Below are 115,343 nucleotides of genomic sequence, written 5' to 3' on the forward strand. Positions count from 1 at the left end.
GCTGGGGGACGTCATGCTGCACCGCGCGGCGGTCACCAACTGGATCACGGCGGCGGCGCGGCTCCAGCAGCTGCTGGCCCGCAAGGCGGTGGAGCTGGGTTCCGCCCTCACCCGGAAGGTGGCGGCGGGCGAGGTCGTCGCCGTCTCCACGGGCGATGTCGAGAAGATCGGCTGGTTTGTGGAGGCCCTGTCCCGGTTCACGGCGGCCGCGATCACCACCGTCGCGCTCTGCGTGGCCCTGGTGCTCTACCAGCCGGCGCTGGGAGTGGTGGTGGCGGTCGGTGTGCCCGCGCTGGCGCTGGCCGTGCTGCCGCTGCTGCCACGTGCGACGCGCCGGGCCGACGAGCAGCGGGAGAAGGCGGGCCGGGCGACCGAGCTGGCCTCGGACACCGTGGCCGGGCTGCGGGTGCTGCGGGGCATCGGCGGGGAGGAACTGTTCCTGCGCCGCTACCGGAAGGCCTCGCAGGAGGTGCGGAGCGCGGCGGTGCGCAGCGCGCGGATGTGGGCGCTGATCGCGGCCGTGCAGGTCGCGCTGCCGGGGCTGCTGCTGATCGGCGTCGTCTGGTACGGGGCGGCGCTGGCCCGCGACGGCCGGATCGAGGTGGGCGAGCTCGTCACCGTATACAGCGCGGTGACCTTTCTGCTCTTCCCGCTGCGGCACTTCGAGGAGATCGCCATGGCGTACTCCTTCTCCCGGCCCTCCGCGCGGCGCGCGGCCCGGGTGCTGGCGCTGCGGCGCTCCGCCCCGGAGGGCGGGGCCGCGGCCGCCGGGCACGGGGACGAGCGCCGCGCGGAGCGGGCTGACGCCGCACCGCTCGGCGGGAATCTGTACGACCCGGCGAGCGGGCTGCTGGCGCCCAGCGGACTGCTGACCGCGGTGGTGTGCGGTGACCCGGACGCGGCGGGGCGACTGGCGGACCGGCTCGGAGGCCATTCCGCGCAGGAGGGCACGAACGGCACGGACGACCCGGACCGTGCCGCGGCACCGTCGGCGCTGCTGGGCGGGGTCGCCCTGGACGAGGTGGCGCTGGCCACGGCGCGCGCCGCGGTGCTGGTACAGGACAAGGACCCGGTGCTGTTGTCGGGAACGCTCGCCGAGCTCCTGGATGTGCCCAGGTCCGGTGAGGTCTCGGCACAAAAGGCGCTCGAGGCGGCCCAGTGCGGCGATGTGCTGGACGCGCTGGCCCAGGCGTCGGCGGCGGAGTCGGGCGACGCCGACCCCATGCGCACCCGGATCACCGAGCGCGGCCGCTCGCTGTCGGGTGGCCAGCGGCAGCGGCTGGCACTGGCCCGCTCGCTGGTGACCGATCCGGAGGTGCTGGTGCTCGACGAACCGACCTCCGCGGTGGACTCGCACACCGAGGCCCGGATCGCCGAGGGGGTGCGGCGGCTGCGGGCGGGCCGGACGACCGTCGTGCTCACCTCCAGCCCGCTGCTGCTGGACCGGGCCGACCGGGTGGTGTTCGTGCACAAGGGCGTGGCGGCGGCGGTGGGCACCCACCGTGAGCTGCTGGGCACCGATCCCGCGTATCGCGCGGTGGTCACCCGCGAGCCGGACGGCGAGGCCGCCGCGCGGAGGGCCGGGCGGGGCACCGCGCCGACCGGCCACGGTCTCGAGGACATCGGACGGATCGAGGAACACATCGAGGAGTCGGCATGATCGGCGTGGCACCGCCCGCCTATGACCCGGCGGCACCGGAGTCGGCGACGACGCTGCCGGTCGGCACCCCCACCACCGTGCGGGCCTATGTGCGTGAGCTGCTGCGGCGGCACCGGGGCGCGTTCACCGTGCTGATGGTCGTCAACGCGACCGCCGTGCTCGCCTCCATGGTCGGCCCGCAGCTGCTGGGCGGCCTGGTCGAGGACCTCTCCACGGGCGAGCGGAACCTCCACATCGGGCGCACCGTGGCACTGTTCGCCGTGGCGCTGACGGTGCAGACCGTGTTCGTCCGGATGGTTCGGCTGCGCGGGGCGGTGCTGGGCGAGCGGATGCTGGCGGATCTGCGGGAGGACTTTCTCGTACGGTCGGTGAGGCTGCCTCCGGGGGTGCTGGAGCGGGCCGGGACCGGGGATCTGCTGTCCCGGATCACCACCGATATCGACCGGCTGGCCGATGCGATGCGCGAGGCCGTGCCGCAGCTCGCCATCGGCGTGGTGTGGACCGGGCTGCTGCTCGGCGCGCTGACCCTGACCGCTCCGCCACTGGGTCTGGCGGTGCTGGTGGCGCTTCCGGTGCTGGTGATCGGCTGCCGCTGGTACTACCGGCGCGCGCCGAGCGCCTACCGCTCGGAGGCGGCCGGCTACGCGGCGGTGTCCGCGTCCCTCACCGAGAGCGTGGACGCCGGGCGGACCATCGAGGCCCACCGGCTGGGCGACCGCCGGATCGCCCAGTCCGAGCTGCGCATCCGGCAGTGGACGGCGTGGGAGCGCTATACGCTCTGGCTGCGCTCGGTGCTCTTCCCGGTGATCAATGTCAGCTACACCCTGATCACCGGCTCGGTGCTGGTGATCGGCGGCATGTGTGTGATGCGGGGCTGGATGTCGATCGGCGATCTGACCACCGGGGCGCTGCTGGCCCAGATGCTGGTCGATCCGATCGGGCTGATCCTGCGCTGGTACGACGAGCTTCAGGTGGCACAGGTGTCGCTGGCCCGGATGGTGGGGGTGCGGGAGATCGAGGAGGGCCCCGCCGACGAGGGGGTGGTCCCCGGTGGCCGGGAGGTGCGGGCGGACGAGGTGCGGTTCGGCTACCTCGAGGGCAGCGATGTGCTGCACGAGGTGTCCCTGAAGGTGCCCCCGGGGACGCGGCTGGCGCTGGTGGGCCCGTCCGGGGCGGGGAAGTCCACCCTGGGGCGGCTGCTGGCCGGAATCTACTCCCCGCGCACCGGCAGGGTGACCCTGGGCGGGGCAGAGCTGGCGCGGATGCCGGCCGAGCGGGTCCGCGAGCATGTGGCCCTGGTCAACCAGGAGCACCATGTCTTCGTGGGCTCGCTGCGGGACAATCTGCTGCTGGCCCGCGCCTCCGCCGAGGACGCCGAGCTGTGGGCGGCGCTGGGCGCGGTGGACGCCGACGGCTGGGCCCGCGCGCTGGACGAGGGACTGGACACCGAGGTGGGGTCGGGCGGTTTCGCGCTCACCCCCGCGCAGGCACAGCAGATCGCGCTGGCGCGGCTGGTGCTCGCCGATCCGCATACGCTGGTGCTGGACGAGGCCACCTCGCTGCTGGACCCGCGGGCGGCACGCCATCTGGAGCGGTCGCTGGGCCGGGTGCTGGAGGGCCGGACCGTGGTCGCGATCGCCCACCGGCTGCACACCGCGCATGACGCGGATGTGATCGCCGTGGTCGAGAGCGGCCGGATCACCGAGCTGGGCAGCCATGAGGAACTCCTCGCGGCGGACGGTGCCTATGCCGCGCTGTGGCGCTCCTGGCATCAGTGAGCGGGGCCGGGCCCCGGCGCGGGCGCCCCGGCCCCGCCCGGGGCTCAGAGGATGCCGAGGGCGGCCAGCCCGCTCATGCCGCCGAGCACCATGAAGACCGGCATCAGCACCTTCAGCTCGACCCAGCTGCCGGCCCGGAACCGCATCCCCTTCGGCGGGCCGACCGGGTACCAGCGCTTGCGGCCGATCGGGATGGGCCACAGGATCGGGCAGCCGGAGACGGTCAGCGCGTCCCCGATGTCGTGGACCAGGGCGCCGAGAATGATCGGCAGCCCGAGCCAGAGGTACTCCTGGCCCGGTGAGCCGAACAGCCAGTCCGAGCCGTTGCCCGGCTGGTGCAGCACATCGGCGAGGATCCAGGCGCTGGCCGCCCCGAGCAGCCACACCAGGACGTCGCTGGAGACCCGCGCCGCGCGCCACAGCAGTCCCTCGACGGCCAGCACCATGTGGACGAAGAGGATGCCGAGCACCGCCCAGCGGCCGCCGACCATGGCGAGCGCCGAGGCTCCGGCGCCGATCAGCACCGCCCATACCCAGGTGTGGGTGAGCGTGCGGTGGCCGCCCGAGCGGCGCGGGTCGCCCGGCTTCCTGGTGGCCTTGTAGACGGAGTGCGAGATCTTGTCGATCACCTCGCACAGCCCCCGCGAGATGGGTCCGAAGGCCCGCGAGATGGTCGCCGCCTTGTGGTCGAGGTCGGGGGCGAGCGCCGCTCCTGCGCAGATCAGCGCGCCGGCGACCAGCACCGGCCAGGGCATCGCGTGGCCGGCCGCAGCGGCCGCCGCCCCCACCCCCAGCCAGGCCGCCGCTCCGGACAGCGAATGCGCCGGTCCCATCATGGTCGTACCCCGCCCCTGTTCTTTCCCGCGTCCGCACGGGAGTTGACTGCTTCGGCCCGGCCCAGCCTAACGGCGGACGATCTTCGTCCGCACAGCCGGTTCCCGTCCCGGCGGGGAAACCAGGCAGTATAGGGACGTGACTCTTATCGATCAGCTGCCGAGCGACGCCGACCCCGACGCACTCTTCGAGGCGTTCTCCACCTGGGTCGAGGAGCGGGGCATCTCGCTCTACCCCGCCCAGGAAGAAGCGCTGATCGAGGTGGTGTCCGGGGCGAATGTGATCCTGTCCACCCCCACCGGCTCGGGCAAGAGCCTGGTCGCGGCGGGCGCCCACTTCGCCGCGCTCGCCCGGGACGAGGTCACCTTCTACACCGCGCCGATCAAGGCCCTGGTGTCGGAGAAGTTCTTCGAGCTGTGCAAGCTCTTCGGCACCGAGAACGTCGGGATGCTGACCGGGGACGCGTCGGTCAACGCGGACGCGCCGGTGATCTGCTGTACGGCCGAGGTGCTGGCGTCCATCGCCCTGCGGGACGGCAAGGACGCGGATATCGGCCAGGTGGTGATGGACGAGTTCCACTTCTACGCGGAGCCGGACCGGGGCTGGGCGTGGCAGATCCCCCTGCTGGAGCTGGAGCAGGCGCAGTTCATCCTGATGTCGGCGACGCTCGGAGATGTGAGCCGGTTCGAGGAGGACCTGACCCGGCGCACCGGGCGGCCCACCGCGGTCGTACGGTCCGCGACCCGGCCGGTGCCGCTGAGTTACGAATACCGGACGACGCCGCTGACCGAGACGCTGACCGAGCTGCTGGAGACGCAGCAGGCGCCCGTCTACATCGTGCACTTCACCCAGGCGGCGGCGGTCGAGCGGGCCCAGGCGCTGATGAGCATCAATATGTGCACGCGCGCCGAGAAGGACGAAATCGCCTCGCTGATCGGCAACTTCCGCTTCACCACCAAGTTCGGCCGGAACCTGTCCCGTTACGTCCGGCATGGGATCGGCGTGCACCATGCGGGCATGCTGCCCAAGTACCGGCGGCTGGTGGAGAAGCTGGCGCAGGCCGGACTGCTCAAGGTCATCTGCGGTACGGACACCCTGGGCGTGGGCGTCAATGTGCCCATCCGCACGGTGCTGTTCACCGCGCTGACCAAGTACGACGGCCAGCGGGTGCGGACGCTGCGGGCCCGGGAGTTCCACCAGATCGCGGGCCGGGCCGGGCGGGCCGGCTTCGACACCGCGGGCTTTGTGGTGGCCCAGGCGCCCGAGCATGTCATCGAGAACGAGAAGGCGCTCGCGAAGGCCGGGGACGATCCGAAGAAGCGGCGCAAGGTGGTGCGCAAGAAGGCGCCCGAGGGCTTCGTCAACTGGGGCCAGAACACCTTCGAGAAGCTCATCGCCTCCGAACCGGAGCCGCTCACCTCCCGCTTCCGGGTCACCCACGCCATGCTGCTGTCGGTCATCGCCCGTCCCGGCAACGCCTTCGAGGGAATGCGCCACCTGCTGGAGGACAACCACGAGCCGCGCAAGAACCAGCTGCGGCACATCCGCCGGGCGATCGCGATCTACCGCTCGCTGCTGGACGGCGGGGTGGTCGAGCAGGTGGAGCCGCAGGGCGCCGACGGCGAGAAGAGGGACGGGCCGGTCATCCGGCTGACGGTGGATCTCCAGCAGGACTTCGCGCTCAACCAGCCGCTGTCCACCTTCGCGCTGGCCGCCTTCGAGCTGCTGGACCCCGAATCCCCCTCCTACGCCCTGGACATGGTCTCGGTCGTCGAGTCGACGCTGGACGATCCCCGGCAGATCCTGGCCGCCCAGCAGAACAAGGCGCGCGGTGAGGCGGTCGCCGCGATGAAGGCGGACGGCGTGGAGTACGAGGAGCGCATGGAGCGGCTCCAGGACATCTCCTACCCCAAGCCCCTGGAGGAGCTGCTGTCCCATGCCTACGGGCTCTACCGCAAGAGCCACCCATGGGTGGGCGACCATCCGCTGTCGCCCAAGTCGGTGATCCGCGACATGTACGAGCGGGCGATGACCTTCACCGAGTTCACCTCGTTCTACGACCTGGCGCGCACCGAGGGCATCGTGCTGCGGTACCTGGCCAGCGCCTACAAGGCCCTGGACCACACCGTGCCGGACGATCTGAAGTCCGATGACTTCCAGGACATCATCGCCTGGCTCGGCGAGATGGTGCGACAGGTCGACTCCAGCCTCCTCGACGAGTGGGAGCAGCTGGCCAACCCGGAGGAGGAGTCGGCGGAGGAGGCGCAGGAGCGCGCCGACCAGGTCAGGCCGGTCACCGCGAACGCCCGCGCCTTCCGCGTGCTGGTCCGCAACGCCATGTTCCGCCGGGTGGAGCTCGCCGCGCTGGACAAGGTCGCCGAGCTGGGGGAGATGGACGCCGACTCGGGCTGGGACGAGGACGCCTGGGCGGAGGCGATGGACGGGTACTGGGAGGAGTACGCGGAGCTCGGCACCGGACCGCAGGCCCGCGGGCCGAAGCTGCTGCGGATCGAGGAGGACGCCGAGCACGGGCTGTGGCAGGTGCGGCAGACCTTCGACGACCCGAACGGCGACCACGACTGGGGCATTTCGGCCGAGGTCGACCTCGCCGCCTCCGATGAGGAGGGCCGGGCGGTGGTCCGGGTCACCGAGGTGGGCCAGTTGTAGCCTCCTGAAGGCGATGCGCGCCGGGGACCGGCCCGGCCCCCTCAGTGAAGGAGCACCACCGATGACCAATCCCGCCGAGCGCCTGGTCGATCTGCTCGATCTGGAACGGATCGAACTGGACATCTTCCGCGGCCGCAGCCCCGATGAGTCGCTGCAGCGGGTGTTCGGCGGGCAGGTGGCGGGCCAGGCGCTGGTGGCCGCCGGGCGGACCACCGACGGGCAGCGCCCGGTGCACTCGCTGCACGCGTACTTCCTGCGGCCGGGGCGGCCGGGCGTGCCCATCGTGTACCAGGTGGAGCGGGTCCGGGACGGGCGCTCCTTCACCACTCGCCGGGTCGTCGCCATCCAGCAGGGTCGTACGATCTTCAATCTGACGGCTTCCTTTCATTCTGCTGAGCCGGGTATCGAGCAGCAGCTGCCGATGCCCGAGGTGCCCGGACCGGAAGATCTGCCGACCCTCGCCGACGAGGTCCGCTCCCATCTGGGCTCGCTCCCCGAGGCGTTCGCCCGCATGGAGCGCCGGCAGCCCTTCGACATCCGCTATGTGGAGCGGATGCGCTGGACGGAGGAGGAGCTCAAGGGCGTGGAGCCGCGCAGCGCCGTGTGGATGCGCGCGGTGGGGCCGCTCGGGGACGATCCGCTGGTGCACACCTGCGCGCTCACCTACGCGAGCGACATGATGCTGCTGGACGCGGTGCGGGTACCGGTCGAGCCGCTGTGGGGCCCGCGGGGCTTCGACATGGCCTCCCTCGATCACGCCATGTGGTTCCACCGGCCGTTCCGCACCGACGAGTGGTTCCTCTACCAGCAGGAGTCGCCCGTGGCCACGGGCGGCCGGGGACTGGCACGCGGCCAGATCTACGACCGTGCGGGCCGGCTCCTGGTGTCGGTGGTGCAGGAGGGGTTGTTCCGCCCGCTGCCGCCCGCCGCGGGGCCGGCGGACGGCGGCTGAGCCCACCGTGGTGTGCCGCGCCGTGCCTCATCGCCTGCCGACCAGCTTCTGCCACAGGCTCCGCGGGAGGCCGGGAGCCCGGGTGCGGTCATCGAGCGGTCGCTCCGCCCCGGCGGCCGGGCGCGGCGCGGGCCGGGCCCGGCGGGCGTCGTCCAGGGCGGAGGCGAGGGCGGCCCGATAGCGCCGGATCTCCCGTGGATCGTCCGCCGTGACCACCGTGTCGATGACGTCCCGGACCGCGCCGGCCTCAGGGCGCATCCGGACGAGCGCGGGGCGCAGCTCCCGCAGATGGGCCCGCTCGTACGGATCGGACACGGCCGAGGCCAGTTCGACGGAGCCCAGCACGCAGGCCAGGACCGCGGCCCGCTCCCAGGGGTCCTCGGTCTGGGTGAGCAACCCGCCGACCCTGCGGCGGCGCCATTTCGCGGCCCGCCAGTCCTCCCCGGCGGCCAGTGCGGCGCTCAGCCCCGGCGGGGTGCGGCCGCTCAGCAACTCCGGCTGCCTGACCGCGAACTCGGTCAGCTCCGTGGCCGGATAGAGCCATACGACGGCCCGGTAGCGGTTGACATAGAACCGGACCGGGGCGAAGAAACCCCCGCGCGCCAGACGGGTGAGCCGGCCCTGACTGATGCCCAGCAGCTCCGCTCCCTCCGCCGTGCCGACCACGCGGAGGCGGGCGATGAGCGCCTCCGGGAAGCCCTCCGCGGCGGTCACCCGCCTCAGCTCCTCGCACGCCACCCGCCGGCCCAGACCGGTGGTGACGGTACGCACCTCTCCCAGCTGCACGGCCAGCTCGAACTCACGCGGTTTGAGCCCCAGCGCCCGAGCCGCCGCCTCGAACGCGACGCTCTCCCCCGATGCGCCCGGTCCCGCCGGTCCGCGAGGATCTCCCGGTCCGCTCGCCTGCCCCGGCACGCTCGGCTCTCCGAGCCCTTCCAGGCCCCACGGCTCCCAGCGCTCCCGCAGCTCCTGATCCACCCGCACTGCCATGGCGACGTCCTCCCCCGCACTGCCTCAATCACTGACAGTGACGACGATAGCCGCGAAGCAAGACGGTCCGTCAGGCCTGTGGATAACTCCCGCGCGGCATCATCCGGGTGTGCCGCTCTCCTGCCTGGCCTCGACCCTCAGATGCTCCCCCACCCGGTTGACCAGCAGCGTCATCTCGTAGGCGACCTGCCCCACATCGGCGTCCGGACCGGTGAGCACGCACAGGCAGCTGCCGTCCCCCGCCGCCATGACAAAGAGGACTCCCTCGTCGAATTCGACCATCGTCTGCCGTACCCGGCCCGTCCGGAAGTGGTGCCCGGACCCCTTGGCGAGGCTGTGCAGCCCGGAGGCCACCGCGGCCAGATGCTCGGCGTCCTGGCGCACCAGAGTGGAACTCGCCCCCGTCACCAGCCCGTCGTTGGACAGCACCAGCGCATGCCGTATCTCCGCGATCCGCTCGGTCAGGTCGTCCAGTAACCAGTCGAGCCCCTCGTTCAGTGCCATTCCCGATTCCTCCCCTATTCCCCTTCGGCTGCGTGCCAGCCTTTCTCACTGCCGCCGTCCGGGCAACCCACCCCGCCCGTCAGCTCTCGGTTGTGTGCCGATTGACGCAGGATGGGGACATGGCACAGAACATGACCAAGGATCAGTGGCAGAAGTTCCTGATGGAGGGCACCCGCACCGCGAAACTGTCGACCGTGCGGGCCGACGGAAGCCCGCACCTGGCACCCGTGTGGTTCCTGCTCGACGGTGACGACCTCGTCTTCAACACAGGTCAGGACACGGTCAAAGGACGCAACTTGGCCCGGGACGGCCGGGTCGCCATCTGCGTGGACGACGACAGGCCGCCGTTCGCCTTCGTCACGCTGCGGGGGCACGCCGAACTCATCGACGACCTGAAGCAGGTCCGCGACTGGGCCACCCGGATCGCCGCCCGTTACATGGGCGAGGACCGCGCCGAGGAGTACGGCGCCCGCAACGGTGTGCCGGGCGAGCTGCTGGTCAGGGTCCGTATCGACAAGGCGCTCGCGCTCTCCGGCGTCGCCGACTAGCGAGATTCGACCGGAATCCATCCCTTCATGCCGCACCCCCGCCCATCCGACGTTCAGGGGCGCATGAGGACCTTTATCGCACCGTCCTCCTTGTGCTGGAACATCTCATAGGCGCGGGGTGCCTCCTCCAGCGGCATGCGGTGGGTGGCGAACGCGTCCACGCCCAGCGGATCCTCGTCCGTCAGCAGCGGGAAGATGTCGTCGACCCAGCGCCGCACGTTCGCCTGGCCCATCCGCAGCTGGATCTGCTTGTCGAACATGGTCATCAACGGCAGCGGATCGACCATGCCGCCGTAGACCCCGCTGAGGGAGATCGTTCCGCCGCGCCGCACCAGCGCGATGGCCAGCCGCAGCGCCGCCAGCCGGTCCACCCCGGCCTTCTCCGTGAGCTTGGCGGCCCAGTCCCTCGGCAGGAAACCCGTGGCCCGCTGGGCGGTCCGGCCGACCGGGCTGCCGTGGGCCTCCGTTCCCACCGCGTCGATGACCGCGTCCGGTCCGCGGCCGTCGGTGGCCGAACGGACGGCCTCGACCAGGTCCTCCTGATGGGAGAAGTCGTTGAGGTCGTAGACCTCGACGCCGTCGGCGCGCGCTCGGCGCAGCCGTTCGGGGACCAGGTCCACACCGATGACCCGGTCGGCCGCTCCCCGTACCCTCGCCACCCGGCAGGCCATGCTTCCGATGGGTCCCAGCCCCAGAACCGCGAGCGTGCCGCCGCGCGGAACCGCCGCGTACTCGACCGCCTGCCATGCCGTGGGCAGCACGTCGGACAGATAGACCCAGCGGTCGTCCTGGACCCCTTCGGGCACCTTGATCGGACCGTATTGGGCCTGCGGCACCCGCAGATACTCCGCCTGACCGCCGGCCACCGCGCCGTAGAGCTTGGTGTAGCCGAAGATCTCCGCGCCCATGCCGTGCTCGACGACCTGGGTGGTCTGGCACTGTGTGGGCAGACCGGAGCGGCACATCCAGCAGTGCCCGCAGGCGATCTGGAACGGCACCACGACACGGTCGCCGGGCCTGAGGTTCGTCACTTCCGGGCCGGTCTCCTCGACGATGCCCATCGGCTCGTGGCCGAGGATGTCGCCGGGGGTCATAAAGGGTGTGAGCACCTCGTACAGATGGAGGTCGGAGCCGCACAGTCCCGTGGTGGTGATCCGGACGATCGCGTCCGTCGGCTCCTTGATGATCGGGTCCGGCACCGTCTCCACCGTCACCTCACGTCGACCCTGCCACGTCACCGCTCGCATCGCCGTGTCCCTTCGCCGTGGTCGTCGGCATCGTCTTCCGAGGGGTGTTCCGGGTACCCGCGCGAACCCGGCCGAACCGTCGGCGGCGGGACCACGGTCCGCGCCCGCGGTCCACCAGGGCCACGAGCCGGTCGGTCTCCTCGGCGACCACGGCCGGGTCGGCGCCCACGGTGCCCAGGACGGCCAGACACGCGCCGTCCGCCAGCGCGGCGGCGAAGAGGGCGCCCGCCGCCGTCTCGATCATCGTCTGCCGGGGCGGGCCGCCGCGCCCCCGGCGGTGGCCCGTGCTTGCGGCGAGGTGGTGGAAGCCGGAGGCGACGGCGGCCAGGTGCTCGGCCTCCTGGCGGGAGAGTCCGCGGGACGCGCTGACGCTCGCCCCGTCGCGGGAGAGCACCACGGCATGGCGTACACCTGCGGCCTGGCCCACGAGATCGTTCAAAATACGGTCGAGATCGGCCATGGAGCGTGCGGCAGCGCTGCGAGGCTTGGTCATGGGCGGTCTCCCTCGGTCGGGATGCGCCGCGCCGGGCGGCGCTCCAGGTGTCCCCCTGGGCCAGGGACGCTAGACCCGGTGGGGGCGCACAGTGGGGGCGCATTACGGAACCCGTTGAAATTTGACAGAGTCAGATGCCAGAGCGATCGATCGGCGTCCAAATCTGCACTCGATGCGGCGTAGGCTGCTTGCCCATCGCATCGCTTCACCGTCGTATCCGCCATATCCGTTGCATATGTTGCATCTGTTATCTGTCGTATCTCTCGTATCCAAGGTGTCCCAGGAGTTCCCGTGCCACATGAGCCCTCCCACGGAAACAGCGCGGCCGACGGAGGGACTTCTTCACTCCCCGGGCGGCCGGCTGGGACAGCCGCTTCCCGGACGACGGCCCCGCCTACGCCGCCGCCGTCGCCGACCTCGGGCTCCGCCCCGGCGACGCGGTGCTCGACGCCGGATGCGGTACCGGCCGGGCGCTGCCCGCGCTGCGCGCCGCGGTCGGCCCCGGCGGGACCGTCCTCGGCGTGGACCTCACGCCCGCCATGCTGGACGCCGCCGTACGCGAGGGCCGGGACGGCTTCGCCGACCTGGCCCTCGCCGATGTGGCGCGGCTGCCGCTGCGCGACGGCTGCCTCGACGCGGTGTTCGCCGCCGGGCTGATCTCCCATCTCGCCGATCCGGCGGACGGTTTGCGCGAACTGGCCCGGGTGGTGCGTCCCGGTGGGCGGCTCGCGCTGTTCCATCCGGTGGGGCGGGGCGCTCTCGCCGCCCGCCACGGCCGCCCCCTCACCCCCGACGATCTGCGGGCGGAGCCCCGGCTACGGCCGTTGCTGGCCGGCGCCGGCTGGCGTCTGGAGTCGTACATCGACGAGGAGACGCGCTTTCTCGCGCTCTCCGTCCGCGAACCGGGCCAGGCCGGGCGGAACGGCCCGGACCGGAACGCTCAGGGCTGAGCCACGACCGCCGCCGCGAAGCCGGGGGCGTTGTCGAACATCACGTTGTGTCCCGCCCCGGGCACGGTGCGGACCGCCACTCCGGCCGCCGTCAGCTCCTCATGCCCGGCGAGCTTCCCGGTGTGCCCGCCGATCAGATAGGTGCGGGGAACGCCCAGACCCAGAAGCATCTCGCGCATGGTCGGCCGCGTGCCGCGGACCAGCGCGCACGCGCTGCGGTGCAGGGCTGTCGGGTCGGCGAGCCGCATCGTCGCCCGCCACACCGGTCCGACCCGTTCCAAGGTCTCCTCGAAACCGCCGCCGCGCACGAAAGCGTCCTCCGTGTACGCGGCGATCTTGCTGCTGCCCGCCGCCGACGGCGGGTGCGGATCGAGATTGGCCTCGGTGAGCACCAGACGGGACACCAGCTCCGGACGGCGCACCGCCAGCACGATGGCGACCGATCCGCCCATGCTGTGCCCGATGAGCTCGGCGCCCCGCACCCCGGCCGCGTCGAGGGCCGAGGCCAGCGCGTCGGCATGGTCCTCCAGTGTGTAGCCGAAATCGGCGGGACGGTCGCTGATCCCATGGCCGGGCAGGTCCACGAAGAGCGACCGCCGGCCGGCGAGGGCCGGTACGGCGGCGATATGGGCGTGATAGACGGCCGATGTGGCGCCGAGCCCATGGACATACACGCGCGCCGCGCCGCCGTCCCCGTCCCCCGCCGTGCCGGTCCATCCGATGAGGGCCCCCTCCGGGCCGAACGATGCGTGCTGCATGGCCTTCCTCCCGCCTTACGGTTCGCGTCGGACCGGAGAATACCTCGGTTGCGATGTATTGCGCCTGCGAGGTACCACGGTCATGCGGCACAATGCGGCCATGCTGGAACTCGCCATCCTGGGCTTCCTCCACGACGCACCGCTGCACGGTTATGAGCTGCGCAAGCGGATCGCCGCGCTCACCGGACATGTGAAACCCGTGGCCGAGAGCACCCTCTACCCGGCGATCAAACGGCTGGAGAAGGCCGGTCTGCTGGCCCGCCGGCCCCAGCCGGGCGCGGGGGCAGCGCCCCGGCACGTCCTCACCCTGACCGCCGAGGGCCGCACGGAGCTGCGCCGCCGACTCGCGCATCCGCCCGACAACGCCATCACCGACGAGAACCGCTGGTTCACCGTGCTGGCGTTCCTGCGGCACCTGGACGACCCGGCGGCACAGGCGGAGCTGCTGGAGCGCCGGATGGCCTTTCTGCGGCAGCCGTCGAGCTTTTTCTACGAGGGCGACCGGCCACTGCGGGCCGAGGAGGTGGAGGACCCCTTCCGGCGTGGCATCCTCACCATCGCGCGGGCCACCAGCCAGGCCGAACTGTCCTGGCTGCGGCGCACGCTGGACACGCTCCGGGCGGCCGCCGACGACTGAGGACCGACCGCGGCCCGATCTCTCGACTCCATGGCTACTGGGTGGTTAAGGTGCGCCGACGACGGATCGTCCCTTCGGATCCGCGAGCCCAGGAGGAGGCTGCCGTGCCCGCCACGGAGGAGTCAGGCGACGAGGCGCTGTATGTGCTGACCGCGGTGTTGCTGACACCCGCTCAATTTCCGAGCGTGCTCGGCGACGACTATCCCGAGGCGTGTGCCGTGCTCGGGCTGGAGCCGTACGAGACGGGCTACGGACTGGTGCTGGGTCAGGACGGCGGCGGTGCCCGCTGGACGGTGGTCACCGACGATGTTTCGCTCGTGGCCTGCGCCATCGCCACCTGGGACTGCGGGATGGAGTACGCCCTGGCCATCGACGACCGGACGGTGGTCGCCTCGCTCCCCGGCTGGCCGCTCGCGGTGGCCGTGGCCGCCCCGGGCATACCGGCCCCCCATGACCCCGCTCCCGGTCCCGAGCTGGGGGACGCCGCCAGGGCTCCGCTGGCGCCGCCGGACGCCGAGCGGTGGGGCCCGGCTCAGCGAAGGCTCGGCGCCGATGAGATCGCGCTCCAGTGGGCGATCTGGCGCGAGCAGGTCGACAGCGACGTGACGTTCGTGTCCCCCGGCGAGAAGCCGCACACCGGCGTGCGGCGGGTGCTCGAAGAAGCGCGCGGCTATCTGGAGTCGCCCCCGCCGCCGGGCCGGATCCGCTCGGCGTTCGCCTCCGGTGACGCACGGACGCTCCGGGCCGACGGGCCGGGCTGGAGCATGGTGGCGCGGACCGATGACATCGCGTTCGTGCTGCTGGACGACGCGCCAGGCGAGGTGCTGCCGGTGGGCCGCGGCCCCGAACTGCCGGGGCTGCTGACGGCACTGGACGAACTGGCCGTACGCCCCCTCTGAGAGCCGGCCCCCACCCGGGCCGGTCGCGGCGCCGCCTGCGAGACCCGCCGCCCGCGCGGTCGCCGCTGTCCTCTCCGCTCTGGGCCCGAGGTGCCGCCCTGGGCCCGGGGGGCCGTCCCGGGCCTCAGCGGTCATGGCCCCCGCTCCCCAGCCGGCCGGACCCTCAATGGATCGCGGGCGGTCCGCGATCGGTGCTGCGCGGTCACTCCCGGGTGCGCACCGCCCGTGATCACGAGTCCGGCCGGCAGCCTTCCGCGGCCGCGCTCGGCGACCCGCTGCCTCAACGACCTGGTTGCCTCAACCACCCGGCTGTTCCAATGAGCGGGCTGTTTCACGAGCCGGCCGCTTCAACGACCTGGCTGTTTCAACGGCCCAGCTGCTTACGGGAGACCCTGCGCAGCCTGCGGCGCTGGGAGGGGTCCAGCAGCAGATAGGCCACCGCCGGCACTCCCACGATCACCAGCACCGCCGCCCAGAAGGGCAACACCCACAGCAGGGCCACACCCACCACCACACCACCGGCGGCAACCTTCGCGCGCGTGGACATCTCACCCGCCTCCTTCACGGCCCATAGCCGTACTCACTCCACACAACGGACACCGACGGCGCCCGGTTCCTCCTCGCGCCGTCGTCCTGTACCCTCGGGCGACTCGGGCTCCACTAGTCAAATTTGAGGAATGCTCAGCGCTGTGACTCCACCCTCCGCGGCAACACCTTCCGACGTCGCCGAACTCTGCCGCTGCACCGCGGTCTTCCTTCCCGGCGACCCGGCACGCACCGGCCGGGTCGCCTTCTGGCGGCCGGACGGGGCGCCCCCTTCCGGCCCCGCCACCGGCTCCGCCGAGGAGCTGACGGTCGTCGTCCCGGACGGCCCCGACACCAGCCCCACCGGCCCCGCCGTCCGAACCCGCACCGTACGGGCGCTCGTGCTGCCCCTGGGCGAGGCACTGCCGGTGCTCACCCGGGCACGGGCGCGGGCCGCCCAGGCCGGTCCCGGAGAGTGCGACCCCGCCACGGCCTTCTGGGGCGCCGCCGCCGTGCTCGCCCTCCAACTCGCGGCCCGTGGCAGGCTGCTGCCGGGGCTGACCACCACCGACCACGACGCCTGGCGCGTCGGCCCGCTCACCCCCGACGATCTGACGCGGGTGCGTGAGCTGGCCGCCGCCATGCCGCCCACCGCGCACGCGACACCGCTGCCCGCCTCCGATCCGGTGCTGCTGCCCGAGCCCGAGCGGCTCGTGCGCGCGTTCCTCGACGCGGTGGCGGACGGGCTGCCGCGCTCGCCCGCCGCGTCGCTGGCCGCGGGCGGCCCCGCCTTCGCCGCCACCCCGCCCCGGCGGCTGCCCGAACAGCGTGCCTGGGCCGCCGATGTGGCCGCCGGGCACGACACGGGGGTGCGGCTGTCGCTCCGTATCGAGCTGCTGCACACCGGCGGCGGGGACGGTAAGGCGGACGGGCCGCGCTTCCGTGCCGTCCTCCAGCTGCACAGCCTCACCGACCCGGCGCTGGTCGCGGACGCCGCCGAGGTCTGGGCGGGCACCTCGCCCATCGCCCCGGCCCTCGGTCCGCGCGCCCGTATGGACGCGCTGCTGACCCTGCGGCGCGCGGCCCGCGCCTGGGCGCCGCTCGCCCCGCTGCTGTCGGCCGCCGTACCCGACGCCATCGACCTCGCCGACGAGGAGGTCACCGAGCTGCTCGGCGAGGTGGCCGGCGCGCTGGACGCCGCCGGGGTCCAGGTGCACTGGCCCAGGGAGCTGGCCCGCGGGCTCACCGCCCGCGCCGTCATCGGCCCGGACGACGACGCCCAGGACGGTGCCGAGCCCCGGTTCCCCGCCTTCCTCTCCGCCGACGCGCTGCTCCGGTTCAGCTGGCGGTTCGCCGTGGGCGACCAGGAGCTCACCCGCGCCAAGCTCGACCGGCTCGCCGAGGCCAGCCGGCCGGTGGTGCGGCTGCGCGACCAATGGGTCCTCCTCGACCCCGAGGCGGTGCGCCGGGTCCGGGACCGGCAGGACCGCAAACTCACCCCCGCCGACGCCCTCGGCGCCGTCCTTACCGGTCGCACGGAGGCCGACGGCACCGATGTGGAGGTGCGGCCCACCGGCTGGCTGGCGGCCCTGCGGGACCGCCTCGCCGACCCCGAGGGGACCGGCGGTGCCCAGCGGCCGCCCGTGCCGCAGCCCGCCGCCCTGGCCGCCACGCTGCGCGACTACCAGCTACGCGGCCTGGACTGGCTGGTCCGTATGACCTCGATCGGCCTCGGCGGCTGTCTCGCCGACGACATGGGGCTCGGCAAGACCATCACCCTGATCGCGCTCCATCTGCACCGCCGAGACGTCCCCGAAGCGTCCGGACCCACCTTGGTGGTCTGCCCCACCTCCCTGATGGGCAACTGGCGGCGCGAGATCGAGAGGTTCGCGCCGGGCACCGCCGTGCGCCGCTACCACGGGCCCGCGCGCAGCCTGGACGGTCTCGCGGACGGCGAGTTCGTCCTCACCACCTACGGCACGATGCGGCTCGACGCGCGACGGCTGGCCGACGCCGGGCCGTGGGGCATGGTGGTCGCGGACGAGGCGCAGCATGTGAAGAACCCGTTCTCGGCCACGGCGAGACAGCTGCGCACCATCGGCGCGAAGGCCCGTGTGGCGCTCTCCGGAACCCCGATCGAGAACAACCTCTCCGAGCTGTGGGCGATCCTCGACTGGACCACGCCGGGAGTGCTGGGCACCCATGGCGCGTTCCGCAGCCGCTACGCCCAGGCCGTGGAGAGCGGAAGCGACCCCGAGGCCGCCGCGCGGCTGGCGAAACTGGTCCGTCCCTTTCTGCTCCGGCGCCGCAAGTCCGACCCCGGCATCGCCCCCGAGCTGCCGCCGAAGACCGAAACGGACCGGGCCGTCGCGCTCACCACGGAGCAGGCGGGGCTCTACGAGGCGGTGGTGCGCGAGATCCTCGCCGAGATCTCCGGCACCGGCGGTCTCGCCCGGCGCGGGCTCATCGTCAAGCTCCTCACCGGTCTGAAGCAGATCTGCAATCACCCGGCGCAGTATCTGCGGGAGGACCGCCCCGTGATCCCCGGGCGCTCCGGCAAGCTGGAGCTGCTCGACGAGTTGCTGGACACCATCCTGGCCGAGGGCGCGAGCGTCCTGGTCTTCACCCAGTACGTCCGGATGGCACGGATCCTCGAGACCCATCTGGCCGCCCGCGGGGTGCCGGCCCAGCTGCTGCACGGCGGTACGCCGGTGGCGCGGCGCGAGGAGATGGTGCGGCGCTTCCAGGACGGCGAGGTCCCGGTGTTCCTGCTGTCGCTGAAGGCGGCGGGAACGGGGCTCAACCTCACCCGGGCCGGGCATGTCGTGCACTACGACCGCTGGTGGAACCCGGCCGTCGAGGCGCAGGCCACCGACCGCGCGTACCGCATCGGCCAGACCCAGCCGGTGCAGGTCCACCGCATCGTCGCGGAGGGGACCGTGGAGGACCGCATCGCCGCGATGCTGACGCGCAAGCGGGAGCTGGCGGATGCCGTGCTCGGCTCCGGCGAGGCCGCGCTGACCGAACTGACCGACGCCGAGCTGGCGGAGCTCGTGGAGCTGAGGGGGACCGAGCGATGAGCCGTGCCGAGTACATCCACGACGGACCGGACGGGGACGGCGCGCGGGCAGCGGATCGCGCCGGGGGCTCCGGCTCCCACGGCGCCGACAGCGACGGTGCGCGCCCCGAGCGCACCCTGGCCGCGCTGCCGCCCGCGCGCGGCCGCGGCTTCGCCCGCACCTGGTGGGGCCGGGCGTGGCTGAAGGCCCTGGAGGACACGGCGCTGGACGGCGAGCAGCTGAGGCGCGGCCGCAAGCACGCGCGCGAGGGGGCGGTGGGCGCGGTGTGCGTGCGTCCGGGCCGGATCACCGCCGTGGTGCAGGACCGCGACCGTACGCCCCACCGGTCCGACGTCCTGCTGCGGGAGTTCGGCGAGGCGGAATGGGACCGACTGCTGGAGGTGATCGCGGACCGCTCCGGCCATATCGCCGCCCTGCTGGACCGCGACATGCCCCCACAGCTGGCCGAGGACGCGGCGGCCGTGGGCGTCGAACTGCTGCCGGGGATAGGCGATCTGGAACCGGAGTGCGGCTGTGAGGCGTGGGACCACTGCCCGCACACCGCCGCGCTGTGCTACCAGCTCGGCCGGCTGCTGGACGAGGATCCGTTTCTGCTCCTGCTGATGCGCGGACGTGCGGAGCGGGAGCTGTTGGACGAGCTCCAGGCGCGCAGCGTGGCACGGGCCGCCGGGCACGTCCCGCGGGCGGTGCGGGACGCCTCTCCCCCGGCCCCGGAGGGCGTACCGGCCCGGGAGGCGTTCGCCGCGCCCGGTCCGCCGCCGCTGCCCGCGCCGCCGCCCGCTGTCGCCACGCCCGGCCGGCCTCCGGCACTGGCGGGCGGCACGGACCCGGCTGGGGCACTGGACGTCGCCGCACTGGAGTTCCTCGCGGCGGACGCCGCCGTACGCGCCCGGCGGCTGCTGGCCGAGGCACTCGCGCCCGGCCACGCCACCTCTCCGGTCCCGGCCGCGCTGACGGTGTGGGAGGACACGGTGCGGCTGACCGCCGCCGCTCCCCCGGCCCCGATCGCCGCCCGGCTCGCGGCGGGCTGCGGGCGCGACCGTACGGATCTGGCGCGCGCCGTGCGCGCCTGGGAGCACGGCGGGGCCGCCGCGCTCGCCGTCCTGGAGGAGGAGTGGACACCGGACGCGGAGACGCTCGCCCGTGCCCGCGTCCAGCTCGCGGCCGCCTGGGAGGAGGGCGAGCGGGCGCCCCGGCTGCGCGCCACGGGGAACCGCTGGACAGTGGCGGGCGCCGATCTCCAGGTGCGCTACGGGCGCGACGGCCGCTGGTGGCCGTACCGCAAGGAGCGCGGCCGCTGGTGGCCGGCCGGTCCGGCCGCGCCCGACCCGGCCGCCGCGCTGGCGGCGCCCGGCTCCGACGGCTGACGCGGCGCGTGGCCGGTGGCGGCATGCCTTCCGCCGCCGGCCACGGGCGGGGAGAGGGCCCTGGTGCCGACGGCGCTGCCCACGGGAAGAAGCGGCCCATGAGAAGCAGCAGCCGTAAGAAGAAACGGGCCATGAGAAGAAGCGAGCCGTAAGAAGGAGCAGTCCGGCCGTAAGGATCGCCGCCCGTGCGGAAGGAGCGGGTCCCGGGCCGTCGCCACGGCCCGGGGTGCTGCCGGAACACGGCTCGGCGACGGGCCCTCCCGGTCCGTCCCACGCGGCCGGCCACGGCAGACGGGACGGGCGGGAGATCCAGCCGGGCCGGTGCCTGCGGGCCCGACCGGCGGAAGAACCAGCAGATCGGTCACGGCAGACGGGACGGCCCGGAAGAAGCCGCCCGGCGGACGGCGGCGGGGCGGCAACCTTCGGGCGTGCCGTGGAGACCGTAAGGCGTCAACCTCCTCGGCACGCCCCCACGGGATGGAGTCAGCGACCATGCCCCTCACCCCACGGCGCCCCCGGCGGCGCCGCCCCGCTCCGCTCATCGGCTCCCTGGCCCTGGCCACCGGCGTCGGGCTCGCCGCCGCCCCGGCCGCCGGCTGGCTCGGCGACGGCGTCCGGGCCCATGCCGCCACGCCCACGGCCGCGGCGGCCACCATCGTGGTGGCCAAGGACGGCAGCGGCAACTACACCACCGTGCAGGCGGCCGTCGACGCGGTGCCGGCGAACAACCCATCCGCCGTCACCATCTCCGTCAAGCCCGGCACGTACCGCGAGACGGTGAAGATCCCCGCCAACAAGCCGCACATCCGGCTGGTCGGCACCACGAGCAGCAAGAACGACGTGACGATCGTCTACAACAACGCCTCCGGCACCGCCAAGCCCGGCGGAGGGACCTACGGCACCAGCGGCAGCGCGACCGTCGCCGTCGAGGCCGACGACTTCCAGGCCCGCAATTTGCAGTTCGTGAACGACTTCAACGAGTCCACCAGCAGCATCACCGACAAGCAGGCGGTCGCGCTGCGCACCGCGGGCGATCAGATCGTGCTGGACAACATCGGCGCGGTCGGCGACCAGGACACCCTGCTGCTCGACTCCGCGAGCAAGGACAAGACCGGCCGGGTGTACATCAACAACGCCTGGATCCAGGGGAATGTCGACTTCATCTTCGGCCGGGCCTCCGCCGTCATCAACAAGTCGGCGATCCGGCTCGTCAAGCGCTACGACGGCAGCTCCGGCGGCTATGTCGCGGCGCCCTCGACAGCGGCCGGCAAGAAGGGCTTCCTGTTCATCAACAGCAACATCACCGGGGATGTCAGCAGCCGCTCGTTCTACCTCGGCCGTCCCTGGCACGCGGGCGGCGATGCCGGCCTCGATCCGCAGGCGATCGTCCGCAATACGGATCTGTCAGCCGCGATCAAGACCACACCGTGGACGGACATGAGCGGCTTCTCCTGGAAGGACGACCGCTTCGCGGAGTACAAGAACACCGGCGCCGGGTCCGGTGCGGCGAGCACCGACCGGCCGCAGCTGACCGATGCCCAGGCCGCGGACTACGAGATCGCCGTCTGGCTCGGCGGCTGGCAGCCCTCCTGAGCCGATGAGCCCCGGGCGCCGGTCCCGTCGGGGGGCGGGACCGGCGCCCGGACGCGGTCAGCCGCGTGCGGCGAGCAGATGGTCCATGGCGAGCTGGTCGAGGCGCTCGAAGGCCATGGCGCGCCCGGCGGCCGCCTCGACGTCGAAGTCCTCGAAGGCGGTGCGGTCCGCCAGCAGCGCCGCCGGGGTCTCGCCCTCGTTCAGGGTCGGCTCGCCCAGCTGGTCCAGGCGCGAGGCGCGCAGCGCCTCCTGGACCTCGGGGTCGGCGCGGAAGGCGGCCGCCCGCTCCTTGAGGATGAGGTAGTTGCGCATGCAGCCCGCCGCCGAGTCCCAGACGCCCGCGATGTCCTCGGTGCGCGGGGGCTTGAAGTCGAAGTGGCGCGGGCCCTCGTAGCCGCCCGTCTCCAGCAGGTCGACCAGCCAGAAGGCGGCCCGCAGATCGCCCGCGCCGAACCGCAGGTCCTGGTCGTACTTGATGCCGTTCTGGCCGTTGAGGTCGATGTGGAAGAGCTTGCCGGCCCACAGTGCCTGGGCGATGCCGTGCGGGAAGTTCAGCCCGGCCATCTGCTCGTGGCCGACCTCAGGGTTGACGCCGTACAGCTCGGGCCGCTCCAGCCGCTCGATGAAGGCCAGGGCGTGGCCGACGGTCGGCAGCAGGATGTCGCCGCGCGGCTCGTTGGGCTTGGGCTCGATGGCGAAGCGCAGATCGTAGCCCTGCTCGGTGACATAGGCGCCGAGCAGGTCGAACGCCTCCTTCATCCGGTCCAGCGCGGCGCGCACGTCCTTGGCGCCGCCGGACTCCGCGCCCTCGCGGCCGCCCCAGGCCACATAGGTCTCGGCGCCCAGTTCGACGGCGAGGTCGATGTTGCGCATGGTCTTGCGCAGCGCGTAGCGGCGTACGTCGCGGTCGTTGGCGGTGAACGCGCCGTCCTTGAAGACCGGGTGGGTGAAGAGGTTGGTGGTGGCCATGGGCACGGTCATCCCGGTCGCGTCCAGGGCCTGCCGGAAGCGCTTGATGTGCGATTCGCGCTCGGTCTCCGAGGCGCCGAAGGGGATGAGGTCGTCGTCGTGGAAGGTCACGCCGTACGCGCCGAGTTCGGCGAGCCGGGTCACGGACTCCACGGGGTCGAGCGCCGGGCGGGTGGCATCCCCGAATGGGTCCCGGCCCTGCCAGCCGACCGTCCACAGTCCGAAGGTGAACCTGTCCTCGGGGGTGGGGTTGTAGCTCATCACGGCTCCCTCGCCTATTTCGTCATGGCGCTTTACAAATTAGTATGCGCGAGCATTCCGGGGAAGCCCCGTACCACCCGCACACCGCACGACCCAAGGACACAAGGGAGAGCGCGAGATGGCAGCAGCAGCCGTGCCCGTGCCGCAAGGACCGCTCGTCGTCGGCGTGGACAGCTCCACGCAGTCGACCAAGGCGCTCGTCGTCGACTCCGCGACCGGCGCGGTCGTCGCCCGGGGACAGGCCCCGCACACCGTCGGCGACGGTGACGGCACCGGTAAGGAGTCCGTCCCCGAGCAGTGGTGGGAGGCGCTGACCGAGGCGCTGCGCCAGTGCGGGACCCCGGCCCGGGAGGCGGCCGCGGTCTCCGTGGGCGGCCAGCAGCACGGGCTGGTCACGCTGGACGCCTCGGGCCGCTCGGTGCGGCCCGCCCTGCTGTGGAACGATGTGCGCTCCGCGCCGCAGCGCGACCGGCTCATCGAGGAGCTGGGCGGCCCGAAGACCTGGGCGGAGCGGATCGGCAGCGTGCCCCCGACGTCGTTCACCGTCACCAAGTGGGCCTGGCTGATGGAGAACGAGCCGGAGGCGGCGCGCGCCACCGCGGCCGTCCGGCTCCCTCACGACTATCTCACCGAGCGACTCACCGGCTACGGCACCACCGACCGCGGCGAAGCCTCGGGCAGCGGCTGGTGGGCCTCGGGCACCGAGTCCTACGACGAGGAGATCCTGGACCACATCGGGCTCTCCCCCGAGCTGCTGCCGCGCGTGCTGCGCCACGGCGAGGCCGCCGGGACCGTGCGGGAGCTGCCCGATCTGCCGCTGCCCACCGGCGCCCTGGTGGCCACCGGCACGGGCGACAACATGGCGGCCGCCCTGGGACTCGGCCTGCGCCCGGGACAGCCGGTGCTGAGCCTGGGCACCTCCGGCACCGTCTACGCGGTCTCGGTACACCGGCCCGCCGACCCCACCGGGGTGGTCGCCGGCTTCGCCGACACGCGTGACGCATGGCTGCCGCTGGCCTGCACGCTCAACTGCACGCTCGCGGTCGACCGGATCGCGGCACTGCTGGGCCGCGACCGGGAGGCGGTGGAGCCGGGCGGCTCGACCGTGCTGCTGCCGTTCCTCGACGGTGAGCGCACCCCCAACCTGCCGCACGCCTCCGGGCTGCTGCACGGTCTGCGCCACGACACCACACCGGGCCAGGTGCTCCAGGCCGCCTACGACGGCGCCGTCTTCGCCCTGCTCACCGCGCTGGACCAGGTGCTGGACGAGGACGCGGCGCCCGACGCCCCGCTGCTGCTCATCGGCGGCGGCGCCAAGGGCACGGCGTGGCGGGAGACGGTCCTGCGGCTGAGCGGACGCCCGGTACGGGTGCCCCGGGCCGAGGAACTGGTCGCCCTCGGGGCCGCCGCGCAGGCCGCGGGGCTGGTGCTGGGCGAGGACCCGGCGGCGGTGGCGCGACGCTGGGAGACCGCCGAGGGGCCGTCCTTCGATCCGGTACCCCGCGACGAGGCGGCGCTGGAGCGGCTCTCCCGGGTGCTGTCCGACGCGGACGGCCTGCTGCGCCGCGGCTGAGCACCGCACGTGGCGGCCGGGCGGCCCCGCTGTCGTACCGGCCCGGCACAATGAGCGGATCGGGCGAGAGGAGACGGATTCAGGTGGCAGCGCCACTGCCCAACACCCAGCAGGCGATGCGCCGGCGCAATCTCTCCCTCGTGCTGCACGCCGTGGCCGCCCACGGCCCGCTGTCCCGTGCGTCGGTGGCGGCCCGGGTGGGGCTGACCCGGGCCGCCGTCTCCACGCTCGTCGACGAGCTGATCCGGGACGGCCTGCTGGTCGAGCTGGGCCCCTCCCGGCCCGGCACGGTCGGCCGTCCCGGCAGCGCCCTGCAACTCAATGAGCGCGGTCCGGCCGGGCTCGGCGCGGAGATCGGGGTGGACCACCTCGCGGTGTGCGCGGTGGACCTGGCCGGACGGGTGCGGGCCCGCACCGAGGTCGCGTCGGCCAACCGTGACCGTTCACCGGCCCCGGTGCTCGCCCAGCTCTCCGCCCTGGTCGGTGAGGTCGCGGCGGAGGCCGGACGGGACGGGCTGCGACCGGTGGGGCTCGCGGTCGCGGTGCCCGGCCTGGTGGCGCGGGACGCGTCCCTGGTCGTGCGCGCCCCCAATCTCGGCTGGGAAGGGGTGGACATCGGCCCCGGGCTGCGCGCGGCGCTGCCCGGTCTGCCGGTGGTCGTCGACAACGAGGCGAATCTGGGCGCGCTCGCCGAGCTGTGGCGGGGCGGCCACGACCCGGCTCCCCGGGACTTCGTCCACGTCTCGGCCGAGATCGGCATCGGCGCCGCGGTCGTGCTCGACGGACGGCTGCTGCGCGGCACCCACGGTTTCGCGGGTGAGCTGGGCCATGTGCCGGTACGTCCCGAGGGGCCCGCGTGCGCCTGCGGCGGACGCGGCTGTCTGGAGCAGTACGCGGGCGAGGAGGCGGTACTGCGGGCGAGCGGCCTGTCCCCCGAGCAGGCCGCGGCCGAACACCCGGGCCCCGGCGGTCGTATCGCCCTGCTGGCCGTGCGGGCGGCTGGCGGCGACCGGCAGGTGCGGCGCGCGCTGCGCGGGGCGGGCTCGGCGCTCGGCATCGCCCTCGCGGGCGCGGTGAACCTCCTGGACCCTGAGAGGGTGGTGCTCGGCGGCGCGCTGACGCCGCTGGCGCCCTGGCTGCTGCCCGCCCTGGAGCGGGAGCTGGGCCGGCGGCTCGCCGACCCGGCCCGTCCGGGCGGCGGGGCGGTGACGGTCTCCCGGCTCGGCCCGGACGGTCCGCTGCTGGGCGCGGCCAGTTCGGTGGTGCAGGCGGTCCTCGACGATCCGGCGGGGTTCAGGGACCTCGCCGGGGCCGGGGCCGGGCTCAGAGGAAGCGATGCATGATGTGCAGCCCCACATAGCCCTTGGTGGGGTGGTCGAACGCCTGGGGAACGGTGCCGATCACCTCGAAGCCGAGTGAGCGCCACAGCGCCACCGCCCGGGTGTTGCTCTCCACCACGGCGTTGAACTGCATCGCCCGGTAGCCCTCGGCGCGCGCCCACTCCAGGACGTGCTCGCCCAGCGCCCGACCCACACCGCGCCCGCCGTGCTCGGGGGCCACCATGAAACTGGCCCCCGCGACATGCGCGCCGGGCCCCATCTGGTTCGGGTTCATCTTGGCCGAGCCGAGGACCACGCCGTCGGAATCGGTGGCGACGACGGTACGGCTCGGGGGCTTCAGCATCCAGATGTCGCGGGCCCGGTCCTCGGCCATGTCGCGGGGGTAGGTGTAGGTCTCGCCCGCGGCGACGATGCGGTGCAGGAAGGCCCATATGGCGGGCCAGTCCTCGGCGGTGGCGGTCCTGATCAACATGCGGCCCAGGATGGCGGCGGACCCGGTGGACCCGCGAACGGTTTTTCAAGGCCGCGCTCGCTCCAGGCACAGCGACCGCTTCGACCTGCGTTGATCATGTGCGCCCCTGAGAGCGCCGGCCGGGCAACAGCACCGCCTGCCACGACGAGGGGAAACACCTGCAATCCCATCGGCATCCAGACGTGAAATCACCGCAGTGACACCAGAAAACTCAATGGCCGATTGGACGCCAGAACATATGCGACAAAATTCCATCGATCGGGCGCTAATCCGTCGGCGCGCAAACCGAGGCAACGTCCGCCAGCTGCCAGCAGGCTCAATCATCACGCCGAGAGTGCTCGCGCGCCGAGAAAACAGATCGAGACAATCACGGCAGTTTACGCCGATGTAACCCAGAGTAGCTGTGGGCGATCATTCCGCAGGCGAGGATGGCGGCTGAAAGGATCATTCGGTCACGCCGATTCCGGGGGTATTGATGCAAGAAAATAAAACGCTGGTCACTTCTGCGCGGGGGAGCGTGGACTTACCGTATGCGGCCCTGGCACTGGAGGCGGCCGAGGAAGGCGCCAAGGCCATTGATGAGCACGCCGCGGAATTCCTCCAGTCGGTGACCAGCAAGGGAGCCCGCTACGACCTTGTGACGCGCGCCGACAAGGAAGCGGAGCGCGCGATCATCAGCCACCTCTCGACCCGAAGTCCGAACGACGGAATCCTCGCCGAGGAGACCGGATCGCGGGAGGGGACCTCTGGGTTGCGGTGGGTGATCGACCCGATCGACGGGACCACGAACTTCGTGCACGGGCGACGCGACTTCGCCGTCTCGGTCGGGCTCGAGTCACGCGACGGGATCTTCGCGGGTGCCGTGGTCCGGCCCGCTCACGGCGACTGGGCCGCGGCGGAAGGAGACCGGGTCTTCTCCAGCGCAGGACACCGGATGTCGGTCTCCTCGGTCCGGGTGAACGAGGCCCTGGTCGCAGTCGGCCTCTGCCACGACGCCACCGCACGGGCGTTCACCCTGCGGCAGATCGTGCCGGCCCTGGTCGCCCAGGTCCAGGACTGGCGCTGGGTGGGATCCGCCGCCTGCGATCTCTTCTCGGTGGCCGACGGCTCACTCGACGGCTACGTCGGAATCAATCTCAGCATCTGGGACATCGCAGCCGGTATCGCTCTGGTGAAGGCCGCCGGGGGCCAGTGCGAAACCGTTCGGGCCGGGCAGATCGACGCTTTCCTCGCGGGATCTCCCGAAGTCGTCGCGGGACTGAAGCACGCCCTCATCAACCTGTGAACTCCTGGGAAACGGTGCAGAAAGGAATCCCATGGTGCAACTGCTCAACGAGATCAGCTCCCCGGAAGACCTGCACAAGCTGTCCGAAGGGGAGTTGGAACGCCTTGCCTCGGAGATACGCACCTTCCTCATCGAGCACGTCTCACAGACCGGTGGTCACCTGGGTCCCAATCTCGGGGTAGTAGAACTCACATTAGCGCTGCACCGGGTTTTCGATTCTCCCAAGGATTCCATCGTCTGGGACACCGGACACCAGTCCTATGTCCACAAGATCGTCACGGGGCGCCGGAACATGTTCCCCACGCTCCGCACGAAGGGCGGCCTCTCGGGCTATCCGTCACGAGCGGAGTCCGCACACGACCTGGTCGAGAACTCCCATGCCTCCACGGCCCTCGCCTACGCCGACGGATTGTCCAAGGCGTACGCGCTGCGGGGCGAGGTCGATCGGTGCACGGTGGCAGTCATCGGTGATGGTGCCTTGACAGGCGGCATGGCATGGGAGGCTCTGAACAACATCGCGTCGGCGGGCAACTCCAGGCCCCTGGTGATCGTCGTCAACGACAACGGCCGCTCCTACTCGCCCACGGTCGGAGGGCTGGCGCGGCACCTCTCGGCGCTGCGGACCCTGCCGGCGTACGAGAGGTTCCTGGCAGCCGGTAAGGAGCTCCTCGACCGTACGCCCGTCGTCGGCAATCCCGTCTACGGGGCCCTGCACGGCGTCAAGCAGGGGCTCAAGGACATCGTGGCACCGCAGGCGCTCTTCGAGGATCTCGGTATCAAGTACGTCGGGCCGGTGGACGGACACGACGTCACCGAGTTGGAGAACTCCCTGCGCCTCGCCAAGGGGTTCGGAAGTCCGGTCATCGTCCACTGCATCACGGAGAAGGGACGCGGATACAGCCCTGCCGAACGGGACGAAGCCGAACGGTTCCACGCCGTGGGAAAGATCGACTCCCGCACCGGGGAAGCGTCGTCGGACGGTTCGCAGAGCTGGACGTCCGTCTTCGCCGCGGAGATCGCCGAGATCGGTGCGGAGAACCCGAGCGTCACCGCCATCACGGCGGCCATGCAAGGTCCGGTCGGACTGGGTGAGTTCGGCAAACGCCACCCCGACCGGTTCTTCGACGTCGGCATCGCGGAACAGCACGCGGTCACCTCGGCGGCCGGCATGGCGATGGCTGGTCTGCATCCCGTCGTCGCCGTGTACTCCACCTTCCTGAACCGGGCCTTCGACCAGCTCCTCATGGACGTCGCCCTGCACCGGTGTGGCGTGACGTTCGTACTGGACCGCGCCGGCATCACCGGCAGTGATGGTGCCAGCCACAACGGCATGTGGGATCTGTCCCTGCTCAACATGGTTCCCCACCTGCGCGTGGCCGTCCCCCGGGACGCCGACACCCTTCGTGAAGAACTCCGCGAGGCCGTCGGCGTCACGGACGCGCCGACAGCCCTGCGCTTCCCCAAAGGCGCGGTCGAGCCCGCCGTGCCCGCGCTCGAACGCAGGCACGGCGTCGACGTGCTGTACGAATCCGAGCAGCGCGGCGTACTGATCGTCGGTGTGGGCGCCATGGCAGGTCCGTGCGTACGAGTAGCGCACCGGCTCTCCGACGACGGTGTCGACGCCACGGTCATCGACCCGAGGTGGGTCAAGCCGGTGCCCGAGGGACTCGTCCGGCTGGCCCGTGGATATCGTCATGTCGTCACCGTGGAGGACAGTGGACGCATGGGGGGCGTGGGGGCAGCCGTGACGCAGGCGCTGCGTGATGCCCGTGTCACCGTTCCGGTCGACGTCATCGGCATTCCCCAACAGTTCCTCGACCACGGGTCGCGCGGTGAACTCCTCGCGGAGCTGGGACTCGCCGAGGACGCCCTGCACCAGGCCATCTACGGCGCCGTGGACCTCGGCCCGAGCAGGAACGGGGGCCGTCGCCGGGGAGGGGGAATCCCGAGCAACCTCGTGCCGATCGCCGACAACGCCTGATGAGGCGGCCACCGGGCCTCGTACGCCACCGCGGCCAACGAGGTGACCAAGCCTGCTCAAGGTGAGACAGGTGCCATGCGGAAGGGGTGCTCCTCGATCAGGGGCACCCCTCTTCATGTTCCGCCGGTGGCTGCCGGGAGCCGTACGGCGCGTCAGTGGGCGTCGCGCAGGAAAGCCTCCAGCCCCGCCAGATCGTCGGTGTTGAGGTAGTCCACATCGGCGGCCAGGAGCTCATGCCACAGGGCGTCGCGCTCCGGCCCGGCCACGTCCGGGGTGGCCCAGAAACGCACGGCCTGCCGGGCGGCGTGCGCGGAGGCGACCAGGCGGCGCAGCGTCTCGCGCTCCGCCGACGGTATCGGCCCGGCTCCCGTCCAGGTGAAGGACTTGGTCCAGTCCGCGCTGATGAGCGGGATGAAGGAGGCGGGCACGCCCGTGCCGAGGTCCTCCAGTCGTCCGTCGTAGAAGGCGTGGCGCACCTTCTCGGCCTCCATGGGGGCGCGTGCGCCGCGGTCGCCGGAGATGACGGCGGTCACCGCGCCGCGGCGCACCCGGCCGCCGACCCCGCCGTAGGCGGCGCTGAACAGGTGGCCGTAGCGGCGCAGCCGCTTGGCCAGTTCCCGATAGGTGGGCTCCCCGGCCGTCTTGATGTCGATCAGCAGTTGCAGGGACAGGTCGTAGCCGCGGTAGACCCGGCCGCCGCCCGCCTTCACCCGCCGGGCCAGCGGGTCGAGGTAGAGCGACTCCAGGGTGCGGGTGGGGTCCAGCTCGGTGGCGTCGTGGGCGACCAGCAACTGGCCGTCGACCAGCCAGATGTCGGCCTCCACGCTGCCGAAGCCGTGGGCGAGCGCGTCGGTGAGCGGGTGCGGGTGCTCGTAGTCGTTGTGGGCGTGGGCTCTGGCCAGCGGCCGCTCACCCTTCGAAGCGGACGTGCTCGCGAACGCGGGCGCGGCCGCGCCGCCCGCCAGAGCTGCTCCGAGGGTGAGGACAAAGGCACGGCGTGTACGGCGGACCATGGGGCCTCCCGGCTCTCGTCCCGGCGTGATGCCGGATACGCACGATGGACGCCAGTGAGTATCGGGGGCCCGTGCGCCCAAGGGGCAGTGGTGTGCGAAGAGTTCCACGGGTGGTCCCCGGCCATTTCCTCGCCGTTCCCAAGGTGCCGGGGCGGTGGCGGCGGTGCCCGCCCGCGGGGCGCGGGGCGGACGCGCGGGCGCCGGGTGCACGGCGGCTGTCCGCCCTCCGGGACAATCCGTCCGTCCTCCAGGGCAATCGGAGTGTTTACCCGTCAGCGGCGGTGGTCATTACCGTATCCGGGCACTCTTTTGAGTGAATGCATCGCCCAAAATCCGCTGATAGCTTGGCAGTTGCTCGAGCGCGGAATTACTCCTCAGGGTGCGTACAGGGATGGGTGAGCATTCACGATGACGACGTCCGTTGGACCGGGTTCCGGTACCGATATTTCACAGCCGCCGTTGAGCCTCGGCACGGCGGCCGCGCGGAATCTGGCGACGACGACCAAATCCGTTCCTCAGATGCAGGGCATCACCTCCCGATGGTTGCTGCGCATGCTGCCGTGGGTGCAGGTTCCGGGTGGTTCCTACCGGGTGAACCGCCGGGCGTCGCACACGCTCGGCAACGGCCGCGTGGAGTTCACCACCACCGGGGCCGCGGTGCGGGTCATCCCGGTCGAGCTGCGCGAGCTGCCGCTGCTGCGCGCTTTCGAGGACACCGCGGTGCTCGAGGCCCTGGCGGACCGCTTCACCCAGCGGGAGTTCGCGCCCGGCGATGTGCTGGTGGAGGCCGGGCGTCCGGCCGATGAGCTCCTCCTCATCGCGCACGGCAAGGTCGACAAGCTGACCGAGGGCGCGTTCGACGAACCCTCGGTGGTCGGCTCGGCCGCCGGCGGCGACCACATCGGGGAGCCGGAGCTGGCCGCCGCCGAGGCGGGCACCTGGGGCGTCACCGTGAAGGCCGTGACGTCCTGCACGGTGCTGGCCCTGCCGCGGCAGGAGTTCGAGGAGCAGCTGGACCGCTCCCCGGGGCTGCGCGCACATGTGGAGGCGGTGCGCTCGGCACCGGAGGCCGAGCAAAACGAGCACGGGGAGGCGGACATCGCCCTGGCCTCGGGGCATTCGGGCGAGCCGGTGCTGCCGGGCACGTTCGCGGAGTACGAACTGGCCCCGCGCGAGTACGAGCTGAGCGTGGCCCAGACCGTGCTGCGCGTCCACACCCGCGTCGCCGACCTCTACAACGAGCCCATGAACCAGGTCGAGCAGCAGCTCCGCCTCACCATCGAGGCCCTGCGCGAACGCCAGGAACACGAACTGATCAACAACCCCCAGATCGGCCTGCTGCACAACGCCGACCTCTCCCAGCGCATCCACACCCGCAGCGGCCCACCCACCCCCGACGACCTCGACGCGCTGCTGGCCACCGTCTGGAAGGACCCGGGGCTGATCCTGGCGCATCCACGGGCCATCGCGGCGATCGGCCGTGAGTTCAACAGCCGCGGCATCTCCCCGCAGCCCACGCAGGTGAACGGCCATTCATTGCCGGCCTGGCGAGGTGTGCCCATCTTCCCGTGCAACAAGATTCCGGTGACCCGGAGCGGGGTGAGTTCGATTCTCGTCCTGCGCACCGGGGAGGAGAACCAGGGAGTCATCGGACTGCACCGCACCGGAATTCCCGACGAATACCAGCCAAGTCTCTCGGTGCGGTTCATGGGAATCAGCGAGCAGGCCATCATCTCGTATCTCGTCAGCGCCTACTATTCCGCGGCCGTGCTCGTCCCGGACGCGCTCGGAATTCTGGAGAACGTGGAAGTCGGACTCTGACGTCCGCCCGCCCGGGCCCGTGGCCTTCGCATCCCTTCCCGATGATCTACCGAAATGGGTGATGAGCACATATGACCACCTCCGTGGAGTCCGGTGAGCAGCCGCTGAGTCTGGGCACGGCCGCCGCACGGAATCTGGCGACCACCACCAAGTCCGTTCCGCAGATGCAGGCCATCTCCTCCCGATGGCTGCTGCGGGTCCTCCCCTGGGTCCAGGTGTCCGCCGGCACGTACCGGGTGAACCGCCGGCTGACCTACACGGTCGGGGACGGGCGGGTGGAGTTCATCACCACCGGATCGCAGGTGCGGGTCATCCCGCCGGAGCTGGGTGAGCTGCCGACGCTGCGCGGCTTCGGGGACACCGCCGTGCTGGAGGCGCTGGCCGACGGCTGCGTCCAGCGCGAGTACGCGCCCGGGGATGTGCTGGTGGAGGCGGGCCGCCCGGCCGACCAGGTGTACCTGATCGCCCATGGCAAGGTCCGGCAGATCGCCCCCGGCGCCTATGACGAGGGCAGCACGCTGGCGGTGCTGGCCGATGGGGAGTACTTCGGCGACGCCGCCCTGACCGGCCCGGAGCGGACCTGGGAGTTCACCGTCCGGGCCGTCACCCGGACCACGGTGCTCACCCTCCCCCGGCGCGCTCTCCAGGAGGCCGCCGACCGCTCCGAGTCGCTGCGCGACCATCTTCAGGGGCTCGCCGACCGGCCCGCACCCGCTCAGAACCGGCGCGGTGAGGCCGATATCGCCATCGCGTCCGGCCACTCGGGCGAGCCGGTTCTGCCGGGCACGTTCGTGGAGTACGAACTGGCCCCGCGCGAGTACGAGCTGAGCGTGGCCCAGACCGTGCTGCGCGTCCACACCCGCGTCGCCGACCTCTACAACGAGCCCATGAACCAGGTCGAGCAGCAGCTCCGCCTCACCATCGAGGCCCTGCGCGAACGCCAGGAACACGAACTGATCAACAACCCCGAGTTCGGCCTGCTGCACAACGCCGACCTCTCCCAGCGCATCCACACCCGCAGCGGACCCCCCACCCCCGACGACCTCGACGAACTGCTGGCGCGGCGCCGCAAGACCCAGTACCTGCTGGCGCATCCGCGCACCATCGCGGCCTTCGGGCGCGAGTGCAACAGCCGTGGTCTGTATCCGCAGGGCGTCGAGGTGGCCGGGGTGGCGGTGCGGGCGTGGCGCGGGGTTCCGCTGCTGCCCTGCAACAAGATCCCGGTCAGCGAGTCCGGCACCAGCTCCATCCTGGCGATGCGCACCGGGGAGGAGAACCAGGGCGTCATCGGTCTGCACCAGACCGGTATCCCGGATGAGTACGAGCCCAGTCTGAACGTCCGGTTCATGGGCATCAGCGAACAGGCCGTGACGTCCTATCTGGTCTCCGCCTACTACTCGGCGGCGATCCTGGTGCCCGATGCGGTGGGTGTGCTGGAGGACGTCGAGATCGGCCGCTGAGCCCGGCCCGGAGGGGCCGCCCGCCGCGGACGTGGATCAGGGACGGACACTGCTGACCACGTCCGCGGTGGCGGCGAGCCCCTCGGAGATGGTGGGCGCCACACTGCTGCTCGCCAGGTAGAAGCCGAGCGTCACACAGACCAGCGCATGGGAGATGCGCAGTCCGCCGCTGCGGAGAAAGACCACCGTCAGGATCAGAAGCAGCAGGACCACGGAGATGGAAATGGCCATGGGGAGCCTCCTCGGCCGCTACGGAGCATCGGAATCCGGCCGTCAGTGTGGCTCACCATCGCCCGTGAACCGCCGTGACCTGGTGCTCCATACGGGTGCCGTTCTGCTGTCCGATTACTCCGCAGCGGTTTGCTCCCCGGCGGTCGTACCGCCCCGGCGGCGTGATCGCGGAGCGGGGGCGGGTTCGCCGGACCGGCCGGTCAGCCGGTGGGGGCCGCCAGGTCCACCAGCCCGGCGAGCGTCTCCCGGTGGCGGCCGGGGGTGCCCAGCGCGATCTGGTCGCTCTTGGCCCGCTTGAGATACAGATGCGCCGGGTGTTCCCAGGTCATGCCGATACCGCCGTGCAGCTGGACGCACTCCTCGGCCGCGTGCACCGCCACCTCGGCGCAGTGCGCCTGGGCCACGGCCACCGCGACCGGTGTGTCCGGGCTGTCCGTGGCCAGTGCGTCGGCCGCGTAGCGGGCGGTGGCGCGCGCCGAGACCAGTTCCAGCCACAGCGCGGCCATGCGGTGTTTGAGCGCCTGGAAGGAGCCGATGGGGCGCCCGAACTGATGGCGCTCCTTGGTGTGCCGGACGGTCTCGGTCAGACACCATTCGGCCACGCCCAGCTGCTCGGAGGCGAGCAGCCCGGCCCCGGTCAGCAGCGCCCGCCCGATGGCGGCCCCGGCCCGGTCGGGCCCGGCCAGCCGGCGCGCGGGGGCGCCGGTGAGGGTCACCGTGGCGAGCGGCCTGGTGAGGTCGAGCGAGGTGAGGGGTTCGACGGTGACGCTGGTCTCCGCGGTCTCCACGGCGTACAGCCCGTATCCGTCCGTACCGGCGGCGGGGACGAGCAGCACATCGGCGCCCGGGGCGTCCGCGACACCGGAGACCTGGCCGCTGAGCGTTCCGTCGCCGTCGGCCCTGACGGTCGCGGCGGGTGGGGCGGCCGCGCCGGCCGCGGTGGACAGCGGCACCGCGAGGGCGCCGACCGTGCGGCCCTCGGCAAGCGCGCCGAGCAGCCGGGCCACGGCCGGTTGGCCGGTGTCGCAGCCGAGCAGCGCCGCGACGGCGAGGACGGCGCTGGTGAGGTAGGGCACGGGGGCGACGGCGCGGCCGAGCTCCTCCATGACGACCGCCGCCTCGCGCGCGGTGGCGCCCTGACCGCCGAGCTTGTCGGGCACCAGCAACCCGGCGGTGCCCATCTCGGCGCCCAGCGCGCGCCACAGCGCCGCGTCGTACGCCCGGCCGCTCTCGGCCTCGGCGAGCACCGCGGCGGGCGGGCAGTGGTCGGTGAGCAGCGACCGTACGGCCGCGCGCAGATCGTCCTCCGCCTCGGAGTAGAGCAGGTCCGGGGTGCTCATCGGGGCAGGTCCTTCCACGGGAGGTCCTTGTCGGTGCGCGGCTCGGGCGGCAGGCCCAGGACGCGTTCGGCGATGATGTTGAGCAGCACCTCCGAGGTGCCGCCCTCGATGGAGTTGCCCTTGGCGCGCAGATAGCGGTAGCCGGCCTCGCGTCCGGTGAAGTCCACCAGTTCGGGGCGGCGCAGCGTCCAGTCGTCGTAGCGCAGGCCCTCCTCGCCCAGCAGCTCGACCTCCAGCGCGCTGATCTGCTGGTTGAGGCGGGCGAAGGCGAGCTTCATGGCCGAGCCCTCGGGGCCGGGCTGGCCGACCGCGAGCTGCTGGCGCAGCCGCTCGCCCGCGAGCCGGGCCGCCTCGGACTCCACCCACAGCCGCAGCAGCCGCTGGTGGAGGTCGTGGGTGCGCAGTTCGGGCCGTTCCCGCCAGGTGTCGGCGACCAGGCCGATCATGCCGCCCTCGCGGGGGACGCGGCCGCCGCCGATGGCGACCCGTTCGTTCATCAAGGTGGTCTGGGCGACGCGCCAGCCGTCGCCGATCTCGCCGAGCCGCCGGCTGTCGGGGATCCGCACACCGGTGAGGAAGACCTCGTTGAACTCCGCCTCGCCGGTGATCTGGCGCAGCGGCCGGACCTCGACGCCGGGGTCGGTCATATCGCAGACGAAGTAGCTGATGCCGCGGTGTTTGGGCTGGTCGGGGTCGGTGCGGGCGATGAGGATGGCCCAGCGGGCGAGATGGGCGCTGGAGGTCCAGACCTTCTGGCCGTCGACCACCCAGTCGTCGCCGTCGCGTACCGCCCGGGTGGCCAGGGCCGCGAGGTCGGAGCCGGCGCCGGGCTCGCTGAACAGCTGGCACCACACCTCCTCGCCGGTCCACAGCGGGCGCAGCAGCCGCTGCCGCTGCTCGTCGGTGCCGAAGCCGAGGATGGTGGGGGCGGCCATGCCCAGGCCGATGCCGATGCGGCGGGGGTCGTTGTCGGGGGCGCCCGCGGCCTCCAGTTCGGCGTCGACGACGGCCTGGAGCGCACGCGGGGCGTCCAGGCCGCCGAGCCCGGCCGGGTAGTGCACCCAGGCGAGTCCCGCGTCGAAGCGGGCGCGCAGGAAGTCCAGGCGGTCGGTGGTGGCGGGTGGGTGGGCGTCGAGGAGGTCACGGACGCGGCGGCGCAGCTCGTCGGCGTCCACGGCGGGGCGGTGCCGGGTGGCGCTCATCGGGTCCCTCCGGCGGCCTGTCCGGGGAGGACCACCACACGGCCGGTGGTGGTGCCGTCGGCGACGCGCTGCACGGCGCCGGCCGCGCCCTCCATCGGCACGCGCTCGCTGACCAGCGGTTTGACGGTGCCCTGTGCGGCGAGCTTGGTCAGCTCCTCGTGACAGGCGCGGACGGCGGCCGGGTCGTGGGTGTTGTACAGGCCCCAGTGCAGGCCGAGGATGGCGTAGTTCTTGACCAGGGCGTGGTTGAGGGCGGCCTGGGGGATGACGCCGCTGGCGAAGCCGACGACCACGACGCGGCCCTCGAAGGCGACGCATTTGACGGATTTGGCGAAGGCGTCGCCGCCGACGGGGTCGTAGACGACATCGGCGCCGCGTCCGGCGGTGGCCTCCTTGACGGCCGCCACGATGTCGTCGGTGCGCCGGTCGAGGACGAGGTCGCAGCCCAGTTCGCGGGCGACGCGGGCCTTGTCGTCGCCGCCGACGACCCCGATCACGGTCGCCCCGGCCGCCTTGCCGAGCTGGACGGCGGCGCTGCCGACCCCGCCCGCGGCGGCGTGCACCAGGAGCGTCTCGCCGGACCGCAGCCCGGCCCTGCGGTGCAGGCCGAACCAGCCGGTCTGGTAGCCGATGTGCAGCGCGGCGGCCTCGGCGTCGTCCAGGGCGTCGGGCGCGGGCAGGGCGGCCTCCGCCGCCACCGGCACCAGCTCGGCGAAGCCGCCCGCCGGAAGCGTGGGCGTGGCCAGGACGCGGGAGCCCACTTCGCCGTCGGCGCCCTCGCCGACGGCGACGACCTCACCGCACAGCTCGACGCCGGGGGTGAACGGCAGGGGCGGCCGCACCTGGTACTGGCCGCGGCAGAGCAGGGCGTCGGGGAAGTTGACGTTGACGGCCCGGACCCGCACCAGCAGCTGTCCCGGTCCCGCCGCCGGATCCGGCACCTCTTCGAGGCGCATGACCTCACCCGGCTCGCCGTTGTCGTGCACTCGCCATGCCTGCATCCGCTGGCCTCCACTAACGGGTCGTAAGGACGCGGTACCGCGCCGGGCGGAACATACTAACCAGTCGGTACGAGGAGGGGAACCGCCACGGCCGTCAGCCGTCCCGCCCCGCCCGCCCGGCGGTCGATGAACTCTTGTGCAACTCTGGAGGCACCCTTGAGCCCGGCGCGTCGGCAGGTAAAGAGTGGACGGCGACATATCGGCTCGTTTCACGGCGGGCCGATGCCGGAACGGGACGGGAGATGACGACTGTGCCCGACGACAAGGCGATCAGCGAGGCCGAGCTGGAGGCCAGGCTGCACGGCATCTGTTTCAAAACCGGGCCGCCTCGCCGTATCGGAGTCGAACTCGAATGGCTCATCCACGACCCGCACGACCCCGCACGACCCGTCGAGGCGGCCCGGCTCGAAGCCGCGGTGGCCGCTCTGCGCGGACTGCCGCTGCGGTCCGCCATCACCTTCGAACCCGGCGGCCAGGTGGAGCTCAGCTCCCTGCCGGCCGACTCCCTCTCCGCGTGCGTGGAGTCCGCCGCCGCCGATCTGGTTCTCGTACGTTCCCTGCTCACCGGGCTCGGCCTCGGTATCGCCGGCCACGGCCACGACCCCTGGCGCCCACCCAGACGCTTTCTCACCACGCCCCGCTACGAGTGCATGGAGACCTACTTCGACCGCCGGGGGCCGGCCGGTCGCTCCATGATGTGCAGCACCGCCTCGGTGCAGGTCTGCGTGGACGCCGGGCACGAGGAGCCCGGCCCGCTCGGCATGGCGCGGCGCTGGCGGCTCGCCCATCTGCTGGGCGCGGTGCTGACCGCCGCCTTCGCCAACTCGCCCCTGCGCCAGGGCCGCCCCACGGGCTACCGCTCCACCCGGCAGGCACTGTGGACGGCGATGGATCCCGGCCGCACCCACGCCCCGCGCGACGGCGGGGATCCCCGCGCGGACTGGGCCGATTACGTGCTGGACGCGCCCGTGATGGCGATCCGGGACGAGGAGGCGCCCTGGACCGTGCCGCGGGGGGTGACCTTCCGCCAGTGGGCCCGGACCGGGCTGCCCCGGCCGCCCACCCCCGACGATCTCGACTTCCACGTCTCCACGCTCTTCCCGCCCGTGCGCCCGCGCGGCCATCTGGAACTGCGCATGATCGACGCGCAGAGCGGTGCGGACGGATGGATCGTCCCCCTGGCCGTCACGGTCGCGCTCTTCGACGATCCGCAAGCTGCCGAAACGGTGTACCGGGTGGTGAAACCGCTCGCCGAGACGGCGGGCGCCCGCCCCGCGCCGGGCAATCCGCTGTGGCGGGCCGCGGCCCGCCACGGGCTGGCCGACCCCGAGCTGCGCACCGCCGCCATCAGCTGCTTCGCCGCGGCGCTGGATGCGCTGCCCCGCATCGGCGCCTCCCCCGCCGTCATCGCCGCCGTGGCCGCCTTCACCGACCGCTACGTGGCCCGTGGCCGATGTCCCGCCGACGATCTGCTCGCTCCTCTCACCGGTAAGGAGGGACGGTCATGACCGCTCTCGACTCCGACCTCACGATCGATCCCGAGGCGCTGCGCCGGCGCGCCGAGAAGGCGCTGCGCACCGCGCGCGACCGCACCCACACCCTCACCACGTGTGTGGACGAACCCGACCTGACCGCCCAGCACTCCCCTCTGATGTCCCCGCTGGTCTGGGATCTGGCGCACATAGGCAACCAGGAGGAGCAGTGGCTGCTGCGCGCGGTCGGCGGATGTGACGCCCTGCGGCCCGACATCGACCCGCTCTACGACGCCTTCGAGCATCCACGCGCCGAGCGGCCCTCGTTGCCGCTGCTGGCGCCCGCCGAGGCCCGCGGCTATGTCCACGAGGTGCGCGGCCGGGTGCTGGACATCCTGGAGCGGGTCGAGCTGCGCGGTGCCCCGCTGGTCGACGCCGGTTTCGCGTTCGGCATGATCGCACAGCATGAGCAGCAGCACGACGAGACGATGCTCATCACCCACCAGCTGCGCCGCGGACCCGCCGCGCTGACCGCCCCGCCGCCGCCCGACACGGCCGACGGCGCGGTGCTGCCCGAGGAGGTGCTGATCCCGGGCGGCCCGTTCACGATGGGCACCTCGGCCGAACCCTGGGCCCTGGACAACGAGCGGCCCGCGCACCGCCGGCTGGTCCCGGCCTTCCACATCGACACCACTCCGGTGACCAACGGCGCGTACCAGCGGTTCATCGCCGACGGCGGCTACGCCGAGCGGCGCTGGTGGACGGCCGAGGGCTGGGCGTACATCCGGGAACACGGGCTCACTGCCCCGCTGTTCTGGCGGCGCGAGGGCGGGCAGTGGCTGCGCCGCCGGTTCGGGGTGACGGAGCCGGTGCCGCCCGAGGAGCCGGTGGTGCATGTGAGCTGGTACGAGGCGGACGCCTACGCCCGCTGGGCGGGGCGGCGGCTGCCCACCGAGGAGGAGTGGGAGAAGGCCGCCCGCCACGACCCCGACAGCGGCCGGTCCCGGCGCTATCCCTGGGGCGACGCCGACCCCACCCCCGACCGGGCCAACCTCGGCCAGCGCCATCTGCGGCCCGCACCGGCCGGAAGCTATCCGCGGGGCGCCTCCGCGCTGGGGGTGCGGCAGCTGATCGGCGATGTGTGGGAGTGGACCTCCAGCGACTTCCTGCCCTACCCGGGGTTCCGCGCCTTCCCGTACCGCGAGTACTCGGAAGTCTTCTTCGGCCCGGCGTACAAGGTGCTGCGCGGCGGCTCCTTCGCGGTGGACGAGGTCGCCTGCCGGGGCACGTTCCGCAACTGGGACCTGCCGGTCCGCCGCCAGATCTTCTCGGGGTTCCGCACCGCCCGGGACGCGTCCTGATGTGCCGGCACCTGGCGTACCTGGGGCCGCGGACCTCCATCGGCGACGTGGTCATCGCGCCCCCGCACAGCCTGTTCCGGCAGTCGTGGCAGCCCCGGCGGCAGGCACACGGCACGGTCAACGCCGACGGGTTCGGCGTCGGCTGGTACGCGCCGGGCGACCCGGTGCCCGCGCGCTACCGCCGCGCCGCGCCCATCTGGGGCGATCTGTCGTTCGCCGACCTGGCCCGCGTGGTGCGGACCGGGGCGCTGATGGCCGCCGTACGGGACGCCACCGAGGCGGGCGCGGACGGGGAGGCGGGCGCCTCGCCTTTCACCTCCGGGGCCTGGCTGTTCAGCCACAACGGGGTGATCCGCGACTGGCCGCACACGGTCGCGGACCTCGCCGCGTCGCTGCCGCCGGCGGATCTGCTCGCCCTGGAGGCGCGGTGCGACTCGGCGTTCGTCTGGGCCCTGGTGCTGCACCGGCTGCGGCTGGGCCACGAACCGCCGGAGGCGCTGGCCGAGGCCGTCGACCAGCTCGCCGGCGCGTCCCCCGGCTCACGGCTCAATCTGCTGCTCATGGACGGGGAGACCATCGCCGCCACCGCCTGGGGCGACACCCTGTGGTACCTCGCCGATCCGGGCCGGGGCGTGGTGGTCGCCTCCGAGCCGTACGACCAGGACCCCGGCTGGACGGAGGTCCCCGACCGCACCGTGCTCACCGCCACCCGCACCGATGTACTGCTCACCGCACTCAAGGAGGCTTCCCGTTGAGCCCCTTCACCGTCACCCGCACCCTGCCCGCCGACGCCACCGCGGCCGCGCTGCGCGCCGATGTGGCCGACGGGCTGACCAGCACGCCCAAACACCTTCCGCCCAAGTGGTTCTACGACGCCCGGGGAAGCGCGCTCTTCGAAGAGATCACCCGGCTCCCCGAGTACTACCCGACCCGCGCCGAGCGGGAGATCCTCCTGGCCCGCGCGGCGGAGATCGCCGACGCGACCGGGGCCCGCACCCTCGTCGAGCTGGGCTCCGGCTCCTCCGAGAAGACCCGCCACCTGATCCGGGCACTGCCGGACCTGCGCGTCTACGTCCCCGTCGACGTGAGCGAGAGCGCGCTGGAGCCGGCCGGGGAGGCCCTGCTGGCCGAGCGTCCACACCTGACGGTGCACGCGCTGGTCGCGGACTTCATGAACGGGCTCACGCTGCCCGACGACACTCCGGGGCCGCGGCTGCTGGCCTTCCTCGGCGGCACGATCGGCAATCTGCTGCCGGCCGAGCGGGCCGTCTTCCTGGCCTCGGTGAGCGAACTGCTCGCCCCCGGTGACGCGCTGCTGCTCGGCACCGACCTGGTGAAGGACGAGGCCACCCTGGTCGCCGCCTACGACGACGCCCAGGGGGTCACCGCGGCGTTCAACAAGAACGTGCTGGCGGTGCTCGACCGCGAGCTGGGCGCCGACTTCGACCCCGCCGACTTCGACCACCTGGCGGTGTGGAACGCCGAGGAGGAGTGGATGGAGATGCGGCTGAGAGCCCGTAAGGAGCTGACCGCGAAGATCCCCGCCATGGATCTCGCGGTGCACTTCACGGCCGGGGAGGAGCTCCGCACGGAGGTGTCCGCCAAGTTCCGCGAGGAGAAGGTGCGGGCCGAACTGACCGCCGCGGGGCTGGAGCCGCGGCGGTGGTGGACCGACGCGGCGGGCCGCTTCGCGGTGTCGCTGGCCGTCCGCGGGTAGCGGCCCGGGAGGTACCGCACGCCGCCGCCCGGGGCTCCGGTCCCGGGCGGCGGTTCGCATGCGGGGGAAGGCGGTGTGGCGCGACGCCAACCCAGCGGTGGCGCGGGGCCGTTGGCGGCCGTACTCCCGTACGAGCCGTGCCCCCACCACGCCCCGAAAGAACACAGCGTGTCCGAACGACCCACGCCGCGCACCGACCGGTGTCCCGAGCCCCGCCGCAGAAGCGCGCTGACCGCCGACGCCCGCCGCGGCGGCCGGGGCCGCGCTGCCGGCCGGGCGTGCCACCACCGACGCGCGGCGGCCGCGCTCGGCGCGGGCCGCGGGCGATCTGCGGCCGTACGCCTGGTACTGGTTCCCCGACAGCCTCCCCTCCGGCTCTCCGGGCTCCGGTGTCGTCCGGCGCGGCCTCCCGGCGTGGACGCCCGAGTCCGATCCGCGACGGTGCCGCTCGCGCCGCGCACCGCAACGGCGTGCCCGTCCTCGGGAACGTCCTCCTGCCGCCCGCGGCGTACGGAGGCCGGCCGCGCTGGGCCCAGGACTCGGCGGACGGCGGCTTCCCGGTCGCGGACAAGAGCCCGCCGCCGTCTCGCTCGTCTGGTAGCCGTCAGACCGTCACCCTGCGTTTCGCTCGCACAACCGACAGAAATAATGTGATGCGCATCACATAAGCGGAAAAGGGCCGCAGCACAGCGCGCTACGGCCCGCCCGCTGGGCGCGCTCCCTCTTGTTGTGGCCAAATCCGTGCCCATATCTTTGGCGCGCCTGGCAGCTCGCCGCACCCCGGCAGCAGGAGGAGGAGCCGTCCATGCCCTTACGGGGACGCCACCGCCGTTACAAGGCCAACCGCATCTCCCGCGCCTCGCTGAGCGTGACCGCGGGCGGCGCCGGAATCGCCCTTCCGCTCATCGGCGCCGCGGGCGCCTCGGCGGCCTCGGGCGAGACCTGGAACAAGGTCGCCCAGTGCGAGTCCACCAACCATTGGGACATCAACACCGGGAACGGCTTCTACGGCGGACTACAGTTCACGCAGAGCACCTGGGCGGCTTACGGCGGCACGGCCTACGCGGCACGCGCCGATCTGGCCACCAAGGACCAGCAGATCGCGGTCGCGGAGAAGGTGCTCGACGCCCAGGGGCCGGGTGCCTGGCCGGTGTGTTCGGGGAAGGCCGGTCTGACGCGGACCGACGCGGCGCCGCAGAGCGCGCCGAAGGTCCTCAAGGCGTCCGCCGCACCGGCGAAGGAGGCACAGCGGCCCCAGAAGGCCCAGCGGACGGCGGCGAGCAAGCCCACGCCCACCAGCCTCCCGGGCGCGTCCGCCAAGTCCGGCCGCTACGTCGTCGTCAGCGGCGACTCGCTGTCCGGTATCGCCGACTCCCATGACGTCAGCGGCGGCTGGAAGACGCTGTACGAGACCAACCGCGGGACGGTCGGCGACGATCCGGATCTGATCTACCCCGGTCAGAAGCTCTCGCTCACGGGCGGCAAGACCACCGCCAAGCCCAAGGCGAAGACCGAGACGCCCGGCAAGGCCGAGGCCAAAGCCAAGGCCAAGGCGAAGCCCGCACCGCGCCAGAAGGCCGCCAAGCCCCAGCCCAGCCGGGAGCGGGCGGCCAAGCCCGCCGCCTCCTCGGGCTTCATCGCCCCCGTCAGCGGCGTCAGCCCGAGCACCGCCTACCGGGCGGCCGGTTCCAGCTGGTCGAGCGGCTATCACACGGGCGTGGACTTCCCGGTATCCATCGGCACCTCGGTGAAGGCCGTCTCCACCGGCCAGGTGGTCTCGGCGGGCTGGGCCGACGCATACGGCTATCAGGTGATCATCCGGCATCCGGACGGCAAGTACAGCCAGTACGCCCATCTCTCGCAGTTGTCGGTGCGGACCGGGCAGAGCGTCAACGTCGGCCAGCAGGTGGGCCGTTCGGGCGCCACGGGAAACGTCACCGGACCGCATCTCCACTTCGAGATCCGCACCGGTCCCGGCTACGGCTCGGACATCAACCCGCTCACCTATCTGCGGTCACACGGCGTCAGTCTCTGACGGGGCCCGGGGGCCGGCCCCGGACCGCCGGGCGGTGTCGGAGGGGCGTGCCAGACTCGCGCTCATGCACACCCGGACCGTTCTCACCCCGCTCGGCATCCGCCACGACGACCCGCGGCTGCGCTACCGGGGCGCGGTGTCCCTGCGGCGCGGCCCCGGGTGGACCGCGCCCTGGCGGCTGCCGCACGAGGACGCGGCGCTGTACCTCCCTGAGGGCGGGCTGGGCCGGGCCGCGATGCCGTCCGGGGTGCGCGTCACACTGCGCACCGACAGCGCCTCGCTGGTCTGCCGCTACCAGGCCGACCCCGCGCCCAGGCTGAACGGGCCCGAGGAGCGCGCCCGGCTCGATGTGCTGTGCGACGGGCGGCGGGCGGCCACCGTGGAGCTGGAAACCCATGGTGGGGACGCGGAGTTCCGGTGCGACGGTCTGCCGGGGCGGATGGCGACGGTCGAGCTGTGGCTGCCCTTCTACCACCAGTTCCGGCTGTGCGGGGTGTCCGTGGACGCGGGCGCGACCCTGGAGCGCGAGGCCCCCGGGCGGCAACCGCGCTGGGTCCACTGCGGCAGCTCCATCTCGCAGGGGCGTGGCGCGGCCTCCCCCAGCCGGACCTGGACCGCCCTGGTCGCCCGGCGCGCCGGCTGGGACCTCACCTCCCTCGCCCTGGGCGCGGCCTGCTGTCTCCAGCCCATGACGGCGCGGCTGATGCGGGATCTGCCGGCCGATCTCCTCACCCTGTGTGTCGGGGTCAACGTCCAGGCGCTCGGCAGCCACAACCGCGACGCGCTCGTCTCGGCGCTCGTCGGTTTCGTCCGCACCGTGCGCGAGGGCCACCCCACGACGCCGTTCGCCGTGATGTCCACGATCACCGCACCCGAGCGGGAGAGGGTTCCAGGGCCTTCGGGGATGACCATGCGCGAGTGCCGGGCGCACATCCGCCGGGCCGTGGCCCTGCTGCGCGACCACGGGGACACACGGCTGCACTACCTCCACGGTCCCGAGGTGTTCGGGCCGGCCTGTACGCGGCTGATGCTGGAGCCGGAGGGCTCGGACCGGCTGCATCCCGCGGCGGCCGGCCACCCCGTTCTGGCCTCGCGCTTCGTCACGGCCCTGCGCCGGGCCCGCTGCGTGCCGTAGGCGCTTCCCGGGGGCGACCCGGACCGTGCACGCAGTTCTGCACGCTTGCGGCTATTGACTGCACGAAAGCGTGCGGATGAGACTCTCTCCATTACGGAGCCCCCGACCGGGCCATCGGCCGGCGCCGCCCGACCGGTGCCCTGGCGGACCGGACCGGCGGACGAGGGCTTTCGCGCATTCGCGGACCGCCCGTGCCCTGGCACATCGATGTGCCCGGACGTGGCAGCTCCGCACCGGCACACGAGGACGTCACATGCACCCCCAGCCCGAAAGCGGAACCGGCACGACTGCCGGTCTCCCGGCCACGGCCGACGGCCGCACCTCCAGCGCTCCCCCGTCCGGCCCCGCCCCGGCCGGCGCCCCCGACGACGGACGCATGACGTGGTACGTCTACCTCGCAATCGTGATCAGTACGTTCGGCGGGCTCATCTTCGGCTACGACACCGGAGTGGCCGGTGGCGCGGCGGGCTTCGTCGCCGACGACTACGGCCTGTCCAGCTTCATGGAAGGCGTGGTGGTCAGCACCTCCCTCTTCGGCGGGATGGTGGGGGCCATGGCCGGGGGCCCGCTCGGCGACCGTTACGGGCGGCGGCCGGTTCTGCTGCTGTCCGGACTGCTGTTCACCGCCGGGGCCCTGATCTCGGCGTTCGCCCCCGGGCTCGCCGTGCTGCTCGCTGCCCGTGTGGTACTGGGGGCCGGCGTGGGCGCCGCCTCCGTACTGGTGCCCGTGTACATCGCCGAACTGGCCCCCGCCCGCATCCGGGGCGCCCTGGTCTCCGGTTACCAGCTCCTCACCACCCTGGGCATCGTGCTCGCCTACGGCGTCAACGCCCTCTTCGGGGCGGGCCAGGCGTGGCGCTGGTCCCTGGGGCTGGCCGCGGTGCCGGGTCTGCTGCTCGCCGGGGGCGTGCTGCTCGTGCCCGAATCGCCCCGGTGGCTGGTCTCCCGGGGCCGGCTGGAGGCCGCCCGCGATCTGCTGCGCCGCGTACGCGGACGGCACGACGTGGAGGCCGAGCTCCATGAGATCAGGGCCGTGCACCGGCAGGAGGCGCGGGCCGGCTCCGGCGGCTGGCGGGAGCTGAACGCGTCCTGGGTGCGGCCGATGGTGCTGGTGGGCGTGCTGGTCGCGTTCTTCGCCAACGGCTGCGGCATCAACCTGGTCATCTACTTCGCCCCGCAGATCCTCCAGTCCGCCGGGATGGGTTCCAGCTCGTCCCTGCTGGCGACGGTGGGGCTCGGCGCCGTCAATGTCGTCTTCACGGTGGTGGGCATGGCCCTGGTCGACCGGGTGGGCCGCAAACCGCTGCTGCTGGCCGGGGCCGTCGGTATGACGGTCACGCTGGGCGCGCTGGCCGTGGTGGTGTCGGTGCCCGGCCTGCCCGGCGCCAACTGGCTGTCCTTCGCCTGTCTGAGCCTGTACATCGTCATGTACGCCGTCAGTCCGGGCCTGGTCGCCTATGTGGTCATCTCGGAGATCTTCCCCCTGCACGTGCGGGCCAAGGCGACCGGTGTGGCCACCTTCGTCATCTTCGCGACCAACCTGGTGATCGGCCTGACCTCGCTGCCGATGCTCGACCGGCTCGGCACCGCCACCACCTTCTGCCTGTTCACCGCGGTGTGCGTGCTCTTCGTGCTCTTCTGTCTGCGGATGCCGGAGACCAAGGGCCGCACGCTGGAGGAGTTGGAGGCCCGGTTCCGTGCCGCGGCCGACAGCCGGGCCCACGCCCGGGTCTCCCGCGGCGTCTGAGGCCCGGCGGCCGCTGTCGACGGCGGACACCGTGCACGCGTCGCACGCCACCGCGCAACGCGTGCACGGTAGTGTTGTCCTGCCGAACGACGCCGCGCAGGAGGGGTGAGTCGTGTCCGAGTCCTCGGCCGATCGACGCCGGGCCATATTGGAGAACGTGCGTGCCCTGGGGTACGCCGGGGCGGGCGAGCTGGCCCGCACCTTCTGCGTGGACGGCTCGACCATCCGCCGCGACCTGGCCCAGCTCGAACGGGCCGGACTGGTGCGGCGCACCCGCGGCGGCGTGCTGCCGGCCGACCCGGCCGAGGCCGTCGACACCCCCTACGACGTGCGCCGCGTCCAGCACGCGGAGGCCAAACACGTGCTGGGCCAGGCGGCCGCCGAACTCGTCGAGGACGGCCAGTCGGTCATCATCGACAACGGTTCGACGATGTACCAGGTGGCCCAGGCGCTGCGGCGGCGGCACCGCCTCACCGTCATCACCAACGACCTGATGGTCGCGCTGTGCATGTCCGAGCACGCCACCCACCAACTCCACATGACCGGCGGCGTGCTGCTGGACACGGTCTACACGCTGGTGGGTCCGGGCGCCGTGGCCTCGCTGCGCGGACTGCACGCCGACTGGGCCTTCCTGGGCGCGGAGGCGGTGCATCCGCAAGCCGGTGTCACCAACGTCAACGTCGTCGAGATCGCCGTCAAACAGGCGATGATCGAGGCGGCGGAGCGGGTGGTGGTCGTAGCGGACAGCTCCAAGCTCGGCCGCCGGTCACTCGCGCCGGTGTGCGGCCTGGAGAGCGTCCACGCACTCATCACCGACGACCGGCTGCCACCGTCCGAGCGGACCGCGTACGGTCCCGCGCTGCGGTGCGTACCCGCGCCCGCGGACACACACCGGTAGCTCCGCGGCCCCGTACCGCGCCGCTCCGGGCACGCCTGCCCATCGGTCCGGAGGCCGAGTGCCTCCGGACCTGTTGCGTGCGACAAAGCCTGCACGCTTTCGCGTATTGACTGCACGGTTGCGTGCGTGATGGTCTGGTGCAGTCCGGATGGCCACGTATGCGCCGCAGACCCGGACCCGCGTCGGCCGGGACGTACGCTCCCTGGGCCGTCCGCTGTCGAAGCGCCCCACTCCGCCCGCCGCACGGCGGCCCTCACACCCGTTCCCGGAAGGATTCCCCGATGACCGACCCGGCCCGCTCGTCCGACGGCTATCTCGCGGACATCGCCGCGCAGCCCGATGCCCTGCTCAGACACGCGGATTCCGAGCTGCCCGCCACCCTGGCCGGGCTGGACCTCGGACAGTACGACCGCATCGTGCTGACCGGCATGGGCTCGTCGCTCCACTCCTTCGTACCGGTCGAGCGCGCCCTGGCCGCCGCCGGTCTGCCGGTGTGGCGGATCGACTCCGGACAGCTGCTCGACACTCCGCAGCGCATCACGCCCGGCACGCTGCTGTGGGCCACCTCGCAGTCCGGACGCAGCGGCGAAATCGTCGCCCTGCTGGAGGCCCTCACCCCCGCCACCCGGCCCCGCACCCTGGTGGCCACCACGGACGACCCCACCAGCCCACTGGCGGCAGCGGCGGACATCCTGGTACTGCTGCACAGCGGCCCGGAGGCCACCGTCAGCACCAAGAGCTACCTCAACACCCTGGCCGCCCATCGCAGGGTCCTGGCCGCGCTGCGCGGTGCGGACGACCTGGCCGTCACGGAGGACCTGCGCCAGTGCGCGGGGGCGCTGCGCCGCCTGCTCGCCGACCCGCCCGCGATCGCCGACGTCGCCAAGCGGGCACTGTCCGCCACCCACCCCAGGTTCGCCCTGGTCGGAACCGGTGACGACGCGGCCACCGCGCTCACCGGCGCCCTCATCACCAAGGAGGCGAGCCGGGTGGCCGCGGAGGGATACGTCGGCGGCGCCTTCCGGCACGGTCCGCTGGAACTGGCCGGCCCCGGACTGACCGCCGTGCTGTTCGGCCCCGGCGACGCACAGGACCCCGTGCTGCCCGCGCTCGCCCATGACCTCTCCGGGACCGGCTCCACCGTGATCACTGTCGGACCGCGCGCCTACCCGGGCAGCGAGCTTCTGGCCACCCCCGCCGACCGCGGCACGTTCGGCCGGCTGGCGATCGGTATCGCGCAGGTCCAGCTCCTCACGGTGGCGCTCGCGCAGACTGCCGGGAACGTACCGGGGGAGTTCCGGTTCGGTCGCAAGATCACGGACACGCTGTGACCGGGCGAGCGGCGGGAGACGCCGCGGACCGCGCGCGCACCGGCGCGGACCGGCCAGGGCCGCGGACCACACCGGCACACCATCCATCGGCCACCGCATCGGCCGCCCCCGCCGTCGGCGTGGACCTCGGCGGCACCGGGGCCCGGCTCGTGGCCTGGCAGGACGGCACGGTGCTGGCGGCGGCCGACGCCCTCTCCGCCGACCTCGGTACCGGAGAGGTGCCCGAGCGCGTCGACCGGCTGGCCCGCGTCATCTCGGGGCTGCTGCCGACCGGCGTCCGCCCGGCCGCCGTGGGCATCGGGGCGAGCGGTCCCGTGGACGTGACCGCGGGTGTCGTGCACAACCACGACACCCTGCCGTGGTTCTCCGGGTTCCCCCTCACCGAAGCCCTCGGCGAGCGTCTGTCGGTCCCCGTCGTCATCGACAACGACGCCGTCACCGCGGCCCTGGGCGAGCACGCCGCCGGTGCGGGCCAGGGCTGCGACCGGATGCTCATGGTCACCCTCGGCACCGGCATCGGCACGGCCATGCTCGTGGACGGACATCCGGTGCGCGGGCTGGACGGCAGCCACCCCGAGGGCGGCCACCTGCCGGTCACCGACGACCCGGCCCGCTGCTACTGCGGCCTGACCGGCTGCTGGGAGCAGGCCGCCTCGCGCAGCGCCCTCCAGCGCATGCTGGCCACCCGGCTCGGCGACGACCCCCCGGGCCGCCGGACCCTGGAGCAGGGCGTGCGGGCAGCCCGCACCGATCCCGCGATACGCGAGGTGTTCACCGCGTACGGCACGCTCCTCGGACGCGGCCTGGCGGCTCTGCACGCCCTGTACCAGCCCCGGGTGACGGTTCTGGGCGGCAGCGCGGCCACCTGCCTGCCGCTGTTCGCAGAAGGCATGCGCCGGGCGCTGCGCCGCTCCCCCGAATACGACGTGCCCACCGACATCCGCCCCGCCCGGCTCGGTGACAACGCCGGCGCGGTCGGCGCGGCCATCCTCACCCACCGCGTCCCGCCCGCGGGCGGGTGACCCGCCCCCGACCGGGACCCGCGCCCGGAGGCGCACTTGATCCGGGAGCGCCTTTCGGGCGAGACTTCTACAGCCCTGTAGATTGCCGCCGGGTGGCCGGTACGCCGTATCGGCCCTCAGCGCCGGAAGAGAGCAGACCTGATGTTCGGCTTGAGCGAACTCGCCGTGATCCTCATCGTCGTCGTCGTGGTCCTCGGCATCAAGAAACTGCCCGAGCTGGTGCGTTCCGCGGGCCAGGCGACCCGGATCTTCAAGAGCGAGACCAAGGCGCTCAAGGAGCAGGACGCCCCGTCCGCACCGGCCGGTCCGGGACAGGTCGTCTCCGGCACCGTGATCAACCGGGACGAGCCGCCCCGCTCCTGAACGCGCGGCCCGGGTGCCGGGCTCCGTCGCGCAGGGCCACCGTCCGCGCCTTCAGCAGCCCCTCGCCGAGTGGTATGGGCGCCTCCCCCTCGAGTTCCGCAGGGGGTGAAGAACGAGACCTCGGTGGTGGGGTGGTGGACCCCCGAGGTGTGGTTGAGCAACTGGCGGATGGTGACGGCCCTACCGTCGTTGCCGTTCCCCCGGACCGGCGGCCCCGCGGTCGTACAGTGGGGTGAAAGCGGCCAGACCATGACACGGGTAATGGGAGGTGGTCATGGCCGACCCCAAGGGTTTCCTCACCACACCCCGTCGTCTTCCGCCACTCCGTCCGGTGGACGAGCGGGTGCGGGACTGGAACGAGGTCCACGCGCCCGGCGGACTGCTGCCGATCATCAACGCCCAGGCGAACCGCTGCATGGACTGCGGCATCCCGTTCTGCCACGACGGCTGTCCGCTGGGGAACCTCATCCCGGAGTGGAACGACCTGGTCTCCCGGGACGACTGGCTGCGCGCGAGCGAGCGGCTGCACGCGACCAACAACTTCCCCGAGTTCACCGGCCGGCTGTGCCCGGCCCCCTGCGAGAGCGCGTGTGTGCTGGCCATCAACCAGCCGGCGGTCACCATCAAGAACGTCGAGGTGGCCATCGCCGACCGGGCGTGGCGATGCGGATATGTGACCCCCAGGCCACCGGAGCGGCTGACCGGCCGCACCGTCGCCGTCATCGGCTCGGGACCCGCGGGTCTGGCCGCGGCCCAGCAGCTCACCCGCGCGGGCCACACCGTGGCGGTGTACGAGCGGGACGACCGGGTGGGCGGACTGCTCCGCTACGGCATCCCCGAGTTCAAGATGGAGAAGCGCCACCTGGACCGGCGGCTGGAGCAGATGCGCGCGGAGGGCACCAGGTTCCGCACCGGCGTGGACGTCGGCACCGACGTGGACGCCGCCGAGCTCAGGGCGCGCCACGACGCGGTGGTGATCGCGGTGGGGGCGCGAGCCTGGCGCGAACTGCCCGTCCCTGGGCGGGAGTTGGCCGGGATCCATCAGGCGATGGAGTATCTGCCGATGGCCAACCGGGTGCGGGAGGGTGACTACGCCCGGCCACCGATCACCGCCGAGGGCAAGCACGTGGTCATCGTCGGCGGCGGGGACACCGGGGCGGACTGTCTGGGCACCGTACTGCGGCAGGGCGCCGCCTCCGTGACCCAGCTGGACATCCACTCCCGGCCCGGCGACGAACGGCCAGAGAGCGAGCCCTGGCCCACCTATCCCAAGATCTACCGGATGTCCGCCGCCCATGAGGAGGCGCGGGAGCTGGCGGCCTCCCCGGAGGCGGATGTGGACGCCCGGGTCTTCTCCGCGACCACCGTCCGCTTCGAGGGGACGGCACCGGACGGGGAGCGGCCGGGGGGCGGTGTGCGGGCGCTGCGCCTGATCGGGTCCCCTGCCGACGGGCGGCCCGGACCGGACACGGAGCGGGTTCTCCGGGCGGATCTGGTGCTGCTGGCCCTCGGCTTCCGTGGCCCGGAGCGGGACAGCGGACTGTTCGACCAGCTCGGCCTGGAGCTCGACGAGCGCGGCACCATCGCACGTGACGCCTCCTTCGCCACCAGCGTGGACGGGGTGTTCGTGGCGGGCGACGCGGGCCGCGGCCAGTCGCTGATCGTCTGGGCGATCGCCGAGGGCCGCTCCGCCGCGGCCGCCGTGGACCGCTATCTCGGGGGCTCCACCACGCTCCCGGCACCGGTCGGACCGGCCGACCTCCCCATGACCGCCTGACGGTACGGCAGCATGCCGGTGTGACGGTGTGACGGCGCGACATCCGGGGGCCGGGACCGGTACCAGGACGGCAGGCCGCCTGCCGCGGGCGCGCCGCGCGGGAATAGTGTGCGTCCATGAGTTCGCAATCGCCCCTTCTCACCGTGGCCGACGGTGTGCACGTCTGGTCCCCGACCCCGAGTGCCGGATGGGGTCTGGCCAACTGCGGTCTGATCGTCTCCCCCGATGGCGCCGCCGCCTGGATCGACACCCCCTACGACCGGCGGATGGCCGGTGACTTCCTGGCGCGGAGCCGCGCCCTGCTGCCCGACGGGGGCCGGATCGAGCGGGTGATCGTCACCCATGCCAACGGCGACCACCTGTGGGGCGCCGAGGTCGTGCCGGACGCCGAGATCGTCGCCACCCGCGAGGCGCTCGGCCATATCGAGTACGAGCCCTCCCCGCAGCAGTTGCACGCCCTGGTGCACGGCAGCGACCCGGCGACCCCGCTCGGCTGGTATCTCCAGCGGCACTTCGGGCGGTTCGACTGGGCCGCCACCGAGGTCGTCGAGCCGACGCTCACCTTCGTAGGCGAACTCGACCTGCGCGTGGGCCAGGTGCCGGTGCGGGTGTTCAGTCTGCCGTCCGCGCACACCGCCGGCGATCTGGTGGCGTATCTGCCACGGCAGAAGGTGGCGTTCACCGGCGATGTCATCTTCGCCTCCGGCCCTGAGGACCCCGGTGACCACGCGGTGCACTGGGCGGGCCCGCTGGACAACGTGATCGCCGCCTGTGAGCGGGTGCTCGCGACCGGGGCCGAGGTGATCGTCCCCGGCCATGGCCCGGTCCTGGACCGGGCAGGGGTGCGCGGCCACATCGGCTATCTGGAGCATGTCCGGGACCGCACCCGGCAGTTGCACGCGGCAGGGGTACCGGCCCTGGAGGCCGCCCGTACACTCATCGCCGAGAACGCCCATCCGTCACTGGGCCTGCCCGAGCGACTGGTGATCACGGTGGGTTCGGAGTACCGGCACCTGAACGGCGGCGACGAACCGGCGGACCTCATGGCCACCATGGCCGATCTCGCCCAGGTGGCATGGGAGCGACGCGAGGCCGCGCCGCCGGCCTCGGCCTGAGCACCGCGGCGGGACGCGGGGGCGGCGCGCCCACGGCGCGTACCCGCGCCCTGCCCGGCGGGAGCGCCCGCTCTCACATATTGATCATGTGTCCGGCGAGGCCGTGGACGGCCTCCTTCACCGCCTCGCTGAGGGTCGGATGGGCATGGACGTTGCGGGCCACCTCGTGCACGGTGAGATCCCACTGCTGGGCGAGGGTGAGTTCGGGCAGCAGCTCGGTGACCTCGGGGCCGATGAGATGGCCGCCCAGCAGCTCGCCGTGGCGGCCGTCGCTGACGAGCTTCACGAAGCCGACGGGGTCGCCGAGCCCCTGGGCCTTGCCGTTGGCGGTGAACGGGAACTTCGCCACCCGGACGTCGAAACCGCGCTCCCGCGCCTGGGCCTCGGTCCAGCCGAAGCTGGCGATCTGCGGCTGGCAGAAGGTGGCGCGCGGGATCATCACATAGTCGAGCTCCATGGTCTCCGCCCCGGCGATGGTCTCCGCCGCGACGATGCCCATGGCCTCGGCGGCGTGCGCCAGCATCAGTTTGGCGGTGACGTCGCCGATGGCGAAGATGTGCGGCACATTGGTGCGGCACCGGCCGTCGACATCGATGGCGCCGCGTTCGGTCAGCGCCACGCCGGTGTGCTCCAGCCCGTATCCGCGCACCCGCGGCCGGAACCCGATGGCCTGGAGCACCCGGGCGGCCTGGAGGGTCTGCCGCTGACCGCCCGTGGTCACCATGACCTTGACCGCGGGACCCGCGTCGTTGATCGCCTCCACCCGGGTGGAGGTCAGGATGTTGATGCCGAGCCTGCGGAAGCGGCGGGTGAGCTCGGCGGAGACCTCCTCGTCCTCCAGGGGCACGATCCGGTCCATGAACTCCACCAGCGTCACCTGCACCCCGTAGCTGTGCATGATGTACGCGAACTCCACACCGATGGCGCCCGCGCCCGCGATCAGGACGCTGCCGGGCAGGGTGGGGGCGAGGATCTGCTCCTCGTAGGTCACCACCCGCTCGCTGAGCGAGGTGCCGGGCAGCAGATTGGTGATCGAGCCCGCGGCGATGACGCAGTGGTCGAAGCCGAGCGTCTCCATGCCGCCGTCGGAGCGGGTGACCCGCAGCTCGTGCGGGCCGGTGAAGGCGCCCCGCCCCTCGTATTGGGTGATTTTGTTCTTCTTCATCAGATAGTGGACGCCCTTGACCCGTCCGTCGGCCACCTTGCGGCTGCGCTCGAACGCCTGCCGGTAGTCCACGGTGACATCGCCGTTCACCCGGATGCCGAAGTTCTTGGCCTCATGGAGGAACAGATGGGTCAGCTCGGCGTTGCGCAGCAGGGCCTTGGACGGGATGCAGCCCACGTTCAGGCAGACGCCGCCCCAGTAGCGTTCCTCGACGATGGCCGTGGTCAGGCCCAGCTGGGCGGCGCGGATGGCGGCGACATAGCCACCCGGCCCGGCTCCCAGGACCACGACGTCGAAATGTGCGCTCATGCGTCGCACCTTAGACATTAGAGTCGGGGTATGGCTTCAGACGAGGGGTCCGTACGGGTGGACAGCTGGATCTGGTCCGTGCGGCTGACCAAAACGCGGTCCATGGCCGCCTCGGCCTGCCGGGCGGGGCACGTCCGGGTCAACGGCGAGCGCGTCAAACCCGCCCAGGCGGTGCGGCCCGGTGACGAGGTGCGGTTGCGCCATGCGGGGCGCGACCGGGTCGTGGTCGTCTCGCGCATCGTGCGCAAGCGGGTCGGGGCGCCGGTCGCGGCCGAATGCTACGTCGACAACAGTCCTCCTCCGCCACCGCGCGAGCACACCGTGCCGATCGGGCTGCGCGACCGCGGGGCGGGCCGCCCCACCAAGCGCGACCGGCGCGAGATGGAGCGGCTGCGCGGTATGCCCGGCGGCCTCGGCTAGCGACCGCGGGTCCCTCCCGCCCGGCTCCGCCGGAAGGGCCCCCGGCCGGTCAGCCCGCCGTGATCCGTACCGGGCCGCCGTGTGCGTCGGCCCGGTCGATCCAGTCGGCGGACAGATGGCACGGCCGGTTGGGTGCCACGGTGCGGGGCAGGCGTCCGCGGTGCAGGGTCCGGCCGTCCTGGCTGACGGTGAGCACCGGCCGGGTCAGGAATCCGGCGGTGCGCAGGATGAGGCGGCCGCGCGGCGGAGGGGGCCCGTGCGGGGCGACCCGGTTGGGCCAGACCCACAGCAGCGGCGCCTCGACCCGCACGGGCAGCGGTCCCGGGGCCCACGGCCGGCCGGCGAGATGGCGCAGCACGGGCCCGGCGGCGCACCGGCCGTCGAGGGCGGCGATATCGGCGGTCTCGACGGGGTGCAGCAGATTGCCGACGGCGAAGACGCCGGGTTGGCCGGTGCGGAACTCGGCGTCGGCCGCCGGGCCGCGGGTGCCGGGGTCGAGGGCGATCCCGGCGCTTCTGGCCAGTTCGTGGTCGGGGATCCAGTCGCCGGTGAACACCACGGTGTCGCAGCCGACGGCCGCGGTTCGGCCGTCCCGGTGCCGCAGACGCAGGCTCTCCAGCCGCCCCGAGCCGGTCAGTTCGGTCACGGTGGCGTCGGTGACCAGCGGAAAGCCATGGCGCAGCCGGGTGCCGAGGTGGCGCGCCGGATGGGTCTGGTGGCGGGGCTGGTCGGTGACCATGGCGACCACCTCGGCTCCGGCCTGACGCAACGTGGCCACCGCGGAGTAGCTGACCGGTTCGGCGCCGACGATGACGGCGCGGCGCCCCACGTCCTGGCCGTGCAGATGGACGGCCTGCTGCAGCTGTCCGGTGGTGAGGACGCCCGCCGGCCGGGTGCCGGGCACCAGCCGGGCGCTGCGCGGGCGTTCCCGGGCGCCGGTGGCCAGGACGACAGCCGTGGCGGTGATCCGCTCCAGGCCGGCCGGCCCGGTGAGGTCCACGGTCCTCGGGGCCGCCCAGCCGGTGGCCGTGACCCCGGTGCGCAGCACCGCCCCGGCGCGGACGGCGGCGGCGATGTGGTGACGGGCGTAGTCGGGGCCGGTCATCATCCGGCGCAGGTCGCGCAGTCCGAATCCGGTGTGGTGGCAGTGGCGGGGGATGCCACCCGCCCGCTGTTCGCGGTCCAGGACCTCGACCCGTTCCACCCCGGCGGCGGCCAGCCGCGCGGCGACCGCCAGCCCGGCCGGTCCGGCCCCGATGACCAGCACGTCGACGGTCCGGTGGATGCGGTCGGTGGGGGTCATCGCCGGGCCTCCGTCCGGTCCTCGGCCGTGGTGGCCTCCTCGAACTGGGCGCGCACGGCGGCGCCGCAGAAGAATCCCTGGCAGCGTCCGCCCAGGGCCCGGGTGCGGCGCCTGAGGCCGTCCAGCGAGGCCGGTGGCACGGTGGCGGTCAGCGCGTCGCGGATCTCGCCCCGGGTGACGCGTTCGCAGTGGCAGACCACGGTGCCGTAGGCGGGGTCGGCCGCGATGAGATCGGCTCGCTGGTAGGGGCGCGGGAACGCCTCGCCGATGGTGGGCATCCGCACGGGCTCGATCTCCCGCTCCGGCCCCAGGTCCAGCCCGCAGTCGGCGAGCAGTCCCGCCACATGCGCGGCGATCGCCATCGAGGCGGTGAGGCCGGTGGAACGGATGCCGCCCACGGCGACATACCGCCGGTCCGGGTCCGCGTGGATCTGGTAGTCGCCGTGCTCGGTGGCGGCGCGCAGCCCCGCGTAGACCGCGGTGACCTCTTCCTCCAGCAGGCGCGGCATGATCCGTGCGCCCTTCTCCCGGAGCGAGGCCAGTCCGTCGGCCGACGATCCGGTGGCGGTCTTGTCGTCCAGGTCCTCGGCGGTGGGGCCGAGCATCACATTGCCGTACACGGTCGGCGCCACCAGTACGCCCTTGCCGAGCGCGGTGGGCACCGGCAGCAGGATGTGGTCGACCAGGCCGCGGGCGAACTTGTCGAAGACGATGAGCTGCCCGCGGCGCGGGGTCACGGTGAACTCCCGGTGGCCGAGCCGGCGGTTGATCTCATCCGAGTACAGCCCCGCGGCGTTGACCAGATGACGGGTGCGCAGCAGCCCGCGCGGGGTGGCGATCTGGTGGTGGTGCGCATCCGTGGTGATGGCCCCGGCCGGGCAGTTCAGATGGAGGGCGACGCCCGCGCGCACCGCCTGGGTGGCGTAGGCGAGCGTCGTCGTCCAGGGGCAGATGATGCTCTCCCCGGGTACGTCGAGCGCGCCGAGGACGCCCGGCCCCAGATGGGGTTCGCGGGCGCGGACCGCGTCCGCGTCGAGGATGCTCGTCCGGTCGTAGCCGTTGCGCGCGGCCTTCTCGGCGAGTGCCGGCAGCGCGGCGAGCTGTTCCGCGTCCCAGGCGACGAGCAGCGCGCCGAGCGGTTCGAGCGGGATGCCGGTCTCGGCGGCGTACGCGGTCAGCAGCTGGTAGCCCTCGCGCACCAGCCGGGACTCCAGGGTGCCCGGCGTGGCGTCGAACCCGGTGTGCAGGATCGCGGTGTTGGCCTTGGAGGTGCCGTTGCCGACATCGTCGGACGCCTCGACGAGGGCGATCCGCAGCCGGTACCGGGCCAGTTCGCGGGCGATGGCGGTGCCGACCACCCCGGCGCCGACGATGGCCACGTCGTAGACCTCGTCAGGGAGGTCACCCGTGGTCGTAACGGTCATTGTGGTCCCTTGCTCGGTGGTGCGCGTGGCTGTGGATGCGGGGCCGGTGCTCAGGCGTGGGCGGCGGGCGGCGGCGCGTGGTCCAGCAGCGCGGCCACCGCCGAGCGGAAGCCGGCCAGGCGCTCGGCGGCCCGCTCCGCGCTGATCCGCGGTTCGTAGACGGCGGCGGGCCGCCACGCCGGAACCGCCTCCTCGACCGTCAGGTCCGGGTCGAGTCCCAACCGCGCGGCGGCGCCCACGCCCAGCGCCGTGACGTCCGGCAGCGCCGATACCTCCACCGGCCGTTGCAGCAGGTCGGCCTGGGTCTGCATGAGCAGCGCCGAACGGGTCAGCCCGCCGTCGACCCGCAGGACGGTCAACGGCGCGCCCAGATCGGAGGCTGCCGCCTCGGCGATCTCCACGACCTGGGCGGCGATGCCCTCGCACAGGGCGCGCACCAGATGACCGGCGGTGGTGTCGAGGCCGAGCCCGGTCAGCGAGCCCTTGAGGTCGCCGCGCCACCACGGCGCGGCGAGCCCGGCGAGTGCCGGTACGAAGGTGACGCCCCCGGTGTCGGGCACGGTCCGCCCGACCCGGTCGAGGTCCTGGGGGCCTTGGATCACCCCCAGGTCGCCGAGCCAGCGCACCGCGGAGGCCGCGGTGTACACCTGCCCGTCCAGGCAGTAGCTGGTGCGTCCGCCGAACCGCCAGGCCACGCAGGAGACCAGGCCGTGCGGGCCGCGCCGGGGCCGGTGCCCGGTCTGGGCGAGGAGGAAGGCGCCGGTGCCGTAGGTGCATTTGGCGCTGCCCGGCTCGGTCACCCGCTGCGCCAGCAGGGCGGCCTGCTGGTCGACGAGCAGTCCGGTGAGCGGGATGTCGCCGCCGAAGGCCGTGGTGGTGCCGACGACCTCGGCGGCGTCGACGATCCGGGGCAGCCGTTCGGCGGTCAGTCCGTACAGGTCCAGCGCCTTCGGGGACCAGACGACACGGTCGAGGTCGAGCAGCCCGGTGCGCCCCGCGGTGGCGGCGTCGGTGACGAAGGCTCCGGTGAGCCGGTGGACCAGCCATGCGTCGCTGGTGGTGACCACTCCCTGGCCGGTCAGATGGCGCCGGATCCACGCCATCTTGGGGGCCGCGAAGTACGGGTCGAGCGGCAGTCCGGTGAGGTCGCGCAGTGTCTCGGCGTGGGGCGCGAGCCGCGCGCACACGGTGTGCGCCCGCCGGTCCTGCCAGACCAGCGCGTCGGTCAGCGGGTCTCCGGTGACGGGGTCCCAGGCCAGTACGGTCTCGCCCTGGTTGGCCAGCCCGACCGCCACGACCGGTTCCCCGGCGGCCGCGAGGGCCTGGCGGCCGGCCTGGAGCACCGAGGTCAGCAGTGCGGCCGGGTCGGCCTCGACCAGTCCGCCGGGCAGATGGCGGGGGCGCACCGGGACCTCGGCGGAGCCGATCACCCCGCGTTCGGGGCAGAGCACCAGCGCCTTGGTGCCCGAGGTGCCTTGGTCGATGGCGAGGACCGGGCCGGTCGCGGGGTCGGCCGGGGTGCGGTGGCGGCGCTCTACAGGCAGCATGTCCGGTTCTTCGCTCGGGACTCGTGTTCTTCGCTGGTTCTTCGGCTCTTCGCTGGTTCTTCGGTTCTTCGCTCGGGCCGTGTGGATCGGTCAGAACTCGGGAATCGCTCAGGACTCGGGGACGTCGGCGGGGAGATCTTGCCGGAAAGCCTGGTGCAGCCGCGGGCCGGGCGTCAAGACGGCCCCGCCCCCCCCGTCAGCCGCCCGTGGTCCCCCTTTCCCGACAGGCCCCGGCGGGACTATAAGATCCCTGCAACCATCTCCCAGGCCCGTCGTTTCCCCGCGTCCGGTACGTCCGGCTCCGTACGAAAGTCAGCCGATGCCCGAGGAAGAGTTCCGCCCCGTGTACCACCCCGCGGGGTATGACGGCGGACTGCGCATCGCGTTGCAGGAGCTGCGCGCCGGACGCTGGGTGTCGATGCGCGACCTGCTGGCGGAGACCCCCACCTGGTCGCTGTGGACCCAGCGCACCCAGGTGCTGGCCGCGGGCGCCGCCGGGTCGAACGTGGTGGACGCGTGGCGGGCCGAGGAGCCGCGGAGCGTCGCGGCGCTGGTGATGCACACCCGGGTCGCGGTGGAACGCGCGCTGCGCGCACACCGCGAGGGCCATCCCCGCACCCGCGAGCTGTGGCGGGAGGCGTGGCAGTCCTGCCAGCTGGCCGCACACCGCTCCCCGGCGGATCCCGTGCCGTGGGTGTGTCTGCTGGCCCTGGCCCAGTTGGACACGGGGCTGCGGCAGGAGGAACACCGGGTGCCGCCGCCCGCTCCGCTGCTGTTCCCCGGCCCCTGGGGACTGCTGGCGGAGGCCGACCGGCGCGATCCGCACAACCGCGAGGCCTACCACCGGATGTTGCAGTTCGTGTACGCCCGCCGGGCCGGCGGTTCCCTGGCGGAGGCGGTCAACTTCGTGCAGTGGGTGGTCTCGGGCGCGCCCGAGGGATCCGCTCTGCTGGTGCTGCCGCTGTACGTCCATGTCGAGCGGTACCGCGAGGAGCGTGGCTACGAGAAGGCACTCGACCTTCACTGGGCCACCGAGGACGCCATCCGGGACGCCCGGAGGGCGCTGCGCGGCTGGTTCGACCACGCGGATGTCGCGACGAGTTCGCTGCTGGATCTCAACCATCTGGCGCACGCCCTGTGGGGTGCGCTGCTCTTCACCGACGCGGCCCGTGTCTTCGAGGCGCTGGGGCCGTACTTCACCCCACTGCCCTGGGCCTGTCGCACCCATGACCCGGCCGACCACGCCGTGGCTGAAGAAATGTTTCTGCGCGCCCGGGTCCGCTCGCTGGCCGGCGCCCGTGGGCCAAGACCCGGGGCGAACGGCTGAACCGGGGTCCTCCCCGGCGCTCCCCGATCACCGCTCTCCCCGTCCTTCCGGAGGTGCATTCCATGTCCACGGCATGGTCGAGTTCGGGTCCCGCTCCCCACCGGGACGAAGAACAACGGCTGCGTGAGCTCGGCTACCAGCCCGTACTGGCCCGCCGCATGGGCGGCTTCGGCAACTTCGCCATCAGTTTCTCGGTCATCTCCATCCTCTCCGGATGCATGACGCTGTACGGCTTCGGGCTGAACACCGGAGGCCCCGCGGTCATGATGTGGGGCTGGGCCGGGGTGGGGCTGTTCGTGCTGTGCGTCGGGCTCGCCCTGGCGGAGGTGACCAGCGCCTATCCCACCTCGGGAGCGCTGTACTACATGGCCGACCGGCTGGGCGGACGGGCCTGGGGCTGGTACACCGGCTGGCTCAATCTGCTGGGACTGCTCGGCGCCATCGCCGGGATCGACTACGGCGCCGCCCTGTTCACCGGCGCGCTCCTCAACCTCCAGTGGGGATTCGATCCCACCCCGGAGTCGACCATGGTGATCTTCGCGTGCGTCCTGCTGCTGCACGCGGCGCTGAATCTGTTCGGGGTGCGGCTGGTCAGCGTGCTCAACTCGGTCAGTGTGTGGTGGCATCTGGCGGGCGTCGCCATCATCGTCGGCGCGCTGGCGATCGTGCCCTCCCACCACCAGTCGCCCGAGTTCGTCTTCACCGAATTCGTCAATGACACCGGCTGGTCGAATCCGCTGTATGTGAGCGCGATCGGACTGCTGCTCGCCCAGTACACCTTCTCCGGTTACGACGCCTCCGCGCATCTGTCCGAGGAGACCTCCAACGCCTCCGTCTCCGCCGCCCGGGGGATCGTCCGCGCCATCTGGGTGTCCTGGGCGGCCGGGTTCGTGCTGCTGGCGGGACTGACCTTCGCCATCCAGGACTACGCGGGTACGCAAGCGAGCGCCACCGGAGTACCGCCGGCGCAGATCCTGATCGACGCCCTGGGCACGGGCGGTGCCACCGCGATGCTGCTCATCGTCATCGTGGCGCAGCTGTTCTGCGGGAACGCCGAAGTGGCGGCGGCCAGCCGGATGGTGTTCGCGTTCAGCCGGGACGGCGCGCTGCCGGGGTCACGGCTGTGGCGGCGGGTCAGTTCCGCTACCCAGACGCCGGTGCTCGCGGTCTGGCTGTCGGTGGCGGTCGCGTGTGTGCTGGCCCTGCCGTCCCTGTACTCCGAGACGGCCTACGGCGCGGTGACTGCCATCAACGTCATCGGGATCACCCCCGCCTACGCCATCCCCATCCTGCTGCGGCTGCGCGCCGGGGACCGGTTCCGGCCGGGCCCGTGGCACCTGGGCCGCTGGAGCAAGCCGGTGGGCTGGGTCGCGGTGGTGTGGGTGGCCCTGGTGACGGTGCTGTTCTGTCTGCCGCAGTCCAGTCCGGTGACGGTCGACTCGATGAACTACGCCTCGATCGCGCTGGCCGTGGTGCTGCTGCTGGCCACCATCTGGTGGTTCGTGGCCCGCCGCTCGTACGGCACGCCCTCCGCGTACGGCACCGCGCGGGAACAGGCGGAGATCGCCGAGGGCATCGTCTGAGGGGTTCTCACCCGTGCGGAGCCGGATGCGGGGCCTGATGCGGAGCCGGATGCGAAGCTCGATGGAGAGCCGGTTGCGGAGCCGGATGGGGCAAAGCCTTCCGCACCCGGCTCCGCACACCGGGCAGGTCTCAGCGGGAACGGCGCACCGACACCGCCGGGGGTCGCTCCCGGCCCGCCCCGTAGGCGAGGAAGTACGCGGGTGCCCGCTTCAGCCACGGCGCCCTGGTGAGCACCTCGGCCAGCCGCAGCGGCTGCCCTCCGGCGACCGGTGAACGCCCCTGGAGCAACGGCTCGATGACCCGCGTATGGGCGATCCGCTGGAGTTTCTGCGTCGCGGCGGCGGTCGGCCACCGGCGGCGCTGGACGGCGCGTACGTCGCCGAGCCCCACGGTGCCCGCGCGCAGCGGCCCGGCCAGATGGCGGGCGGCGGCGACCGCGTCCTCGACGGCGAGGTTGATGCCGATGCCGAACACGGGCGACATCGCGTGGGCCGCGTCCCCGATGCACAGCAGTCCGGGGCGGTGCCAGCGGCGGAGCCGGTCCATCCGTACGTCCAGCAGCTTCACCTCGTCCCAGGACCGCGGCCCCGGTTCCCGGCCGTCCTCCCTCATCCATGGGGTGGCCTGTGCGAACGAGGACAGGAACCGGTCGAGCCCCTCGGCGCGGTACTGGGCGTCGGCCCCCTTGGGGATCAGCACGGCGCACTGCCAGTAGTCACCACGGTCGATCATGGCCGTGAGAAAGCGCCCGCCGGCGTTGCCCACCAGCCCCTGGGGGTCGCTCTCCCGCCGGGGCAGCCGGAACCACCAGACGTCCATCGGGCAGGGGAACTCCCGCAGCCCCAGCTCGGGCAGGGCGCGGGCGAGCGATCCCCGGCCGTCGCAGGCCACGGTGAGGGTGGCGCGCAGCTCGCCGGTGGAGCCACCGGCCCGGTCGCGGTAGCGCACTCCGGTGACCCGTCCGCGCTCGGTGACGAAGGAGGTCACCTCGGTGTTCATGCGCAGGCGGAACGAGGGCTCCCGCGCGGCCTCGTCCGCCAGCAGATCGAGCAGGTCCCACTGCGGCACCATCGCGACGTAGTTGTACTTCCCCGGCAGGGAACCGATGTCGCCGACCGTGAACAGCTCGCCGTCCCGTCCGATGGGCAGCTGGACCGAGTGCACATGCCGCTGCGGCAGGGCCGCGAACCGGTCGGCGAGGCCCAGGTCGTCCAGGAGCCTCAGGGTGCTGGGGTGGACCGTGTCGCCGCGGAAGTCGCGCAGGAAATCCCCGTGTTTCTCCAGGACGGTGACCTCCACGCCGGCTCGGGCCAGCAGCAGGCCGAGGACCATCCCGGCGGGCCCGCCGCCCACCACACAGCAGGTGGTCCGCTCCCTCTCGTGGCCCATCTCGTGGCCCATCTCATGGCTCCCTTCGACGTCCCCGTGGCCATGGGCACCCTCTCAGGACGGATGGCCCGGCGGCACCACGCCACACCGGTGCCGCGGGGCGTCCGGCCGCCGCACGGCGATCGGTTCGAGTCTTCCCCGCCGCGCCTCCGTACCCACGCATGAGGGTGGGGCCGCAGGAGAAGGGCCCGAACCCATCGTTCCCCGGCCGGACCCGGTGCGGCGGTCGCCCCCTCGCTGGTGCTGACGGTGGCCGCGGTCATCCCGCGGCGCCGAAAACCTGGGTCCAGTACGTGCCGGCGCGGCTGCCGGTGGCGTAGCCGACGCCGATATGGGTGAAGTCGGGCTTCAGGATGTTGGCGCGATGGCCGGGGCTGTCCATCCAGCCGCGCACCACCTCCGCCGGGGAGCGCTGGCCGCATGCGATGTTCTCCCCGATGCCGCGGTGCGCGGCCCCGGCGGCGCGGGCCCGGTCCCAGGGCTGGTGCCCCTCGGGCCCGGTGTGGGAGTAGAAGTCGCGGCCCACCATGTCGTCGCTGTGTGCCTGCGCGGCCGCCGTCAGCCGCGGGTCCGGGGCGAGCGGTGCCAGCCGGGCGGCGGCGCGCTCCGCGTTGGTGCGGGCGATGACGTCGGAGACCAGGCGCGACAGTCCGTCCGGGGTGAACGGCCGGGCCCACACCGCCGTCCAGTAGACATCCCCGGTGGTGGGGCCGTCGGCCCGGCCGATGCCCAGGTGGATGAGGGCCGGATCGTGGAACGGGCCTTGGCGCCCGGCGCCGTCGAGGCAGTAGTCCACGAACTCCCGCGGGGTGCGCGGCCCGGAGACGATGTGCTCGGCGATGGTCAGCGGGCGGTAGCCGTGCGCGGCGATCCGGTGGAAGAGCGACGTGCCGTCCGGGCTCTCCAGCGCCAGGGCCCCGTGGGCGGCCATGGCACGGGCATGCGCCTCGGCGGCCGCGGCCAGCCGTCCGTCGAGGGCCACGGGAGGGGCCCCGGCCCGTGCCCGCGCCGCGTTCACCACGTCGAGGGCGTGCTGCGCGGGGCCGCCGGCGGCCGCCGGGACGGGATGCGCGGGCGCGGCCGGGGCTGCGTCGTCGGCGATGTCGACGCCGAAGTCCCGGGCCACACCGGCCAGTCCGTCGGCGTAGCCCTGGCCGATCGCCCGCACCTTCCAGCCGCCGCCGCGGCGGTAGACCTCGGCGAGCAGCAGCGCCGTCTCCCGGGAAGGGGGCGGAGGGGCGAACCGGGCCAGCAGCGATCCCCGGTCGTCCAGGACGCTCAGCACGGGCGCCGGCAGCCGCCCGAGCGGGGTGCCCGGGTCGGCGGGGCTGACGACGAGGGTGACCCGCCCGGCGCCCGGCCGCAGCCCCCGCGGCCGCAGGGTGACGGTGTCACCGTCCAGCCGGGCGCCGGGCGCGGTGGGCTGGTTGAAGAAGACGAAGTCACCGTCCCCCGCGACCTTTCCGTCCGCCCCGGTGATCAGCGCGGACAGGTCGAACGGGCCCGGCACCCGGATGGTCAGCGCGCCGTCCGGCAGCGCCTGGTTCCCGCCGGGCACCAACTCGCCCATGTCCGCTCCTCACCGCCGCCGCGTGTCTGAGGACAACGCCCGGGTGCCCGCGGCGGTTCCGGCGGGGTGGCGGACCGGCGGCTCAGACCGGCATCGCGACGTACTTGTACTCCAGGAACTCGTCGATGCCGACCCGGCCGCCCTCGCGGCCGAGCCCGGACTGCTTGACGCCGCCGAAGGGGGCCGCGGGGTTGGAGACCAGACCGGTGTTGAGGCCGACCATGCCGACCTCCAGCCGCTCGCTCACCCGCAGCGAACGGTTCAGGTCCTGGGTGAACACATAGCCCACCAGGCCCCATTCGGTGCTGTTGGCGGTGGCGACGACCTCGTCCTCGTCGTCGAAGGTGAGGACGGCCGCGACCGGCCCGAAGATCTCGGTCTCCATCAGCCGGCTCGCCGGGGAGACCCCGGTGAGCACCGTGGGCGGGTAGAAGCAGCCGGGGCCCTCGGGGGTGCTGCCGCCGACCAGGACCTCGGCGCCGCGCGCCACGGCGTCCGCGACCAGCTCCTCGACCTTGGTACGGCCGGCCCGGTCGATGAGCGGCCCCACCTCGACCCCGGGCCGGCTGCCGGGGCCGACGTCCAGCGCGCCCATGCGGCGGGCGAGCCGGTCGGCGAACTCGGCGGCGACGGAGGAGTGGACGAAGAACCGGTTGGCGGCCGTGCACGCCTCGCCCATGTTGCGCATCTTGGCGGTCATGGCACCCTCGACCGCGGTGTCGAGGTCGGCGTCCTCGAAGACGATGAAGGGGGCGTTGCCGCCGAGTTCCATGGAGGTGCGGACCACCGCGGGCGCGCACTGCGCCAGCAGGGTGCGGCCGACCTCGGTGGAGCCGGTGAAGGAGAGCTTGCGGACGTGCCCGCCGGTCAGCAGCGGTTCCACGACCTCTCCCGCGCGGGAGGTGGTGACCACGTTGAGCACCCCGGCCGGAAGCCCCGCCTCCGCCAGGATGCCGGCGAGCGCGAGGCTGGACAGCGGGGTCTGCGGGGCGGGTTTGAGCACCATGGTGCAGCCCGCGGCGATCGCCGGGCCGATCTTGCGGGTGCCCATGGCCAGCGGGAAGTTCCACGGGGTGACGAGCAGACAGGGGCCGACCGGGCGGCGCATCAGCAGCATGCGGTTCCGGCCGTCCGGCAGGGTGGCGTACCCGCCCTCGATGCGCACGGCCTCCTCGGAGAACCAGCGGAAGAACTCCGCGGCGTAGGCGGCCTCTCCCCGCGCCTCGGCCAGCGGCTTGCCCATCTCGGCCGTCATCAGCGCGGCGAGCGCGTCGGCGCGCTCCATGATCAGCTCATAGGCGCGGCGCAGGATCTCGCTGCGCGCGCGGGGCGCGGTGGCCGCCCACTTCTCCTGGGCGTCCTCGGCGGCGGCCAGGGCGCGCTGCCCGTCAGCGGGCGCGGCGTCGGCGACCTCGCACAGCACCTCACCGGTGGCCGGGTCGTCGACCGGCATGGTCCGGCCGCCGGCCGCGTCGGACCACGACCCGGCGATGTACAGCTGCTTGGGCACCGTCGCGAGGACGTCGGCGGCCGAGGGGTAGGAGGGGGTGGACATAGGGGCAATCTCCTTCGTGACCGCCGCCGGCCCGAAGGGTTCGGACCGGCGGGCGGATCGGCTCCCGATGGGTGAGGTGCGGTGCGTCAGGAGTCCGCCGTGCCGGCGCTGACGGCGGCGGACCAGGCGCGCAGACCCTCGTCGATCGCCGCTTCGTCGACGACGAGGGCGGGGATCATCCGGACCACATGGTTCCAGGCCCCGCACAGGAGCAGCAACAGTCCTTCGTCCACGGCGGCGCGCTGCACCCGGGCCGCGGCGGCCGGGTCCGGTTCACCGTCCTCGGTGACGAACTCGCTGGCCAGCATGAGGCCGAGGCCGCGGACATCGCCGATGGCGGGGGTCTTGGCGGCCACCTCCTCCAGACCGCCGCGCAGCCGCGCCCCCATGGCCTCGGCGTTGGCGACGAGGTTCTCCTCGCGGACCACGTCGAGGGTGGCGACGGCCGCCGCGCAGGCCACGGCGTTGGCGCCGTAGGTGCCGCCCTGGGAGCCGGGCCACGCCTTGCTCATCAGCTCCTCGGATGCGGCGATGCCGGACAGCGGGAAGCCGCTGGCCAGTCCCTTGGCGGTGACCAGGATGTCGGGGCGGATACCGAAGTGGTCATGGCCCCAGAACCGTCCGGTGCGGCCCACCCCGGTCTGCACCTCGTCCAGGATCAGCAGGAAGCCATGGCGGTCGGCCCGCTCCCGCAGGCCCTGGAGGAACCCCTCGGTGGCGGGTACGTAGCCGCCCTCGCCGAGCACCGGCTCGACGATGATCGCGGCGGTGTCGTCCGGCGGGGAGATGGTCTGGAGGACGTAGTCCAGCTCGCGCAGGGCGAACCGGGTCGCGGTCTCCTCGTCCCAGCCGTACCGGTAGGCGGTGGGGAACGGGGTCACCACGACGCCGCTCATCAGCGGCGAGAAACCGGAGCGGAACCGGGTCCCGGAGGTGGTCATGGAGGCGGCCGCCACGGTGCGGCCGTGGAATCCGCCGTGGCAGACCAGGACGTTGGGCCGGCCGGTGGCCTGGCGGGCGAGGCGCAGGGCGGCCTCCACCGCCTCGCTGCCGGAGTTGGTGAAGAACAGACTGTCGAGGCCCGCGGGAAGCACCTCGCCCAGCTTTTCGACCAGCCGCCGCAGCGGTGGGTGCAGGACGGTCGTGTACTGGCCGTGGATGAGGGTGGCCACCTGCTCCTGGGCGGCGGCGACGACCCGCGGATGGCAGTGTCCGGTGCTGGTGACACCGATGCCCGCGGTGAAGTCGAGGTATCGCCGCCCGTCCTCACCGTCGACGTAGGCGCCCTCTCCACGGACGGCGACCACCGGAGTGGCCTGACGGAGCTGCGGCGACAGATTGGTCATGTTCTCTCCCACACCCACGGATCGGCGATGCGCTCGGACACTTCGAGGGTGCGGGGACGAACCCGGTCAGGACAATGATCACTGTGTCGCCAGGTGATGATCGCTATGGACGGTCTGTCAACGAGCTCGGGCATGGATCGTGTCAAGAGGCCCGGCGGGGGCATGGTTGCGCTCGGCGCGCGGCCTTGTCAGAGTGAGCGGCATGAACGGCTCGGGCGGCACCGCGTACGGCGGTGCCGGACGGCCGCCTCCCCGCCCCGCCGGGCCGCCGCGGGTCCCGGGGCGTTCACCGCTCAGCCTCGCCGAGGTGCTGCGGCTTCCGGTGCTGGCCGCCGGGGCGCCCGAGGTGGTGTCCGGCCATGGGCAGCTGTCCCGGCCGGTCCGCTGGGTGCACATCACCGAACTGCTCGACCCGGCGTCCTTCCTCAAGGGCGGGGAGCTGGTGCTGACCACCGGTATGCCGCTGCCCGAGGACCCGGCGCTGGTCCGCCGGTATGTCGAGGAGCTCGCGGACGTGGGCGCCGCCGGGCTGGTCATCGAGCTGGTACGGCGCTACCACCGGCCGCCGTCGGAGCTGGTGCGGGCCTGTCTGGCCCGGGACTTCCCACTCGTCCTGCTCTCCCGGACCGTGAACTTCGTGGAGGTGACCCAGGTCCTCCACTCCCTGATCGTCGGCAGCCAGGTGGAGAGCCTGCGCCGGGCCCAGGACGTCCATGACACCTTCACCGCGCTGACCCTGCGCGGCGCCGGGCCCGACGAGGTGGTGGGCATGGCGGCCGAGCTGAGCGGGCACCCCGTGGTGCTGGAGAACCTGGTCCACCAGGCCGTGCTCTGCGGTCCGCCGGGGCGCGGGGTGGAGGGGACGCTGACCGGCTGGGAGCGGCGGTCGCGCGCCACCCCCTCGCCCGACCGGACCGGGCTGAGCGGTCCCGAGGACTGGCTGGTGACCGCGGTGGAGTACCGGGGCGAGCGGTGGGGGCGGCTGCTGATGCTCCCGGACGCCGCCGGAGACCCGGCGATCGGCCCCGAGGACGCCATGGTCCTGGAGCGCACCGCCACCGCCCTGACCATCGCCCGGCTCACCCATCACACCCGCTGGGAGCGGCGGGCACAGCGCACGCTGCTGCTGGACCTGGTGGAGCAGCGCTGCCGTTCCAGGGGGGAGGCCCGCGCCAGGGCCGAGGCGCTGGGCGTGCCGGTCGCGGGCCGCCGGCTGCTGGTCGTGCTGGTCAGCCCCGGCCCCGGCGCCGGGGAGACGACCGCCGGGGAGACGACCGAGCTGGAGGACCGGCTGACGGACGAGCTGGCGGCGGCCGGGGCCGGCGTGCTGGTCGGCGCGGTGCCCGGTGATCACATCGGGGTGCTGCTGGCCCTGCCCGCGGCCACGCCGTGGCGGCCGCTGGTGGAGCGGCTGAGCCGGTCGGTGCGGGAGTCCCGGCCGGACGCGATGATCAGCGTCGGCTCCGAGGTGTCGGACCTGTCACAGACCGCCCGGTCGTTCCAGCAGGCGGCACGGGTCGCGGACGCCGCCGTTCCGGGCACGCGGGACAAGCCGTTCCACGAGCTGTCGGACATCGGGCTGCGGCAGTTGCTGTACGCGCTGCGCGGCGATGTGCGGCTACAGGAGTTCGTGGAGCGGCAGCTGGGGCGGCTGGTGGACTACGACGAGCGGCACGGCACCGATCTGCTGACGGTGCTGCACACCTTTCTGGACGCGGCGGGCAACAAGACGGTGGCCGCCCGGCGCGCGAATCTGTCCCGGCAGGCGTTCTACCAGCGGCTGCGTTCACTGGAGCGGGTGCTGGGCTGTGATCTGGAGTCGGGTGAGCAGCGCACCCAGCTGCATGTGGCGCTCACCGCCTTCCATCTGCTGCGGCTGTCCCGGGGCCCGGCCCCGCCCTGAGGCGGCAAGGCGCTACGGCCGACCCGGAGCCGGATCGGCCGTAGCGGTGTGTCGACACCCGCGGAGCACGCGTCACTTGACGAAGTCATCGACGACCTTGGGTGGCCAGCAGCCGACGTTGAGCACGCCGATGGAGTAGGCGCGGGAGACGAGGGCCGCGCGGTTGGGCACCCGCAGCTTCCGCAGCAGCCGTGTCACGTGGTACTCGACGCCCTGCCGGCTGAGGTAGAGCCGGGAGGCCAAGGGGATCGTGGAGAGCCCGGCGGCGATGCCCTCCAATATGCGCGCCTCGGTCTCGGTGAGGAGCTTCTTACGGTTGGTGACGATGTCCACCTCCTCGCCACCGGCCGTGGGTCGCAGCACCACGAGGATCGAGGCGACATGGGCGGTGCCCTCGCGCACGGCGACGGCCGTGAGGGCGCTGGTGAAGGCGGTCCCGTCGGCTCCCACGGCCACCACATGAGTGGTGAACCGGTGGCGGGAGCCGTCGAGGAGCCGGATGAACTGCCGCTTGAGCGCCTGCCGGACGCTGGGGTGCACCAGGTCGCAGAAGTCGCGGCCGCACACGTCCGCGGAGGCGTCGTCGAACTGCCGGAAGAATTCCCGGTTGGCCTGTTGGACCGTGAGCGATGGGTCGAGGCAGACGACACACGCCCCTGGCTGGTCGAACTGGCGCAGTAGATCCGTGTACTCGGTCTGCTCGTGTCCAAGCTCGTGGGGGGTTGGCCGAGCCGAATCCGCTAGTAAAGGCAATGCCAAGGGACTGCCATCCCTTCCTTAATTCACAGTCTTCGGAATTGAATGTCGATATTCAATTCCAAAAGTTGATTTCAGAATTGAGACTAGGGATCTCCGAGTGCGTAAGTCAACGTGAACAGGGGTGTCGCCGCCCAATCCCGTGGTGGTCCGGTCCGAGGGTTCGGTCCGAACCCCACCGCTTCGGTGGGCCGTACGGTCGGTTCATCATTCCTCGCCAAACTCTGCTGAATTATCGCCGTTAACGCGTTGTTCACGAATCCATGCGGGGCAGCAGCTCGATGAGCTCGCGCCGCCCGGAGACGCCCAGCTTGCGATAGGAACTCGTCAGATGCTTCTCGATGGCGCGGGAGCTCACCCCCAGCTCGGCGGCGACCTCCTGGTTGGTCAGTCCGCGTCCGACGAGGGAGGCCACGGTGCGCTCGGTGCGGGTGAGGGACACCTCGGGCCGGGCGGCGGCCGCGCCACCGCCGGCCACGGTGCGGATCCGGTCGACCAGCCGGGGCGCCCCGCACGCGGCGGCCAGGGCCGCGGCCTCCCGGAGCACGGCGTCCGCTTCGCTGCCCCGCCCCAGCCATTGGCCCAGCTGGAGCAGCGCGCGGGCGAGTTCCAGTTCGTTGGCCGAGGCCCGCAGCACGTCGACCGATTCCCGCAGCAGTGTCATCCCCTGGTCGCCACCGAGCAGCCCGGCCTTCAGCCGCAGCGCGCGGCCGAGCGCCACCGGGGCGCCCCAGTCCGTCGCCCGCTGCAACTCCTCCTCGGCCAGCGCCATGGCCGCGCAGGCGTCCCCGACGCGGTATTGAAGGGTGGCCGCCCAGGGCCGCCACGCGAAGAGCACGGGGTTGCGCCAGCCCGTCGCCTCCAACTGCCGGCCGCTGGCCAGGAGGGTCTCCAGGGCACTGCTCCAGCGTCCGTTGTCGGAGTCCTGCGCGGCCTTGAGGAACTGGAGCGCCGCGGTCAGGACCAGGCTCGCGGACCGGCGCCGCCCGGGGCCGTCCAGAATGCGCTCGACCAGCGCGGGGTCCTCCAGGTCCAGGGCCACGCCGGTGAGGGCGAGGGTGGAGACGACCCCGGCCTCCTGCCAGTGCACCTCGGCCAGCCGTGCGGCGCGCTCGGCGTACTCCCGCGCCTGGGCGACGCGCCCCCGGGCGCTGAGCACCATGGCCTGCTCGACGTTGACCAGCGCGTCGACGACCGTGCCGCTGTGCCGCCGCGCCCGCTGTTCCCTCGCGAGCCAGGAGCTGATCCCCCGTACCGAATCGGCGGCGACCAGCCCGATCACCACCAGCGGCAGCGGGGAGTGGACCTGTTCGGAGGTGGCCGGTTCGCGCTCCAGGATGCGGATCGCCAACCGGGCGACCTCGGCCGCGGGGCGACGCGCGGTGAGCATCGCCGCGTTGAGCAGCACCGCCGTCAGCTCACGCTCGGCGGCGGTGTCCAGCGCCGGGTCCGCCCCCAGCGCGGACAGCCGCTCCACCGCCGCGGCCAGCTCCGCCGCGTCCTCGTGCCCGGCGTGCCGCAGCCGCGCCTCGAGCCGCAGGGCCACATCGCGCGCGGTGCCCTCCAGCGTGTCCGCGGGGCCCAGGTCCTCGGCGACCTGGTGCAGCAGGTCGATGACCGACGGAGGCGCCAGGCCCACGATGGTCGGGGAGATCCGCAAGGCCGCGGCGGCCCGGAGCCTGGCCGTGGTCAGCAGGGGTATGGCCTGCGAGATATGGCGTTCGCAGGCGGCCGGGTCGAAGCCGCGCTCCGCGGTGGCCAGATCGATCAGCAGCCGGGCCCGGCCCTCCCCCGCCAGCGAGCCGTCCAGGAGCGCGCGGCGCAGATAGCGGGCGGCGGTACGCGGCGCGCCGCAGCGCAGCGCGGTGTCCGCCGCGGTCCGCAGCACCTCCACCGCCCAGGGGTGGTCCGAGGCGGTGACGGCCATGAGCTGGGCGGCGACCAGCTCCGCGGGGCGTCCGTTGTGGTACAGCAGGGCCGCCGCGGCGTCGTGCAGCCGCTCCCGTTCCGCCACGGTCATCGAGGACTCGACCGCGTCCTGCACCACCTGGTGGAGGAAGCGCGGCTCCCGCTCGGCGGCGAGCAGCCCCAGCCGGTGCAGGTCGCGCAGCGCGGCCAGGAAGCCGATCTGGTCCAGTCCGGCCAGCCGGGCCAGGAGGTCCGGTTCCGGCTGGTCCCCGAGGACCGCGATGGCCGCGGCCAGGTCCCGCACCGGCCGGGGCTGGGCGCGCAGGGAGCTGGCCAGCCGCTCGCGCAGCTGGGCGGGACGCTGCGAGCGGGCCTCCTCGATCCGCTCGGCGGTGGGCCGGTGGCCGCCCGCGACCAGCCCCGCCAGCACCGACGTCAGCAGCAGGGGATTGCCCGCGGAGATCTCATGACAGGCGCGGGCGAACTCCTCGTCCCCCGGCACGCCGAACCGCTCGTGGATCACCTCCTTGACGGCGCCCAGCGACAGCGGCCCGGGGCGCAGCACCGGCCGCGCCGCCTCGACGATCTCCCGCAGCATCGGCTCCCCGGGGCGCCGGTAGCCGTCCCGCAGGGCGCAGACGACCACGGCGCGCAGCCCGGTCAGCCGCTTGACGAGGAAGGCGAGCCAGCGCAGCGACGGGGAGTCGGCCCACTGGAGATCGTCCACGAGGATCAGCAGCGGGCCGTCGGCGCTGACGTCGGCCAGCACCGAGCGCAGTCCGTACAGCGTCTCCTCGGACATCGAGGCGGTGCCGCCCTCGTCGAGGAGCGGGGCGTCGTCACCGAAGACGGTCCGCCAGGAACCGTCCTCCTGGCTCAGCCGGCGCTCGCGGAGCTCTTCGGGGATGCCGGTCAGCAGGCTGTCGAAGAGCTGGCGGACCACGCCGAAGGCGAAGTCCTGCTCCATCGGCGCGGCGTTGGCACGCAGGACGTGGACCTCCTTGCCCTCGGCGAGCGTCGGCAGCTGCTGGAGCAGCGCGGTCCGGCCGATGCCCAGGGGGCCGGTGAGCAACAGCAGTGACGAGGTGCCGGCCGCCGCGGCCCGCAGGGCGTCCGCGATCCGCGCCAGCTCGGCCTCCCGCTCAAGCAACATCCGTTCCGCATCCCTCCGCCGCCCGCAGCAACGCGATCAGCTCCGCGCGACCGCCGATCCCCAGCTTCCGGTACGCGCCGCTGAGCCGTAGCTCGACGGTGCGTCTGGTGACGGAGAGCGTTTCGGCGATCTCCCGGTTGCCCTGGCCGAGTCCGGCGAGGGCCGCGGTGCGCCGCTCGGGTTCGGTCAGGGTCGCCCACGCCGGGTGCGGGAGGCGTCCGCGAACGGCGGGCACCCCCGTCCGCTCGGAGAGCGCGCGCGCCCGTGCGACCAGCCGGCTGGAGGACCGGTGGGTGGTGACGAAGGAGAACAGCTCGGTCACCAGGGGGTCGGCGACCTGTGGGTTCCCCGCGTCCAGTTCGGCCTTGGCCAGCTCCGCCAGGGATCCCGCGTAGGCGAGCCGGGCCGGGGCGTCGCGCAGGGTGGCCACCGCCTCGCGGAGCCGGTCGGCCCGCCCCTCGCGGGCCACCCGCCCGACCCCCAGCTGCGCCCAGCCGAGCGTGCTGGGGGCGCCCCACAGCCGGGCCAGCGCGAGCTCCTCCTCGGTGAGCCGGCGCGCCTCCTCGTGGTCGCCGAGGGCCGCGCAGACCCGGGCGGCCGCCGAACGCCACGGCATGAGGGCGGGGTTGATCCGCCCGCGGCTCAGCTGCCACCTGCCGCAGGAGCGGAACAGCTCCAGTGCCTCGGGCAGCCGGTCGTGCCTGACGGCCACCAGCGCCTTGGCGAAGAGCAGATGGCCCCAGGAGGCGCCGTCCCGCGACTCGGCGGAGGTGGGCGCGTCCGCGAGCGCGCCGGCCTGGTCGGCGTCGCCGTTCTCCAGGGCGGCGACGATCCGCACGGCCGTCAGATAGGGGGCGGCGTACGGGTGCCAGAGCGAGGGGGGCAGTGACCGCTCCGCGGCGGCCAGGTCCCGTTCGGCCATGTCGAGCCGGCCGCGCCGCAGGTTGAGCTCGCCGCGGACGGTCAGGGTCATGGCGGCGGCCGCGCGGGCGTGCCGCCGCCGCAGGTCGGTGTGGAGCACGTCCAGCCGGACCTCGGCCTCGTCCAGGTCGTCGGTCAGCAGCAGGGTCCGGGCGGCGACGATCCGGGGCAGGATCAGCGCCCCGGCGCCGCCGTCGACGGTGAGGGCACGCCGGGCCAGCGCCCGGGTGGCGGGCAGGTCCGCGCCGCGCAGGGCGAGGCGCCAGGCGCGCGCCGCGGCCTGCGCCGGGCAGGAGGGGTCGGCGGGCAGCGGGGGTATTCCGTCCGGGCCGAGGTCGGTGTCGTCCTCCTGCTGGTGGGTTCCGGTGAGCCAGAACAGCCCGGCCAGGGCGCCGCGTTCGTCGCCGTCGGCCGTGGGCAGCACATCGGCGACGGCACGGCGCAGACCGTTGTCGCCGCCTCGGGAGAGTCCCAGGTCCGCGGCGCGCACCCGGATCCGGCCGGAGCCGCCGTCGCCGCTGCGGATGATCTCCGTCAGCCGGCGGTCCGCGGCCTCGGGGGCGGCCAGCACCTCGATGGCGGCGAGTTCGAGGCCCAGCTGGGCGCGCGGCGCCGGTTCCAGCGGCTCTTCCAGGGCCCGCGCCAGACAGGCGATCGCCTGGGCGGTCCGGCCCGCGCGCAGTGCGGCGGCGCAGGTGCGGCGCAGCACGGGGATCACCCAGGGCTCGCCGACCGGGTGGGCGGGGAGCAGCAGCCGGGCGATGTCCTCGTCGGGTACGGCCGCCCGGTACGCCAGTTCGGCGGCGCGGGCGTGCAGTTCGGACCGTTCGTCACCGGGCATCTCGGCCAGGATCCAGCCGCGCGCCTCGGGCCGGCTCAGGCGGAGCCCGGCGCCGGAGGCGGTGACGAGCCCGTTCTCCAGCAGCAGCGCGGTCAGTCCGGGCTCGCTGGTGGCGCGGGGGCCCGCGAGCGCGTACACCAGGGACAGGTCCAGCAGGTCGCCGCAGACGGCGAGCGCGCGCACGACCGCGACGGCGGTGTCGGACAGCAGGCCGAGCACGCGCACGGTGTGGTCACCGCCGACGGCCTCGGTGAGGGTGCGCAGCTCCGGCACCCGCCCGGCGATCGGTGCGTATCCGCGCTGGGTGAAGTGGCGCAGTGCCTCGGAGAGCACCTCGGGGTTGCCCGCGCTCGCCTCCAGGGCCGCCGTGGTGAAGGCCCGCTCACCGGGGCGGCCGCAGATCATCGCCACCGTGGCGGCGACGTCGCGGGCGGTCAGCGGGGCCAGTTCGAGTTCGACGGTGGTCACCGGCACCGGCCCGGAGGAGAGCGGGCAGGAGCCGGGGCGGTGCCGGCCGGTGCTGCTCACCAGCAGGGCGATCCGGGCGTCGGGCAGCCGCCGGATGAGCGCCCCGAACCAGCGCACCGAGGCCGCGTCCAGCCATCCCACGTCGTCGACGACCAGCAGTGTGGGCCGCTCGCGGGCGGTGCGCAGCAACTCGGTCAGCCCCGGTGATCGGGGTTCGGGCCGCCGGCTGGTCAGGGCCTTGAGCGAGCCGTCGGTGAGTCCGTCCATGGGGGCCAGCAACTGTCCCACCACGCCGTAGCGCACGTCCTGTTCGCCCGGGGTCGCCTTGGCGCGCAGCACGCGTATGCCCTGGCTCTCGGCCAGTTGGGCGGTCTGGCGCAGCAGCCGGTCCTGTCCGTAGCCGGGCTTGCCGAGCACCGTCACCACCGAGGGACGGCCCCGGCCGAGGTCGGCGACGGACTGGGCAAGCGTGGCCTGCTCTCGTTCACGCCCAGGGAACGGGAGCCCGTTGAGCTGCATGGTGTGACTATAAGCCGGGGGTGAGGCGCGAAGGTGCCACCGCGCTCCCGCGCGCTCCCCTCAGCGCCGGTCGCGGGAGGCGAAGACCCACGCCGGCGCCTGTGGGTCGGGGAGGCTGGGGGTGTTCAGCACCGTGGCCAGCTCGCCGCGCTGACTGACGCTCAGCTTGCGGTAGACGCTGGTGAGGTGGGTCTCGACGGTGCGCAGGGTGACGAACAGCGACTCGGCGATCTCCCGGTTGCCCGCTCCGCGCGAGGCCAGTTGGGCCACCTTGTGCTCGGTGCCGGTGAGCAGGTCGACCGGTGAGGCGGTGATCTCGCGCATCCGGCCGCCCGCGGCGACCAGCCGGTTGCGGGCGTCCCTGGCGAGCGCGAGCGCGCCGCAGCCCTGGGCGAGGTCGGCGGCCGAGCGCAGCCGCTCCCGGGCCTCGCGCGGCCGGCCGGCGTCCAGCAGCGCCCCGCCGAGCAGGAACTCCGCGCGGGCCTGCTCGGCGCGGGCGGGCGAACCGGAGAGGTGCTCGACCGCCTCGGTGAGCAGGGCGATGCCCGCTTCGCCGGGGGTGGTCACGCCGCGGGCGAGCGCGGCGAGTCCGAGGGCGCGCGGGGTGTTCCAGCGGCGGGCCAGCTCGGCGCCGTGCTCGACGAGGTCGCGCGCCTCGTCCGCCCGCTTCTCCGCCGCGAGCACCCAGGCCGCCTCGGCCCACCAGGGCACGAACACCGGGTTGGCGATCCCGGACTCCTCCAGGGAGGCGCCGCAGTCCAGCAGCAGCCGCAGCGCGGCGGCGCCGTCGCCGAGTGCCCAGCGGGCGCGCGCACGGGCCATGAGGTACCAGTGGTACTCCATCACGAACCCGTCCAGGTTCGGCCGGGTGACGGCGGCCAGCAGTTCCTCGGCCCGCTCCGGTTCGCCGCGGTCGATCAGGACCGTCGCCAGCGCGGTCTGGGGCATGGTCACATGGGCGTTCCAGCGCTCCCCGCCGATGATCTCGACGGCGGTCTGGGCGTCGGCGAGCGCGTCGGGGATCGCCCCCACGCCGTGCAGCAGCAGGGCGCGGGTGGACAGGGTGACCACGTACGACCACACCGCGGCGTTGTCCTGGCCCTGGCGCAGCCCGCGGTCCAGCGCGTCCAGCGCGCCCTCGACCTCGTCGGCCAGGCCCAGGGTGAACGCGGAGAAGAGCAGGGACCAGTTGTCGAGCTCCCGGTCGGGTGAGCTCAGGGCGCGGCGGGCCCGTTCCACCGTCCGCCGCACCGAGCGGCCCTCCATCGCGGACAGGACGGTCATCATGGCGAGCAGCTGCCGCTGCGCGGGGGTGTCCCCGGGCGGTTCGGGGATCCGCGCGAAGCGCTCCCGGACCGTGTGGATGGTGGCCTTCTCGTCGGATCCGCTGATCAGCAGCGCCGATTGGACGAGGGTGCGCAGCTCGCGGTCGCGCGGATCGGGCGCGGGCCCCAGTTCGGCCTCGAGTTCGTCGAGCACCTCGCTGAGCACCCGTACGGCGGCCGGCGACTGCTGGACGGTGAGGCAGGTGAGGCCGAACTGCACGGCGATGGGCGCCTTGGTGCGCACGTCGGGGGCCAGGGTGAGGGCATGCCGGAGCAGGCGGAGGGCCTCGGCGGGGTTGATCTCCGCGAGCGCCTTGGCGAGCGGGACATGGGCCGACAGGCTGTCCGGCTCCGCCTCCAGGACCCGGTGGAGATAGCGGGCGGCGGCCTCCGGGGCGCCGCGGTGCTCGGCCTGGGCGGCGGCCTCCCGCAGCACCCAGCACATCCATGGCTGGGGGGCGCCGGGCACCAGCAGCACCTGGTTGGCGACCTCCTCGGCGGGTCGTCCGGCGTCGCTCAGCAGCAGGGCCGCCCTGGCGCGCAGCTCGGCCAGCGGCTCCTCCCCGACGGCCTCCAGCACCGCCGAGCGCACCACGTCATGGGCCAGGTCCGCCCGGTCCGGCGCCATCACCTCGGCCCAGCGCAGCAGGTCCACGGCCTCCGCGACGCGGGCGGCGGACACTCCGGCCAGCGCGCCGATGTGCTCCGGGTCCTCCTCGCCGAGCACCGCGATGGCGGTGGCCACGTCCCGGACCCAGTCGGGCCGGGCGTCGAAGAGGGCCCGCACGGACAGGGCGACCACGTACTGTCCGACCTCGGCGATTTCGCGGATGCCGGTCTCGTCGGGGGTGACGCCCTTGGCCCGCAGCTCGCGCAGCAGCCGGGTGGTGGTCAGGGGGTTGCCGCCGCAGACGGCGGCGGCGCGCTCGGCGAAGGAGGGCGCGACGGGCTCCTCGAAGACCTGACGGGCCATCTCGGCCACGTCGGGGCCGGCCAGCGGGCCGAGGCGGATCACCGAGGAGCGCGGCTGGGCGAGGATGTCCGCCAGGGCGGCGGGGGCGACCGGTTCCGCCTCGGTGCGCTGGGCGAGCACCACCAGCAGCGGCAGCTGGTCGGCCCGGCGCAGCAGGAAGTCGATCCAGCGCAGCGACCGCTCGTCGCACCAGTGCACATCGTCCAGGACGAGCAGGAGCGGGTCGTGGGCCATCAGGTTCGCCGTGAGCCAGTACAGGCCGTGCAGCACCGGGTAGACGGTGGCGGCCTGGGACGGCTCCTCCCCGGCCGGGCACGGAATGAGCGCGGGCAGGGCACGGCGGGCGCTGCCGCGCAGCAGCGGGGAGTCCTGGGCGTCCTCGGCCGTGAGTCCGAGTCCTTTGAAGAGGGAGCGCACCCCGCCGTATCCGGCGCCGGCCACCACCTCGCCGCAGGTGCCGTGCAGCACGGTCATCTTCCGGCAGGCGTCGCTGCCGAGGAAGGCGCGCAGCAGGCTGGTCTTGCCGATTCCGGCCGGGCCGGACAGGACCACCAGTCCGGACCGCCCGGCACGGGCGGCTTCCGCGTGGGCGGTCAGCGCCTGGAGTTCGGCGGCGCGCCCGACCAGGGCGCCGGGTAAACCGGAATCGACTGCCCGGTCCGCCACGGCGGCCTCCTTGAGCCACAAAGTGCGAAATTTCAGAAAAGCATGCAAGTCGTCGCGATCATCAGGCTACACGAGCCAAATGACAGCGATCAAACTCGATCAGTGACGCCCAGAGTCCGCTCAGTCCACCCCGCCAGGCCCCTCATGAGATCCCTTCGTCAGTTGACGGCTTCCAGGACGGCCGGAGGGGCGTGGAGCTCGAACCAGACGACCTTGCCCGCCGCCGTGCGGCTCGATCCCCAGCAGCGGGAGAGCAGGTCCAGCAGATGGAGTCCGCGCCCGTGCTCGTCCTCGCCGCCCGTCCGGCACACCCGGGGCTGCGCCGGGTCCCCGTCCTCGACCTCGCACCGGAAGGCGTGGCCGGCGGAGCACAGGGAGAACGTCAGCCGGATGGGGCCGTCCGCGTGCCGCAGGGCGTTGGTGACCAGCTCGCTGACGAGCAGCTCCGCGTCGTCGGCGAACTCGTGCAGCGCCCACACCGCCAGCTGGGCGAGCATCAGCCGCCGTGCCCGGGGCACCGAGGCGGGCTCGGAGGGAAGCAGCCAGGACGTCCCGCCGCCGGCGGCGGGAGGCCCGGACCCGTCCGGCGGGCGCTCGGTGCTCACCGGGGAGCCGAGCGCGGGGGTGAGGGTGGGGGCGTTCATGCCGACTGCCCGGAACGGATCCGAGGGGCGGGGAGGACGCGCCCGTCGGGCAGGAGTCCGCCCGTGTCCGCGAAGACCACGACTCCCTTGCGGAGCAGGCTCCACCTCTGCTCGGGGTGGGTGGCCAACACCCGCGCCGACTCGTGATCCGGTGTGTCGGCCGGCGGACAGGGGGGCTGGTGGAGGCACATGCTGCGAACCTTCGATCTTCCGCCGTGGACCGGCGGAACTCGTCACCGAGACCACCATCGTGGCCGGGCGGAGCGGTGCGTCGGGAGGGGAGATATCCCCGCATCGGTACCCGAACCCGCTCCCGCCCGCCCGGTCAGGTCACCGACGGGCCACGGTCGCTCACCCTCGGTGGGTCCCCCGCCCCGGCGGACGGGCCCCGCGCCCCGCGAGGGAGGCGTGCGGCGGCTCCCGGCGCGGGCGGGCATAGCCTTGAAGGAGGGATGCGGTCCGTGCGGGCAGGGCGTCGGCCCCCGCCCACCCGGGCCCGGTGCGAGGCATCGATGGGTGTGCTGGTGAGGAGCACCCCGACCGGGCGGCAGACAGGCAGGCTGCCGGCCGAGGTGACGAGTTTCGTGGGACGTCGGCAGGAGACGGCCGAGGTCAAACGCCTGCTGTCCGCGTCCCGCCTGGTCACCCTGACCGGGGTCGGCGGGGTCGGCAAGACCCGGCTGGCGCTGCGGGTCGCCGACGACGCCCGCCGGGCCTTCCCCGACGGCGTCTGGCTGGCCGAACTCGCCGAGCTGGACAACCCGGCGATGCTCGCCCAGGGCGTCACCGAGGCGCTGGAGATCAGGGACCGCTCCTCCCGCCCGGCGATCGACGTCCTCGTCGACCATCTGCGGGACCGGGAGACCCTGATCGTCCTCGACAACTGCGAACACCTCCTGGACGCGTGCGCCCGGCTCGCCGACCGGCTGCTGCGCGCCGCACCCGGGCTGCGGCTGCTGGCCACCAGCCGTCAGGCGCTGGGCACCGCCGGTGAGCAGAGCCTGGCCGTACCCGCCCTGGGGCTGCCGGACGCCGAGGCGCCGCGGCCGTCCCTGGGGGCGCTCGCGCAGTGCGACGCGGTACGGCTGTTCATCGAGCGGGCCGTGGCCATCGTGCCGGGATTCCAGCTCAGCGAGGACAACCGGGACGCGGTCGAACTGATCTGCCGCCGGCTCGACGGCATCCCGCTGGGGATCGAGCTGGCGGTCGTACGGCTGCGCGCCCTGTCCGTGCAGCAGTTGCTGGACCGCCTCGACGACCGGTTCCGGCTGCTCACCACCGGCTTCCGGACGGTCCTCCCCCGCCACCGGACACTGCGGGCGCTGATCGACTGGAGCTACGAACTGTGCACCGAGCGGGAGCGGCTGCTGTGGGCCCGGCTCTCGGTGTTCGCCGGAAGCGTGGACCTGGAGGCGGCCGAGGCGGTCTGCTCCGGCGGGGGCATCGAGCGCGCGGAGATCCTGGACCTGGTGACCGAGCTGGTGGACAAGTCGGTGCTGCTCAGGGAGGAGCACCGGACGGCGGTGCGCTACCGGATGCTGGACACGCTGCGCAGTTACGGCCGCGAGCGGCTGGCGGCGTCCGGCGAGGAGGCCGTGCGACTGCGGCTCCACCGCGACTACTACCGCCGGCTCGCCGCCGACGCGCGGGCGGCGCTGTTCGGACCAGCCCAGGTGCAGTGGTTCACCCGGCTCAAGCTGGAACACGCCAATCTGCGCACCGCCTTGGAGGGCTGTCTGGCCGATCCCGCGCAGACCGGCTGCGGTCTGAGCATGGCCGCCGATCTGCTCTACCACTGGATCACCAGCTACCACCTCGGCGAGGGACGCCGCTGGCTGGCCCAGGGCCTGGCGCTCTGCCCCGAACCGACCGAGGTCCGGGCACGGGCCCTGTGGACCGACAGCTGGCTGGCCGTCATCCAGTCCGACACCGACGCCGCCGCGGCCCTGCTCGAGGAGAGCCGGTCCATCGCGACCCGGCTGGGTCTGGACTCCGTGCTCGCCTACACCGCGCTCTACTCCGGCATGGTCGCCATGTACCGGGGCGCGACCCAGGACGCGATCGCGCTCTACGAGGAGGCCGTGGCCCGCCATCGCGGCACCGGCGATCCGGTGGGGCTGGCCCTGGCGCTGATCCGGCTCTCGCTCGCCCACTCCTTCATCGGCGACTCGCCGGGCGCCATCGCCCTGGGCGAGGAGTCGCTGGCGGTGTGCGACGCGTACGGGGAGGGCTGGCACCGGGCCTACACGATGATGGCGCTGGGCGTGGACGTCTGGCGCCAGGGCGACACCGCGCGGGCGGCCCGGCTGGAGCGGGAGAGTCTCACCTTCAACCGCTCGCTGGACGACCCGCTGGGCGTCGGGGTCAATCTGGAGGTGCTGGCCTGGATCGCGGCCACCGACCGGGACTACGCGCGGGCGGCCAGGCTGCTGGGGGCCCTGCGGACCATCTGGCACACCATCGGCGCCCCGCTGTCCGGCTACGGCCATCTCGTCCACTATCACGAGGAGTGCGAGGCCACGGTGCGGCAGGCGCTGAGCAAGCCGGCCTTCAACGCGGCGGCCCGGCAGGGCGCCCGGCTCTCCTACGACGAGGCGCTGGAGTACGCGCTGGAGGACGAACTGCCCGGCGGCCAGACGGCGGCGGGCGAACGGCCGTCGCCGCTGACGCCACGGGAGTCCGAGATCGCCGAGCTGGTCGCGCGGGGGCTCAGCAACAAGGAGATCGCCTCCTCCCTGGTCATCGCCCAGCGCACGGCCGAGGGCCATATCGAGCACATTCTGAGCAAGCTCGGTTTCACCTCGCGTGCCCAGGTGGCGGTCTGGGCAGCGGAACAGCACCGCACCACCGGGCTCGAGGGGGAACGCACGCCGGAGGGCAGGGTCTGAAGACCGCGCCTCGAAGGGCGGGTTGCTCGGGGGACGAGTGCGGGAGTGTATTCCAGGCGGACGCGCATGTCCTGGGAGTTTTCATAAGCCCCACGAAAATCCGTGCCCGCCCCGGCTTCGGGGGATCATGCGTCAGGCTCGAGGGACGAGCCGCAACGGCCGTGTCCGCGCGTCGACGCGACCCGTGCGACCGAGGAGGTCCCGCCGTGACTGTTGCCGCAGTCGGCCATACCGGTGATGCCATGGAACTCTTCCGCGGCACCGCCCCCAGCCCGTCGTTCCTCGCGCTCCACCGCGCCGGGCTCACGGGTGGCGGACAGGAGCTCGTGGACTTCCGCGTCCCCTGCAACCCGTACTTCCCCACCCCCGCGATGTTCGCCGTGATGGCGGTCAGGCTGCGGGACATCCTCACCTCCTACCCGAGCTCCGCGGAGACCATCACCGCCGAACTGGCCGATGTGCTCGGGCTGCGGCCGCAGACCATGGCGATGGGCAACGGCTCGACCGAGCTCATCACCTGGATCGACCATCTCCTGGTGAAGGAGAGCCTGGCCGTGCCGATCCCCACCTTCGGCCGGTGGACCGACCAGCCGATGGAGACCGGCAAACGGGTCGACATGTTCCAGCTTCCGGAAATGAGCGGGTTCGCCCTCGATCCGAACGCCTTCGTCGCCTTCGTACGCTCCCGGGGCTCACGGGCCGCCGTGATCTGCAACCCCAACAATCCCGACGGCGGACTGCTCTCCCGCCGGGCCGTCATCGGCATCATGGACGCCCTGGCCGACCTCGATCTGATCGTGATCGACGAATCGTTCCTGGAGTTCGCGGACGCCGAGGCGTATCCGAGCGTCGTCGACGAGGCGGTGCTGCGCCCGAACGTGATCGTGCTGCGCGGCCTCGGCAAGAACTTCGGGCTGCACGGTGTGCGGTTCGGCTATCTGGTCGCCCATCCGGCGCTCGCCGCGCAGATCCGCTCCCGGCTGCCGAAGGGGAACCTCAACTCCTTCGCCGAGGTCATCGTCTTCATGCTGAAGCGGTACCGGCAGGAGTACGCCGAGAGCCTGCGCATGATCGGCCGCGACCGGCAGCTGATGACCACCCAGCTGGCCGGACTGCCCGGCGTGACGGTCTACCCCTCCCAGGGCAACTTCGTCTTCGTCAAGCTGCCGGGCGGAACGGACGGCAGCTGGGTCCGGGACCAGCTGCTGTCCCAGCACGGCGTGCTGGTGCGCGAATGCGGCAACAAGCTCGGCAGCAGCAGCCAGTTCATGCGCCTGGTGGTGCGTTCCCAGCCGGATGTGCAGCGGCTGCTGACCGGGCTGAGCACGGTGCTGTACGGAACGTCCTTCTACGCTCCGCGAGTCGGCTGGGAGCAGCCGCCGTCGCTGGACGCGGGCCCATCGGGGCATGCGGGCTACTCGGACTATGCGGGTTACCCCGGTTATGCGGACGGTGCGAGTGCTTCCGGGTACGGGGTGTCCGCCTCCGCGCAGCGGCAGCCGCTGGACCTGCCCTACCAGCAGCCGCCCGCGGAGCTGGCGCCCGCGTATGTCGCGATGCCCCCGGCCCAGCCGCCCCTGTACCAGGTCCCGGCCGTCCTGCCGCAGCCCCCGATGGTCCAGTTCCAGGCCGCCGCGGGACAGGGGGAGGCGGCCGGGTACGACCGGGTACGACCGGAGGAGACGACGATCGAACAGCTCCCCGTCCAGGGCCGGCAACCGGACGCCGGTGTGCCCGAGCCGTCGCCGATGGAGCGGACGCAGACCATGACCTACGACCCCGCCGAGCCGAAGGCCGCGGTCCCCGACCCGGCTTTCCTCGGCGAGCGGGCCGACGACCCGATGGGGCAGGCTCCGGCACTGCGGCGCTATCCGCGCCCCGCGGCCTACCTCCAGGACGACTCGATGGCATGACCGCCTTGAGGTCACGATCCCGGCAGCCGGTCGCCGCCCGGCCAGGCCGGGGAGACCCCGGCCGCCGCGCAGACCGCGATGTGCAGCAGCAGGGGATGGGTGTACGGCTCTCCGTCGCCGGGCCAGTGCACCACCCGAGGCTCCTCCGTCCCCGTGGGGCCGGTCAGCCGTCCGGGCGGACCCGTCACCATGGCACCGGCCGCGTAGACGACCGGTGCGGGCCAGTCGACCCCGACGTCCGACTGGGGCGGCACGATCCACCACCAGCGCCCCGCACCGGCGAGGACACATCCGGCCCGGGGCAGCAGAGCCATGACGCCGGGGCCGTGCCGCTCGGTGATCCCCACCGCGTCATAGGCCCGGTCCCCGCGCAGCGCCGACGGCAGCTGAAGGCGGTGGCGGCCGGGCGCCGGGCGGAGTCCACGCCGGACGAACCGGCCGCGGACGAAGCCGGTCAGCGCATCGGCGAAGGCGTACGTCATCTATCGGCACATCACAAAGGTCGGGCCGCTTGCGCCTGCGGTCACTGCGGCAGGCCGCGGTAACGGGATCATGACGCCACTATGCGCACCGCCCCGCACACTTGGCAAGGGTCACTCTGAAAAGTTCAGAGTCGTAAGTGCAATGTGTTCGTTCCGCTCTGGCCATGGCACACTGCGAACATCAGCGTTGGGGAGGTCAGGGAGGGATTCAGGTGAGCGAACCGCGGTCGGCGCCGACCGTGGGTCAGGTCGTCCTCGGCAAGAGGCTCCAGGATCTGCGGGAGAAGGCGGGGTTCAAGCGGGACGAGGCGGCCAGAGTGCTGCGGGTCGCACCCGCCACCGTCCGCCGCATGGAGACCGCCGAGGTCGCACTGAAGGTTCCGTATGTGCAGATGCTGCTGGACGCCTACGGCATCACCGGTGAGGAGCTGGATTCGTTCATCACCCTGACCGAGGAGGCCAACAAGCCCGGCTGGTGGCAGCGGTTCCACGACATCCTCCCGGACTGGTTCAGCGTGCACGTCAGCCTGGAAGGCGCGGCCGAGATGATCCGGGCGTACGAGCCGCACTTCGTCCCCGGACTGCTCCAGACCGAGGACTACGCCCGCGCGGTGATGCAGACCGGTGCCATCGGCCAGGCCGGCCCCCAGCAGGCGGAGCGCCATGTGGCGCTGCGCATGGAGCGGCAGTCGCTGCTCACCCGGAGGGAGCCGCCCCGCCTGTGGGTCGTGATGGACGAGACCGTGCTGCGCCGGCAGGTGGGTTCGGCGGGGGTGATGCGCCGCCAGATCGACCGGTTGCTGGAGTCCACCGAGATGCCGCACGTCACGCTCCAGGTCTCGGAGTTCTCCTCCGGGCACCATCCGGGCACCTATGGGCCCTTCGTCCTCTTCCGCTTCGCTGTTCCCGAACTGCCGGACATGGTCTACGTCGAGTACCTGACCGGCGCCGTCTACCTCGATGAGCGCATCGAGGTGGCCTCCCACCTGGAGGCCATGGACCGCATGGCGGCCCAGGCGGCAACCGCACGACGCACAAAGGAAATCCTGTGCGATTTCCGCAAGGAGCTCTGATCGGAATGGACCGCATTCACAACGGCATGCGCGCGACCGACCTCGGCAGCGAGGGCTGGCACAAGCCGTGGAGCGGTGGCAACGGCGGCAACTGCGTCGAAGCCATGAGGCTGGACGACGGCCGGGTCGCGATCCGTCAGTCGACCGATCCGGACGGTCCGGCGCTGATCTACACCCGCCACGAGATCGTCGCGTTCATCCAGGGCGCCAAGGCCGGCGAGGCGGACTTCCTCGTCTCCTGACGTGCCGGGCCGCCGCGTGTCCTCGCACGCGGCGGCCCACGGCCGCCGGCCCGGCGGCCGTCTGACTCCGGCCGTTACGAGGCGTCCGCCGCGAGCGCCCGCAGCAGACCGATGGTCAGCGCGGTACGGGAGGGGATCGGGGCGAGCACCGTGTGCTCGTGACGGGCGTGGGCACCGGAGCCCAGGGCACCGAGCCCGTCGAGGACCGGGCGGCCGAGCGCGGAGACGAAGTTGCCGTCGCTGGCCCCGCCGACCGCGGTCTCCGTCAGCTCCCAGCCCTGTTCCGCGGCGACGGCGTGGGCCCGCTGGAACAGCCGGCGGGAGGCGTCGCCCGGCACCATCGGCGGACGGTTCCACTCACCGGTGACGGTCAGCCGCACCCGCTGGTCGGAGGGGGCGAGGGCGTGCAGCGCGGCGTCGATCCGCGCCATCTCCTCCGGTTCGGCGATCCGGATGTCGATTCCGCAGCTCGCGCGGGCGGCGATCACATTGCGCCCGGTACCGCCGCTGATCAGCCCCACGTTCACCGTGGTCCCCCGCTCCGGGGCGCTGAGCCCGGCGATCCGCGGGACGACCTCGGCCAGCGCGTGGATGGCGCTCGCCCCCGCGAACGGGTCGAGACCCGCATGCGATTCGACGCCGTACGCGGTCACGTCGAACAGCCCGACACCCTTACGGACGGTCTTGAGCGCACCGTCCAGCGATGCCTCGAAGACCAGCGTGGCCAGGACGTCCTCGCTCAGCCGCTCGATATGGCGCCGGGAGGCGGGGCTGCCGATCTCCTCGTCGCCGTTGAGCAGCAGCCGCACCGTGGGATGCGGCAGCTCCAGCTCGCGCAGCAGCCGCAGCGCCCAGACGGCCTGCACCAGCCCCGTCTTCATGTCGAAGACACCGGGTCCGCTCGCCCGGCCGTCCTCGATCTCGAAGGGCCATTCGGCGAGCGTCCCGGCCGGCCAGACCGTGTCGTAGTGGCACAGCAGCAGCACCGTGCCGGGTGCGGTACCGCGATAGGTCACGGTCAGCACATCGCCGTGGGGTCCGCAGTCGTGGCGTTCCGTCGCGTCCGGCTCGCCGAGCCGCTCGACGAGCCAGCCGCTGATCGCGGCGAGCCCGGCGTCCAGCAGCCGCTTGTCATTGCTCGGCGTCTCCAGCTCCACCAGCGTCCGCAGGTCCTGGATCATCTCGGGCAGCGCCTGACGGGTGGCGGAGGTGAGGTCGGAGGGGGTCATCGAGGGGTCCTTCCCGGGCGGCGTGGGTGAGGGAGCGGCTGTCGATCGTCGCGGGCACCTCCTCGGTCCTCCACCACGGGTGTTTCCGGGACGGGGACGGCCTGGCCGAGCTGCCGGTCCGGTCGGCTCGATGCCGTCACTCCCCCGGCGGCGGCCCGTCCCACTCCAGGACGGCCACGTCGTCGCCCACGGCCAGTTTTCCGGTGCGGGTCACGGAGAACTGGCAGCCGAAGAACGGGCTGCCACCGTCGTCCCCCCGCCGGTAGCCGGCCAGGGTGCGCAGGGGCTCCGGGCCCGCCTTGGCGCCCGTGTCCTGGTCCACGAGCGTCACCGCGCACCGGTCGGTGAGCTTGGCGAAGCCCAGTTCGGCACCGCCGACGGCCACCTTGCGGACCCGGTCCTCCCGATGGGGTTCGTCCCATCCGTCGATGACGATGCTGGGACGGAAACGGCTCATCGGCACGGCCGCGCCGCCCGCCCCGGTGATCCGCCGGTTCAGCCCGTCCAGGCTGGCCCGGGAGACGAGGTGCACCGCGCCGCTGTCGGCGTAGCCGCAGGTGCCGGGGATCCATCCCTCGGTCACCCGGTCGTGCTCCGGGGGCACCCGCACCAGCCTGCTCGGCGCGCCCAGCACCCGCGAGAACCACGCGGCGGCCTCCTCGCCCTGGTCGATGCCGAGGTAGGGCGTGTGGAACACCTTGACCTCGCGCCGGGCGGAGGTGGTGTCGATGTCGAGGACCAGCTCCCCCTCGCCCGGGGCCGACAGGGTGAGCCGGTCGCCATCGGGGCCGACGACCGGGCGGATGACGGCGAGCCGGGGATCGGTCCGCTGAGTGCGGCACACCCCGTCCTCGTCGACGACCATGAACGCGCGGTCGTGCGGCAGACCCGCCTCCGTCAGCAGCACTTCGGTTACGGGCACGCCCGCACAACCCTTGATGGGATAGCAGGTCAACTCAACGACGGTCGCCACCCGGGCACCTTACCCCAGGGGGGAGCGCCGCACCGGTGCGCTGGCCGGGGCGCTCACGCGTCATCTCCCGGTGTCCGACCGGCGTTTCATGGCACGCGTCAGCTCCGCCGTGCGCCCCCGGACCGGCGTCCAGCGGCAGGGCGTAGTACGGAGTACGCCGGATGACCCATCGCGCACGGCCGGTCACCACCGGCGCGGACCGTAGGTGCGCTACGCCTCCCGCGCAGGAGAAGCCGAATCGCACCATTTCCACGAAGCGGCGGACGAGACCGCGGGAAAAGCGCGGCCGCGGCGTCGCCCGGGGGCCCGGACAGGCGGGGTGCGGATGATGATTCCCCGGGGCGCTCCGGCGAGCGGCCCGAAGGAAGGAAGTCGATGTGGGGCAATGGTATGCGCGGCGGCGCGGTTCCCGCTATACACGGACCGCGTGATTCTCCGCCAGTTCCCCGCCGCCATGACGACCGGCCCTTTGGGGAGAACTGCCGCGGTACCCGAGCGGTCGGCGAGGCGATGCGCGACAAGAGATACGGTAAACGCCGAGTCAAGCCGACTGATCCGCCTCGGAGTCGGTCCGGGCACCACGCGGCTCACCCCCTGTTCCACCCGGCATACCGGATGCGAGCGGGCGCGGAGTCGAGACCCACGGTTCTTCGCCCGGCATCCTCGGCCCCCTGCCCTCTCCCCCGCTCCTCTCCGCCCGGGACCGCGCCCGTACCGGAGCGGCCCCACCCCCGTGAACGCGGCCGTCGGCGGCGCGGCCCCCGTGGATACCTCCCCGTCGTCCGCCGCGCCGGGAAAGGCAGACGGTCCCGCCCGGCGCGTTCGCTCATGCGTCCCTTCTTCCTCCGCACCGCCGCAAGTCCGTCCTATTTCCCCGCCCCACCCGCTTCCCGGTCCTCTCCTCCGCTCCCGGCATTCTCCGGTTGCCGGCAGCCGACCGGAGGGGCCGCTTCCACAGCGGTGCGGCGCGGTTACGGATGCCCCCTCCGGTCCGGCCGCCGAGCGACGGATCTTGGCCGGGCGGCGCCGCAATAGCACCGGGGAAGGTCCCGCGCTCCGCGCCCGGCCCGCACCAGGCCCCGTATTGAGCCGCCCGCCGCCCGTCTCCGCCCCAACCGCCCGTGCCCCGGCCGGAATTCGCCGGACCGGCCGACCGGGATCGGTCACCGATCACCGGGAAACCAATGCGGGGGAATAGAGTTCCGCCCCGCCCGCCGCCCCGGAGAATCATTTCCCGCCGTACCGGAGCGTCCAGTGCGGTGATCGCCCGCACGATCCCCGTGATCCGCCGGGCCGGCCCGGCCGGCGTCCGTGCGCCCCCGGCCCTCCATGCGCCTCCCACCGCTCAGCCGACCGGGCACCGGCCGGTCCCGGAGCGGAACCGGGCGGCGCGCGGCGGCCCATGAGGCCCCCTGCGCCTTGTGACCGGCGGGGCCGGGCTGCGGTACTCGTACAGCCCGCCGGGTCCGCCGGAGGGCACGTCGAGAGCCGTTGTGGAGAGGAACCAGCCTCATGGCCGAACGAGGAAGTCACCGACGCCCCGCATCGCCCAGCCGGATCTCCCCGCTGTGCGCGGCCCTCACCGCGGGCGGCGTCGGCATCGTCCTGCCGCTCCTGGGCACCGGCGCCGCCCACGCGGCCCCGGTCGACACCTGGGACCGGGTCGCCACCTGCGAGAGCGGCGGCAACTGGCGCATCAACACCGGCAACGGCTACTACGGCGGGCTTCAGTTCTCCCAGCACACCTGGGAGGCGTTCGGCGGCACCGCGTACGCCCCACGGGCCGATCTGGCCTCCAAGGCCCAGCAGATCGCCGTGGCGGAGGCGGTCCTGCGCGAACAGGGTCCGGGCGCGTGGCCGGTCTGCTCCGTCCGCGGCCGGCTGACCCGGTCCGGCCCGGCCGCCGGGGCGGCCGGCCGCGGCGCGCCCCGAAGCGCCGCACCACGCGCCGAGCACCCGGCCAAGCCCGCCAAGAAGCGGGCCAGGTCCGCCGCGAAGTCCCGGGCCCGGCAGCACACCACGCGGCGCGCGGCGGCCGGCTCCTACACGGTGGTCCGCGGCGACACGCTGTACCGCATCGCCACGCGTGCGTCGGTCAGCGGCGGCTGGCAGGCGCTGTACCGCGCCAATCGCGGGACCATCGGCGCCAATCCGCATCTGATCCACCCGGGGCAACGGCTGGCCCTGTCCTCCGGCGCCCGGCAGCCGCGCAAGGCGGCGCCGCGGCGCGGCGCCCCGGCCGCCGCGAGCCGCACGGCGGCCCGGAAGCCGGCCGCCCACCCGCTTGTGGCCCCGGTCAGCGGGCCGGTCGGCACCGCGTACGGCATCCGCGACCCGCGCCGGCCCGGGGGCCACCACACCGGTGTCGACTTCGCGGTCCCCATCGGCACCTCCGTGCGGGCGGCCGCCCCGGGCACCGTGGTGGCGGCGGGGTGGGACGGCACCTTCGGCTACCAGGTGATCATCCGCCATGCCGGGGGCCTGCACACCCACTACGCGCATCTGTCGGCGCTGGCGGTGCGCACCGGGCAGACCGTCGGGGCGGGCCGGCGGATCGCCCGGTCCGGTGACACCGGGAACGCCGCCGGACCGCACCTGCACTTCGAGGTCCGCACCGGCCCGCGCCACGGGTCGGACATCGATCCGCTCGCCTATCTGCGCTCACCCGGCGCCGGCGGCTGACGGCTCGCACCGGACGCGTCGCGTCCGGCGAAGGTCCATCTCCTGGGGGTGGGGGAAGGGGAGGCCGCCCGAGGCACGGCTCGGGCGGCCTCCCGCCATCCGCGGCCTCCCGCCATCCGCGGCCGCGCACCGTCCGCGCGGGAAGCCGTCGCGGGGAGCGTCGCGGGAAGCCGTCAGTACCAGATCGCGACGGGGAGCCCCGTGCCCGCCGCCGTCTCCGGCGGGTCGGGAAGGCTCCGGGCGGTCCCGAGCGCGATGCGCCGCGCGCTCCAGGCCGCCGCCGCGGCGTCCAGGACGTCGTCGGGCGGCACCCGCCCGGCCGGTCCCAGGTCGTCGGGCAGAACGATGCCCCGGTCCGCCAGCAGCCGGCGCCGCACGGCCTGGCCGTTCCAGCTCTTCTTGCTCCAGGCCACCGGCCGCCCCTCGTTGACGGCGGCGAAGGAGACCTCGGGATGGACCTCGTACAGCCGGTGGTCGCCCCCGTCCCGGCAGGCGTTGGCCTCGCGCAGCTTCACCGCCAGCCCCCAGGACTGACGGCTCATCCCCCGGCCGGTCAGCCGACGGCAGCGCGCATTGGCGTCGGCGTAGTCCGCCGCCTCCCAGACCTCGCGCGGCGGCACGGAGAAGACCCGGGAGCGGTGCGGGGCCACCAGGGCGACGGCCAGGCCGTCCGCCGCGCGCCGCTCGGCCGTCGGCAGCCCCAGCGGCATGTCGACCGCCACCACGGCGGCCTCCGGCATCCGGCCGAGCAGCTCGCTCAGCCCGTCGGCCGTATCCGCCCCGGCGAAGCGGCCCCGCGCACACAGGGCCACGGCGACCCAGCCGGTGCGGCAGGCATCCACCCCCACGACGGGCGATTCGGCGCATCCGGAGGCGGGAGGGGTGTGAAAAGCGGCGCGGCGGGAACCCATGCGCCGTATCTGACCACACGGGCCGACCAGCATGGAACCGAACGGCACGGAAGGACGGGCGATGGGCGTACGTACATGGATCCGGGACTGGCCCGTCTACCGCCAGCTGACCGGAAGCGACCCGCTCGGGCGCGGCGCCGCCGCCACCTCGGCCGCCACCCGTGAGCAGCGCCCCCGCACCGCCACCGCCGACAAGGTGGTGAAGTCGGTGTGCCCGTACTGCGCGGTGGGGTGCGCCCAGAACGTCTATGTGAAGGACGGCCGGGTGGTGCAGATCGAGGGCGACCCGGACTCACCCGTCAGCCGCGGCCGGCTGTGCCCCAAGGGCTCGGCGACCCTCCAGCTGACCACCGGTGAGTCCCGCCGCCACGAGGTGCTCTACCGCCGCCCGTACGGCACCGGATGGGAGCGGCTGGACCTGGACACCGCGATGGACATGGTCGCCGACCGGGTGGTCCGCACCCGCCGCGAGACCTGGCAGTGGCAACAGGACGGGGTCGACGTCAACCGCACCCTGGGGATCGCCAGCCTCGGCGGCGCCACCTTGGACAACGAGGAGAACTACCTCATCAAGAAGTTGCTGACCGGGCTCGGGGTGGTCCAGGTGGAGAACCAGGCCCGGGTCTGCCACTCCGCCACGGTCGCCGGGCTCGGCACCTCCTTCGGGCGGGGCGGCGCCACCACCTTTCTCCAGGACATGCAGAACTCCGACTGCATCGTGATCGAGGGCTCCAACTTCGCCGAGGCGCACCCCGTGGGCTTCCAGTGGGTGATGGAGGCCAAGGCGCGCGGCGCGAAGGTCATCCATGTCGATCCGCGGTTCAGCCGCACCAGCGCGCTGGCCGATCTGTACGTGCCGATCCGGGCCGGCAGCGACATCGCCTTCCTCGGCGGCATCATCAACCACGTCCTGACCGGCGGCCACGACTTCCGCAGTTACGTCCTGGAGTACACCAACGCCGCCACCATCGTCGGCGAGGATTTCCAGGACACCGAGGACCTGGCCGGGATCTTCTCCGGCCTCGACCCGGAGACCCGCCACTACGACGTCTCCACCTGGACCTATGAGGGCGGCCAGGTCCAGGCCCCGCAGGGCGCGCCCGACGAGCTGTACCAGGAGCGCACCCGCCGTGGCGCGTCCCTGTCGACGGCCGCCTTCTCCGAGTCCCACGGCTCCGGCGGCGCGCCCGTCTCCGCGCAGGTCCCCACCGACCGCACCCTGGAGCACCCGCGCTGCGTGTACCAGATCCTCAAACGCCACTTCTCCCGGTACACACCCGAAATGGTCGAGGAGACCTGCGGGATTCCCCGGGACACCTTCCTGGAGGTGTGCCGTGCGCTGGTGGAGAACTCCGGCCCGGACCGCACCTCGGAGTTCGTGTACGCGGTCGGCTGGACCCAGCACACCGTGGGCTCCCAGTACATCCGCACCGCGAGCATCCTCCAGCTGCTGCTGGGCAACATCGGCCGGCCCGGCGGTGGCATCCAGGCGCTGCGCGGCCACGCCAGCATTCAGGGCTCCAGCGACATCCCGACCCTGTTCAACGTGCTCCCCGGTTACATCCCGATGCCGCACGCCCACGCGCACGAGGACCTGGACACCTTCATCAAGGCCATAAAGACCGACAAGGGGTTCTGGGGGGAGATGCGCTCCTACGTCGTCAGCCTGCTCAAGGCGTACTTCGGCGACGCGGCGCGCGCGGACAACGACTACTGCTTCGGCCATCTGCCCCGGCTGACCGGCTCCCACAGCACCTACCACACGGTGAAGGAGATGCTGGAGGGGCGCTGCAAGGGCTACTTCCTGATGGGCGAGAACCCCGCCGTGGGCTCGGCCAACACCAAGATGCAGCGGCTGGCCATGGCCAACCTGGAGTGGCTGGTGGTCCGCGACTTCTCCCTCATCGAGTCCGCCACCTGGTGGCAGGACGGTCCGGAGATCGAGACCGGTGAGCTGCGCACCGAGGACATCGCCACCGAGGTGTTCTTCTTCCCCGCCGCCGCCCACACCGAGAAGTCGGGCTCGTTCACCAACACCAACCGCATGCTCCAGTGGCACTTCGCCGCCAAGGAGCCCGACGGCGAGGCGCGCAGCGATCTGTGGTTCATGTACCACCTGGGACGGCGGGTCAAGGAGCGGCTGGCGGACTCCACCGACCCCATGGACCGGCCCGTCCAGGATCTGGCCTGGTCCTACCCCACCGAGGGGCCGCACGCCGAGCCCAGCGCCGAGGCGGTCCTGGCCGAGATCAACGGCCGTGACGCGCGGGGCGCGCCGCTCAGCGCCTACACCCAGCTGAGGGACGACGGCTCCACCTCCTGCGGCTGCTGGATCTACTGCGGGGTGTACGCCGACGGCGTCAACCAGGCCGCCCGCCGCAAACCCCATACCGAGCAGGACTGGATCGCCGCCGAATGGGCCTGGTCCTGGCCCGCCAACCGCCGCATCCTCTACAACCGCGCCTCGGCCGATCCGTCCGGCGCCCCGTGGAGCGAACGCAAGGCGCTGGTGTGGTGGGACGCCGACCGGCAGCGGTGGACCGGCCATGACATCCCCGACTTCATCCCCGACCGGGCGCCCTCCTACCGGCCGCCACAGGACGCCAAGGGCCCGGACGCGCTCAGCGGGGTGGACCCGTTCATCATGCAGGCCGACGGCAAGGGGTGGCTGTACGCCCCGGCCGGGCTGGTGGACGGCCCGCTGCCGACGCACTACGAGCCGCAGGACTCCCCGGTGCGCAATCCGCTCTACCCGGAGCAGCAGCGCAACCCGGTCCGGGAGGTGCTCCCCGATGAACACAACCTCTTCCATCCCAGCGGGGGCGAACCGGGCAGCGAGGTGTTCCCGTACATGATCACCACCTATCGGCTCACCGAGCACTTCACGGCGGGCGGGATGAGCCGCTGGACGCCGTACCTCGCCGAACTCCAGCCGGAGTTCTTCTGCGAGGTCTCCCCCGAGCTGGCCGCCGAGCGGCGTCTGGAGCACACCGGCTGGGCGACGCTGATCAGCGCCCGCGGGGTGATCGAGGCCCGGGTGATGGTCACCGAGCGGATGTCCCCGATCAGGGTCGGGGGCCGCACCGTGCATCAGATCGGGCTGCCGTACCACTGGGGCCCCAATGGCTACACGCGCGGCGACGCCGCCAATGAGCTGTCCGCCATCGCCCTCGACCCGAATGTCCACATCCAGGAGGTGAAGGCGCTGAGTGCCGACATCCGCCCCGGCCGCCGCCCTCGCGGCCCGGGGCTGACGGCCCTGCTCGACAGCTACCGGCGGCGCGCCGGTATCACGGTGCGGACCGGAATGGAGGTGCGGGGATGACCGGGACCTCCGGGCGGTCGTCGCTGATCGGCCGCAATCTGCTGGCCGGAGCCGAACCGGACGTCGCCGGGGACGCCGGACACCAGGGGCATCCGCCGCGGGCCGGCTTCTTCACCGACACCTCGGTGTGCATCGGCTGCAAGGCGTGCGAGGTGGCCTGCAAGGAGTGGAACGCCATCCCGGAGGACGGGCTGGACTTCACCGGCATGTCCTTCGACAACACCCAGGGGCTGGGCGCCTCCACCTGGCGCCATGTGGCCTTCATCGAGCAGAACAAGCCGCTGGGCCGGACCGAGGTGGCGGTCGACCACGGCGATGTCGATGTGCTCGCCCTCGCCTCCCAGGGCTCCGGGACCCCGGTCGAACAGGCGGCGATCACCCCCACCTCCCCCGCGCCCGCCCCGTCCCAGGACGGGCAGACCGGGCTGCGGTGGCTGATGGCGTCGGACGTGTGCAAGCACTGCACCCATGCGGCGTGTCTGGACGTCTGCCCGACCGGTGCGCTGTTCCGCACCGAGTTCGGGACCGTGGTGGTCCAGGACGACATCTGCAACGGCTGTGGCTACTGCGTGCCCGCGTGTCCGTACGGGGTCGTCGATGTGCGGCCCGAGGACGGCGGGGCCCACAAGTGCACCCTGTGCTACGACCGGCTGGGCGCCGGCCAGGAGCCCGCGTGCGCCAAGGCGTGTCCCACCGACTCCATCCAGTTCGGCCCCCTGGACGAGTTGCGCGAGCGCGCCGCCGCCCGGGTCGAGGAGCTGCACCGGCTGGGGGTCGAGGACGCCCGGCTGTACGGGCACGACCCGGAGGACGGCGTGGGCGGCGACGGCGCCTTCTTCCTGCTGCTGGACGAGCCGGAGGTGTACGGGCTGCCGCCGGACCCGGTGGTCACCACCCGGGATCTGCCCTCGATGTGGCGGCACGCGGGCGCCGCGGCGCTGACCCTGCTCGGCGGCGTGGCCGCGGTGTTCGCGGCGCAGGCCGGCGTGAGCGGGCGCCGCACCGGAAGGAGGCGCTGATGAGCGAGTCGGACGTCACCCGCGACGGTGTCCGTGGCGAACGGCCGGGCCGGGACGCGCTGGTCGGCCGGGGGATGGGGGACGGCGAGCGGCCGGGCGGCAAGCGGCGCGGCCGCAAGGGCGGTACCGGCCGCAGAGGTGATCAGCCGATGGTCCCCCGGGCGGAGTTCACCTCCTACTACGGCCGGCCGGTGCTCAATCCGCCCACCTGGCAACCGCGGGACATCGCGGGCTACTTCTTCCTCGGCGGGCTCGCGGGGGCCGGCTCGGTGCTGGCGGCGGGCGCCGAGCTGACCGGCCGTCCGGGCATGGCCCGCGCGCTCAAGGTGTCCTCGCTGGCCGCCCTGACCGGCTCCACCGCCGCCCTGATCCATGACCTCGGACGCCCCAGGCGGTTCGCCCATATGCTGCGGGTCTTCAAGCCCACCTCCCCGATGAGCGTCGGATCATGGCTACTGGCGGCCTACGGCCCGGTGGCCGGGGCCGCCCTCGCCTCGGACCTGACCGGGCGGCTGCCGCGCGCCGGGCGGGCGGCCACGGTGGCGGCGGCGCTGCTGGGCGCGGCGGTGGCCTCGTACACGGCGGTGCTGGCAGCCGACACGGCCGTCCCGGCGTGGCACGACGGCTACCGCGAACTGCCGTATCTGTTCGTCGGTTCGGCCGCCACCGCGGCGGGCGGTATGGCCCTGCTGGCCTCGCCCGTCGCCGAGAACGCCCCGGCGCGCGGTGTGGCGCTGCTCGGCACGGCGGTGGAGACCGCCGCCGTCAAGGCCATGGAGCGGCGGCTCGGCGTGGTCGCCGAAACCTATCGCGAGGGCCGGGCGGGGCGGCTGATGCGCACCGCCGAGGCGCTGTCGGCGACGGGCGCGCTCGGCGGCGCCCTCCTCGGCCGCCGCAGCCGCACCGCCGCGGCCCTCAGCGGCGCGGCCCTGCTGGCGGCCTCCGCCTGCACCCGCTTCGGCGTCTTCCACGCCGGGATGCGGTCGGCGAAGGACCCGAAGTACACGGTGCTGCCCCAGCGGGAACGGCTCGAGGCGCGGCGGGAGCGGCCACGGGAAGGCTGACCCCGCCGCGGCGGGGCGGCCGCCCCGGTGCGGACAGCCGCCCCGCCCCGCGACGGCGGGCGGAAAATCGCTGGCCGGACGGCATCCGTCGGACCACCCTGGTGGCCCATGGAACAACCGCCCGCCCCTCCCCGCCACCAGATACGCGCCCAGCACACCGCCTCCACGGTCACCGTGTACCAGGCGTACGGCCCGCACATCGGCCTGCCCGCCGCCCGCGACGGCCGGTTCCCCGCCGCCTGGAAGCGGGACCGGATGACCTGGATCAAACCCTCGTTCCGGTGGATGATGTACCGCTGCGGCTGGGGCGAGAAGGCGGGGCAGGAGACCGTCCTGGCCCTCGACATCACCCGCGAGGGCTTCGAGTGGGCGCTGCGCAACGCCTGTCTGTCGCACTACGTCCTCGGACTCCACGCCGACGAGGCGTCCTGGAAACGGCAGCTGCGGCAGGCTCCCGCACGGGTGCAGTGGGACCCGGAGCGCGATCTGCGCCTGCGGCCACTCCCCCACCGCTCCCTCCAGCTGGGCCTGGCGGGCGAGGCCGCCCGCCGGTACGCCGACGAGTGGACGGTGGCCATCCGCGACGTGACCCCACTCGCCCGCGAGATCCACGCACTCGTCCGCGAGGGTGACCTGGAGGCGGCCGCCGCGCTGCTCCCCGCGGAGCCCCCGTACCCGGCCACGGACGACCTGCTGGCCCATCTGGGTGCCTAGGGCTGCCGCGGTCCGTAGGCGTCCAGGAAGCGGTCGCGGAAGGAACTCATCTTCCACACCGGGGCCTTCGCGTCCGGCATCAGACCGTCCTGCCAGCCCCAGCCGGAGATCCGGTCCAGCACGGCCTCGTCATGCGCGACGATCGCGACCGGTACGTCCCGGCCGGCGTGGTCGCCGCTGACCCGTGCCAGGGGCTGGTGGTCGCCGAGGAAGACGAGCACCGTGTTCTCGTCGCCGTACGTCAGCACATAGTCGATGAGGCTGTGCACCGAGTACTGGATGGACTTCCCGTACTCGGTCTTCACCTCGGTGGTGTCGGTGAACACGTCCGCGGGCTTCTTGCCCGCCTTCTGGATGGCCCGGTAGACGGAGCCGTCCCCGACCTCGCTCCAGGGGATCGTCCGGGGAATGGGTGCCCAGGGCTGGTGGCTGGAGGTCAGGATGATCTCCGACATCAGCGGCTTGTCATGTTTCCTGCCGTGCTCCAGACGCTCGAACGCCGCCAGGGCGTACTGGTCGGGCATGGTCGACCAGCTGAACTTCGGGCCCTGGTAGCCGAGGTCCCGGGAGTCGTAGACGTGGTCGAGGCCGTAGAACCTCCCCTCCGGCCACGCCTTCTGCACCCCCGGCATGATGCCCACCGTCCGCCAGGCACCGGTGCGCTGGAAGGCGCGGGTGAGGGACAGGTGGTCGCCGGCGGTGACGGTGCGGTAGCGGTTCTGGTTGTCGATCCACAGGCCGATGAGGAAGGTGGAGTGGCCCAGCCAGCTGCTGCCGCCGTACGTCGCCGAGGTGAGCCAGCCGCTCCTGGCGGCGAACCCGGCCTTCGTCAACCGCTCGGTGGCGTTCTTCAGTGTCCTGCCGACTCCGGGGGCGATCCGCGGGTCCTCGATGGCCGTGCGGCCGTAGCTCTCGATGAAGGTGAACATCACGTCCTTGCCGCGCAGCCCGGTCAGCAACTGGTCGCCGGGGGTGTCGCCGTAGGTGTCCACGGCGGCCACCTTGGCGAACTCCCGCTCGTCCGCCAGGGTCTTGCGCACTCGCTCGGCCCGGTCCTGCACGAGCGCGGCCGTGCTCCTGGAGGCGACCGGTACCCCGGCCACCTGCACCCCGAGCGCCGCGCACACGACCCACACGGTTCCCAGCACCAGGGTGGTACGGGTGGCCACGGCGCCGTTGCGCGCCATGACGTCGCTGATCCGCAGGACGGCGAGTGCCATCAGGACGAGCACGGCGACGGCGAGGACCACGGCACCGACCATGGCGAGAGTGGCGGCCGTCCCACCGAACGCGTCCTCCACGTACGACTCGGCGTCGTCCAGCAGTATCCAGTCGAGCACCACGTTGAACCCCCGGCCGAGGAACTCGTTGAAGCCGATGTCGAGGAGGTTCAGCAGGGTCAGCGCCCCGAGGACCACCCCGGCGAGCACCGCCACCACCCGCCTCGCCCTCGACGGCAGCAACAGCAGCAGTGTGGCCCCGCATATCCCCTCCACCGGGATGCGCAGGAAGGCGGTGGGTTCGATGAGGGTGAGTTCGGCCGGCAGGAGGAGGGCGAGGAACACCAGGGCCAGGGACAGTCCCGTGGTCGCCCATGCCACCGTCCGCGCCACGACGGGGTGTCCGCCCGGCTCAGGAGGAACCCCCGGTGTCAGGCCCTCCGTGGTGGTTCCGTCGTCCGTTTCCGACCGCTGCTGAGAGCTCGATTGGCGCGACAACCCGAAGGTCCTTCCCTGCGAGGCCCGGTGATGGCACGGCGGGCCCGGCCTCGGATGGCCGGGCCCGTCGTCATCCGTACGGACCGCGGGCGGCTCCCGTTCAACCACCGTCGGCCGGCAGGCGGCGGTCAGACCCGGTCGGCCGCGATCAGCAGGTACTGGAAGGAACCGTCCTTGTAGGAGTTGATGAACGCCTCCTCGATGCCGGTGACCAGCGAGGACGTGGCCCGCAGCTCCCAGTAGGGCAGGGTCGCGGACGTGAGGTCGATGACGGCCTGCGGCACCAGGCGATTGTCGGCCATGGCGCGCAGGTACTCCCGGCGGGAGTGGATGTTGCACTCGAAGTGCGCGTTGATCTGGGAGACCCACTTCGAAGGCTGGCCGTACCGCGGGTTCCAGCAGCCGGTGATGGTCACATAACGGCCGCCGGCCGCGAGGACGCGCGCGTGCTCGGCGAACAGATCGTGCAGGTCGACGTACATGCTCGACTCGTTGTTCCACGAGGCCGCGGCCTGCCCGGTCTCGAAGGGCATGCCGAGCATGTCGCAGACGCGGGCGCGGACATGGTCGTCCATGCCGAGTTCGCGGGCGCGCTGGTTGGCGAAGTCGGCCTGCTTGGCCGACAGGGTGACACCCTCGACCGTGCACCCGAAGCGCTGGTGGGCCATGACCATGGAGCCGCCGCGACCGCAGCCGGCGTCCACGAGCGTGGCGTCGCGCTCGATGGGGCCAAGGTGGTCCAGGAGGAGTGCGGCCTGCGCGGACTCCAGCCGGTGGAGTTCGGCGATCAGCCGGCTCTCGTACGAGCTGTCATCGGCGTCACCGAGGGTGGCGTGGTCGACGGCGCCGATGCCGTAGTGGTGGTGGTAAAGACCGTCCACATCGCCCAGACGCAGGTTCACGGGCCTGGCCTCGCCGTCCCAGTAGCGGGCGATGTCCCCCTGGTAGGGCGTGGCGGGGGCGGGGATGAACACGGAGGTACTCGTCATGGTCACATCCATTCTTCTCACCAGAAGTCGGGGAGGCTGTACCGATAGGTGTTGGTCTGGTGCCAGTAGTGGTTGCCGTCGACCCACGCGGCCACCCCCCGCAGGAAGCGCTGCACGCTCGGGACGGGGCAGGCGGCGGCCAGGGCCGCGGCCTCGGCCTCGAAGTCGTGCATGAGGTCGTTGTGGACCTCGACCGCCTTCAGATAGGCCGCGCGGTCGGAGATGCCCTCACGCTCGGCGAGCACCACGGGCAGGTTCAGGTGCCGGCCGGGGGCGGCGAGTTCCTTGGTGTACGAGTACAGGTCGTTGACGATGGTGGTGGCGTTCCCGGCGAGCGCGATGACCCGCTGCATGGCGGGCTGGGCGTGCAGGTCGGCCGGCAGTTCGTAACCGCCGACGGTGTCGGTGATGGTGGGGCACGGACGGAAGTTGTTGAACTGGCGCATCGCCAGGTACTCCCACACCTCGGGGACGTGGTCCGTCTGCGCCCAGGCCGCCTCGGCGAGGTACCCCATGTGCAGACGCGCCATGTCGTGCCGGTACCGGTCGGCCTGGGAGGCGCTGGCCGCTTGGACGAAGTACTCCATGGCGGAGCGGTAGGCACGGCGCGGCGCGTCCGAACCCAGCGACTCCGCCCACGGCGGCTGGTACTCCCTCGTCGTGTGCAACGGGTCGAGGGCGGTGTGCGCCAGCAGAAGGCGGCCGCCGAGGCCGATCGGCGAACCTCCGTGGTCCTCGCAGTAGCAGTCGTCCACCGCGTTCTCGGCGACCATCAGGCGCGTGGCGAGCATCAGGTGGTCGACGCCGGGGGCGTCCGGATGGCAGGCGACCATGTAGCGCCCCACGGAGAAGCCGTCGAACTGGTCCTCCCAGTCATCGGGGTACAGGTCGACCTCGTCCACCGCCCAGGCCTTGATCCTGCGGCCGACCTCGTCCACCCGGACGGGGTCGGGCTCGGGCACCGGGTGGTGGTAGAGGCCCGGGATCGGATTGCCCTCCGCGGGAGCCGCCGCCGGCTCCGGCGGGGCCGGCGTCTCGCGCGGGGTCAGGTGCAGGCCCGCCGTGCCCAGACCGCTGGGGCCGCGCAGCACCGGCCCCCGGCCGGCGCTCGGTGGCCGCGCCCCGGGGGCGGGGGCGTCGACGGGAGGCGGCGCGGGCGAGGCAGGCACAGCGGGCCGACGGCCGGTGGCGGCCGCGATGTCGCGGGCGCGGGCGGCGGCATCGGCGAGGACGTACGTCTGCCGGGGCGGCCCCGGCTGTGCTTCCGGGCTGGTACCAACAGTCATCGAAGCGGGCTCTCCTTCGTCAGGGCGGCGGCCGACGTGCGTACGCGTCTTCGGAAACGGGGGGAAGAGGGGAGAAATGAGGAGAAGAGCGGCAAACATCCGGGAATCCGTCCAGATCCCCGGGAACACTAACGGCCGGCACCCCCGGTCGGCCCTGCTAACCCGTTGGCGTTAACTCGATAAGATGATCTGACGCCATGCGAGGTTTGCCCGGCTGTCGGGACCTGAACGGGCCTGGGCGCCCCACCCGTCACAATGGGGATCATGTCCCGACGCACCCGACGCCCGCGGCCGGCCCCCGCCACCCCGGCCTCCTGCCCCTGCGGGCTGCCCTCGGCCTATGCCGACTGCTGCGGCCGGCTGCACCGCGGCCAGGGCCGGGCGACCACCGCCGAACAGCTGATGCGCTCGCGCTACAGCGCCTTCGCCGTCGGGGACGAGGCATACCTGCTGCGCAGCTGGCACCCCACCACCCGGCCGCCCGGCATCGGCCTCGACCCCGGGCTGCGCTGGGTGCGCCTGGAGATCCTGGGGACCACCGAGGGCAGCGCGTTCCACACCACGGGCACCGTCGAGTTCCGCGCCCACTACACCCAGGGCGGCCAGGCCGGCTCGCTCCACGAGAACAGCCGCTTCGTACGCCATGAGGGCGCCTGGGTCTATCTCGACGCGGTGACCGAGGACTGATCCCGCACCACGGCGGCCGGCGCGACCACCGGCCGCGCCGGCTTGGCCATATGTTTCCCATGTCGTCGCCGTCACCTTCTGGTGCCCGGTCAACTCCGCGGCGATGCTGGGGCGCTGTGCGTGTGAACCACGCGAGTCCCATGGCCCCATGGAGTTGCCGTGCCTCCTGTCGCGTTCGCCAGACCCCTGGCGGCCCTGGCCGCGGTGTCCGCCCTTGTCCTGGGCGCCGCCGGCCAGGCCACCGCCGACCCCACCCCAGCCCCGGCTCCCGAGCCGCTGCCGCGGTCGTCCTCGGAGATGCTGCGGCCCATCGCACCACCGGCCGCCAGCGGTACGACGGGCACCCGCTCCGTGGCCGACGGCGACGGACTGCAGACCGCCCGCTCCTCCCGGCCGGTCGCCCCGGGAGTGCGGCTGACCTCCTACGACCGGCTGGAGTCCGACAAATGGCTGCGGGTGGACTCGCTGTCGGTGGACCTGGCCGGCGGCACCAAGGTCGACTATCTGCACCCCGGCCAGGTCGCGAAGCGCGAAACCGTCTCCCAACTGGCCGCCGAGCACGACCCCGGGCCCGGCCGCCGCACGGTCGCGGCGATCAACGGTGACTTCTTCGACATCAACCAGACCGGCGCCCCCGAGGGCAACGGCATCAGCGGCGGCCGCCTCGTCAACTCCGCCTCCGCGGCCGGACCCGGACGGGCCGTCGGCATCGGACCGGCCGACGCGGGCCGCGTCCTCCAGCTCTACTTCGACGGCACCCTGACCCTCCCCGACGGCCCCCATCCGCTCGCGGCGCTCAACGCGGCCAACGTCCCGGCCGCCGGAATCGGCGCCTACACCGCCCAGTGGGGCGGGGCGGACCGGGCGCAGACCGTGGACGGCGCACGGCGCACCGCCGAGGTCACGGTCGAGGACGGCAAGGTCACCCAGGCGGCCACCGCGCCCGGCGACGACCCGGTCCCGGCCGGTGCGACCGTGCTGGTCGGCCGGGACGCCGGCGCCGACGAGCTGTCCGAACTGGCCGTCGGCGACCCGGTGTCGATGGTGTACCGGCCGCGCACCGACAGCGGCGACCTGCCGGACACCGCCGTCAGCGGCCGGGAACCCCTCGTCGTCGACGGCAAGGCGGTCGACCACGAGGGCGAGGGCAACAACACCACGGCGCCGCGCACCGCCGTCGGCTTCTCCCGCGACGGCCGCACCATGCAGATCCTCACCGTGGACGGGCGGCAGGCCGACAGCGGCGGGGTCACCCTCACCGAACTGGGCCTGATGATGAAGGACGCGGGCTCCTACAGCGCGCTCAACCTCGACGGCGGCGGCTCCTCCACCCTGGTCGCCCGCGAGCCCGGAAGCGACACCCCCCGGGTGGAGAACAGCCCGTCCGACGGCAGCGAACGCCTCGTCCCCAACGGCCTCGCCCTCACCGCCCCCGACGGCAGTGGCCGGCTCAAGGGCTTCTGGGCGGACACCGCGATGGACCGCGCCTCCGCGCCCACCGTGGACCCGGTCCGGGGCGGCCACCCCGAGCGGGTCTTCCCCGGGCTCACCCGCCGCCTCACCGCCGCCGGTTACGACGAGACCTACGGCCCCGCCGAGGGCACCCCGCAGTGGCATACGGCCGACCCCCGGATCGGCCGGGTCGACGCCGACGGCACCTTCACCGCCCGCCACAGCGGCGACACCACCGTCACCGCCCGGCGCGGCGCCGCCCACGGCGACACCGGCCTCACGGTCCTGGACCGGCTGGACCGCATCCAGCCCACCACCCGGCTGGTCGGCCTGGCCGACGCCGAGGCCACCGGCCGGTTCGGCATCGTCGGCCTGGACGCGCACGGCACCAGCGCTCCCATCGAACCGTCCGATGTCCGACTTTCCTACGATCATGCCCTGTTCGACATCGCCCCGGACCCCGGAACGGGCACCTTCACCGTGACGGCACGCCGGGGCGAGGCCGCGGGGCAGGTCAAGGCCACCGTCGGCGGCGCCGAGACGGTGCTCGCCGTCACCGTCGGACTGACCGAGCGGCAGGAGGCGTCCTTCGACGACGCCGACCGCTGGGCCTTCAGCCAGGCCCGCGCCTCCGGTTCGGCCCAGGCCACATCCGACGGCCACACCGGCACCGGGCTGAAGCTGGACTACGACTTCACCCAGTCCACGGCCACCCGCGCCGCCTATGTCACCCCGCCCCAGCAGATCGCGGTGGACGGACAGCCGCAGTCCTTCGGCCTGTGGATCAAGGGCGATGGCAACGGGGCATGGCCCACCCTCCACCTGAAGGACGCGGCGGGCTCCGACCAGTTGCTCCGCGGCCCGTATGTGACCTGGACTGGATGGCGACATGTCGACTTCACCGTCCCGGCCGGGGTCGCGTATCCGCTGAAGGTCCACCGTTTCTACCTCGCCGAGACCTCCGCCACCCGCCAGTACACCGGCAGCGTGGTCATCGACGACCTGACGGCACGGGTGCCGCCCTCCGTCGACCTGCCGGCGGAGAGCGTGCGCCCGGACCCGCTGATCTCCACCGCCACCCGGACGCGGGGGCGCGACTGGCGGTTCGCGGTGATGTCCGACGCGCAGTTCGTGGCCCGCGACCCGGACAGCCCGATCGTCACCCAGGCCCGCCGCACCCTGCGGGAGATCAAGGCGGCCGAGCCCGACTTCCTGGTGATCAACGGGGACTTGGTGGACGAGGGTTCCCCCGCCGACCTGTCCTTCGCCCGCACCGTGCTGACGGAGGAGCTGGGCGATGAGCTGCCCTGGACCTACGTACCGGGCAACCATGAGGTGATGGGCGGCTCCATCGACAACTTCACCACCGCATTCGGGCCCGCGCACCGCACCTTCGACCACCGCGGCACCCGCTTCCTCACCCTGGACACCTCCCGTCTGGGACTGCGCGCCGGCGGCTACGACCAGATCAAGGAGTTGCGCGCCCAGCTGGACGCGGCCGCGAAGGACCCCGGCATCGGCTCGGTCATGGTGATCGAGCACGTGCCGCCGCGTGACCCCACCCCGCAGCAGGGCAGCCAACTGAGCGACCGCAAGGAGGCGGCCCTGCTGGAGGGCTGGCTGGCCGACTTCCGCCGCACGACGGGCAAGGGCGCGGGGTTCATCGGCAGCCATGTCGGCACCTTCCACGCCTCACGGGTGGACGGCGTCCCGTACCTGATCAACGGCAACTCCGGCAAGAACCCCGCCACCCCGCCCGGCCAGGGCGGCTTCACCGGCTGGTCGTTGGTCGGCGTGGACCAGGTCTCGGCACGGGAACAGGCGGCCGCGCGCCACGCACCGTGGCAGGGCGGCCCGGACTGGGTGTCGGTGCAGACCCGCGCCCATGTGGACGGGCTGACCGTCACCGCCCCGGCCGAACTGCGCACCGGGCAGGACGCCGACGTCACGGCGACCGTCCTCCAGGGCGACGGGGCCGATGCCCGCCGGGTGCCGGTCGGCTTCCCGCTGAGCGCGGACTGGACCGGCTCACCCCGTCTCCACATCGGCGATCCGGACGACGCCGGGCGCCGTGACGTGGCGGCGTACGACCCGGCGAGCGGCAGGCTGACCGCCCTGCGCCCGGGTACGGCCACCCTCACGGTGAGCGTGAACGGCGCGACCGCGCGGGCACGCTTCACCGTCACCGCGCAGGCGGCACGGGCCGCGGCCCCCGCGGCGTAGCCGGACCGGTGGGGGCGGGGCGCGCACCGGCCCGCCCCCACCGGGCTCAGGTGTCCCACACGCGGCGGACCTGTTCGAAGCGGGTGGGCAGCGGAGCGCGGCGGCCGGCGTACCGGGCGTTCGTACGGTGGACGAAGCGACGCCAGGAGAGCACCAGCCCCTGCCGGGTGATGGGCAGCCCGGCGGCCACCGTCACACCGTTGTCATGGGTGTGGTGCACCGTCAGCAGCAGCGCGTCCGGCACCGATCCCTCCAACTCGGCGCAGAGCTCCTGGCGCACCCGCAGCCAGCGGCGCAGCACCAGCACGGTGCCCCGGTCCAGGCCGTGCCGGCGCGGGACGCGGTGCTTGCCGTGCTCGAGGGTCACCCACCCGGAGTCCAGGTCCAGTGCCGACAGGGTGCAGCGCAGCAGACCGCCGTACCGGGCGCCGCTGGCCCGCGCCAGGCCCACCACCACGGCGAGCCGTACGGTCTCCGGTTTGGCGCCGTCCTCCATCGCCGCCACCGACAGCTGCCGCCAGATCCACTCCGCCTCCGCCGCCGACACCAACGGCCGCGGATAGCGGTCCCGCGCCGTCCCCTTCTCGGCCTGTGCGGGTGTCCGCGCTGCCATGTGCACCCCCTGGGAGTCCGCCCGACTGGGTCGCTTGGCACACTATTTATCTCGCCGATTCCCACGTCAAGGCCGTTGGGCCGGTACGGTCGGCGGTGTGCGCCTTCTGCTGATGTCCGACACCCATCTCCCCCGGCGCGCCAAGGCGCTGCCCGGGGAGCTGCTGGAGCGGCTGTCGCACGCCGATGTCGTGGTCCACGCGGGTGACTGGGTCGACCTCGCCACTCTCGATCTGCTCCAGGAGCGAGCACGCCGGCTGATCGGGGTGTACGGCAACAACGACGGGCCCGAGCTGCGGGCGCGGCTGCCGGAGGTGGCCCGCGCCGAGCTGGCGGGGGTGCGGCTGGGCGTGGTGCACGAGACCGGACCGGCGCGGGGGCGGGAGCGGCGCTGCGCCGAGCGGTTCCCCGAGCTGGATGTGCTGGTGTTCGGGCACAGCCATATCCCGTGGGACTCCACGGCCGAGGGGCGGCTGCGGCTGCTCAACCCGGGCTCCCCCACCGACCGGCGCCGGCAGCCGTACTGTACGTATCTGACGGCCGCGATCGAGGCCGGGCGGCTGACCGCCGTGGAGCTGCACCGGCTGCCGCCCCGCCGCTGACGATCGCCGTTCCCCGGGCGTGCCGGCCGCGCCCGTTTTCGTTCCGTTCCGTTCATTCGTCTCTCTTCAGCCCCGGTGTGCGTCATGCCTTTTTCGCGATGCCGAGGATTCGTGATGCCGAGGAGTGGGTGATGGTGGCGGGAAACGGTGGGTCCGCAGGGCGGTGGGCGCTGGCGGCGGTGTCCGCGACGGTGTTCTGCGTCCAGTTGGACGCCTTCGCGCTGAACCTGGCCCTGCCCGGGGTCGGGCGGGAGCTGGGGGCGGCGGGAGGCGGTCTCCCGTGGGTGGTGAGCGGGTATCTGCTCGCGGCCGGGGCGCTGATGGCGGGTGCCGGGCGGCTGGGCGATCTGTACGGCCGTCGTCGGTCGTTGACGGCGGGCCTGGCGGTGTTCGGCGGCGCGTCGCTGGTCTGCGCGCTCGCCCCGTCGCTTCCGGTGCTGGTGGGCGCGCGGGTGGTGCAGGGCGCGGGCGGGGCGCTGGCCATGCCGGCCGGTCTCGCCCTGCTGACGAACGCCTGTCCGCCCGGTGCGCGGGCGCGGATGACGGGCCGGGCGCTGGGCATCGGGGGCATGGCCACGGTGTGCGGGCCGTACGTGGGCGGGGCCCTCACCGAGGCCGTCTCCTGGCGGGCGGTGTTCTGGCTGAATGTGCCGATCGCACTGGTCGCCATGGTGTGCGCGGCACGGGCCGCGGAGTCGCGCGACACCACCGCGCCGGTGTCGCTGGACGCGGCGGGGCTGGTCACGGCCACCGGGGCGCTCGCCGCGCTCGCGGTCCTGGTCGACCGCGGACACCTGTGGGGCTGGGCCTCGGGCCGCTCGGTGACGGCCCTGGCGCTGGCCGCCGTGCTCGGGGTCGTCTTCGTACGGCATGAGCGGGCGGTGGCGCATCCGCTGCTGGACCTCGCCCTGTTCGGCAACCGGCCCTTCGTGGCCCTCACGGCGGCCGGGGCGGCGGCCAACGCCGCGACCGTGGTCGTCCTGTTCGTGGTGCCCCTGGCGCTCCAGGGGCCGTGGCGGCTGTCGGCGGCGGCCGCGGGGACGGCCTTCCTCGCCCCGGCGGCGGCGATGGCGCTGGCCGGGCCGGTGGCGGGGCGGATCCGTACCGCGGCCGCGGTGCGCGCGATGGCCGGGGCCCTGGGGCTGGGGGCGGCGGCGCTGGGCGCCGCCGCCGTGGCGACGTCCCTGCCGGTCTTCCTGCTCGCGGTCACGGGGTGCGGGGCCGCGCTCGGCCTCGCGGGCGCCCTGACGCTCATCGCCACCCAGGCGGTGGTGCGGCCCGAGCGCGCCGGGGAGGCGTCGGGGGTGACCAAGACGGTCATCACCACCGCGGCGGGGCTGGGGGTGGCCCTGTCCGGACCCGCCGCCGAGGCGCACGGCGGCCCTGCCCCGGCCCCGGCCGTCGACGCGGCCCTGGTGGCGGCCGCGGCCTGCTGTCTGGCCGGGGCCGCGCTGCTGGTGCTGACGCGGTCCGGATTGAACCCTGCCTCCCGGTGGAATAAAGAGTAATTAAGGTGCATATCGGATATCCGGTTCGGTGATCTCCGCCGAGCCCGACCAGACGAGGGCGCCATGACTTCTTCCCACCACGAGAACGCCTCCGCACCCGCCCCGGCCCCGGCCCCGACCAGGTCCGCGGCGCACGTCCTGCTCGCCCATGACGTCGGGCTGCTGGTCATCCGCCTCGGCGTCGGGCTGATCGTCGCCGCGCGCGGCGCACAGCATCTCTTCGGCTGGTGGGGCGGCCTGGGCATCGACAAGACGGCCGTGGCGTTCGCGCAGTTCGGCTACCCGGCCCCCAAGGCCATGGCCGTGATCGCGGGGATCATCGAAACCTTCGGCGGTCTCGCCCTCGCCGTGGGACTGCTCACCCCGCTCGCCGGAGCGGCCGTCGCGGGCACGATGGCCAACGCCGTCGCCACCGTCTGGCAGCTCGGGTATTTCGGCGGCTTCGAGTACCCGCTGCTCATCGGCGTCGGCGCCGCCGGGCTCGCGCTGTCCGGGGCCGGCCGGATCTCCCTCGACGCGCTCCTGCCCGGACTGCGGTCGCAGCGGCTGATCTACGGCGTCGCCGCACTGGTGCTGGCGGCGATCCTGGCGGTGGTGACGATCCTGCTCAGCAAGACCTGACCGGTGACCGGCCGCCGTCCGGCCGGCCGGACGGCGGCGGGACCACCCGGCCGACAGCGGGCCGGGGTGCACGGGCCGCCACCCGGCGGTGCGGGTGAACACGACGGGCCGGTGCTCCGTATGGCTCTGCGCGCGTCCTGCCCTCGGGGCGCGCGCCGCCCGCACAGGCCGCTACCGAAACCGGAGGCCCCCATCCATGAATGACCGGTTCACCCCTCCCATCCAGGCGTTGCCCGATGGCGACGCCGAAGTCCGCCTGGTGCTCCGGCTGCCCTGGGAGGTGGTCGCCGCCCTGGGCCAGGAAGCCGGCCGGCTGGCGGCCCGGTCGCAGCGGCCGGTGAGCCTGGACGAGGCGGTCGGCCATCGGCTGCGCCACGGGAGCCCCACCATCGGCGTCCACGCGGAACCCGAACGGGAGCGGAACCAGCCCGCGGCCACCACGCCGCACGCCCCGCCGCCACGCGCGGCCCACTCCCCCGGCGAGCAGGCCCGGCAGGCGATCGAGAAGATCAACGCTTCGGCGCATCCGCACCACGGCACCGCCGACGGCGGCTCCGCCGAGCCCACCGGCCCACAGCACACCAGCGGCGCGCCGGAGCGGCCCCCGGCCGACGCCCGGGGCATCCTGGAGCGCCCCACCAGGGCCGTCGGAACGGTGAACGGCGCATCGACGGAGATGCCGAGCTGACAGGCGGCGACCTCCCGCTTCATCGACGGTACGGGCCAGGAGCCAGACCCGCGGTTGCCTATCCACAGCTGGGTCAGGCTAGGTGTTGCGAGGCCATCCATACTCGAAGCCATGGATGGAAAAACGCAGCTCGGGAGCTTTCTGCGGGCGCGCCGCTCCCAGCTGCGCCCGGAGGATGTCGGGGTACCGACCTACGGGGAGCGCCGGCGTGTGCCGGGGCTTCGGCGCGAGGAGTTGGCGATGCTGGCGGGGGTGAGCGCCTCTTACTACACCCGGCTCGAGCAGGGGCAGTCACTGAGCGCATCGCCTGAGGTTCTGGATGCCATCGCCCGGGCTCTGCGGCTGGACGAGTCCGGGCGGCGACACCTGCACGACCTGGGCCGGGTGGACAGGCAACGCACCCGGGGCCGGCGGCCGGCGCCGGAACGAGTGACGGAGGCGATGCGCCAGTTGCTGGACGCGCTGGGCGACGTTCCCGCGATCGTACTCGGCCGGCGCAGCGACGCACTGGCGTGGAACCACCTGGGCCATGCGTTGTTCGCCGGGCATCTGGACCTTGGCGCCCCTGACCTGCCGGCACACCGCCCCAACATGGCCAGGCTGCTGTTCCTCGACTCCCATGTCCGTGACCTGTACGCGGACTGGCCGGCCAGGGCCAGGGCGGTGGTCGCGAATCTGCGCCTGGTGGCGGCCCAGCATCCGGAGGACGCGGCGCTGCACGCGCTCCTGGGCGAACTGTGCGCGAAGAGTGCGGAGTTCGCCTCGATGTGGGCCGAACACCGTGTCAAACCCTGCACCGTCGCCACCTATGAGATGCGCCATCCGCTGGTCGGGCCCCTGACCGTCATCCTGCAGACCTTGAGCAGCGTGCCGGGGCCCAACGTGGTGGTCGCCACCACAGAAGCGGGCTCGCCCTCGCGGGCCGCGCTTGCTCTGCTCGCCCAGGCCACCAGCGAGGCCACCACGCGCCCCGGCCTCTCCCCCGGCGCGGCACACAAACGGCCCCGCGCCGGCAAGGACTGACCCCCACGACGGCACCGGGTCTGCCGCCACACCTTGGCAGTCCAGGAAAACAGCGGGCGAATTGTCTCTCCCGCAGGGCGTCGCCCCGCGGGAAGAACCCACGCGTCCCACGTCATGCATCGGCACGTTCTGCCGCATGCCCGAAAACAGAGCAGAAGGAGGAATCATGGCCACCTACGTACTGGTCCACGGTGCTGGACATGGCGGCTGGTGCTATCAGAAGGTCGCTCGCCTACTGGAGGCTGAGGGTCACACCGTGTACTCCCCGACCCTGACAGGGTTGGGCGATCGGTCACACCTCGTGAGCCCCGATGTCGATCTGAACATGCACATCACCGAAGTGGCCAACCTCCTCTTCTACGAGGACCTGAGAGACGTGGTGCTCGTCGGTCACAGCTACGGCGGCACAGTGATCAAGGGAGCCGCTGATCGCGTCAGCGACCGGGTCGGAAAGCTCGTGTTTCTCGATGCCCCCGATGGCCGGTCGCAGATCGAGGCATTCCCGCTCCTCCTCGAGGAGAGGGAAAAGGGCCAGGTCATCGACGGTGTCGAGCTCGTGCTCCTGCCCAGCGAGGATCTGGTGAGGTTTTTTGGCGTTACGGACCCCGAGGACATCGCGTGGACGCTGCCACGCCTCACCCCGCACCCATGGAAAACTCTCGAGCAGCCACTCGTCCTGAACAACGAGCCAACACTGGAGGCGATACCGCAGTACCGGATTGTCTCCACCACAAGTCTGGGTCTTGGTATCCATGACCAGGACCTGATAGCCAAGGCGCGCGCTGAAGGCCGATTCTGGGAGATCGACAGTGGACACGATCTCATGATCAGCGAGCCTGAGGCTGTCGCCGGGCTGCTGGCAGAGATCGCGTCCGCAGCGGTCCGCACCACAGGCGGAGTGTAGGCATCGGTCGACGATGATGCGGCGGGAGGACTCACCGGGCCCGCTTCTCCCCGTCGGGGTGCCGTCCTTGGCTTTCTTCGGCGGGGCGGCGCGGACCTGACCAGGGGACTCGTGGGCCGGACCCTCGCCCTGCGCCGCCTGCCTGCCGCCGCAGCGATTGGTCAGCACAAGACCCGCCACCAACCGCCCAGTGACACACCCCGGCCGCTTGCCTCGGACCCTCATCCGCCGTCGCGCACATCGTGCAACTATGGCCGGGCGATATCCGGCTGATCGATGGGGAAGATCCTCGCTCCCTTCGGCGTTGCTGCCTCGCATAACCTTTCGATGCGCGTGACAGGAGTGGAACACCCTATGCCCAGCCCTTCCACCGCCCAGCCCACCGCCCAGATCGGCGTCACCGGGCTCGCCGTCATGGGCAGCAACCTCGCCCGTAACTTCGCCCGGCACGGGCACACCGTCGCTCTCCACAACCGCACGTTCGCCAAGACCAAGGCGCTGATGGAGGAGCACGGCCACGAGGGGAACTTCGTGCCGACCGAGAGCGCCGAGGAGTTCGTCGCCGCGCTGCAGCGGCCCCGGCGGCTGATCATCATGGTCAAGGCGGGTGCGCCCACCGACGCCGTCATCGAGGAATTCGCACCTCTCCTCGAAGAGGGTGACGTGATCATCGACGGGGGCAACGCCCACTTCGAGGACACCCGGCGCCGCGAGAAGTCCCTGCGCGAGCGCGGACTGCACTTCGTGGGCACCGGCATCTCCGGCGGCGAGGAGGGCGCGCTCAACGGGCCCAGCATCATGCCCGGCGGATCGGTGGAGTCCTACAAGTCGCTCGGCCCGCTGCTGGAGTCCATCTCCGCCAAGGTGGACGGCACCCCCTGCTGCACCCATATCGGCCCGGACGGCGCCGGCCACTTCGTGAAGATGGTGCACAACGGCATCGAGTACGCGGACATGCAGCTCATCGCGGAGTCCTACGATCTGCTGCGGCGGGCGCTGGGCATGGCACCGGGCGAGATCGCGGAGGTGTTCCGCACCTGGAACGGCGGCCGGCTGGAGTCGTATCTGATCGAGATCACCGCCGAGGTACTCGGGCACACCGACGCGGCCACCGGCAAGCCGTTCGTGGACGTCGTACTGGACCAGGCCGAGCAGAAGGGCACCGGCCGCTGGACCGTCCAGACTGCGCTGGACCTGGGCGTCCCGGTGAGCGGGATCGCCGAGGCGGTGTTCGCCCGCTCGCTGTCCGGCCACGCGGATCTGCGCGACGCCTCGCAGGGGCTGCCGGGGCCGTCCGGCAAGAGGCTCACGGGCGCGGCGGCGGAGCGGTTCGCCGACGATGTCGAGCAGGCGCTGTACGCGTCGAAGATCGTGGCGTACGCCCAGGGCATCCACCAGATCGAGGCGGGCAGCCGGGAGTACGGCTGGGACATCGACCCGGGGGCGGTGGCCCGGATCTGGCGCGGCGGCTGCATCATCCGGGCGCGGTTCCTGAACCGGATCACCGAGGCGTACGCCAAGGAGCGCAAGCCCGTCACGCTGCTGACCGACGAGCACTTCGCCGAGGCGCTCGGCGCGGCCCAGGACGCCTGGCGGCGGGTGGTGTCCACCTCGGTGGAGCTGGGTGTGCCGGCACCGGGCTTCTCGGCGGCGCTGGCGTACTACGACGCGCTGCGCTCGGAGCGGCTGCCGGCCGCGCTGGTCCAGGGGCAGCGGGACTTCTTCGGCGCGCACACCTACCGGCGGGTGGACCGCGAGGGTTCGTTCCACACGCTGTGGGGCGGCGACCGCGGCGAGCGCACCGTCTGAAGCCTCGACGGCCGTGTCCCCGCCCCGGGTTCCGGCGGGGACACGGCCGTCGTGCCGTGGTGCGCGGCGGCGTCGTCACAAGGCGTATGGCGTCGTCGTCACGGTGTGGGCGGCGGCGTCAGGGCGTGTGCGGCGACGTCACGGTTTCGGCGTCGTCACGGTGTCGGAGGCGGCGTCACGGCGTGTAGCGGCGGAAGGTGGGCACCGCGGCGGCCAGTGCGAGCGTGATGGCGGCCACCAGCAGCCCGCCCGCGGTGACCGCCGCGCGGGGCCCGAGGAGGGAGCC

88 protein-coding genes and 1 pseudogene (2 of these 89 cut by a window edge) are annotated in these 115,343 nt (G+C 72.9%); 52 read left to right on the plus strand and 37 right to left on the minus strand.

What is annotated here, in order from left to right; translation table 11 throughout:
- Positions 1–1,660: the 3' portion of an ABC transporter transmembrane domain-containing protein gene (locus tag PS467_RS03280; RefSeq protein ID WP_311033889.1), read on the plus strand. The gene continues 254 nt to the left of window position 1, outside the view; 1,660 of the gene's 1,914 nt are visible here — the last part of the coding sequence; the start codon falls outside the window, past its left edge; its stop codon occupies positions 1,658–1,660.
- On the plus strand, positions 1,657–3,438 hold the full coding sequence (locus tag PS467_RS03285; RefSeq protein WP_311033890.1) for an ABC transporter ATP-binding protein: 1,782 nt from the start codon (positions 1,657–1,659) through the stop codon (positions 3,436–3,438). Before PS467_RS03280 ends, PS467_RS03285 begins: the two co-directional genes overlap by 4 nt.
- Before the next feature lie 44 nt (positions 3,439–3,482).
- Here the strand turns inward: PS467_RS03285 and PS467_RS03290 are convergent, their stop codons facing one another.
- Positions 3,483–4,274: a metal-dependent hydrolase gene (locus PS467_RS03290; RefSeq protein ID WP_311033891.1), complete on the minus strand. Its 792-nt coding sequence runs from the start codon at positions 4,272–4,274 to the stop codon at positions 3,483–3,485.
- 136 nt (positions 4,275–4,410) lie between these two features.
- Here PS467_RS03290 and PS467_RS03295 point away from each other — a divergent pair, with 136 nt between their 5' ends.
- On the plus strand, positions 4,411–6,939 hold the full coding sequence (locus tag PS467_RS03295; RefSeq protein WP_311033892.1) for a DEAD/DEAH box helicase: 2,529 nt from the start codon (positions 4,411–4,413) through the stop codon (positions 6,937–6,939).
- 61 nt (positions 6,940–7,000) lie between these two features.
- Positions 7,001–7,891 carry an acyl-CoA thioesterase gene (locus PS467_RS03300; protein ID WP_311033893.1) on the plus strand — a complete coding sequence of 297 codons (891 nt, stop codon included), beginning with the start codon at positions 7,001–7,003 and terminating at the stop codon, positions 7,889–7,891.
- Between the two features lie 27 nt (positions 7,892–7,918).
- Here the strand turns inward: PS467_RS03300 and PS467_RS03305 are convergent, their stop codons facing one another.
- Both PS467_RS03305 and PS467_RS03310 read right to left on the minus strand, forming a co-directional pair.
- Complete coding sequence (locus PS467_RS03305) at positions 7,919–8,881, minus strand: DUF6397 family protein (protein WP_311033894.1); 963 nt, start codon at positions 8,879–8,881, stop codon at positions 7,919–7,921.
- A 99-nt stretch (positions 8,882–8,980) separates the two neighbouring features.
- Positions 8,981–9,385: a roadblock/LC7 domain-containing protein gene (locus tag PS467_RS03310; protein WP_311033895.1), complete on the minus strand. Its 405-nt coding sequence runs from the start codon at positions 9,383–9,385 to the stop codon at positions 8,981–8,983.
- A 119-nt stretch (positions 9,386–9,504) separates the two neighbouring features.
- Here PS467_RS03310 and PS467_RS03315 point away from each other — a divergent pair, with 119 nt between their 5' ends.
- Positions 9,505–9,933 carry a PPOX class F420-dependent oxidoreductase gene (locus PS467_RS03315; protein ID WP_268969910.1) on the plus strand — a complete coding sequence of 143 codons (429 nt, stop codon included), beginning with the start codon at positions 9,505–9,507 and terminating at the stop codon, positions 9,931–9,933.
- Positions 9,934–9,986: 53 nt separating this feature from the next.
- Here PS467_RS03315 and PS467_RS03320 read toward each other — a convergent pair whose 3' ends face one another.
- Positions 9,987–11,180 (minus strand): zinc-dependent alcohol dehydrogenase, encoded by a 1,194-nt coding sequence (locus PS467_RS03320; RefSeq protein WP_311033896.1) that lies wholly within the window; start codon positions 11,178–11,180, stop codon positions 9,987–9,989.
- The gene (locus PS467_RS03325; RefSeq protein ID WP_311033897.1) at positions 11,149–11,673 is read right to left on the minus strand and encodes a roadblock/LC7 domain-containing protein; all 525 of its coding nucleotides are present in this window, start codon (positions 11,671–11,673) and stop codon (positions 11,149–11,151) included. Before PS467_RS03325 ends, PS467_RS03320 begins: the two co-directional genes overlap by 32 nt.
- 335 nt (positions 11,674–12,008) lie before the next feature.
- Between PS467_RS03325 and PS467_RS03330 the strand changes: the two are divergent.
- A pseudogene (locus tag PS467_RS03330) lies at positions 12,009–12,623 on the plus strand (class I SAM-dependent methyltransferase); the annotation flags it as partial.
- On the opposite strand, the gene PS467_RS03335 reads toward PS467_RS03330, so the two are convergent.
- Positions 12,614–13,381: an alpha/beta fold hydrolase gene (locus tag PS467_RS03335; protein WP_311033898.1), complete on the minus strand. Its 768-nt coding sequence runs from the start codon at positions 13,379–13,381 to the stop codon at positions 12,614–12,616. The pseudogene PS467_RS03330 and the gene PS467_RS03335 sit on opposite strands and share 10 nt — an antisense overlap.
- A 100-nt stretch (positions 13,382–13,481) precedes the next feature.
- On the opposite strand from PS467_RS03335, the gene PS467_RS03340 reads away from it, so the two are divergent.
- Complete coding sequence (locus tag PS467_RS03340) at positions 13,482–14,018, plus strand: PadR family transcriptional regulator (protein WP_311039752.1); 537 nt, start codon at positions 13,482–13,484, stop codon at positions 14,016–14,018.
- Positions 14,019–14,122: 104 nt separating this feature from the next.
- Positions 14,123–14,917: a hypothetical protein gene (locus PS467_RS03345; protein WP_311033899.1), complete on the plus strand. Its 795-nt coding sequence runs from the start codon at positions 14,123–14,125 to the stop codon at positions 14,915–14,917.
- A 364-nt stretch (positions 14,918–15,281) separates the two neighbouring features.
- On the opposite strand, the gene PS467_RS03350 is transcribed toward PS467_RS03345, so the two are convergent.
- The gene (locus PS467_RS03350) at positions 15,282–15,464 is read right to left on the minus strand and encodes a tail-anchor membrane protein (protein ID WP_030833957.1); all 183 of its coding nucleotides are present in this window, start codon (positions 15,462–15,464) and stop codon (positions 15,282–15,284) included.
- 130 nt (positions 15,465–15,594) lie between these two features.
- Between PS467_RS03350 and PS467_RS03355 the strand changes: the two genes are divergently transcribed.
- The 3 genes from PS467_RS03355 (at position 15,595) to PS467_RS03365 (ending at position 21,482) form a co-directional block, all read left to right on the plus strand.
- Entirely contained in the window at positions 15,595–18,522 is a 2,928-nt protein-coding gene (locus tag PS467_RS03355) for an SCO1167/SCO6262 family helicase (RefSeq protein WP_311033900.1), read from the plus strand.
- Positions 18,519–19,889 carry an SWIM zinc finger family protein gene (locus tag PS467_RS03360; RefSeq protein WP_311033901.1) on the plus strand — a complete coding sequence of 457 codons (1,371 nt, stop codon included), beginning with the start codon at positions 18,519–18,521 and terminating at the stop codon, positions 19,887–19,889. Before PS467_RS03355 ends, PS467_RS03360 begins: the two co-directional genes overlap by 4 nt.
- Positions 19,890–20,381: 492 nt before the next feature.
- Complete coding sequence (locus PS467_RS03365; RefSeq protein ID WP_311033902.1) at positions 20,382–21,482, plus strand: pectinesterase family protein; 1,101 nt, start codon at positions 20,382–20,384, stop codon at positions 21,480–21,482.
- Positions 21,483–21,539: 57 nt separating this feature from the next.
- On the opposite strand, the gene xylA is transcribed toward PS467_RS03365, so the two are convergent.
- The gene (gene xylA, locus PS467_RS03370; protein WP_311033903.1) at positions 21,540–22,712 is read right to left on the minus strand and encodes a xylose isomerase; all 1,173 of its coding nucleotides are present in this window, start codon (positions 22,710–22,712) and stop codon (positions 21,540–21,542) included.
- A gap of 118 nt (positions 22,713–22,830) precedes the next feature.
- On the opposite strand from xylA, the gene xylB reads away from it, so the two are divergent.
- Positions 22,831–24,285 carry a xylulokinase gene (xylB, locus tag PS467_RS03375; protein WP_432280531.1) on the plus strand — a complete coding sequence of 485 codons (1,455 nt, stop codon included), beginning with the start codon at positions 22,831–22,833 and terminating at the stop codon, positions 24,283–24,285.
- Between the two features lie 50 nt (positions 24,286–24,335).
- Positions 24,336–25,628, plus strand: a complete 1,293-nt coding sequence (locus tag PS467_RS03380) for an ROK family protein (RefSeq protein WP_311033904.1) — start codon at positions 24,336–24,338, stop codon at positions 25,626–25,628.
- Here the strand turns inward: PS467_RS03380 and PS467_RS03385 are convergent.
- Positions 25,609–26,097: a GNAT family N-acetyltransferase gene (locus PS467_RS03385; RefSeq protein WP_311033905.1), complete on the minus strand. Its 489-nt coding sequence runs from the start codon at positions 26,095–26,097 to the stop codon at positions 25,609–25,611. The genes PS467_RS03380 and PS467_RS03385 overlap by 20 nt on opposite strands.
- 517 nt (positions 26,098–26,614) lie before the next feature.
- Here PS467_RS03385 and PS467_RS03390 point away from each other — a divergent pair.
- Positions 26,615–27,382 carry an inositol monophosphatase family protein gene (locus tag PS467_RS03390; protein WP_311033906.1) on the plus strand — a complete coding sequence of 256 codons (768 nt, stop codon included), beginning with the start codon at positions 26,615–26,617 and terminating at the stop codon, positions 27,380–27,382.
- A gap of 31 nt (positions 27,383–27,413) precedes the next feature.
- Positions 27,414–29,363 carry a 1-deoxy-D-xylulose-5-phosphate synthase gene (gene dxs / locus PS467_RS03395; RefSeq protein ID WP_311033907.1) on the plus strand — a complete coding sequence of 650 codons (1,950 nt, stop codon included), beginning with the start codon at positions 27,414–27,416 and terminating at the stop codon, positions 29,361–29,363.
- Positions 29,364–29,515: 152 nt separating this feature from the next.
- Here the strand turns inward: dxs and PS467_RS03400 are convergent, their stop codons facing one another.
- Entirely contained in the window at positions 29,516–30,376 is an 861-nt protein-coding gene (locus PS467_RS03400) for a phosphatidylinositol-specific phospholipase C/glycerophosphodiester phosphodiesterase family protein (RefSeq protein WP_311033908.1), read from the minus strand.
- A 408-nt stretch (positions 30,377–30,784) separates the two neighbouring features.
- Between PS467_RS03400 and PS467_RS03405 the strand changes: the two genes are divergently transcribed.
- Together PS467_RS03405 and PS467_RS03410 are read left to right on the plus strand one after the other, a co-directional pair.
- Positions 30,785–32,197, plus strand: a complete 1,413-nt coding sequence (locus tag PS467_RS03405; protein WP_311033909.1) for a family 2B encapsulin nanocompartment shell protein — start codon at positions 30,785–30,787, stop codon at positions 32,195–32,197.
- Positions 32,198–32,268: 71 nt separating this feature from the next.
- Positions 32,269–33,657 (plus strand): family 2B encapsulin nanocompartment shell protein, encoded by a 1,389-nt coding sequence (locus tag PS467_RS03410; RefSeq protein WP_311033910.1) that lies wholly within the window; start codon positions 32,269–32,271, stop codon positions 33,655–33,657.
- 36 nt (positions 33,658–33,693) lie between these two features.
- Here PS467_RS03410 and PS467_RS03415 read toward each other — a convergent pair whose 3' ends face one another.
- From PS467_RS03415 to PS467_RS03430, 4 genes are all read right to left on the minus strand, one after another.
- The gene (locus PS467_RS03415) at positions 33,694–33,888 is read right to left on the minus strand and encodes a hypothetical protein (protein ID WP_020866016.1); all 195 of its coding nucleotides are present in this window, start codon (positions 33,886–33,888) and stop codon (positions 33,694–33,696) included.
- Between the two features lie 200 nt (positions 33,889–34,088).
- Positions 34,089–35,228 (minus strand): acyl-CoA dehydrogenase family protein, encoded by a 1,140-nt coding sequence (locus PS467_RS03420; protein WP_311033911.1) that lies wholly within the window; start codon positions 35,226–35,228, stop codon positions 34,089–34,091.
- The gene (locus PS467_RS03425) at positions 35,225–36,430 is read right to left on the minus strand and encodes an acyl-CoA dehydrogenase family protein (protein WP_311033912.1); all 1,206 of its coding nucleotides are present in this window, start codon (positions 36,428–36,430) and stop codon (positions 35,225–35,227) included. Before PS467_RS03425 ends, PS467_RS03420 begins: the two co-directional genes overlap by 4 nt.
- Complete coding sequence (locus tag PS467_RS03430) at positions 36,427–37,431, minus strand: NADPH:quinone oxidoreductase family protein (RefSeq protein WP_311033913.1); 1,005 nt, start codon at positions 37,429–37,431, stop codon at positions 36,427–36,429. The genes PS467_RS03425 and PS467_RS03430 overlap by 4 nt, the downstream gene beginning before the upstream one ends.
- A 242-nt stretch (positions 37,432–37,673) precedes the next feature.
- On the opposite strand from PS467_RS03430, the gene egtA reads away from it, so the two are divergent.
- The 13 genes from egtA to PS467_RS03500 all read left to right on the plus strand — a co-directional run bounded on the left by egtA (position 37,674) and on the right by PS467_RS03500 (position 53,404).
- A complete protein-coding gene (egtA, locus tag PS467_RS03435; protein ID WP_311033914.1) occupies positions 37,674–38,939 on the plus strand; it encodes an ergothioneine biosynthesis glutamate--cysteine ligase EgtA in 1,266 nt (421 codons plus the stop codon).
- Positions 38,936–40,264, plus strand: a complete 1,329-nt coding sequence (gene egtB, locus PS467_RS03440; protein ID WP_311033915.1) for an ergothioneine biosynthesis protein EgtB — start codon at positions 38,936–38,938, stop codon at positions 40,262–40,264. The genes egtA and egtB overlap by 4 nt, the downstream gene beginning before the upstream one ends.
- Entirely contained in the window at positions 40,264–41,019 is a 756-nt protein-coding gene (egtC, locus tag PS467_RS03445) for an ergothioneine biosynthesis protein EgtC (RefSeq protein WP_311033916.1), read from the plus strand. Before egtB ends, egtC begins: the two co-directional genes overlap by 1 nt.
- Positions 41,016–41,981 (plus strand): L-histidine N(alpha)-methyltransferase, encoded by a 966-nt coding sequence (egtD, locus tag PS467_RS03450; protein ID WP_268969933.1) that lies wholly within the window; start codon positions 41,016–41,018, stop codon positions 41,979–41,981. Before egtC ends, egtD begins: the two co-directional genes overlap by 4 nt.
- An 805-nt stretch (positions 41,982–42,786) precedes the next feature.
- Complete coding sequence (locus tag PS467_RS03460) at positions 42,787–44,016, plus strand: transglycosylase family protein (protein ID WP_311033917.1); 1,230 nt, start codon at positions 42,787–42,789, stop codon at positions 44,014–44,016.
- Between the two features lie 64 nt (positions 44,017–44,080).
- Positions 44,081–45,151: a GDSL-type esterase/lipase family protein gene (locus PS467_RS03465; protein WP_311033918.1), complete on the plus strand. Its 1,071-nt coding sequence runs from the start codon at positions 44,081–44,083 to the stop codon at positions 45,149–45,151.
- Positions 45,152–45,404: 253 nt separating this feature from the next.
- Positions 45,405–46,898 (plus strand): sugar porter family MFS transporter, encoded by a 1,494-nt coding sequence (locus PS467_RS03470; protein ID WP_311033919.1) that lies wholly within the window; start codon positions 45,405–45,407, stop codon positions 46,896–46,898.
- Positions 46,899–47,010: 112 nt separating this feature from the next.
- Positions 47,011–47,796: a DeoR/GlpR family DNA-binding transcription regulator gene (locus PS467_RS03475; RefSeq protein WP_311033920.1), complete on the plus strand. Its 786-nt coding sequence runs from the start codon at positions 47,011–47,013 to the stop codon at positions 47,794–47,796.
- 281 nt (positions 47,797–48,077) lie between these two features.
- The gene (locus PS467_RS03480) at positions 48,078–49,127 is read left to right on the plus strand and encodes an SIS domain-containing protein (RefSeq protein WP_311033921.1); all 1,050 of its coding nucleotides are present in this window, start codon (positions 48,078–48,080) and stop codon (positions 49,125–49,127) included.
- Positions 49,124–50,149 (plus strand): ROK family protein, encoded by a 1,026-nt coding sequence (locus PS467_RS03485; RefSeq protein WP_311033922.1) that lies wholly within the window; start codon positions 49,124–49,126, stop codon positions 50,147–50,149. The genes PS467_RS03480 and PS467_RS03485 overlap by 4 nt, the downstream gene beginning before the upstream one ends.
- A 141-nt stretch (positions 50,150–50,290) precedes the next feature.
- Positions 50,291–50,512: a twin-arginine translocase TatA/TatE family subunit gene (locus tag PS467_RS03490; protein WP_268969940.1), complete on the plus strand. Its 222-nt coding sequence runs from the start codon at positions 50,291–50,293 to the stop codon at positions 50,510–50,512.
- A gap of 274 nt (positions 50,513–50,786) precedes the next feature.
- Complete coding sequence (locus tag PS467_RS03495; protein ID WP_311033923.1) at positions 50,787–52,289, plus strand: glutamate synthase subunit beta; 1,503 nt, start codon at positions 50,787–50,789, stop codon at positions 52,287–52,289.
- A 116-nt stretch (positions 52,290–52,405) separates the two neighbouring features.
- On the plus strand, positions 52,406–53,404 hold the full coding sequence (locus tag PS467_RS03500) for an MBL fold metallo-hydrolase (RefSeq protein WP_268969942.1): 999 nt from the start codon (positions 52,406–52,408) through the stop codon (positions 53,402–53,404).
- A gap of 73 nt (positions 53,405–53,477) precedes the next feature.
- Here PS467_RS03500 and lpdA read toward each other — a convergent pair whose 3' ends face one another.
- Entirely contained in the window at positions 53,478–54,878 is a 1,401-nt protein-coding gene (lpdA, locus tag PS467_RS03505; RefSeq protein WP_311033924.1) for a dihydrolipoyl dehydrogenase, read from the minus strand.
- A gap of 30 nt (positions 54,879–54,908) precedes the next feature.
- On the opposite strand from lpdA, the gene PS467_RS03510 reads away from it, so the two are divergent.
- Positions 54,909–55,298: an RNA-binding S4 domain-containing protein gene (locus PS467_RS03510; RefSeq protein ID WP_268969944.1), complete on the plus strand. Its 390-nt coding sequence runs from the start codon at positions 54,909–54,911 to the stop codon at positions 55,296–55,298.
- Positions 55,299–55,347: 49 nt separating this feature from the next.
- On the opposite strand, the gene PS467_RS03515 is transcribed toward PS467_RS03510, so the two are convergent.
- The 3 genes from PS467_RS03515 to PS467_RS03525 are packed head-to-tail and all read right to left on the minus strand — an operon-like array spanning position 55,348 to position 59,572.
- Positions 55,348–56,601 carry an NAD(P)/FAD-dependent oxidoreductase gene (locus PS467_RS03515; RefSeq protein WP_311033925.1) on the minus strand — a complete coding sequence of 418 codons (1,254 nt, stop codon included), beginning with the start codon at positions 56,599–56,601 and terminating at the stop codon, positions 55,348–55,350.
- Entirely contained in the window at positions 56,598–58,025 is a 1,428-nt protein-coding gene (locus tag PS467_RS03520; RefSeq protein WP_311033926.1) for an NAD(P)/FAD-dependent oxidoreductase, read from the minus strand. The genes PS467_RS03515 and PS467_RS03520 overlap by 4 nt, the downstream gene beginning before the upstream one ends.
- 50 nt (positions 58,026–58,075) lie before the next feature.
- Positions 58,076–59,572, minus strand: a complete 1,497-nt coding sequence (locus PS467_RS03525; protein ID WP_311033927.1) for an FGGY family carbohydrate kinase — start codon at positions 59,570–59,572, stop codon at positions 58,076–58,078.
- 319 nt (positions 59,573–59,891) lie between these two features.
- Between PS467_RS03525 and PS467_RS03530 the strand changes: the two genes are divergently transcribed.
- Together PS467_RS03530 and PS467_RS03535 are read left to right on the plus strand one after the other, a co-directional pair.
- Positions 59,892–60,899: a hypothetical protein gene (locus PS467_RS03530; RefSeq protein ID WP_311033928.1), complete on the plus strand. Its 1,008-nt coding sequence runs from the start codon at positions 59,892–59,894 to the stop codon at positions 60,897–60,899.
- A gap of 62 nt (positions 60,900–60,961) precedes the next feature.
- Positions 60,962–62,482: an amino acid permease gene (locus PS467_RS03535; protein WP_311033929.1), complete on the plus strand. Its 1,521-nt coding sequence runs from the start codon at positions 60,962–60,964 to the stop codon at positions 62,480–62,482.
- Between the two features lie 130 nt (positions 62,483–62,612).
- On the opposite strand, the gene PS467_RS03540 is transcribed toward PS467_RS03535, so the two are convergent.
- The 4 genes from PS467_RS03540 to PS467_RS03555 form a co-directional block, all read right to left on the minus strand.
- Positions 62,613–63,884 carry an FAD-dependent oxidoreductase gene (locus tag PS467_RS03540; protein ID WP_311033930.1) on the minus strand — a complete coding sequence of 424 codons (1,272 nt, stop codon included), beginning with the start codon at positions 63,882–63,884 and terminating at the stop codon, positions 62,613–62,615.
- A 247-nt stretch (positions 63,885–64,131) separates the two neighbouring features.
- Positions 64,132–65,442, minus strand: a complete 1,311-nt coding sequence (locus PS467_RS03545) for a CAP domain-containing protein (protein ID WP_311033931.1) — start codon at positions 65,440–65,442, stop codon at positions 64,132–64,134.
- Positions 65,443–65,524: 82 nt separating this feature from the next.
- On the minus strand, positions 65,525–66,997 hold the full coding sequence (locus tag PS467_RS03550) for an NAD-dependent succinate-semialdehyde dehydrogenase (protein WP_311033932.1): 1,473 nt from the start codon (positions 66,995–66,997) through the stop codon (positions 65,525–65,527).
- A gap of 86 nt (positions 66,998–67,083) precedes the next feature.
- Entirely contained in the window at positions 67,084–68,343 is a 1,260-nt protein-coding gene (locus PS467_RS03555; protein ID WP_311033933.1) for an aspartate aminotransferase family protein, read from the minus strand.
- A 202-nt stretch (positions 68,344–68,545) separates the two neighbouring features.
- Here PS467_RS03555 and PS467_RS03560 point away from each other — a divergent pair, with 202 nt between their 5' ends.
- Positions 68,546–70,246 (plus strand): PucR family transcriptional regulator, encoded by a 1,701-nt coding sequence (locus tag PS467_RS03560; protein WP_311033934.1) that lies wholly within the window; start codon positions 68,546–68,548, stop codon positions 70,244–70,246.
- A gap of 72 nt (positions 70,247–70,318) precedes the next feature.
- Here the strand turns inward: PS467_RS03560 and PS467_RS03565 are convergent, their stop codons facing one another.
- From PS467_RS03565 to PS467_RS03590, 6 genes are all read right to left on the minus strand, one after another.
- Positions 70,319–70,924 carry a LuxR C-terminal-related transcriptional regulator gene (locus tag PS467_RS03565; protein WP_311039754.1) on the minus strand — a complete coding sequence of 202 codons (606 nt, stop codon included), beginning with the start codon at positions 70,922–70,924 and terminating at the stop codon, positions 70,319–70,321.
- A gap of 331 nt (positions 70,925–71,255) precedes the next feature.
- A complete protein-coding gene (locus PS467_RS03570; protein ID WP_311033935.1) occupies positions 71,256–74,063 on the minus strand; it encodes a helix-turn-helix transcriptional regulator in 2,808 nt (935 codons plus the stop codon).
- A complete protein-coding gene (locus tag PS467_RS03575; protein ID WP_311033936.1) occupies positions 74,053–76,812 on the minus strand; it encodes an AAA family ATPase in 2,760 nt (919 codons plus the stop codon). The genes PS467_RS03570 and PS467_RS03575 overlap by 11 nt, the downstream gene beginning before the upstream one ends.
- A gap of 60 nt (positions 76,813–76,872) precedes the next feature.
- Positions 76,873–79,776 (minus strand): ATP-binding protein, encoded by a 2,904-nt coding sequence (locus PS467_RS03580; RefSeq protein WP_311033937.1) that lies wholly within the window; start codon positions 79,774–79,776, stop codon positions 76,873–76,875.
- 158 nt (positions 79,777–79,934) lie between these two features.
- Positions 79,935–80,420: an ATP-binding protein gene (locus tag PS467_RS03585; protein ID WP_311033938.1), complete on the minus strand. Its 486-nt coding sequence runs from the start codon at positions 80,418–80,420 to the stop codon at positions 79,935–79,937.
- On the minus strand, positions 80,417–80,611 hold the full coding sequence (locus PS467_RS03590; RefSeq protein ID WP_311033939.1) for a DUF5999 family protein: 195 nt from the start codon (positions 80,609–80,611) through the stop codon (positions 80,417–80,419). The genes PS467_RS03585 and PS467_RS03590 overlap by 4 nt, the downstream gene beginning before the upstream one ends.
- Positions 80,612–81,004: 393 nt before the next feature.
- Between PS467_RS03590 and PS467_RS03595 the strand changes: the two genes are divergently transcribed.
- Together PS467_RS03595 and PS467_RS03600 are read left to right on the plus strand one after the other, a co-directional pair.
- Positions 81,005–83,308 (plus strand): ATP-binding protein, encoded by a 2,304-nt coding sequence (locus tag PS467_RS03595; protein WP_311033940.1) that lies wholly within the window; start codon positions 81,005–81,007, stop codon positions 83,306–83,308.
- A gap of 206 nt (positions 83,309–83,514) precedes the next feature.
- The gene (locus PS467_RS03600; protein ID WP_432280532.1) at positions 83,515–85,221 is read left to right on the plus strand and encodes a pyridoxal phosphate-dependent aminotransferase; all 1,707 of its coding nucleotides are present in this window, start codon (positions 83,515–83,517) and stop codon (positions 85,219–85,221) included.
- Between the two features lie 11 nt (positions 85,222–85,232).
- Here the strand turns inward: PS467_RS03600 and PS467_RS03605 are convergent, their stop codons facing one another.
- On the minus strand, positions 85,233–85,703 hold the full coding sequence (locus PS467_RS03605; protein WP_311033941.1) for a hypothetical protein: 471 nt from the start codon (positions 85,701–85,703) through the stop codon (positions 85,233–85,235).
- Positions 85,704–85,915: 212 nt separating this feature from the next.
- On the opposite strand from PS467_RS03605, the gene PS467_RS03610 reads away from it, so the two are divergent.
- Positions 85,916–86,776 (plus strand): Sco1979 family transcriptional regulator, encoded by an 861-nt coding sequence (locus PS467_RS03610; RefSeq protein WP_311033942.1) that lies wholly within the window; start codon positions 85,916–85,918, stop codon positions 86,774–86,776.
- 5 nt (positions 86,777–86,781) lie between these two features.
- Entirely contained in the window at positions 86,782–87,018 is a 237-nt protein-coding gene (locus tag PS467_RS03615) for a DUF397 domain-containing protein (protein ID WP_311033943.1), read from the plus strand.
- A gap of 74 nt (positions 87,019–87,092) precedes the next feature.
- On the opposite strand, the gene PS467_RS03620 is transcribed toward PS467_RS03615, so the two are convergent.
- Both PS467_RS03620 and PS467_RS03625 read right to left on the minus strand, forming a co-directional pair.
- A complete protein-coding gene (locus PS467_RS03620; RefSeq protein ID WP_311033944.1) occupies positions 87,093–88,247 on the minus strand; it encodes a M20 family metallopeptidase in 1,155 nt (384 codons plus the stop codon).
- A 136-nt stretch (positions 88,248–88,383) separates the two neighbouring features.
- The gene (locus PS467_RS03625) at positions 88,384–89,220 is read right to left on the minus strand and encodes an MOSC domain-containing protein (RefSeq protein WP_311033945.1); all 837 of its coding nucleotides are present in this window, start codon (positions 89,218–89,220) and stop codon (positions 88,384–88,386) included.
- A gap of 1,512 nt (positions 89,221–90,732) precedes the next feature.
- On the opposite strand from PS467_RS03625, the gene PS467_RS03630 reads away from it, so the two are divergent.
- On the plus strand, positions 90,733–91,902 hold the full coding sequence (locus PS467_RS03630; protein WP_311033946.1) for a transglycosylase family protein: 1,170 nt from the start codon (positions 90,733–90,735) through the stop codon (positions 91,900–91,902).
- A 173-nt stretch (positions 91,903–92,075) separates the two neighbouring features.
- Here the strand turns inward: PS467_RS03630 and PS467_RS03635 are convergent, their stop codons facing one another.
- Positions 92,076–92,813, minus strand: coding sequence for a DUF429 domain-containing protein (locus tag PS467_RS03635; RefSeq protein ID WP_311033947.1), 738 nt, complete (start codon positions 92,811–92,813; stop codon positions 92,076–92,078).
- 61 nt (positions 92,814–92,874) lie between these two features.
- Here PS467_RS03635 and fdh point away from each other — a divergent pair, with 61 nt between their 5' ends.
- The 4 genes from fdh to PS467_RS03655 all read left to right on the plus strand — a co-directional run bounded on the left by fdh (position 92,875) and on the right by PS467_RS03655 (position 98,935).
- Entirely contained in the window at positions 92,875–96,138 is a 3,264-nt protein-coding gene (gene fdh / locus PS467_RS03640) for a formate dehydrogenase (protein WP_311033948.1), read from the plus strand.
- On the plus strand, positions 96,135–97,157 hold the full coding sequence (locus PS467_RS03645) for a 4Fe-4S dicluster domain-containing protein (protein ID WP_311033949.1): 1,023 nt from the start codon (positions 96,135–96,137) through the stop codon (positions 97,155–97,157). Before fdh ends, PS467_RS03645 begins: the two co-directional genes overlap by 4 nt.
- On the plus strand, positions 97,157–98,221 hold the full coding sequence (gene nrfD, locus PS467_RS03650) for an NrfD/PsrC family molybdoenzyme membrane anchor subunit (RefSeq protein WP_311033950.1): 1,065 nt from the start codon (positions 97,157–97,159) through the stop codon (positions 98,219–98,221). Before PS467_RS03645 ends, nrfD begins: the two co-directional genes overlap by 1 nt.
- A 108-nt stretch (positions 98,222–98,329) precedes the next feature.
- Positions 98,330–98,935: a DUF4291 domain-containing protein gene (locus PS467_RS03655; RefSeq protein ID WP_311033951.1), complete on the plus strand. Its 606-nt coding sequence runs from the start codon at positions 98,330–98,332 to the stop codon at positions 98,933–98,935.
- On the opposite strand, the gene PS467_RS03660 is transcribed toward PS467_RS03655, so the two are convergent.
- From PS467_RS03660 to PS467_RS03670, 3 genes are all read right to left on the minus strand, one after another.
- Entirely contained in the window at positions 98,932–100,590 is a 1,659-nt protein-coding gene (locus PS467_RS03660) for an alkaline phosphatase family protein (RefSeq protein WP_432280715.1), read from the minus strand. The two genes, PS467_RS03655 and PS467_RS03660, sit on opposite strands and share 4 nt — an antisense overlap.
- A 191-nt stretch (positions 100,591–100,781) precedes the next feature.
- Positions 100,782–101,654, minus strand: a complete 873-nt coding sequence (locus PS467_RS03665) for a geranyl diphosphate 2-C-methyltransferase (protein WP_432280533.1) — start codon at positions 101,652–101,654, stop codon at positions 100,782–100,784.
- 5 nt (positions 101,655–101,659) lie between these two features.
- Positions 101,660–102,928: a family 2 encapsulin nanocompartment cargo protein terpene cyclase gene (locus PS467_RS03670; RefSeq protein WP_311033954.1), complete on the minus strand. Its 1,269-nt coding sequence runs from the start codon at positions 102,926–102,928 to the stop codon at positions 101,660–101,662.
- Positions 102,929–103,192: 264 nt separating this feature from the next.
- On the opposite strand from PS467_RS03670, the gene PS467_RS03675 reads away from it, so the two are divergent.
- On the plus strand, positions 103,193–103,615 hold the full coding sequence (locus PS467_RS03675; protein ID WP_311033955.1) for a YchJ family protein: 423 nt from the start codon (positions 103,193–103,195) through the stop codon (positions 103,613–103,615).
- A 159-nt stretch (positions 103,616–103,774) separates the two neighbouring features.
- Complete coding sequence (locus PS467_RS03680; protein WP_311033956.1) at positions 103,775–107,290, plus strand: phosphodiester glycosidase family protein; 3,516 nt, start codon at positions 103,775–103,777, stop codon at positions 107,288–107,290.
- A gap of 46 nt (positions 107,291–107,336) precedes the next feature.
- Here the strand turns inward: PS467_RS03680 and PS467_RS03685 are convergent, their stop codons facing one another.
- The gene (locus PS467_RS03685) at positions 107,337–107,903 is read right to left on the minus strand and encodes a tyrosine-type recombinase/integrase (protein WP_311033957.1); all 567 of its coding nucleotides are present in this window, start codon (positions 107,901–107,903) and stop codon (positions 107,337–107,339) included.
- A gap of 97 nt (positions 107,904–108,000) precedes the next feature.
- Between PS467_RS03685 and PS467_RS03690 the strand changes: the two genes are divergently transcribed.
- From PS467_RS03690 to gnd, 7 genes are all read left to right on the plus strand, one after another.
- Complete coding sequence (locus PS467_RS03690) at positions 108,001–108,504, plus strand: metallophosphoesterase family protein (RefSeq protein WP_311033958.1); 504 nt, start codon at positions 108,001–108,003, stop codon at positions 108,502–108,504.
- 98 nt (positions 108,505–108,602) lie between these two features.
- Positions 108,603–110,012 (plus strand): MFS transporter, encoded by a 1,410-nt coding sequence (locus PS467_RS03695; RefSeq protein WP_311033959.1) that lies wholly within the window; start codon positions 108,603–108,605, stop codon positions 110,010–110,012.
- Positions 110,013–110,075: 63 nt separating this feature from the next.
- The gene (locus tag PS467_RS03700) at positions 110,076–110,633 is read left to right on the plus strand and encodes a DoxX family protein (protein WP_311033960.1); all 558 of its coding nucleotides are present in this window, start codon (positions 110,076–110,078) and stop codon (positions 110,631–110,633) included.
- A 196-nt stretch (positions 110,634–110,829) separates the two neighbouring features.
- Entirely contained in the window at positions 110,830–111,321 is a 492-nt protein-coding gene (locus PS467_RS03705; RefSeq protein WP_311033961.1) for a hypothetical protein, read from the plus strand.
- Positions 111,322–111,432: 111 nt separating this feature from the next.
- Complete coding sequence (locus PS467_RS03710) at positions 111,433–112,344, plus strand: helix-turn-helix domain-containing protein (RefSeq protein ID WP_311033962.1); 912 nt, start codon at positions 111,433–111,435, stop codon at positions 112,342–112,344.
- A gap of 166 nt (positions 112,345–112,510) precedes the next feature.
- The gene (locus PS467_RS03715) at positions 112,511–113,248 is read left to right on the plus strand and encodes an alpha/beta fold hydrolase (protein ID WP_311033963.1); all 738 of its coding nucleotides are present in this window, start codon (positions 112,511–112,513) and stop codon (positions 113,246–113,248) included.
- Between the two features lie 354 nt (positions 113,249–113,602).
- Positions 113,603–115,057: an NADP-dependent phosphogluconate dehydrogenase gene (gene gnd / locus PS467_RS03720; protein ID WP_311033964.1), complete on the plus strand. Its 1,455-nt coding sequence runs from the start codon at positions 113,603–113,605 to the stop codon at positions 115,055–115,057.
- Positions 115,058–115,232: 175 nt separating this feature from the next.
- Here gnd and PS467_RS03725 read toward each other — a convergent pair whose 3' ends face one another.
- Positions 115,233–115,343: the 3' end of an MFS transporter gene (locus PS467_RS03725; RefSeq protein WP_311033965.1), read on the minus strand. Its footprint extends 1,263 nt past the window's final position; 111 of the gene's 1,374 nt are visible here — the last part of the coding sequence; its start codon lies off the right edge, out of view; it ends in the stop codon at positions 115,233–115,235.

It is taken from the genome of Streptomyces luomodiensis, assembly GCF_031679605.1.
In the GTDB taxonomy this organism is placed as follows: Bacteria; Actinomycetota; Actinomycetes; order Streptomycetales; family Streptomycetaceae; genus Streptomyces; species Streptomyces luomodiensis.

What these genes read in the sequence shown, in the direction of transcription:
- PS467_RS03285 (WP_311033890.1), top strand. Translation starts at nt 1,657, where the DNA reads ATGATCGGCGTGGCACCGCCCGCCTATGACCCGGCGGCACCGGAGTCG.
- PS467_RS03290 (WP_311033891.1), bottom strand. Translation starts at nt 4,274, where the DNA reads ATGATGGGACCGGCGCATTCGCTGTCCGGAGCGGCGGCCTGGCTGGGG.
- PS467_RS03300 (WP_311033893.1), top strand. Translation starts at nt 7,001, where the DNA reads ATGACCAATCCCGCCGAGCGCCTGGTCGATCTGCTCGATCTGGAACGG.
- PS467_RS03305 (WP_311033894.1), bottom strand. Translation starts at nt 8,881, where the DNA reads ATGGCAGTGCGGGTGGATCAGGAGCTGCGGGAGCGCTGGGAGCCGTGG.
- PS467_RS03310 (WP_311033895.1), bottom strand. Translation starts at nt 9,385, where the DNA reads ATGGCACTGAACGAGGGGCTCGACTGGTTACTGGACGACCTGACCGAG.
- PS467_RS03315 (WP_268969910.1), top strand. Translation starts at nt 9,505, where the DNA reads ATGGCACAGAACATGACCAAGGATCAGTGGCAGAAGTTCCTGATGGAG.
- PS467_RS03320 (WP_311033896.1), bottom strand. Translation starts at nt 11,180, where the DNA reads ATGCGAGCGGTGACGTGGCAGGGTCGACGTGAGGTGACGGTGGAGACG.
- PS467_RS03325 (WP_311033897.1), bottom strand. Translation starts at nt 11,673, where the DNA reads ATGACCAAGCCTCGCAGCGCTGCCGCACGCTCCATGGCCGATCTCGAC.
- PS467_RS03335 (WP_311033898.1), bottom strand. Translation starts at nt 13,381, where the DNA reads ATGCAGCACGCATCGTTCGGCCCGGAGGGGGCCCTCATCGGATGGACC.
- PS467_RS03340 (WP_311039752.1), top strand. Translation starts at nt 13,482, where the DNA reads ATGCTGGAACTCGCCATCCTGGGCTTCCTCCACGACGCACCGCTGCAC.
- PS467_RS03350 (WP_030833957.1), bottom strand. Translation starts at nt 15,464, where the DNA reads ATGTCCACGCGCGCGAAGGTTGCCGCCGGTGGTGTGGTGGTGGGTGTG.
- PS467_RS03355 (WP_311033900.1), top strand. Translation starts at nt 15,595, where the DNA reads ATGCTCAGCGCTGTGACTCCACCCTCCGCGGCAACACCTTCCGACGTC.
- PS467_RS03360 (WP_311033901.1), top strand. Translation starts at nt 18,519, where the DNA reads ATGAGCCGTGCCGAGTACATCCACGACGGACCGGACGGGGACGGCGCG.
- PS467_RS03365 (WP_311033902.1), top strand. Translation starts at nt 20,382, where the DNA reads ATGCCCCTCACCCCACGGCGCCCCCGGCGGCGCCGCCCCGCTCCGCTC.
- xylA (WP_311033903.1), bottom strand. Translation starts at nt 22,712, where the DNA reads ATGAGCTACAACCCCACCCCCGAGGACAGGTTCACCTTCGGACTGTGG.
- xylB (WP_432280531.1), top strand. Translation starts at nt 22,831, where the DNA reads ATGGCAGCAGCAGCCGTGCCCGTGCCGCAAGGACCGCTCGTCGTCGGC.
- PS467_RS03380 (WP_311033904.1), top strand. Translation starts at nt 24,336, where the DNA reads ATGAGCGGATCGGGCGAGAGGAGACGGATTCAGGTGGCAGCGCCACTG.
- PS467_RS03385 (WP_311033905.1), bottom strand. Translation starts at nt 26,097, where the DNA reads ATGTTGATCAGGACCGCCACCGCCGAGGACTGGCCCGCCATATGGGCC.
- dxs (WP_311033907.1), top strand. Translation starts at nt 27,414, where the DNA reads ATGGTGCAACTGCTCAACGAGATCAGCTCCCCGGAAGACCTGCACAAG.
- PS467_RS03400 (WP_311033908.1), bottom strand. Translation starts at nt 30,376, where the DNA reads ATGGTCCGCCGTACACGCCGTGCCTTTGTCCTCACCCTCGGAGCAGCT.
- PS467_RS03405 (WP_311033909.1), top strand. Translation starts at nt 30,785, where the DNA reads ATGACGACGTCCGTTGGACCGGGTTCCGGTACCGATATTTCACAGCCG.
- PS467_RS03410 (WP_311033910.1), top strand. Translation starts at nt 32,269, where the DNA reads ATGACCACCTCCGTGGAGTCCGGTGAGCAGCCGCTGAGTCTGGGCACG.
- PS467_RS03415 (WP_020866016.1), bottom strand. Translation starts at nt 33,888, where the DNA reads ATGGCCATTTCCATCTCCGTGGTCCTGCTGCTTCTGATCCTGACGGTG.
- PS467_RS03420 (WP_311033911.1), bottom strand. Translation starts at nt 35,228, where the DNA reads ATGAGCACCCCGGACCTGCTCTACTCCGAGGCGGAGGACGATCTGCGC.
- PS467_RS03425 (WP_311033912.1), bottom strand. Translation starts at nt 36,430, where the DNA reads ATGAGCGCCACCCGGCACCGCCCCGCCGTGGACGCCGACGAGCTGCGC.
- PS467_RS03430 (WP_311033913.1), bottom strand. Translation starts at nt 37,431, where the DNA reads ATGCAGGCATGGCGAGTGCACGACAACGGCGAGCCGGGTGAGGTCATG.
- egtA (WP_311033914.1), top strand. Translation starts at nt 37,674, where the DNA reads ATGACGACTGTGCCCGACGACAAGGCGATCAGCGAGGCCGAGCTGGAG.
- egtB (WP_311033915.1), top strand. Translation starts at nt 38,936, where the DNA reads ATGACCGCTCTCGACTCCGACCTCACGATCGATCCCGAGGCGCTGCGC.
- egtC (WP_311033916.1), top strand. Translation starts at nt 40,264, where the DNA reads ATGTGCCGGCACCTGGCGTACCTGGGGCCGCGGACCTCCATCGGCGAC.
- PS467_RS03460 (WP_311033917.1), top strand. Translation starts at nt 42,787, where the DNA reads ATGCCCTTACGGGGACGCCACCGCCGTTACAAGGCCAACCGCATCTCC.
- PS467_RS03465 (WP_311033918.1), top strand. Translation starts at nt 44,081, where the DNA reads ATGCACACCCGGACCGTTCTCACCCCGCTCGGCATCCGCCACGACGAC.
- PS467_RS03470 (WP_311033919.1), top strand. Translation starts at nt 45,405, where the DNA reads ATGCACCCCCAGCCCGAAAGCGGAACCGGCACGACTGCCGGTCTCCCG.
- PS467_RS03480 (WP_311033921.1), top strand. Translation starts at nt 48,078, where the DNA reads ATGACCGACCCGGCCCGCTCGTCCGACGGCTATCTCGCGGACATCGCC.
- PS467_RS03490 (WP_268969940.1), top strand. Translation starts at nt 50,291, where the DNA reads ATGTTCGGCTTGAGCGAACTCGCCGTGATCCTCATCGTCGTCGTCGTG.
- PS467_RS03495 (WP_311033923.1), top strand. Translation starts at nt 50,787, where the DNA reads ATGGCCGACCCCAAGGGTTTCCTCACCACACCCCGTCGTCTTCCGCCA.
- PS467_RS03500 (WP_268969942.1), top strand. Translation starts at nt 52,406, where the DNA reads ATGAGTTCGCAATCGCCCCTTCTCACCGTGGCCGACGGTGTGCACGTC.
- lpdA (WP_311033924.1), bottom strand. Translation starts at nt 54,878, where the DNA reads ATGAGCGCACATTTCGACGTCGTGGTCCTGGGAGCCGGGCCGGGTGGC.
- PS467_RS03510 (WP_268969944.1), top strand. Translation starts at nt 54,909, where the DNA reads ATGGCTTCAGACGAGGGGTCCGTACGGGTGGACAGCTGGATCTGGTCC.
- PS467_RS03515 (WP_311033925.1), bottom strand. Translation starts at nt 56,601, where the DNA reads ATGACCCCCACCGACCGCATCCACCGGACCGTCGACGTGCTGGTCATC.
- PS467_RS03520 (WP_311033926.1), bottom strand. Translation starts at nt 58,025, where the DNA reads ATGACCGTTACGACCACGGGTGACCTCCCTGACGAGGTCTACGACGTG.
- PS467_RS03525 (WP_311033927.1), bottom strand. Translation starts at nt 59,572, where the DNA reads ATGCTGCCTGTAGAGCGCCGCCACCGCACCCCGGCCGACCCCGCGACC.
- PS467_RS03530 (WP_311033928.1), top strand. Translation starts at nt 59,892, where the DNA reads ATGCCCGAGGAAGAGTTCCGCCCCGTGTACCACCCCGCGGGGTATGAC.
- PS467_RS03535 (WP_311033929.1), top strand. Translation starts at nt 60,962, where the DNA reads ATGTCCACGGCATGGTCGAGTTCGGGTCCCGCTCCCCACCGGGACGAA.
- PS467_RS03540 (WP_311033930.1), bottom strand. Translation starts at nt 63,884, where the DNA reads ATGGGCCACGAGATGGGCCACGAGAGGGAGCGGACCACCTGCTGTGTG.
- PS467_RS03545 (WP_311033931.1), bottom strand. Translation starts at nt 65,442, where the DNA reads ATGGGCGAGTTGGTGCCCGGCGGGAACCAGGCGCTGCCGGACGGCGCG.
- PS467_RS03550 (WP_311033932.1), bottom strand. Translation starts at nt 66,997, where the DNA reads ATGTCCACCCCCTCCTACCCCTCGGCCGCCGACGTCCTCGCGACGGTG.
- PS467_RS03555 (WP_311033933.1), bottom strand. Translation starts at nt 68,343, where the DNA reads ATGACCAATCTGTCGCCGCAGCTCCGTCAGGCCACTCCGGTGGTCGCC.
- PS467_RS03560 (WP_311033934.1), top strand. Translation starts at nt 68,546, where the DNA reads ATGAACGGCTCGGGCGGCACCGCGTACGGCGGTGCCGGACGGCCGCCT.
- PS467_RS03570 (WP_311033935.1), bottom strand. Translation starts at nt 74,063, where the DNA reads ATGTTGCTTGAGCGGGAGGCCGAGCTGGCGCGGATCGCGGACGCCCTG.
- PS467_RS03575 (WP_311033936.1), bottom strand. Translation starts at nt 76,812, where the DNA reads ATGCAGCTCAACGGGCTCCCGTTCCCTGGGCGTGAACGAGAGCAGGCC.
- PS467_RS03585 (WP_311033938.1), bottom strand. Translation starts at nt 80,420, where the DNA reads ATGAACGCCCCCACCCTCACCCCCGCGCTCGGCTCCCCGGTGAGCACC.
- PS467_RS03590 (WP_311033939.1), bottom strand. Translation starts at nt 80,611, where the DNA reads ATGTGCCTCCACCAGCCCCCCTGTCCGCCGGCCGACACACCGGATCAC.
- PS467_RS03605 (WP_311033941.1), bottom strand. Translation starts at nt 85,703, where the DNA reads ATGACGTACGCCTTCGCCGATGCGCTGACCGGCTTCGTCCGCGGCCGG.
- PS467_RS03615 (WP_311033943.1), top strand. Translation starts at nt 86,782, where the DNA reads ATGGACCGCATTCACAACGGCATGCGCGCGACCGACCTCGGCAGCGAG.
- PS467_RS03620 (WP_311033944.1), bottom strand. Translation starts at nt 88,247, where the DNA reads ATGACCCCCTCCGACCTCACCTCCGCCACCCGTCAGGCGCTGCCCGAG.
- PS467_RS03630 (WP_311033946.1), top strand. Translation starts at nt 90,733, where the DNA reads ATGGCCGAACGAGGAAGTCACCGACGCCCCGCATCGCCCAGCCGGATC.
- PS467_RS03635 (WP_311033947.1), bottom strand. Translation starts at nt 92,813, where the DNA reads ATGGGTTCCCGCCGCGCCGCTTTTCACACCCCTCCCGCCTCCGGATGC.
- fdh (WP_311033948.1), top strand. Translation starts at nt 92,875, where the DNA reads ATGGGCGTACGTACATGGATCCGGGACTGGCCCGTCTACCGCCAGCTG.
- PS467_RS03645 (WP_311033949.1), top strand. Translation starts at nt 96,135, where the DNA reads ATGACCGGGACCTCCGGGCGGTCGTCGCTGATCGGCCGCAATCTGCTG.
- nrfD (WP_311033950.1), top strand. Translation starts at nt 97,157, where the DNA reads ATGAGCGAGTCGGACGTCACCCGCGACGGTGTCCGTGGCGAACGGCCG.
- PS467_RS03655 (WP_311033951.1), top strand. Translation starts at nt 98,330, where the DNA reads ATGGAACAACCGCCCGCCCCTCCCCGCCACCAGATACGCGCCCAGCAC.
- PS467_RS03665 (WP_432280533.1), bottom strand. Translation starts at nt 101,654, where the DNA reads ATGGATGTGACCATGACGAGTACCTCCGTGTTCATCCCCGCCCCCGCC.
- PS467_RS03670 (WP_311033954.1), bottom strand. Translation starts at nt 102,928, where the DNA reads ATGACTGTTGGTACCAGCCCGGAAGCACAGCCGGGGCCGCCCCGGCAG.
- PS467_RS03675 (WP_311033955.1), top strand. Translation starts at nt 103,193, where the DNA reads ATGTCCCGACGCACCCGACGCCCGCGGCCGGCCCCCGCCACCCCGGCC.
- PS467_RS03685 (WP_311033957.1), bottom strand. Translation starts at nt 107,903, where the DNA reads ATGGCAGCGCGGACACCCGCACAGGCCGAGAAGGGGACGGCGCGGGAC.
- PS467_RS03695 (WP_311033959.1), top strand. Translation starts at nt 108,603, where the DNA reads ATGCCGAGGATTCGTGATGCCGAGGAGTGGGTGATGGTGGCGGGAAAC.
- PS467_RS03700 (WP_311033960.1), top strand. Translation starts at nt 110,076, where the DNA reads ATGACTTCTTCCCACCACGAGAACGCCTCCGCACCCGCCCCGGCCCCG.
- PS467_RS03705 (WP_311033961.1), top strand. Translation starts at nt 110,830, where the DNA reads ATGAATGACCGGTTCACCCCTCCCATCCAGGCGTTGCCCGATGGCGAC.
- PS467_RS03710 (WP_311033962.1), top strand. Translation starts at nt 111,433, where the DNA reads ATGGATGGAAAAACGCAGCTCGGGAGCTTTCTGCGGGCGCGCCGCTCC.
- PS467_RS03715 (WP_311033963.1), top strand. Translation starts at nt 112,511, where the DNA reads ATGGCCACCTACGTACTGGTCCACGGTGCTGGACATGGCGGCTGGTGC.
- gnd (WP_311033964.1), top strand. Translation starts at nt 113,603, where the DNA reads ATGCCCAGCCCTTCCACCGCCCAGCCCACCGCCCAGATCGGCGTCACC.